Origin of the sequence: Phragmitibacter flavus (assembly GCF_005780165.1) — a bacterium.
In the GTDB taxonomy this organism is placed as follows: domain Bacteria; phylum Verrucomicrobiota; class Verrucomicrobiia; order Verrucomicrobiales; family Verrucomicrobiaceae; genus Phragmitibacter; species Phragmitibacter flavus.
On sequence record NZ_VAUV01000003.1, the window covers coordinates 1 to 115,343 of the forward strand.

Annotated in this window: 66 protein-coding genes and 1 tRNA gene (1 of these 67 running past the window's edge); 29 read left to right on the forward strand and 38 right to left on the reverse strand. The window is 57.1% G+C overall.

Going from position 1 to position 115,343, the window contains the following annotated elements:
- Window positions 1–517: 517 nt before the first annotated feature.
- A complete protein-coding gene (locus FEM03_RS03760) occupies window positions 518–2,287 on the forward strand; it encodes a protein-disulfide reductase DsbD family protein (RefSeq protein WP_138084856.1) in 1,770 nt (589 codons plus the stop codon).
- A gap of 393 nt (window positions 2,288–2,680) precedes the next feature.
- On the opposite strand, the gene rnr is transcribed toward FEM03_RS03760, so the two are convergent.
- The 7 genes from rnr to FEM03_RS03795 all read right to left on the reverse strand — a co-directional run bounded on the left by rnr (window position 2,681) and on the right by FEM03_RS03795 (window position 9,682).
- Window positions 2,681–5,161: a ribonuclease R gene (gene rnr / locus FEM03_RS03765; protein ID WP_138084857.1), complete on the reverse strand. Its 2,481-nt coding sequence runs from the start codon at window positions 5,159–5,161 to the stop codon at window positions 2,681–2,683.
- A 249-nt stretch (window positions 5,162–5,410) separates the two neighbouring features.
- Window positions 5,411–6,187 carry a ferritin-like domain-containing protein gene (locus FEM03_RS03770; protein WP_206170856.1) on the reverse strand — a complete coding sequence of 259 codons (777 nt, stop codon included), beginning with the start codon at window positions 6,185–6,187 and terminating at the stop codon, window positions 5,411–5,413.
- Between the two features lie 25 nt (window positions 6,188–6,212).
- Complete coding sequence (ispH, locus tag FEM03_RS03775) at window positions 6,213–7,073, reverse strand: 4-hydroxy-3-methylbut-2-enyl diphosphate reductase (protein ID WP_138084859.1); 861 nt, start codon at window positions 7,071–7,073, stop codon at window positions 6,213–6,215.
- Between the two features lie 65 nt (window positions 7,074–7,138).
- Window positions 7,139–7,447 (reverse strand): transcriptional regulator, encoded by a 309-nt coding sequence (locus FEM03_RS03780; protein ID WP_138084860.1) that lies wholly within the window; start codon window positions 7,445–7,447, stop codon window positions 7,139–7,141.
- A gap of 4 nt (window positions 7,448–7,451) precedes the next feature.
- Window positions 7,452–8,090 (reverse strand): hypothetical protein, encoded by a 639-nt coding sequence (locus tag FEM03_RS03785; protein ID WP_138084861.1) that lies wholly within the window; start codon window positions 8,088–8,090, stop codon window positions 7,452–7,454.
- 133 nt (window positions 8,091–8,223) lie between these two features.
- Window positions 8,224–8,604 carry a DoxX family protein gene (locus FEM03_RS03790; RefSeq protein ID WP_138084862.1) on the reverse strand — a complete coding sequence of 127 codons (381 nt, stop codon included), beginning with the start codon at window positions 8,602–8,604 and terminating at the stop codon, window positions 8,224–8,226.
- 40 nt (window positions 8,605–8,644) lie between these two features.
- Window positions 8,645–9,682 (reverse strand): Lnb N-terminal periplasmic domain-containing protein, encoded by a 1,038-nt coding sequence (locus tag FEM03_RS03795; RefSeq protein ID WP_166442606.1) that lies wholly within the window; start codon window positions 9,680–9,682, stop codon window positions 8,645–8,647.
- A 135-nt stretch (window positions 9,683–9,817) separates the two neighbouring features.
- On the opposite strand from FEM03_RS03795, the gene FEM03_RS03800 reads away from it, so the two are divergent.
- The 4 genes from FEM03_RS03800 (at window position 9,818) to FEM03_RS03815 (ending at window position 12,503) form a co-directional block, all read left to right on the forward strand.
- Window positions 9,818–10,360, forward strand: coding sequence for a hypothetical protein (locus FEM03_RS03800; protein WP_138084864.1), 543 nt, complete (start codon window positions 9,818–9,820; stop codon window positions 10,358–10,360).
- Between the two features lie 131 nt (window positions 10,361–10,491).
- Window positions 10,492–10,896 (forward strand): DUF2721 domain-containing protein, encoded by a 405-nt coding sequence (locus FEM03_RS03805; protein WP_138084865.1) that lies wholly within the window; start codon window positions 10,492–10,494, stop codon window positions 10,894–10,896.
- A gap of 80 nt (window positions 10,897–10,976) precedes the next feature.
- A complete protein-coding gene (locus FEM03_RS03810; RefSeq protein ID WP_138084866.1) occupies window positions 10,977–11,711 on the forward strand; it encodes a VC0807 family protein in 735 nt (244 codons plus the stop codon).
- Window positions 11,712–11,798: 87 nt separating this feature from the next.
- Complete coding sequence (locus FEM03_RS03815; protein ID WP_206170858.1) at window positions 11,799–12,503, forward strand: 3-keto-disaccharide hydrolase; 705 nt, start codon at window positions 11,799–11,801, stop codon at window positions 12,501–12,503.
- A 247-nt stretch (window positions 12,504–12,750) separates the two neighbouring features.
- On the opposite strand, the gene FEM03_RS03820 is transcribed toward FEM03_RS03815, so the two are convergent.
- Window positions 12,751–13,653 carry a helix-turn-helix domain-containing protein gene (locus tag FEM03_RS03820; RefSeq protein ID WP_138084868.1) on the reverse strand — a complete coding sequence of 301 codons (903 nt, stop codon included), beginning with the start codon at window positions 13,651–13,653 and terminating at the stop codon, window positions 12,751–12,753.
- Between the two features lie 119 nt (window positions 13,654–13,772).
- Between FEM03_RS03820 and FEM03_RS03825 the strand changes: the two genes are divergently transcribed.
- From FEM03_RS03825 to FEM03_RS03835, 3 genes are read left to right on the forward strand one after another with little or no spacing between them, the layout of a single operon-like run.
- Window positions 13,773–15,218, forward strand: a complete 1,446-nt coding sequence (locus FEM03_RS03825; protein WP_138084869.1) for an arylsulfatase B — start codon at window positions 13,773–13,775, stop codon at window positions 15,216–15,218.
- Window positions 15,219–15,277: 59 nt separating this feature from the next.
- Window positions 15,278–15,499, forward strand: coding sequence for a hypothetical protein (locus FEM03_RS03830; protein ID WP_138084870.1), 222 nt, complete (start codon window positions 15,278–15,280; stop codon window positions 15,497–15,499).
- Between the two features lie 51 nt (window positions 15,500–15,550).
- Window positions 15,551–16,321 (forward strand): hypothetical protein, encoded by a 771-nt coding sequence (locus tag FEM03_RS03835; RefSeq protein WP_138084871.1) that lies wholly within the window; start codon window positions 15,551–15,553, stop codon window positions 16,319–16,321.
- Between the two features lie 91 nt (window positions 16,322–16,412).
- Here the strand turns inward: FEM03_RS03835 and FEM03_RS25505 are convergent, their stop codons facing one another.
- The 3 genes from FEM03_RS25505 to FEM03_RS03850 form a co-directional block, all read right to left on the reverse strand.
- Entirely contained in the window at window positions 16,413–19,439 is a 3,027-nt protein-coding gene (locus FEM03_RS25505) for a PVC-type heme-binding CxxCH protein (protein ID WP_138084872.1), read from the reverse strand.
- Window positions 19,440–19,446: 7 nt separating this feature from the next.
- Window positions 19,447–20,805 (reverse strand): hypothetical protein, encoded by a 1,359-nt coding sequence (locus FEM03_RS03845; protein ID WP_240772664.1) that lies wholly within the window; start codon window positions 20,803–20,805, stop codon window positions 19,447–19,449.
- A 117-nt stretch (window positions 20,806–20,922) separates the two neighbouring features.
- A complete protein-coding gene (locus FEM03_RS03850; RefSeq protein WP_138084873.1) occupies window positions 20,923–23,541 on the reverse strand; it encodes a zinc-dependent metalloprotease in 2,619 nt (872 codons plus the stop codon).
- A gap of 150 nt (window positions 23,542–23,691) precedes the next feature.
- Between FEM03_RS03850 and FEM03_RS03855 the strand changes: the two genes are divergently transcribed.
- A complete protein-coding gene (locus FEM03_RS03855; RefSeq protein WP_138084874.1) occupies window positions 23,692–24,357 on the forward strand; it encodes a DUF4190 domain-containing protein in 666 nt (221 codons plus the stop codon).
- A gap of 14 nt (window positions 24,358–24,371) precedes the next feature.
- Here the strand turns inward: FEM03_RS03855 and FEM03_RS03860 are convergent, their stop codons facing one another.
- Window positions 24,372–24,773: a HesB/IscA family protein gene (locus FEM03_RS03860; protein WP_138084875.1), complete on the reverse strand. Its 402-nt coding sequence runs from the start codon at window positions 24,771–24,773 to the stop codon at window positions 24,372–24,374.
- A 112-nt stretch (window positions 24,774–24,885) separates the two neighbouring features.
- Window positions 24,886–26,895: an ATP-dependent helicase gene (locus FEM03_RS03870; RefSeq protein ID WP_138084876.1), complete on the reverse strand. Its 2,010-nt coding sequence runs from the start codon at window positions 26,893–26,895 to the stop codon at window positions 24,886–24,888.
- Between the two features lie 898 nt (window positions 26,896–27,793).
- On the opposite strand from FEM03_RS03870, the gene FEM03_RS03875 reads away from it, so the two are divergent.
- From FEM03_RS03875 to FEM03_RS03910, 8 genes are all read left to right on the forward strand, one after another.
- Complete coding sequence (locus tag FEM03_RS03875; RefSeq protein WP_138084877.1) at window positions 27,794–28,273, forward strand: hypothetical protein; 480 nt, start codon at window positions 27,794–27,796, stop codon at window positions 28,271–28,273.
- A gap of 48 nt (window positions 28,274–28,321) precedes the next feature.
- Window positions 28,322–28,870 (forward strand): GNAT family N-acetyltransferase, encoded by a 549-nt coding sequence (locus tag FEM03_RS03880; RefSeq protein ID WP_138084878.1) that lies wholly within the window; start codon window positions 28,322–28,324, stop codon window positions 28,868–28,870.
- A 64-nt stretch (window positions 28,871–28,934) separates the two neighbouring features.
- Window positions 28,935–29,618, forward strand: a complete 684-nt coding sequence (locus FEM03_RS03885) for an SMI1/KNR4 family protein (protein WP_138084879.1) — start codon at window positions 28,935–28,937, stop codon at window positions 29,616–29,618.
- 544 nt (window positions 29,619–30,162) lie between these two features.
- Window positions 30,163–30,405 carry a hypothetical protein gene (locus tag FEM03_RS03890; protein ID WP_138084880.1) on the forward strand — a complete coding sequence of 81 codons (243 nt, stop codon included), beginning with the start codon at window positions 30,163–30,165 and terminating at the stop codon, window positions 30,403–30,405.
- 116 nt (window positions 30,406–30,521) lie between these two features.
- Complete coding sequence (locus tag FEM03_RS03895; protein ID WP_138084881.1) at window positions 30,522–31,100, forward strand: transglutaminase-like domain-containing protein; 579 nt, start codon at window positions 30,522–30,524, stop codon at window positions 31,098–31,100.
- Window positions 31,101–31,672: 572 nt separating this feature from the next.
- Window positions 31,673–34,231, forward strand: coding sequence for an ice-binding family protein (locus tag FEM03_RS03900; RefSeq protein ID WP_206170860.1), 2,559 nt, complete (start codon window positions 31,673–31,675; stop codon window positions 34,229–34,231).
- Window positions 34,232–34,409: 178 nt separating this feature from the next.
- Complete coding sequence (locus tag FEM03_RS03905; protein ID WP_138084883.1) at window positions 34,410–35,855, forward strand: aminotransferase-like domain-containing protein; 1,446 nt, start codon at window positions 34,410–34,412, stop codon at window positions 35,853–35,855.
- Window positions 35,856–35,912: 57 nt separating this feature from the next.
- Window positions 35,913–36,710 (forward strand): NIPSNAP family protein, encoded by a 798-nt coding sequence (locus FEM03_RS03910; RefSeq protein ID WP_138084884.1) that lies wholly within the window; start codon window positions 35,913–35,915, stop codon window positions 36,708–36,710.
- Between the two features lie 91 nt (window positions 36,711–36,801).
- Here the strand turns inward: FEM03_RS03910 and FEM03_RS03915 are convergent, their stop codons facing one another.
- From FEM03_RS03915 to FEM03_RS03975, 13 genes are all read right to left on the reverse strand, one after another.
- On the reverse strand, window positions 36,802–38,217 hold the full coding sequence (locus FEM03_RS03915; protein WP_138084885.1) for a DUF1501 domain-containing protein: 1,416 nt from the start codon (window positions 38,215–38,217) through the stop codon (window positions 36,802–36,804).
- 252 nt (window positions 38,218–38,469) lie between these two features.
- Window positions 38,470–40,599: a DUF1549 and DUF1553 domain-containing protein gene (locus FEM03_RS03920; protein ID WP_138084886.1), complete on the reverse strand. Its 2,130-nt coding sequence runs from the start codon at window positions 40,597–40,599 to the stop codon at window positions 38,470–38,472.
- Complete coding sequence (locus tag FEM03_RS03925; RefSeq protein WP_138084887.1) at window positions 40,596–42,086, reverse strand: hypothetical protein; 1,491 nt, start codon at window positions 42,084–42,086, stop codon at window positions 40,596–40,598. Before FEM03_RS03925 ends, FEM03_RS03920 begins: the two co-directional genes overlap by 4 nt.
- Window positions 42,083–42,586, reverse strand: a complete 504-nt coding sequence (locus FEM03_RS03930; protein WP_138084888.1) for a hypothetical protein — start codon at window positions 42,584–42,586, stop codon at window positions 42,083–42,085. The genes FEM03_RS03925 and FEM03_RS03930 overlap by 4 nt, the downstream gene beginning before the upstream one ends.
- 26 nt (window positions 42,587–42,612) lie before the next feature.
- Window positions 42,613–43,134 (reverse strand): RNA polymerase sigma factor, encoded by a 522-nt coding sequence (locus FEM03_RS03935; RefSeq protein WP_166442608.1) that lies wholly within the window; start codon window positions 43,132–43,134, stop codon window positions 42,613–42,615.
- A 566-nt stretch (window positions 43,135–43,700) separates the two neighbouring features.
- Window positions 43,701–44,339 (reverse strand): hypothetical protein, encoded by a 639-nt coding sequence (locus tag FEM03_RS03940; RefSeq protein WP_138084890.1) that lies wholly within the window; start codon window positions 44,337–44,339, stop codon window positions 43,701–43,703.
- Between the two features lie 92 nt (window positions 44,340–44,431).
- Window positions 44,432–44,866 (reverse strand): hypothetical protein, encoded by a 435-nt coding sequence (locus FEM03_RS03945; RefSeq protein WP_138084891.1) that lies wholly within the window; start codon window positions 44,864–44,866, stop codon window positions 44,432–44,434.
- Between the two features lie 20 nt (window positions 44,867–44,886).
- Complete coding sequence (locus FEM03_RS03950; protein WP_138084892.1) at window positions 44,887–45,903, reverse strand: transposase; 1,017 nt, start codon at window positions 45,901–45,903, stop codon at window positions 44,887–44,889.
- 437 nt (window positions 45,904–46,340) lie between these two features.
- Window positions 46,341–47,282, reverse strand: a complete 942-nt coding sequence (locus FEM03_RS03955; protein WP_138084893.1) for a hypothetical protein — start codon at window positions 47,280–47,282, stop codon at window positions 46,341–46,343.
- 8 nt (window positions 47,283–47,290) lie between these two features.
- Window positions 47,291–49,012: a hypothetical protein gene (locus FEM03_RS03960; RefSeq protein ID WP_138084894.1), complete on the reverse strand. Its 1,722-nt coding sequence runs from the start codon at window positions 49,010–49,012 to the stop codon at window positions 47,291–47,293.
- Window positions 48,916–50,937, reverse strand: coding sequence for a hypothetical protein (locus tag FEM03_RS03965; protein ID WP_138084895.1), 2,022 nt, complete (start codon window positions 50,935–50,937; stop codon window positions 48,916–48,918). The genes FEM03_RS03960 and FEM03_RS03965 overlap by 97 nt, the downstream gene beginning before the upstream one ends.
- A 57-nt stretch (window positions 50,938–50,994) precedes the next feature.
- Complete coding sequence (locus FEM03_RS03970; protein WP_138084896.1) at window positions 50,995–51,870, reverse strand: hypothetical protein; 876 nt, start codon at window positions 51,868–51,870, stop codon at window positions 50,995–50,997.
- 318 nt (window positions 51,871–52,188) lie between these two features.
- Window positions 52,189–52,848 (reverse strand): MBL fold metallo-hydrolase, encoded by a 660-nt coding sequence (locus tag FEM03_RS03975; RefSeq protein WP_206170862.1) that lies wholly within the window; start codon window positions 52,846–52,848, stop codon window positions 52,189–52,191.
- 78 nt (window positions 52,849–52,926) lie between these two features.
- Here FEM03_RS03975 and FEM03_RS03980 point away from each other — a divergent pair, with 78 nt between their 5' ends.
- The 3 genes from FEM03_RS03980 (at window position 52,927) to FEM03_RS03990 (ending at window position 82,049) form a co-directional block, all read left to right on the forward strand.
- Window positions 52,927–55,284, forward strand: coding sequence for a carboxy terminal-processing peptidase (locus FEM03_RS03980; RefSeq protein ID WP_206170863.1), 2,358 nt, complete (start codon window positions 52,927–52,929; stop codon window positions 55,282–55,284).
- A 313-nt stretch (window positions 55,285–55,597) separates the two neighbouring features.
- Window positions 55,598–65,779 (forward strand): beta strand repeat-containing protein, encoded by a 10,182-nt coding sequence (locus tag FEM03_RS25510; protein ID WP_166442611.1) that lies wholly within the window; start codon window positions 55,598–55,600, stop codon window positions 65,777–65,779.
- A 352-nt stretch (window positions 65,780–66,131) separates the two neighbouring features.
- Window positions 66,132–82,049 carry an autotransporter-associated beta strand repeat-containing protein gene (locus FEM03_RS03990; protein WP_166442612.1) on the forward strand — a complete coding sequence of 5,306 codons (15,918 nt, stop codon included), beginning with the start codon at window positions 66,132–66,134 and terminating at the stop codon, window positions 82,047–82,049.
- Between the two features lie 23 nt (window positions 82,050–82,072).
- On the opposite strand, the gene hisS is transcribed toward FEM03_RS03990, so the two are convergent.
- Together hisS and FEM03_RS24670 are read right to left on the reverse strand one after the other, a co-directional pair.
- Window positions 82,073–83,383, reverse strand: a complete 1,311-nt coding sequence (gene hisS / locus FEM03_RS03995; RefSeq protein ID WP_138084901.1) for a histidine--tRNA ligase — start codon at window positions 83,381–83,383, stop codon at window positions 82,073–82,075.
- Window positions 83,384–83,454: 71 nt separating this feature from the next.
- Window positions 83,455–83,748 (reverse strand): hypothetical protein, encoded by a 294-nt coding sequence (locus tag FEM03_RS24670; RefSeq protein ID WP_206170864.1) that lies wholly within the window; start codon window positions 83,746–83,748, stop codon window positions 83,455–83,457.
- 183 nt (window positions 83,749–83,931) lie between these two features.
- Here FEM03_RS24670 and recF point away from each other — a divergent pair, with 183 nt between their 5' ends.
- The 7 genes from recF (at window position 83,932) to FEM03_RS04035 (ending at window position 92,583) form a co-directional block, all read left to right on the forward strand.
- A complete protein-coding gene (gene recF / locus FEM03_RS04005) occupies window positions 83,932–85,017 on the forward strand; it encodes a DNA replication/repair protein RecF (protein WP_138084902.1) in 1,086 nt (361 codons plus the stop codon).
- Window positions 85,018–85,310: 293 nt separating this feature from the next.
- Window positions 85,311–86,345, forward strand: a complete 1,035-nt coding sequence (locus FEM03_RS04010) for a rod shape-determining protein (protein WP_138084903.1) — start codon at window positions 85,311–85,313, stop codon at window positions 86,343–86,345.
- 135 nt (window positions 86,346–86,480) lie between these two features.
- Window positions 86,481–87,323, forward strand: coding sequence for a rod shape-determining protein MreC (gene mreC / locus FEM03_RS04015; protein ID WP_138084904.1), 843 nt, complete (start codon window positions 86,481–86,483; stop codon window positions 87,321–87,323).
- 27 nt (window positions 87,324–87,350) lie between these two features.
- On the forward strand, window positions 87,351–87,980 hold the full coding sequence (locus tag FEM03_RS04020; RefSeq protein ID WP_138084905.1) for a hypothetical protein: 630 nt from the start codon (window positions 87,351–87,353) through the stop codon (window positions 87,978–87,980).
- The gene (gene mrdA / locus FEM03_RS04025; RefSeq protein ID WP_138084906.1) at window positions 87,970–90,195 is read left to right on the forward strand and encodes a penicillin-binding protein 2; all 2,226 of its coding nucleotides are present in this window, start codon (window positions 87,970–87,972) and stop codon (window positions 90,193–90,195) included. The genes FEM03_RS04020 and mrdA overlap by 11 nt, the downstream gene beginning before the upstream one ends.
- A 100-nt stretch (window positions 90,196–90,295) precedes the next feature.
- Window positions 90,296–91,894 carry an Rne/Rng family ribonuclease gene (locus FEM03_RS04030; RefSeq protein WP_138084907.1) on the forward strand — a complete coding sequence of 533 codons (1,599 nt, stop codon included), beginning with the start codon at window positions 90,296–90,298 and terminating at the stop codon, window positions 91,892–91,894.
- Between the two features lie 29 nt (window positions 91,895–91,923).
- A complete protein-coding gene (locus tag FEM03_RS04035) occupies window positions 91,924–92,583 on the forward strand; it encodes a metallophosphoesterase family protein (RefSeq protein ID WP_138084908.1) in 660 nt (219 codons plus the stop codon).
- A gap of 5 nt (window positions 92,584–92,588) precedes the next feature.
- Here FEM03_RS04035 and FEM03_RS04040 read toward each other — a convergent pair whose 3' ends face one another.
- The 9 genes from FEM03_RS04040 to vccA form a co-directional block, all read right to left on the reverse strand.
- Window positions 92,589–93,011 (reverse strand): YidB family protein, encoded by a 423-nt coding sequence (locus tag FEM03_RS04040; RefSeq protein ID WP_138084909.1) that lies wholly within the window; start codon window positions 93,009–93,011, stop codon window positions 92,589–92,591.
- A gap of 93 nt (window positions 93,012–93,104) precedes the next feature.
- Window positions 93,105–93,311 carry a sulfur carrier protein ThiS gene (gene thiS / locus FEM03_RS04045; protein WP_206170865.1) on the reverse strand — a complete coding sequence of 69 codons (207 nt, stop codon included), beginning with the start codon at window positions 93,309–93,311 and terminating at the stop codon, window positions 93,105–93,107.
- Complete coding sequence (gene thiH, locus FEM03_RS04050) at window positions 93,308–94,399, reverse strand: 2-iminoacetate synthase ThiH (protein ID WP_240772665.1); 1,092 nt, start codon at window positions 94,397–94,399, stop codon at window positions 93,308–93,310. The genes thiS and thiH overlap by 4 nt, the downstream gene beginning before the upstream one ends.
- Before the next feature lie 106 nt (window positions 94,400–94,505).
- A tRNA-Asn gene (locus FEM03_RS04055) sits at window positions 94,506–94,580 on the reverse strand.
- Between the two features lie 131 nt (window positions 94,581–94,711).
- Entirely contained in the window at window positions 94,712–104,011 is a 9,300-nt protein-coding gene (locus FEM03_RS04060) for a beta strand repeat-containing protein (RefSeq protein WP_138084911.1), read from the reverse strand.
- 109 nt (window positions 104,012–104,120) lie between these two features.
- Entirely contained in the window at window positions 104,121–104,990 is an 870-nt protein-coding gene (gene vccD / locus FEM03_RS04065) for a Verru_Chthon cassette protein D (protein WP_425501938.1), read from the reverse strand.
- Window positions 104,899–105,945: a Verru_Chthon cassette protein C gene (gene vccC, locus FEM03_RS04070; protein WP_138084913.1), complete on the reverse strand. Its 1,047-nt coding sequence runs from the start codon at window positions 105,943–105,945 to the stop codon at window positions 104,899–104,901. The genes vccD and vccC overlap by 92 nt, the downstream gene beginning before the upstream one ends.
- 10 nt (window positions 105,946–105,955) lie before the next feature.
- Window positions 105,956–106,513, reverse strand: a complete 558-nt coding sequence (gene vccB / locus FEM03_RS04075) for a Verru_Chthon cassette protein B (RefSeq protein ID WP_138084914.1) — start codon at window positions 106,511–106,513, stop codon at window positions 105,956–105,958.
- 16 nt (window positions 106,514–106,529) lie between these two features.
- Window positions 106,530–111,626 (reverse strand): Verru_Chthon cassette protein A, encoded by a 5,097-nt coding sequence (gene vccA, locus FEM03_RS04080; RefSeq protein WP_138084915.1) that lies wholly within the window; start codon window positions 111,624–111,626, stop codon window positions 106,530–106,532.
- A 575-nt stretch (window positions 111,627–112,201) separates the two neighbouring features.
- Here vccA and proS point away from each other — a divergent pair.
- Window positions 112,202–113,737: a proline--tRNA ligase gene (proS, locus tag FEM03_RS04085; RefSeq protein ID WP_138084916.1), complete on the forward strand. Its 1,536-nt coding sequence runs from the start codon at window positions 112,202–112,204 to the stop codon at window positions 113,735–113,737.
- A 174-nt stretch (window positions 113,738–113,911) separates the two neighbouring features.
- Here the strand turns inward: proS and thiE are convergent, their stop codons facing one another.
- Window positions 113,912–114,541: a thiamine phosphate synthase gene (thiE, locus tag FEM03_RS04090; protein WP_138084917.1), complete on the reverse strand. Its 630-nt coding sequence runs from the start codon at window positions 114,539–114,541 to the stop codon at window positions 113,912–113,914.
- Window positions 114,542–114,693: 152 nt separating this feature from the next.
- Here thiE and FEM03_RS04095 point away from each other — a divergent pair, with 152 nt between their 5' ends.
- Window positions 114,694–115,343, forward strand: partial view of a nucleotidyltransferase family protein gene (locus FEM03_RS04095; protein WP_138084918.1) — the 5' portion only. The gene runs 262 nt beyond the window's last position; only the first 650 of its 912 coding nucleotides appear in the window; the start codon lies at window positions 114,694–114,696; its stop codon lies beyond the right edge, outside the window.

The window sequence follows — 115,343 nt, forward strand, 5'->3', positions numbered from 1 at the left end:
AGCCTCCAGCCGAGCGTGGATGCAGGGCAAAATCTTGGTGGCATTACTCATTGAGCGAATGATGTGCGAAGCACGATATTTTTCCCCTTGGGGCTACCCCTTGCGAAGAACTCCGGCAGTGGAATCTCTTCAAGGAGATGCGTGACTCGGTGCTGGTGCAATTGGCTCAACCGATGGGGTTGGTTCATATGATGAACGCCCCACACCTGTGGTTGGAAGAACTAAGCGAGCGCAGACCCCGCCGACCGCGCCAGTTGGCAAGAGTCAAGCGATGCATGGCGCGTTAGGTATATGCTTATGGGCTTGCAGCCTGTGGGTGGGACAGGCATTTTGCCTGTCTTTAACGTCTCCGCGCCCAAATCCCGTCAATCAAAAAGCAGAATCCATCATTCCAAAAACGTATTTGGGAATAAGCCCAACATCAAACCCTCTCATTTCACAAAGGTTGTCCCATTTCCCCTAACCCGACGGTTTGTCTACCCAAGCCCACGCTCACGCCAAACTCCTTCTCCATCCCATGCCCCTTCCCCGCCTGTCCCTGACTCTCCTCCTCGCCCTGCTGCCGCTGACGACGCCCGTTTTCGCCCAGCCCGCCAAACCCGTCACCGGCACCCTCATCTCCGAAAAAAGCACCATCGCCCCCGGTGAACCCTTCCGCGTCGCTGTCCGACTCGATCACCAACCCGGCTGGCACGTCTACGGCAAAACCATCGAACCCGGTGCCGCCGCCAAACCCACCCGCCTCCTCTGGAAACTCCCCGAAGGCTGGACCACCGAAGACCTCCCCTGGCCCGCCACCCATGAATTGATCACCACCGGCGGCGGCAAATCCGCCGGTTATGAAGGCGTCGTCCATCTTCCCACCAAAATCATCCCCCCCGCCAGCCTCAACCCTGGCGAAAAAGTTACCCTTGAAATGACCGTCGACGCCCTTGTCTGCGACCCCAAAAGTTGCATGCCGGTGAAAATCCCCCTCACCCTCGAACTCTCCGTCGACACCACATCCCTCCTCAACGCTGACGCCAGCCAGGCTTTTGCCGACCTGCCTTCTGCAGAATACCCTCCACCTTCAGCCGCCGACGCAAACGCCGCCACACCACAAAAAAGCCTCGGCGTGATGCTTCTCTTCGGCTTCCTCGGCGGACTCATCCTCAACATCATGCCCTGCGTTTTCCCCGTGCTCGGCATCAAAATCACCAGCATCGTCAACCAGTCCGGCGACGACAAACGCCGCGTTCTTCTGCACGGCCTCACCTATACCTTCGGCGTGCTGTTTTCTTTCTGGGTGCTCGTCGCCCTCCTGCAAACGTTCGAGGTCTCCTGGGGCGGCCAGTTCCAGTCGCCGATGTTCACCTTCGCCATCGTCCTGCTCTTTACCGTTTTCGGACTCAACATGGCCGGACTGTTTGAAGTCGGCTCCTCCGCTGTCGGTGTAGGCAGCGACCTCACCCGCCAGTCTGGACTGCGCGGCTCCTTCTTTTCCGGTCTGCTCGCCACCCTCGTCTCCACCCCGTGCTCCGCCCCCTTCCTCGCCCCTGCCCTCGTCTACGGCCTCGCCCTCGACGTGTTGCCTTCGATGCTCTTCTTCACCGTCATCGGACTCGGCCTCGCCGCCCCTTTCCTGATCCTCTCCATGTCCCCTGGTCTCATGAAACTCCTCCCTCGCCCTGGTGCATGGATGGAAAGCTTCAAACAAGCCATGGCCTTCCTCATGCTCGGAGCCGCCGCCTACTTCGCCTGGAGCTTGCAAGGTCTCATCAGCGACACGGCCCAGCGCGACCTGCTCATCGGCCTCGTCGTGATCGCCTTCGCCCTGTGGATCTACGGGCGCTGGTGCGTCATCTCCAAGCCCACCAAAACCCGCCTAAGAGGGGCCTTCGCCGCCGTTTTTTTCCTCGCCCTCGGACTCTGGTGGGGCTGGCCGCATCCCAAAGACACTTTCTGGAAAGAATGGAGCCCTGAAATCGCCCAATCCTATCTCGATGAAGGCAAAACCGTCTACATCGACTACACCGCCCGCTGGTGCACCACCTGCCAGTTCAACAAACGTGTCTACAACGACGACATCAAAAAACAATTCGAAGCCCAGGGCATCGTCGCCCTCAAGGCCGACTGGACCGACTACGACGAGCGCATCACCGCCGCCCTTGCCAAGCTCGATCGCGCCGCCGTCCCGGTCAATGTGCTGGTCATCCCCGGCAAAGACGATCCCATCATTCTCCCCGAAATCCTCACCGAGGACATCGTTAAAAACGCCATCCAGCAAGTCCCGTCGCCCGCGTCATAACCGATTTCTTTTTCAACGCCCCCCTCCAGGGGTTGTCTAAACCTTCGAATACCAACCGTTTTCGAAAGGAGACCTATTATGCCAAATCCAAGTTTAGAACAAATGGAACGCGAAGTCGCCAAACGTCCGCCAACCGACCAACTGCATCAGCCCGACCAAAGTCTGCACCAGTTGGAAATTGAGCGCCTTCGCCATCAACAAGATCAATCCCAAGACAATGACCGGGACGAGAATTCCCAATCGCAATCTCAGTCATAGTCCTAACACCGATTTCGACAAATTCGCTTGAGCCCAACTCAGGCACACAACACGAAACTAACCTAACCAAAAAAAACGGCAGCCTCCATCGGAGTTTGCCGTTTTTTGCGCCTTGTGGCGGTTAAGTCATGAAAATCAATCCCGACGCTCTCGCTGCGCTCCGCCAGTCGTCGGCCCTTTCGGACCCGACCCACGCTTGCGACTAAATCCCGGCTTTTTATCTCCCGATTTGCCCTCCGCCGGCTTCCCTCCAGAACCACCCCCCGACTTCGTCGTGGCCGATGCACCACCTCCTGACGAAGATGACGACGACTTCCCGCGGCCACGCCCTTTGAGCTTCTCAAATTTTTTCTCGCCGCCGCCACCACCCCGGGCTTCCGGCTTCCTGCCGTTGCGCCCGCCTTGCGACTCCCGGCCGCGCCCGCCGCCACCACCCGGTTCATCGCGATCCCGATCCCGATCATCGCCGCGTCGACCCCGCTTCTTCGCTGGGCCGCTTCCACCATCAGTTCCTGCCAGTTGGAAATCGACCATCTTCTTGAAATCATCCACCCGGCAAACCTGCACCTTGATGTCATCTCCGAGCTTGATCACCTTCCGTGTATGCCTGCCGGTCAAGTTCCCGCGCGTCGGATCAAACTCATAAAAATCATCCTGGATCGATGACAAATGCACCAATCCGCTCATTCCGAGCGCGGGCACATCCACAAAAAATCCAAAGTTCCGCACATCCGTCACCAACGCCTCATACACGTCGCGTTTCTCCGCTTTGATTTGCGCCTTCAAATACGCATACATCTTCACGTCCTTGCTGTCGCGCTCCGCATCCGCCGAGTTCCGCTCCGTCGCACTGATGTGATCCGAAATCTTCTTCAACGACGCCACCGTGCCCGGCTCCTTGTCAAACAACGCCCGGTGCACCACCAAGTCCGCGTAACGGCGGATCGGTGAAGTGAAATGCGCATACTTCGCCTTGTTCAATCCATAATGCCCCAACGGCTCCACCGCATAACGCGCCCGCATCAGCGACTTCAAAAATCCGATCTTCAGCGCCTGCCCGATGGCAAGCCCCTGCAAACGTTCAAACAACTTCTGGATCTCCGGCCGCAACGAAAGATCGCCACACGCCACCTTGTGACCCAGCACATCATCCCGGTAAGCCTGCAAGCGTTGGGGTTTCGGCGACTCATGCACCCGATACACCGCCGGCAGCCTCAGCTTCATCAAACGACCCGCCACCTCCTCATTCGCCAGCAGCATGAATTCCTCAATCAACTGGTGCGACACATCATTTTCCATCCGCTCAATGCGCAGCACCTTGCCCTGCTCATCCAGACGGATCTTGTTCTCCGGAAAATCCAGATCCAGTGATCCCGCCTTGAACCGCGCCTTGCGGATCATCTGCGCCAGATGGTTGGCATCATGCACCATCCTTTCCAAATCGTCCGTCGCCGGTTTCTCAATGATCGCCAGCGCCTCCTTGTATGTGTAACGACGCTTCGAATGAATCACCGCCGGATAAAAGCGCGTCTTCAGCACCTCCCCCTTGTTCGACAAATCAAACTCCACACACTTCGTCAAACGATCCAACCCCGGCTTCAACGAACACAACTCATTGCTCAACGCCTCCGGCAGCATCGGTATCACCCGGTCCACCAAATACGTCGAATTGCCGCGCTTGCTCGCCTCCACATCCAGCGCACTCCCCGGTTTCACATAATGCGAAACATCGGCGATGTGCACCCATAACTTCCACATGTCCCGCGACACCCGACGCACACAAATCGCATCATCAAAATCCTTCGCATCATCCGGATCGATCGTGATCACCTGATGCTTGCGGCAATCCACACGCCCATCGCGCTCATCTTCTGCTGGCTGATTGTCCGCGCGGCTCTTCGCAATCGTGTTTGCCTCATCCAACACCGGCTTCGGAAAATGCAGCGGCAGATTGTAATTGCGGATCACCCCCAGCATGTCGACCCCCTCCTCATCCGGAGCCCCCAACACCTCAATGATCTCCCCTTCAGGATTGGTATTGCGCGACTCCCAGGCCAGCAACTCCACCACCACCTTGTCGCCAATGTTCGCAGGTCGACCCACATCCTTCGGCGGCGGCACCATAATATTCTGCTGAATGCGCGGATCATCCGGAATCACAAAAAGGAACTGTTTGCTCTTCTGCAAGGTTCCCACCAATTGCGACCGGTTGCGCTCCAAAATTCGCACCACCGTGCCGCGCTCATCCTCCTCCGTCGTCTGCCGCAACCCCTTCAGCCGCACCTCTTTGCGCACCAGCACACGATCCCCATGCAACGCTGTTCCCGTCGCATTCTCCGGCACCACGATCTCCTTCATCCCCGCCTCATCCGGCTGGAGAAATCCCTTGCCTGCACGATTGATCTGCAGCACGCCGGAAATCAAATCCGCAGCGTCCGCCATGATATACCGATTCCCTTTGGTGCGGATGATCTTCCCCTCTCTCTCCATCTCCTTCAGCACTTCTTGTAAAGCCTGTTGCTGACCCGGCTTCAAGCCCACTTGGGCGAGTATTTCTGGCACATTCGACGGCGTATAATCCTTCCGTCCGAGTAAATTAATGATTTGTTTATGCATAACACCTTGGCAGGAAAATCCCGCAATGGCCTTGACCGTAACAGGTTCTGCGCACTGAGCACAGCCATTTCCGTTCCAGTCAGCAGCCCACCTCCAATAGATTGATTGATTGAATCATCGATCCTTTGATCCGGCAGCGCCGCCCAAGCCTCTTATTCTTGGTCTTGTCCTATTTAATTTGATTGATTTAGCTCAACATACGTCGCCGTTTTCTCTTTCGGCTGCAAATGATTTTTTCCAACGCTCCTTTCACGAGGCCACCATCGTCGATCCCTCCGCACGTGCCTGCATCCGCGCCCGCCACAGTTTTTGACCCCCATCAATCCTGCGCATAAACCTTTCCCCCGACTTCACCGCCATTCGAAAAACCTCTCCTTTCCCCACTCCCAACGCCTTGAAACAATCTCGATGCTCCCAAGCCAAAACCATCGCAATCGCCCTCAAACAAACTCCGAACTGCCATCCCCACCACGTCTTCTTTTCCTCCGACCAGTCCTCCGCCCTGCTGCGGAAAAACTCCGCATGGAACGCCAGATGCCGCATCTCGTCTGACAATATCTTGTGGCAATAAACCCTCACCACCTCGTCCCCCGACCTCCGATACAACAGCCCATAATAAACCTCCGCCATCAGCTCTGCCGTCAGCAGAATCTGCAGATTGAACTCCAGCCCCAGCCCATGGCGTATTTTCCGAAACACCGAATTGCTCCACTGTTTCTCGATTAAATCCCCTCCCAGATACTTCACCAAATTCACCAGCAATCGCGCGTGGTTCTGCTCTTCGGCGACAAAATACTGCACCGCCCTTTCATACCCTGTAAAGCCATCTTCCTCCGCCACCGTCTGCCGCACATACCGCATCAACCTCGTTCCGCCACCCGACTCCCCCAACTGAAAAACCGCCAGCGAACGCGCCAATGGCTTGCGCACCAACTCCGGCAATCTCGATCCCCCAGGCACCGTCACCGGCTCCACAAACCCAAACTGATTCCTCTCAAAATGTTCGATCCAGGACTTCGTGTTCATCATTCAAAAAGTAGAAGTTCCAAACTCAGTTAGCCGCTCCCGCCTCCGCCGCAAAGCGCTGCAACCGATCCATCACCGCCCGCACCGTCTCATCCAGCGTCGACGTCCCCGCCGTCACCCCCACCTCTCGCGATCGCACAAACCATTCCCCCTCCAGCTCCTCCGCCCTTTCCACCTGCCATACCTTCAACCCCCGCTCCCGCGCCGTCTCCGCCAATTGCTTCGTGTTGTTGCTGTTCCTCCCGCCGATCACCACCATCGTATCACACCGGCCACAGAGCTCCTCAAGAGCCGACTGCCGCTGCTTCGTCGGACGGCAAACCGTGTCCACGAACCTCACCTCCGACTCTGGATGCCTGCACTTCAGCACCTCCACCAACCTCAACACCTTCATCAAAGGCTGCGTCGTCTGCGCCACCACCCCGAAATGTTTCTGAAACGGCAACCCCTCCACATCCATCTCGTCCAACACCACCATCGCTCCCGGAAAATCACCGCGCAATCCTCTCACCTCCACATGCCCCGCCTGACCCACAATCACCGGAAAATACCCCTCCCGCACCAACCCCTCCAATGCCTGATGCGCCTTCCTCACCAATGGACACGTCGTATCCGTCACTTCAAAACCCGCCACCTTCCAAGCCTCACGCTGACGATCCGCCGCCCCATGCGCACTGATCACCACCCGCCTGCTCTCCGACTGACCTACCCGATCCAACTCACCCTGCCTCACGCCCAGTGATCGCATGTGTTCCTCCACCAGGGGATTATGCACCAGCTGCCCCAGCAAAGTCACCGGACCGGACTTCGCCACCTCATGAGTGCTGCGCAACGCCGCGCGAACGCCAAAACACATGCCGAAATGAGTCGCTAAATGGATTTTCATATTTGGTTCATTTTATTGTTTATCTTGATTTCACTTTGCATCACAAAGTTAAAGGTTAAAAAAACTCATCCCGGCTTCGACGCCTTAACGATTGCTTCAAGCACATTCAGATAAGCTTTGAACGCCCCCTTGCCCGCCCCCGTTACCTCATAAGTCGTCAACGATCTCCCGCTATCCACCGCCGTCGACTTCAACTCCCGAACATAACCTTCCTTGCTCAGCGTTCGTAAATGCGTCACCAAATTTCCGTCACTCATCCCCAGCTCCGCCTTCAAATCCTGGAACGCCCGCGGACTGCGCGCCGTCAAAAGCGTCATGATCGAAAGCCTTCCTTTCTCATGAATCACCTTATCAAGCTGGGAGAAATCAATCATCGCTTCAGACCTCTTTCACCTCACGATTCATGAACACCGCCACCGCATAAATCAGGTGAAACAACCCAAACGTCATCGCCATGAAAATCGACGCCGTCGCCACCGGTAGAAGCGGAAGCATTTCCCCCGTCGGAGAAAAACAAAGCACCGTCAGTCCAAGGCCGCTCCATAGGAAAAGATGTCCCAATCGCACAATGGACCTCGGCGCAAATCCTCCCGTTGCCAGCAAGGCAAGTCCATAACACAAGATCCACATCAACGCTGCCAGCAGCACACTCTGACGGAACACCAACAAACAACCTCCCATCACCCCTCCCACCAGCAACGGCGGCAACACCGCTCTTAATGCCGTCCTCAATTCATCCGTCACAAACGCCCTGCCGTGCATCCGCGCCTCCCGCATCAGCAACCACAAATTAAGGACCGTGCAAATTATTAAAAGCCCCAACCACATCACCAAAAAAACTCCCGTCGTAACCCCAGATCCAAGCACACCATAGATCCCCAAACCTACTGCCATCACCCCCCCAAACAACGCCGCTGGAGCCGACACTGCCCGATATACATGCGCTCGTTCCATCAAAGTGCGGATCACCCGCAAGTGCTCCAAAGCCACAGCCGGAGAAGCAGAAGACTCATTCATAAATTCACTTTTTATCACAAAGTTTAAATCGATCAACCATTTATTTCAAATGGGAGCACACGCGTCTCGCGTGTCGTTTTTGGCGTCCCGCCGAAAACACGAACGACTCCACGTTCTCCAACCTCACCTCACCTCACCTTCGACCATTCGCTCCACGAGCCAGACACGTCCACCACACCCAAACCATAAACACCAACTGAAACGGCAGCCTCGCCCACAATACCCAGTTCGGAATGTCATAACCCGGCCACCCAAACATCGCGATCTGCACATTTGCCGGAAACACTGCCACTAATATCGCCATCATTCCCCATCCCGCCAATCTTCTCAATCTTGGAATCAACACCGCGACCCCAGCCACCACTTCCACCACCCCGGCCATTAAATGCAAAAATTCCGGCCACGGCAAATATTTCGGCATCATCGCCAAATACGGTGCCGGATTGAGAAAATGATTCACCCCCGCCACCACGAAAAACACCGCCAGCAACCATCTGAAAATCCTGCGCCACATGCCCGCTATCTTGCCCGGAAGCCCGACCTCCTGCAAGCCCTCACTCTCCCTGCCCTTCCAACTCTCGCCGAATCCTCTCCGAAAAATCCGCCGGGGTTTCTTGCGAAATTACCTTGTCATCAATCAACGCCCTTCTCCTAAGTTCCTCAAACGGCACCGAGGTATCCAGAACACCTTTCTCATACATGAACTGATCCACATAGCCGTTCAGCAAAAGCCGTAAATCAAATGGACTGCCTTTCCCATCCCGACTCGCATGCCGGTCAATGTTCACCGTGCAGTTGTTGCGCAGCAAATGATAGAACTCCGGCTGATCTGCCAGCTCATTGATGCTCTCAAGATAAGTCACGAACAACCGTCGCGCCTGCTCAGGCGTTGCCCGGGTGCGATACCGATACACCTGCTCCCCGCGCACCCCCATGCGCGAGCCAACAATGTCCCGCTCCTCCCCCACCACATAAATCAACTCCGCCTGTTTGAAACAAGACGCCAGTGCCGAATAAACCTCTCCATTCTCCAGCCGTGCCTCAATCGACACACAAACCGGCGGCGTGTCCTCATCCTCAAAAACAAAACTCACAAAAGTGTGCGCCACCGGCCCCGGTTTCCAATAGGAGATAAAAAAATCCACCGCCTTGATCTTCGCCAAATCCACCACCCTCTCCTCATAGCGCACCTCAAAATCCGACTTGGTCCGATAATCAAAATTCCGCATCCCGTTCAACATCACCATATCTCCCTCCACCACCGCTCTTGGCAAAACCCCTTGCTCAATTTTCCACACCCGATCATGCGTCGGTCGAATGGAAGCCCACCAGATCAGCAATCCCACAAACACCCCTGCAAAAATCCGCCAGCCTTTCACCGACCTCACCCGCCACAACAAAACGAAACCCAGCACGACAAATCCCACTGCCGTCAAAACCCTCATCCATCCCCAAGGCAAATTGGACCAGTATATCGCCAGTGCGCCCCATAAGACCAAGATCACCCGGCACATCAAACTCCCCGCCTCCAGCACCCTGCGTCTGCCGTTTGCCCAAACTCTTCCCGCCCCAGCAATGGAAAAAAACCGCATGCAGACAACAAAGATCATCTCGCACAAAGCGCAACCCGCCGGCTCTTTTCGCACCACATAAACCGCCTGCCCTAAGCTTTTTGATTGTCCTCCAACGGCGATTCATCTATTCCTAAGCCACCAAAATCTTACCCTATGAAACTTACCTGTTCAATCCTGCTATTATGCCACCTTTCCGTTGCTTTCGCCTTCGCGGAACTGGAGAACGGAGATTTCTCGGAAGGCAAAGCCAAGTGGCGCGGAGATGGCAAAGTGGAAAAGATCGGTGACGACACCGTTCTTGCCGTTACTCTCTCCAAAAACAATTTCTCCGAAACCACCCAGGACCTCAAGATGCCCGCCACCGTCAAGCGCATCAAAGTCACCGTGCAAGTTCAGCCCGGCAAAGACTACGTCTTCAATGAAAAATCCCGCAACATTTCCGACGTCGACTGGACCCCGGGCGGCAATTACAGTTGGTCAGCCCTGGTCCATCCCAAGTCCGACTTCCACATCCGCGTCAAAGACGACTCTTTTCGATACAAACTCGCCAAAGCTGAATATGGCGTGTGGACCACGGTAGAGGCCGAAATTCGCGGCATCAAAAATCCCAAAGACCTCGAGCTTGCCCTCGTGTTCCCTCCAGGTGACGGCGTCATGATGGTCAAAAGCGTCAAAGTCGAAGAGTTGAAGGAATAACCCAGCTGAGTCGCTCACGACCTCAGCGCCTTTGCGATCACCGTGGTGTCAGGGGATCAGCCCTCTAGCCACCGCTTCCGACCGTATTTCCCAGTCTTCCATCCATTGAACTGGTGCTATAAGTTCCCGTCATGGAGATCGACCTCACCACGCCATCCCTCTTGTTTCCGGCCATCTCGTTGCTCCTGCTTGCCTACACCAATCGATTCCTCGGCCTAGCCACCGTCGTCCGCAGCCTCCACAGCAGCTTCAAAACCTCCGCCGACCCCGTCTACATCGGCCAGATCCACAACCTCCGCAAACGCATCAAGCTCATCCGCAACATGCAAATCCTCGGCGTGCTCAGCATCTTCTTCTGCACCGGATCCATGTTCTGCCTATTCATGGGTTGGTTGATCGCCGGCCAGCTCATCTTCGCCGGAAGCCTCGTTCTCATGCTTCTCTCCCTCGCCGTCTCCCTCTGGGAAATCGCCATCTCTGTCGGTGCCCTCAACCTCCAACTCCAGGACATCGAAGCCCATCAGAAGCAATCTTGAACGCCTCATGCGGTTTTCACCTGCAATCTCGCGCAGGAATGATTCAATTGGCCCCCTTTCTCATTTCCAATTTCTTTTCCATGTCTGAAACCGCCACCAAATCCCCTCCCAACCCCCTTCTCGAAATCCTTCTTACCATCGCGCTGCCCTCCGTGGCGCTCGATCAACTGAGCAAACCCTCCAGCGTCGGACCGTTCTGGGCGCTGGTCATCTCCCTGCTCTTTCCCATCGGCTTCGGCCTTTGGTGCTTCTACAAAAAAATGGGCTGGAACCTTTTTTCCATTCTCGGCTTCCTCACCATTTTGCTCAGCGGTGGACTCGGACTCTTCAAACTCGACGCCTTCTGGTTCGCCATCAAGGAAAGCGCCATCCCCATCATGATCGCCATCGCCTTCCCCCTCAGCCACCGCTGGAAAAAGCCGATGATCAACGCCCTGCTGATGCAACCCCAGTTGATCAACCTCCGCGCCTTGAACGAATCCCTCGCCATCGGCACCCGCAAGGCCCAGTTCGACCATGCCCTGTTCCGCGCCTCCTGCGGCATGGGACTCGGCCTCATCGGCTCCTCCGTCGCCAACTTTTTCCTTGCCATGCATCTGCTCGGCGGCAAAGAACCCGGCAGCGAAGCATTTGTCCGCAGCATCGGCACGCTCACTTGGATGGGTTTTATTGTCATCGGCGTCCCCCTCCTCGCCGTCATGATGATCGTTTTTTTCATCCTCCTCCGATCCGTCGAAAAAATCACCGGCCTGGAACGCAACGACCTCCTCAACCCCGGCCAGACCGTGCGCCGTCAGGTCGTCAAACGCCCCTGACAAAATAGATGGCGTGTCCCGTTTCAACACGCTTTAATGTCCTCCACAAATAGCACCCCCATTCATTCAACTTCCTCAATTCAAACCATGATCATCCGCCGCGCCTTTCTCGCCACCCTCCTGCTTTCCTCCCTGTCACTCAACCTCGTCCAGGCCGAGACTGACAAAGACGGCTTCACCCCCCTCTTCGACGGCAAAACTCTCAACGGCTGGAAAAATCCCTACGAATGGGGCAAATCCGAAGTCGTGGACGGCGAAATTCATCTCACCGCCGATAAAAAATTCTTCCTCATCACGGAAAAAGCCTATGGCGACTTCGTCTTTGAAGGCGACGTGCATCTTCCCGAAGGCAAGGCCAACAGCGGCTTTATCTTCCGCGGCCTCGTCGAACCCAACAAAGTTTATGGCTACCAGGCCGAAGTCGACGGCGACGACAACCGCAAATGGTCCGGTGGACTTTATGACGAAGGTCGTCGCATGTGGTTCATCAGCCCCATCAACCTCAAGCTGAAGAAAGACGCCACCCCAGAAGAACTCGCCAAACAGGAAGCCATCAACAAAGAAAGCATCGCCGCCTTCCGCGCCCGTGCCGGTGACGCCTTCAAGCGCAACGACTGGAACACCTACCGCATCACCTGCAAGGGCAACAAGATCACCATCGAAGTTAACGGGGTCGTCACCACCGACATTGAGGACAGCCTGGACGCCAGCGGCCCTATCGGCATCCAGCATCACGGCGAAAAAGGTGCCACCTACCGCTTCCGCAACCTCCGCATCAAAGAGCTGAAGTAAATCTTCTCCTCACTCACCCGTTCCTTTTCATGAGGCGCACGCGACCCGGGTCGCTGCGCCTCATTTTTTATTCTCTATCTGAGCCAATCTGAGGACATCTGCACCCGTCTGAGTTTTTCATTTTTTTCACAGATGAACTCAGATGTCCGCAGATGAGCACAGATAATCGTCAGCAATCACCACTCCACCACTCCGTCACTCCGTCACTCCGTCACTTCACCTACAGCCTGTTACCAGTAAATTTAACTCAGGTCTCGGACGGATTCTCGCCAAAAAGCGCCCGGTATTGCGCTGCAAAGCGCCCCAAATGAGTGATGCCATGGTCGAGAACCACATGTGACACGTTGCCGGTTGGCCCATCCGAACGACGCAGCGCACGTCGGATGGCGTTGAGGCGCAGTGCCTGGAGAAAGCTTCGGGGACTTTGATCGAAGGTGTGGCAGAAGGCATATTCCAACTCACGTCGGCTCACGCGCAGGGCAAGGCAGATGTCGGGCACACCTATGGGTTCGCTCAAATGATCTCGCATCCAAGCCTCCGCACGACGGGCGAGGCGGACGCGGTTGCGCAACGATTCACGGGGAACCCTTACGGAAGAATGAAGTTCCCAAGTCATCGTCATGACCTGAGTGATGAACGCCACCGCCTCCTCCACTGCATGCACCGCACTGGCATCTTGCCGCAGAAGTCCGCGCAACCGGCAAAGCTGTCGCTCAATTTTTTCAAAAATTGGCGGCGGAATTCTCGTCGCAGTGCCAGCGCCAAAATGCTCACGCTCCACCCCTGCTAGCAATCGACAGCGATCCCACAACACTGGCGAAACACTGACGGCGAGACACTGAAAACCGGGAGTAATTCTCCCATCAATGACCTCTCCGGGCGGAGTGCAGGCCAGCATGCCTTCCCCGCCCTCCATCCCATACCACGAAGAACTGGCCGGGCTGCGCATCAGCCCAATCGCTGCCCAACCTGGAGGCAGCGAGGCACTGATACGAGCCCTGACGTGAGCTTCTTGAAAGTCCAGCGCACAACCAAGCCCTTGAAACTGCTCAACATAAGTCGGCTCGGCCTGACGACTAAAAAAATCCGCCACCAAACTGGCACCGGAGACCGCAATGCCGAATTCATCGGGATCGCGAAGGCGATGCACAAAATGCCGGAAACCTGGAGCGCTGTCAGCAACACGAAGCACACCGACATTGTGCGCAAAATGGATAGCAACGAAAGCGGTTTTTTCGCTATTGCTCACCCTTACTCAAAATCCACACCATGAATTCACGGCCCAGTCTTCACCTCACCGTCTTGCTCCTATTTTGCTCACTGGCAAACGCCATTGCAGGAGGCGAACCACCATCCAGCAAGCCCCACATCATCCACATCGTCGCGGATGATTTGGGCTGGAAGGATGTCGGATTCAACGGCTGTGCTGACATCAAAACTCCTCACTTGGACAAGCTTGCCGCCGAAGGCGCGAAGCTCACCCAGTTCTACGTGCAGCCCATGTGCACCCCAACCCGCGCGGCCTTGATGACCGGTCGCTACCCGTTCCGCTACGGCTTGCAAACGTCCGTCATCCCCTCCGTCTCCGCCTACGGCCTGGACACCGCAGAATGGCTCATGCCCCAGTGCCTCAAGGAAGTCGGTTACAAAACCGCGATCATCGGCAAATGGCACCTCGGCCATGCCGACAAAAAGTGGTGGCCGAAACAACGCGGCTTTGACTACCAATACGGAGCCATGATCGGCGAACTGGATTACTTCACCCATGAAGAGCATGGCGTTCTCGACTGGTTCCGCAACAACGAACCCGTCAAAGAACAAGGCTACACCACCCAGCTCATCGGCAAAGATGCCGCCAAACTCATCGAAACCCACGACACCTCCACCCCGCTCTATCTTTACCTCGCCTTCAACGCACCTCACACCCCTTACCAGGCACCTCAGGAATACGTTGACCGCTACGCTCATATCGAAGACCCCACGCGCCGCACCTATGCCGGCATGATCACCTGCCTTGATGACGAGATCGGACGTGTCGTGGCCGCACTCGAAAAGGCCAAGATGCGCGAGAACACCATCATTCTTTTTCACAGCGACAACGGTGGCACCCACAACCCCCTGTTCGCCGGCGTCATGGCCGACGTGTCAAAAATCAAAATCCCCTGCGACAACAGCTCCTACCGCGATGGCAAAGGTTCCCTTTATGAAGGCGGAACTCGCGTTTGCGCCTTCGTCAACTGGCCCGGTAAAATCAAAGCCCAGCCGGTAAACGGCCTCATTCATGCCGTGGACATCTATCCGACCCTTGCCGGACTTGCCGGTGCCTCCACCGCCAAATGCAAACCGCTCGACGGCCTAAACGTCTGGAACACCCTCGCAGAAAACCAACCCTCACCGCGGTCCGAGATCATCTATAACATCGAACCCTTCCGCGGTGCTTTGCGACAGGGGGACTGGAAACTCATCTGGCGCACCATGCTGCCTTCAAGCGTGGACTTGTATAACCTCGCCCAAGACCCGTCCGAGCAAACCAACCTCGCCGCCCAACACCCTGACAAAGTCATCGCCTTGCAACAGCGACTGGACACCCTCGCGAAGGAATCTGCCAAGCCCCTGTTCCTCGCCGACCAGTTTAAAGTCATCATGAAGAACATGGCTGGCGAGCCAGTCTTGCCCATTGATGAAGGCTTCGGCGAAGCCGACCACGCCCCCTGATGTCCGCCCAATCCACCCACGCACCGAACCCATTGGAGCCAAGAAAATCATCCATCTTTATGCGCCCCCACTCCACCATCCTTCTCACCTGCATCGCCATCACGATCTTATCCTCCTGCGTCGCGGGCCGGATCGATCGCACCGAAGACCGGTATGACCGCCGTGAAGATCGCGTCGACCGCCGACATTACGATGGCCCGGGTGACCACCTCGAAGACCGCATCGATCGCCGCGAAAACGTCAATGACAAGGCTCGCGGACGTCGTCACCTGCTCCACTAACCAATCATTATCAACATCAACAACACCAAGAACAACACACACACACCACCCATGAAACTACCGCATCTCATTGCCCTCCTCACCCTGACCAGCGCCGCTTATGCAGGCCCCGACACCTCCAAAAATCCCATGACCACCGCTCCGGAAGAAAGCCCCTGGCACTTCCGCTCCGTCGTCTATGGCTGGGTCACCGCCATTGAAGGCGATGTCGGCATCGGCCCGCTTTCCGCACCCGTGGACATCAGCATGTCGGACACGCTCGACACCCTGGACATGGGTTATATGGGTGCCCTGGAACTGGGCTACAACAAGTGGGCTTTTGGCGTGGACATCGTCTACGGAAAAACCTCCCAGGATATTGATGGCGGTGGTATCTTGTTCGACAGCTTCCGCTACGAACAGAAACAATGGATCATCACTCCTGCAATTTCCTATCGCGTTGTTGAAACCAACGACTACCACATGGACATCTTTGCCGGAGCACGCTTCACCGTCCTCGACGCTGACCTAACCGGTCGCCTGGCTCGCGGCGGCGAGATCGCTCTCGGCAGCGACAAAGATTGGGTGGATCCTATCATCGGCATTCGCGGCCAAGCCGCCTTGACCGAAAAACTCTTTGTCCGTTACAACGCCGACATCGGCGGCTTTGGAGTCAATTCCGATCTCGTCTGGCAAGCCTTCCTCGGCCTCGGCATTCAATGCACTGACAACGTCAGTGTCGCCATCGGCTATCGCGGCCTCGGCATCGATTACAGCGAAGACAACCTGACCCTCGACACCGTCACCCACGGCCCCGTCGTCGGTTTCGAATTGCGCTTCTAATTTTTGTCCAGCTGCTCAGAAACTTCCCCATCAACCTCAACCAGGCGCACTCTCACCAGGTGCGCCTTCTTTTCGTGCCCCATCCCCCCCCTCAACGCAAGCCTTCGATAAACGTCAGCAAATCCGCCATCTCCTGTTCACTCATCCCCGCCTCCAAACCCTCCGGCATAAAGCTCGATCCCGCCGCACTCACCCGCCTCACCTCGCTACGCGGAATCACCACCTCCGCCCCACCCATCAGCAACAACGTCATCCCGCTCGCCCCATCTTCCTTGATCACGCCCGTCAACGTCTGCCCCTCCTTCGTCTCCACCACATAACCCACATACTGCGGTGCAACCTCACGCGCCGGATCCAAAATTGCCTCCATCAATCCCGCCCGACCGCGACCCTTTACCGTCACCAAATCCGGTCCCACCAACACGCCCAGTCCATCCGCCCGGTGACACGCAAAACACCGCTGCACAAACACCTCGCGCCCTTTCACTCCATCGCCCTTCAAATCCAGCGCCCCCTGAAATTTCGCCAACACACTCACCCGCGACGGTGGGATCACCTCCGCCAACACCTCCCGCGCCAAAGCCGCCAGAGTCTCATCCCGCTGCCCGATCAAACCCTGCACCTGCGAAGCCGACAACATCCCCGCCTTCAACCCCGATTCTCCATCCTTCATCGTTTCCAACAACACCCGCACCCACTCCGGCCTCTCCAGCAACACTCCCACCGCCGCCGCACGCCCCACGACATCATACCCCTGCCACTCCCTCAAAATCATCTCCGCCACTTCTGCATCCACATACCTTCCCAAAGCCCTCATCGCCGCCACCTGCAATGCCACTGGCCGCCCCTTCGTCAAACACCGTCCCAACACTTCCCCACTACGCTCAAACCCATCCGCTCCCAATAACCCTACCGCTCCCACTCGTTCCTTCTCTCCGACCGACTCATCCATCACCACTTCCGCAGCCCGCCCAAAAACACCCGCCAAACTCCCGCCTTGATCACGCTCAAAAAGACTCGTCCCCGCGTGCTTCAATCCTTCCGACAACGCCCCAATCACCTCCGCATCCGCCCAACGCGACGCCACCAATTCCACCAGTTCCACCTGCCTCGCTTCATCCGCCCACGCAGCCACAATCCTTATCAAATCCGCCATCACCAACGCACCCCCGTCAACTTCCCCATCCTCGAACTCCACCAAAATTTTCGCCACCTGAGCAGGCCGTGCCGACAACACTGCCGAACGCACCCAATCATCCTCAAAATCTGCCACCAGCAGCTTCGCCATCTCCCGCGCATGCACCATCTCCCCACCCACCTCCGCCAAAGTAAACGCCGCCTGCATCCGCACCCGAGGTTTCTCATCCCGCAACGCCACCACCACCCGTTCCACCACTCCAATCAAATCCTCACCCTCCGATTCCTCCGCCAATCGCAACGCCCTCTCCCGCACATGCTCACTCCCATCCTTCATCGCTTTCAACAACACCTCTGCCGACAACGCCCTCAAACCATCAAGAGCCGACAACGCGTGCAACCTCGCCACCTCACTTTGCGACACCCGCACCATCCGCTCCAGCAGCGGCACCGCCGTCCGATCCTGACGCTCATAAATCAACCTCGACGCCGTGTCCCGATGCCACCCATTCTCGTGCTCCAGCATCTCCACCAGTTCACTCATCCCCAATCTCCCAACATCCACATTCGCACGCCTCGTCCATTCTCCACGCACCGGTGCCACCCTCCATAAACGCCCCCGATCCCGACCACTCGTCAAATCCAGGTGCTTCTTGATCTCGTCCGGGATGCTCCACGGATGCTCAATCACCTCCCGATACATGTCACACGCATACAAACACCCATCCGGAGCATTCGCAAAATTCACCATCCTCACCCACGTGTCCGTGCTTGCCGCAAACTCAACCCCCGTCTCATCCACCGGTCGACGCCCCACCAAACTCACCCCGTCCTCAGTGATCACCTTGCGATGAATCAACGCACCTCCCGCATCTCCGGTAAAAGTATTGTTCACAAACTCCGACCCATAAGCATCCCCACGATAAACCGTCGTCCCCGTCGCCCCGGTAAAATAACCACTTACCCTTCCCCCGCCCTCCATCGCTCCCGGCACCACCCCGCTCACCCGCCAGCGGGTCCGCAAAATCCGCCACGGCTCATCCGGACTGATCCGAAACACCTCCGCCGCTCCACCATCCGCCGCGATGCTCGCCAAACTCCCGGGCATTTTGTAAAACGGATTCCGCGCCGCATACCGACCGTCATAAACATAAAACCGTAAGTGATCCGAGTTATTGCACACAAACCGCCGACCAAAATCATCATAACTCATCCCATACTGACCACCCCCGGGCTCCAACCCAAATTCATAAGTCAGTGGATCAAACCAGAAATCATGACCCGCTATTTCCAATTCCGGCAGATCCGGACGCTTCAAACATTTTAATTTACCCCGATTGCCGTTGCCCGACTGCACATGAATCCGGTTATCCGGCCCCCATTGCGGACAATTCGCCAACGCCTGCACATTCAGAATTTTTAACCCCACCCCAATCCCGGCAAACACCTTCTCCCGCACATCCGCACGCCCATCCCCATCCGTGTCCTTCAAAAACCAAATGTTCGGCGTCGCCACCACATAGATACCCCCCATCGCCGCAATCACCCCCGTCGGCCATGGCAAATCATCTGCAAACACGCGGCTCGATTCATAAAATCCATCCCCATCCCGATCCTCCAACATCGACACCCGGCCCAGATGCGGCTTCTCATCCCGCTGCTCCGAATAATCAATCATCTCACAAACAAACATCCGCCCACGCTCGTCAAAACTCATCGCAATCGGCGACCTCACGCCTGGTTCATGCGCCACCAACTCCATCCGAAACCCGTCCTTCACCTTAAAAGTCCCCACCGCCTCTTTTGGCTCCACCGCAGGATATCGCCCCAGCTCTTTTCCCGGATCCACCTTTAACTCCCCCTTGGTCGCCCCATAAGCCTCCCGATAAGTCCTCACACTCCTGATCTCATCTGCAACCCCCAAATCGACACCTCCAAACATCCAACCCATAAGGCATAACATCAATGTTCTCATCAGCATCCCTCCGCTAAGGTTTACCCAACAGTTTTTTCATGACTCCCATCACCTTCTCCTCCGCCTCAGGCCCCACATTGCTGACATCATCCCGCGTCTCATAACCTCCCTCCGCATAAGATCGGGCCAATCCAATATAAGTCGGACCATAGTCCCCGTAAGCCGCCATCGCCACCTTTAGATCCGGCCGCATCGCCTTCGCCGCCAGCTGATACTCCACAAACAACTCACCCGGCATGTGCAACACCCGCGCTGAACCCACCCTCAAACAAGGCACCGAAATGCCCTCTCCTTTCTGACACCGCCTCAACCAGGCCAGTCGCGATGCCCCATGCAACAAAGCCAGTCCCTTCTCGGTCATCATATCGGCCTTCAACGCCTCCTCCCGAATGTGCTCCGCTGCATCCAACTTCAGCGACTCATTCTCCCAGCCGACATCCTCCACACCAATCGCCGTCTTTTCCGTCGCCTCCCACGCCCGCTTCATCCCGTCCGCCAGCCGCTGCGCCAGAATCACCCGGTTCTCAAAATTCCCATCGTTGTATTTGCCCGCTCCGACATTGCCACCCGCACCGTTGAAATGCACCTGCAACGCCGCCGGCACTGACTGACCACGCATGAATCGCGCAATCCCCGGAAAGTCCGGACTCGCCATTCCTGTCCGATAATAACTCTGCGGATGACACGCATAATAACTCAACACCGCCAGCGGCTTCTCCCCATTCCAAAAACTCAGCACACTCACCACCGGATCAATCACTCCCTCCGGCTCCGCCCGCAGCGCCACATCCTTCGTCGTCGTCAAACGAATCGCCCGAATCCTACCCCCGGGCCCCATCAAGCGCCGACTTGATGCAACCTCCCTCACTTCCGCCTCCCCCCAGCCCATGTGCGACACCAACACCGCCTTTCCCACCGCTACCTCAACCGCCACCGCCGCACGCGTGATCACCTCCCTCGCAAAGGCCCCATCCCAAGCCCCCGTCGGCTGCTCCGCTTCTTTCAATATCTGTTCCGCACTGAAATCACAACGCGGCGCATCATGCTGATGCAACGCATGCAACGCCACCCGATCTGCATCTGTCCCCGCCGCCTTTGCCAAAGCCTCCCGAAAAACCCGATGCCCATCGTTGCCTATCCCAATCCAATCCACCGCACACAACACAATCGGCCGCTCCATCCCCATCAACACCACTCCCCGACAACTCAGCTCCAACTCACCCACCGCCTTCACCGGATCATAGGCCATCTGCTCCCCCACCCCCGGTGTCGCATCCACCTGAAAAGTCGCCAGTCGCAACCCCTCCGCATTCGCCATCGACCCGCCGCCGCAAACAACGAAACACAGCACCAATCGGATCAGGAATCTCATGCGCAAAAGAACCAGGAGTGAAATCATTCACCCACCAATACACCCGCCCATTCCCGAAACTTCAGCGGAATCCGTCCAAAAAAATACCAATTTTTATCCACCCACCGATCATCACCTTCATCTCTTCACTTCCAGCGCCTGATCAATCTTGAACAACACATGCGCAAAATGCGCCTCATTCGGCCCCGCAACTTTTCCCGCCTGCTCGCGAATCCCCCGCAACTGCGCCAACGCCACTGACCGCACCGCCTGCATGTGTTTTGTCCCTTTCAAAATCCCAATCAACCGGTCCACATAATCCAATTGCAAATTCTGCCGGATCGTGCTGATCGCCGCCCCTTCGGCCTCGCCACTCATCACCGCCTTGGTCAAGTCCGCCATCATCAACTCCACCGGATATTCATTCCCCAACAGCCCACTTTCCACCATCCGGTTCTGCGTGTTCGAATGCATCAAATGCTCCAGCAAACGCTGCTGAATTTTCAACACCCGCTCATGCGGTTTCGGATTTTCGCTCTCCTTAAAAAATTCAAACCCGCGACGCTGCTGCTGGAGATGACTCAACAATTCCCCCGACATCGGCCACGCATCCGGCGCAAACGCAAACTTCGCCAACGCCTGCATCGCCGCCACCTGAGTTTTCCCCTCCACCGGTCGCAATGGCAAAGAACCCTTCTCCTTCACCTGACCGGGAATCGCCCGCTCCACATACATGCCGCCGACATAACGTGAGATCGTCGTCAACGCATACCCCTGATCCGTCGTCAGCGACAGATACGCATTGGTCAACTCCTGCCAGCTTGGCTCATCACTCGAAAAACGTTCCATCAATTTCCCATTCGCCTCCCTCACCAATCCAATGCGCTGCACCGCATAACCAATCGGATCACTGCTCATGTCTCCAATCATCGCCCGAGGATCAATCGCCTTGCCCGGATCACGCATGTCATCCGCATCATTGCCAAACATCAATTGCGGCTCATGACTCCGACCCGCCAACGCCGCCAGTCGCTTCACTTCGTCCTCCCGATTCGGCAATGCCTGACTGTAACCAAAATCAATCGCCCAGTCATCATAGGGACCCGGATTGGTAATGTAATACTGCCCCTGCCGCTCCTTGTCCGGCCCCAGGTTCATTGGCATGTAATCCATTACCGATCCCGTCAATCCCGTGCGCTCCGTTAAGGCCCGGTCATTCACCTCCTTCAATCCATGCAAATGGCTCGCTTTAAAATTGTGATTCAACCCCAGCGTATGCCCGATCTCATGGAGCACCAGCATCGTCAAAGCCTCCTTCATCATCTTGTCCATCTCCACCTCATCCGCTGCACGCAGGCGAAGCATTTGCTGACCAAACATCACCCCCTGATGCACATGCAAACCCGCCTCACAACACACGCCCGATGCATCATGTCCATGGTCCCCCGATGACTTAGGCAGCCCCGCCTCGCTCCATAACTTCCTCGCAAACAAACGATTCTTCACAAACACAAACTCCAGCATGATGTCCGCCCCAAGAATCTGCCCGGTGCGCGGATTCACAAAGCTCGGACCATATCCCCCAAACGGCGGATTCGGCGACGAGGTCCAGCGCAGCACATTGTAGCGAATGTCCCCCGCATCCCAATCCGCATCATCCGGCTGTTGTTTGATCACAATCACGTCCTTCAATCCAATCTTCTCGAACGACTTGTTCCACTGCAAAGCCGCCGAGCGAATGGTATCTCGAAACTCCATTGGCGTGGTGTTCTCCATCCACCACACAATCGGTTCACGAGGTTCGCTCAATGCCGCCGCCGGATCTTTTTTTCGCAAATCCCAACGATGAATCACATCCCTCCACGGTGTCGCTTCGGTCGAAGTCTGATCGGTGATCTTGGTCGCGAAATAGCCAATTCGCGCATCATCAAAACGCGGTTCATAATCATTCTTCGGCATCTCAATCAATGAATGCTGCACCGTCACACTGATTGCCCGCCGGTCGGCAAACTCCCCATCGACCCGCTCATCATCACCATCCTTCGAAGCGGGTGGCAACGGGGTATCATAAACATACTCGACCTTGATCGCCGTGTTCTGCGGGTAGTTCTTGATCGACGTGATCTTCGTCTTCGAATCGGATAACTTGCCCAACAACGAATCCTTCCCCTCCTTCACCGACGGCTTCACCTGAAGCAGCGTTTCCTTGAGAAACAGATTGCCTCCTTCAATCAACACCCCCTTGTCATCTTCCGCCACAATCGGCTCGACCGCCAGCAGTGCATGACTGGTGTTTGCCTCCGCCGCGCGCGCCAGCGGATGCGACGGATCAAAGTAAAACGCCGTGTTCTGTCGGGTGAACTCCACCTTCCCGAAATGACGCGAAATCTTGATGATACTCTGATCCCCAAACCGCCCGCGAAAACTTCCGGCAGCCACCACGCCATCTTCTTCGTGACTGAAATAAATGAACTCCCTGCCCAATTGTTCCTTCGTCACATAAAGATAAACCGTTCCTTTTTCCCGGTCACGCCACACCCTCATCAACCCAGGAAACTCCTCACAATCCTTGATCACCTCAGCGACCGTCTTTTTCTTTTTTTTGTCGTCTTTTTCCTCATCCTCAACTTTCTTCTCCTCCACCTTCTTCTGACCAGCGGACTCATCAGCCACGGGCGCTTTGTCATCCTCGCCCAAAACAAGACCTGACACCGACATTAACACAAATACCGGCAGGAAGAGGGCGGCGCGAATCATAGGGATCGAAAAATACCCGAACGGACAAAAAGACGCGAATCAATTCCGTGAAATTGTGGAAAAAATCACAGGCTATGGGTCGCCCCGTGGGGCTCTGCCCACCAATATCGCTTGTCCCTTTGCGAAATCTGCCGATAGGAAGATCCTGATATGGAATACCACGTCGGACGCAACAACCAGCAACTTGGCCAATTCACCGAAGAAGCCATTCGCGAAGGACTCTTCAACGGCCAATTCCTCAAGACCGACCTCGTTTGGACCGAAGGAATGGAGGGCTGGAAACCCGTCGCTGAAGTGCTGGCCATCGAGAGCGAAAGTCCCGCATCCGCCCTTCCTCCTCCTCCGCCGCCGTTGGAAACGTTCTCCGAATCCCCTTCCTCCTCCACCGCTCTTCCGCCTGCGGTTCCGCCATCCTACTCCTCCGGTGCCGCACCCACCTCCAACTTCCCTACCCTCGCAGTCGGCAAACCTACTTCCGGACTGGCCATCGCCAGCCTCATCCTCGGCATCACCAGCCTGCCCACCACCTTCTGCTATCTCGGACTCTTCATTGGCATCGCCGGCATCATCTGCGGCCACATCGCCTCCGGTGCCATCAAACGCTCCAATGGCACCATCGACGGAAAAGGCATCGCCCTCGCAGGACTGATCCTCAGCTACATCGGCACTCTTATCAGTCTGCTGTTCATCGCCATCGTCGCTTTCGCCATCATCGTGGCAGACTCCGACAATTCCTCCACCAAAGTGGCCATCCCCGAAGGCTGGCCAACTCACGCCGACACCACCCCTTCCGAAGGCACGGACGTCAATCCCTAGCTTAGGCCTTGGTCCTAAGCCGCAAAACTTTCCCCACAGGAGCAGGTCACCACTGCATTCGGATTCTTCACTTTGAATCCGCCGCTCTGCAAATCGTCGCTGTAATCCAGCTCACTGCCGGAAACAAACAACGCACTTTTCGGATCAATCACCACCCGCACCTCGGCGGAAACCACCATGATGTCGCGGTTCGCCGGGCCATCCACCAGGTCCATCTTGTATTGCAATCCCGAGCATCCACCACCGATCACCTTGATGCGCAATGCCCCATGCTCCGCACGCCCCTGCTTTTTCAAAAGCCCAAGCAGCCGGTTCGAGGCATTCGGCAACACCTTGATCAGCTTCTCATTGCCAAGCTTGTAGGTCGGTGCGGGGGCCGTGGGTGCAGATTCAGTCACCCCCCAACGTTCGGTCATTTCGCCGCGATGCAAGGAGGAATTGCCCCGAAGAACCAAGAACCAAGAACCAAGAACCAAGAACCAAGAACCAAGAACCAAGAACCAAGAACCAAGAACCAAGAACAAGACCTTACCCCCCCTCCAGCATCTCCTTCCGCAATTTCGCAAAATAATCCAGCGCATCGTCTGGCTCGATCTCCTCCTTCATGAACGCCGCATGGTCAAACTCCTCCAAATAAGTCCGGTCCAGCTCCTTCAAAAAGCTGCTCGGCATGCACGTCTGCTTTTGACCCCACTTCATCCGATACCGCACGTAACTCAGCGTCAGTCGGCGCTTCGCCCGCGTGATCCCCACATAAAAAAGCCGCCGCTCCTCGTCCTTGCGATTCTCATCAATCGAACGCTTGTGCGGCAAAATCCCCTCCTCCAGCCCTGGAAGATACACCACCGGAAACTCCAGCCCCTTCGCCGCATGCATGGTGATCAAACACACCCCCGTCTTCTTCTCGATGTCATCCTTGTCCTCCCGATCATCATTCAAACTGATCTCATCCAAAAACGCCTGCATGCCATCACCCCTCCGACGCGCGTCAAACCCATGCAATGCATCAATCGTCATTTTCATCCCGTTCTCCGCCACCGCCGAATCATCCGGCTCCTTCGCCCCCTTGCGCAAATGATCCACATAAGCAATCTCATGCAAAAACCGCTCCGCCATCACCCCATACGCCGTTGAATTCGTCCGCGCCATGTCGCCATACCTATCCATCATCTCAATGAACTCCAGCAACGGCGTCTTCGTTCTTTCCGACAACAGCGCCTGAAACTCCGGATCCTTCATCGCCACAAAAACGCTGCACCCATTGTCAATCGAATGCTGCCGCGCCAGCTGCGCCGTGCTGTTGCCAATTCCCCGCGTCGGCGTGTTCAGAATCCGCAGCAGACTCGTGTCCTCATCCGGGTTCACCATCACCGTCAAATACGCGATGATGTCCTTCACCTCGCGACGATCAAAAAAGCTGCGCGCGCCAATGATCCGATACGGAATCTTCCTCTTGCGAAACTCCCCCTCCAGCACCCGGCTTTGTTCATTGGTCCGAAACAGCACCGCCATGTCATCCCATGTATCCCCCTTCTTCGTCTGCAGCTCAATCATCTCATCCGCAATGATGCGCGCCTCCTCCTTCTCATCCTCCACGATCACCATCCGCACCGGTTCATGCCCCGGATTTTTGCTCCACAAATTCTTCCCACGCCGACCCAGGTTGTGTTTGATCAGACTGTTCGCCGTATGCAGAATCGCCGTCGTGCTCCGGTAATTTTCCTCCAGCTTGATCACCGTCGCCCCCGGGAAAAACGACTCATAATCATTGATGTTCGTGATGTCCGCCCCGCGCCAGCCATAAATGCTCTGGTCATCATCCCCCACCACGCAAATGTTGTGTGGCGGCCCCACCAGCGCCCGCAACAACCTCATTTGCAGCGTGTTCGTGTCCTGGAACTCATCCACCATCACGAATTTGTATTTTTGCCGCACCTCCTCGCGCACCTCATCATGCTGCTCCAGCAACTCCACCGCATAAAGCAGCAAATCATCAAAATCCATCGCGTTCAACGACCTCAAATCATCCCCATACTGCTGCATCACCGCCGCATCCAGATCCCGCTCCGGATTCCCCAAGGTCGACCCATCATTCTTCGCCTTGCTGATCCGCATCAACGCCATCGACGGATCCAACGTCTCCTCCTTCGTCAACAACCTCCCTAAAATCTTCTTCACCAGCCCCTGCTGCTCTCCCTGACTGTAGATCACGAAATTCTTTTTATACCCGATCTTCTCCGCATAAACCCGCAGCAACCGCATACAAAACGCATGGAAAGTCCCCAGCGTGATGTGTTTGCTCTTCGCCGCCCCCAGCATCTCCCCCACCCGCTCGCGCATCTCATTCGCCGCCTTGTTGGTGAACGTCACCGCCAGAATATTCGCAGGAGAAATCCCCTCCTCCACCATGTAGCGAATCCGCATCGTGATCACCCGCGTCTTCCCCGTCCCCGCCCCCGCCAGGATCAACACCGGACCATGAATCGTCTTCACCGCCTCACGCTGCTGCACATTCAGAAGAGAATAATCAAACGCCATAATAGATCAGAACAATCAGGCCGCCCACAATGTCCCGACTCCGTCCCGACTCAAGCAGCAATTCATCCCTCATTCCCGCCAGCCCCCATCTGGAACAAGACAGTCGGCACCCGGGATCGCGCAAGCTGCATTCGAAAGACAACGTGCACCACCCGGACCGCCACGTGCAGCGTCCCGAAAGCCCCATTCGCCAACCGGGAAGCTTTTGCAGACGAACCATCGGCCCCCCATGGAGTTCCGACGTGTTGTCGGACAGCACCCAACCCATCAACAAATACAATCCACCACCCGCTTGCAACAAACTTGCCCTTCATTTAGCCACTCGCCAGCATCGCCCGCCTCATCCAACGTTCCGGGCGCACCCCTGCAGGCCCCGCCATGATCTCCGCCTATCAAACCTCGCGCATCATCCGCAACATCAGACATCAGACATCAGACATCAGACATCAGACATCAGACATCAGACATCAGACATCAGACATCAGACATCAGACATCAGACATCGGGCATCGAACATCGTTTCGAAGACACCACCGTCACTCCCCCTTCCGCGTAGCAGACGCCTCGGTGGAACACGAGTAATGGGTGTTTTTGTGCGGGTGGTATTCCTCTCACACAAAAGCACTAGGCCACGAACGACCAAGAGCGATGAAGCGGGGGGCATCCCTGATTACCGGAAGACAAACAGCACCGACAATCCCCGAAAACCACCTCTCGATTCTCGCGCAAATCTCCATTTTTGAAGAATAACACCCGAAAATCCGTGTTATTTGTATGCCAAATCGGATCTACTCTCGAAAAATCTTCAAATTTGAAGGATATAGTGTGCTATTAATCTTCAAAACGACGTATTAACCGACTTTTATTTCGCAGGCCATTAATTACTTAGACGATTTTCATGGACGACGCAAAACTCATTGCCGCATGGATCGCAGCTGCCGTTGCGATTGCCGGAACATGCTTGACCGTAATCTCGCAATTCGTATTTCGCTTTATGGACAATCGCGCTAAGCGACGTCACGAATTTATGTCCGCCCGAAGGGACGCTCTGCTGAAAGCGCTCGAGGTGTTGGATCACTGCTATTCCAACATGAGCTTCGATAAAAAACCGCCGACCAATCCTCACACCTGGGATCTTTCTGAATCACATGCGGCAATGAACGGCATGATCGTCTTCTGTGCGAATCCACAGAAAGCCGTCGACACCTTCACGGATGCGCTCGGGCTCAGAGATGGCGATACATTCAATCCGATGGAGAGACTTCACGCATTTCGATGCGTTGTGTGCGATGAACTCGGACTACCACGGACGAATTACGATGATCCGAACATCACATGGATTGGCCAACTTGCGGGCACATCCAAAGAGGCGAAATAACCAGTCGTTGAACGCGAGCAGGCGTTGACGTCGGTCCTGAAAGCAAAGTTGAATGCGCCCGCCGCGTTTACTTTGTCGTTAGACAAAATCCCGATGATCTCCACGCGAGTTGCCGTTCTGACCGATATTCCCGCGCTTGTGGCGATGATGCGTGAGTTTTATGCGGAGTCTAATTATGCGCTCGATGCCCGCTGGGCCGCGGAAGCGTTTTCGGTGGTGTTGCGAGATAGCTCCCGTGGGATTGCGTGGATCGTGTCCGAGGGTGAGGAGCCGATGGGTTATGTGGTGGTCACGTTTCGGCTGAGCATGGAATTTGGTGGTTCAGATGCGTTCATCGACGACCTCTTCGTGAGCGCGAGGCATCGACGGCGCGGGATAGCCAGGACTGCATTGGAAACGGCGTTCGCTGATTGCCGTCGCCGTGGGGTGCTGGCGATACATGTGGAGACCGGAGCAGACAGTGTTGCCGCCAAATCGCTCTACCGCAGCTTCGGTCTCGAAGATCGCAAGCGTCTACTTCTGACGACGCGACTGACTACGAGGTGCGAATCCTTGCTCAATGAAAAACACCAACAGATAGACAGAGAAAGCAAATAGACAGGCTATTGAACCATACAGAAAAACACGCAATGGATCGGTCAAATCACCCGTCAGTTCACAGATGAACCTACAAGCCATGCAAGAATGCGATTTTTACCCACCTCCCTACTATGAACGCATTAGAGAGATGGGTATGCTCGCCCATCGCCTGCGTCTCTGGGATTTCGACTGGATGGCTGATGAGGACCGTTCGAATTGGCAGTTCCCCGATTTCAGCCGACCTACGTTGCCTGGTCTGTTTCCATTTGCCCAGGACTACTCGGGCGATCCTTATTGCTGGTTACAAGGCCGTTTAAGCCGATTCGGTGAGCCAGACATCCTTTTGTGCGACCATGAGGACGGATTTGCTTGGCTTTATGCGCCATCCTTGGCTGGTGCCATTTTTCGCACCGCAACAACTTTTGCCGCAGCAGCGCGAGAGGATTCAGTTGCGCCCATGGTGGAGATGATTGAGCAGGTGATCGAAGTTTATGGTGAGTTGCTACCTGATGATTGGGTGCAGAGGCTATCTCACTTAACCAAGCGAGAGCCTAGAATTTTTCGAGGAGCCACAGTCACGAAGGTTGCGCTTCACGCCCCTTGGGATTCTGACGAGGTTATTAAGCAGCTATTCGGGAGTCCATATGCCGAGAAGAACACACAGTGGGCAAACATTGGTGCCGAACAGGGGGTGGTGGGCAGCGGGCTGGCAGCCGCGCGTGAGACCAAGGACCAACACAGACAGGCTGATCCACCGCAACCATGACTCGCGTCTTTGCCATTCTCTCCGCCATTTTGGGTCTCGTCTATCTGAGCAGCTCGTCCGACTTCTGGCGGCAGCTTCGAACGTTTGGTTGGTCGGCGGTTTCGGTGACAGTTATATCGCACACCCTTGAGCCAAGGAGAATGGGATTCTGGGACGCCGGAACTTTCGGTGAAATTCGCTTTAAAAACTCAGGAGATTCAGAGCGGGTTGATCGCATTTTTCAACGTTTTTCCTTTGATCGATCGACATCCAAGACCGCATCCTACATTGCGAGTCTTGCCCCAGGAACGACGCACACCGCATTCATTTCTCCCGACGTGTCAGAAGTATCGTTCGGTCGATTCCCATGTTCTTATGGCCCTCGATTTGCACTCGGAGGGTTGGGATATCTTCTTTTGGCATACTTCGTCTTTCAGCCATGCCCTAGGAGAAGATGTGGCAATCCCAACGAGTCTGAGACCAACGGGCGAACCAATTGAACAACCTTTTCGAAGTGACAGACAAGGACACGCCTTGAACATCAATCGCCGCTCACAGGATTTCAATGAATCAGATTGGACTGCACCCTGGCAGCGATTGTCCTGCCTACCTCTGCTGCGTCAACCACTACGCCGAGATTACGTCCACGGTGGTCCCGAGCAGGCACACCGTTGTTTTTCTCGCGGAAGACGCATCTGGCCGTTCGACTGCCAGTGCCTTCAAGGATTTGTCATATCTCGCCATTCTGATCGGTGACGTCCAGCGTGAAGCGGGCGAAATCGCCGCCATCATCAGTGATGCCCATTAAGTAAAGCGCAATCAGATAAGTCACGGCAAGAAAGTCTCCGGGCTTTCATGTCGAATCTTTCTTTCAAATGCCTTGTCTTTCATCCAAGTTTGAAACTCCTCCGACCCTGACATCTCATGAATGAGTTCCTCCAACCCACAGACATCATCGACAGCACCCATCCGACCATTGTCGCTGCCGCTGTGGAGATCGCTGGCGACGCCATCGACGATGAGGATGTCGCCAGCCGCTGTTTCATGTGGGTTCGTGATGCCGTGCGCCACAGTTCGGACCATCCAATCGAAATCGTTACCTACACGGCGTCCGACGTTCTGAAACATCGCGTTGGATTCTGCTATGCGAAGAGCCATCTGCTCGCCGCATTGCTGCGGGCTCGTAGCATTCCGACCGCTCTTTGTTATCAGCGGTTGGCCTTTGATGACACCGCCTCCAGCTTCTTTCTGCACGGACTGGTTGCTGTTCATCTCAAGCGTCATGGATGGTATCGGGTTGACCCACGTGGCAACAAGCCCGGCATCTTTTCCGACTTCACCCCGCCCGTCGAAAGTTTGCCATACTCTCCGACTTTGAAAGGTGAAATGAACGTCCCGGGGATATTCCCAGATGCGATGACTTGTGTGGTGTCAACCCTTCGACAATGGACAACCGCCGCCGACGTTCGTGCGAACCTGCCGGATTTCGCACCAGAGGTTTGACCATCAAAATTGGCTTCGATTGTTGAAAGATTCGCGTCTCGCTGACGGTCAACCTTACCGCCCCAGTCAAGGCACCCTCAAACAAGCCCATCCAATCCTGCTTATCTAACATACGTTGAACCCGTTGAGTTCCGAGTCATTGAAGTTCCGTTAGATTCAATCACCTCACCCCAAACCTTCGCAATCAACCGAGCCGACTGCGCCAACGACGATGGTGACCGAAATAAGTTGGCGGCTCAAGTTAACTCGATGTTCAAGCGAGTTATCTTTTGTCGAGCTATTAACCTTATTCCAAATTTAGCTAAACACTCTATTTTGGCGGCATCGTTGGAGATATCAACCACTCCTTCCACTAACTCCGCAATTCTTGTCATGAAACCGCAAACATAGGTAGTCGCCTTATTTTTTCTAAGATGGAATAATGATCCTATCTATTATCCGCTTCGTGAGCATACTTCGATTTAATTGGCGGCTTATTAACCATTAAATTCGATAATATGATAACTACACGCTCGGTTAGGCTTGCAGGGTTGCTTCGAGGAATCTTCGGAGCATTGATGACGGGAAGTTTGATGATTGAAGGGGATAATCTTTGCGCGGCGCCCATCGAGCTGGGATCGGCAACGGACTTTGCGGTGCTTGCCGGTTCAGGCATCACCATATCGGGGGCGATCAACTCGACTGTCATTAATGGGGACATTGGCTCGGCGCCCACGTTCTCCATCACTGGCTTGGAAAACGCGGTTTTCGTCACCGGCGTAAATCACGGCGGCAATGCGGTTACCGTATCTGCCAAGGCCTCCTTGCTTACCGCCTACAACAATGCAGCCGGCCAGACCGCCACCGTTACCTACACGCCGATCACCGACTTGGGAGGGCAGACCTTGTTTGCGGGCGTGCACTTTAACTCCAGTTCGTTTGACATCACCGGCATGTTAACGCTCGATGCCCTTGGGGACCCGAACGCGGTATGGATTTTCCAGATGGGATCCACACTCACCACCGCTAGCAACAGCCTGGTCAATCTGATCAACGGTGCACTGGCCAGCAATGTCTTCTGGCAGGTGGGCAGCTCGGCCACGCTTGGCTCGGACTCCGATTTTGCAGGCAGCATTCTGGCTTTCACCTCCATCACCGTCAACGATGGGGCCTCCGTTCAAGGCAGGTTGCTGGCGCTGAATGGAGCCGTCACTTTGCTGAACAATACCATCGTGGTTGTGCGGGCTCCCGCCGTTGTCGACTCCGTCGAATTTGACGGCGGCGGCACGGTCGTGGTCACCGACACTTTGGTGGTGGCGAGCGGTATCTTTGATGTGGCCAGCGGCACAGGCAACGTCAGTGGCGGCACGGTCATCACACCCGGAGATTTGCATAAGGTGGGTGCAGGGGAACTGGTGACTGACAGCTTCATTGATGTGGGAGGCACGGCCTATGTTGACGAAGGGGCGCTCTATGTGAATGGAACTCTGAAAGCTTCCGCCGTGAATGTTCTGCCCAACGCCCTGCTTGGCGGCACCGGTCTAATCATTGGCGATGTGCACAATGCAGGCACCGTGGCCCCTGGTGATCACGGCGTGGGCACCTTCACCATCGATGGCGACTACACTCAAACCCCGCAGGGAACCCTGCAGATTGAGATCTCCGGTGATTCCAGTTTCGACCAGCTGATCGTCACGGGAACCGCCTCACTAAGCGGCACACTGGATGTGCTCAGCCTCGGAAACTATTCGTTTGAATATGGCCAGCAGTATCCCTTTTTGGTGGCAGGTAATATCATTGGCAGTTTTGATGAGATACTGATGCCCAATAGCGATCTGTATCGTGGAAGATTTATCATCGAAGATAACGTCGGTATCTTGTTGGTCGCACCCGCCAGTTACACGCTGGTGGCTGAAACTCCGAATCAGACTCGCGTAGCCATCGCGCTGGATGAATGGATCGGAGTCGAAGACGGAGACATTGGCGAGGTCACGCTCGCTCTGGATGTGCTGACGACGGACCAATATGAAGCCGCCTTCGAAGCCATCATGCCAAGTTATTATGCCTCCGCGATTTCGACTGGCATTGAACTTAGTCAGACCCAGGGTCAGCTCCTCAGCCAACAATTGGGATCAAGACGCCTGGGCAATCGTCGCCGCAATCAGGCGCAAAACGAAGCGCCAGCAGAACAGGGCGAGATCGAGCAGGCAGGCGGCAAAGGCGCCAGATCGGTGCAGCCCTCCGGCGGCAAAAACGCGAGGCGGGTGCAGTATGCGGAACAACCCATCCTTCTAGCACCAGGGCCGCTGGAAGATGAGACCCGTTGGAACGTCTGGATGCAGGGCACCGGCATGTTCTCCGAAGGGGGCATGAGTCTCACTCCCGGCGAATCGTTTGAGAGTGGCGAATTCATGATTGGTGCCGACTACGCCCTCTCTCAACATCTTTCCATCGGCCTGTTCACCAGCTATCAGGAAGGTTGGGGCGATTATGACAATGGCGGCAGCATCGATCTGGAAACCGTTCGCCTGGGGGCCTATGCCACCGTGGATTTCGAAGGCTTCTACGCCCATGGCGCCGCCGGGTATGGTCAGACCGACTACTCAATCCATCGCCCCATCCAATGGGCCACGCTGGATCGCACCGCTACCAGCAACCCTGACGGCTCAGAAGTCTTCTTCATGCTTGGCACCGGCTACGACTTCCACGCAGGAAACTTCACCTTTGGTCCAGCCGCGAGCATCCAGTATACCCGGCTGAAGCTCAATGGATTCACCGAACGCGGTGCGGACAGCCTCAATCTTCAAGTCGATGACACGACCGCAGAAAGTCTGCGCACCTACATCGGCGGAAGAGTCGCCTACGCTTGTGTGATCAATGAGGGGCTCACTCTCGTGCCCGAACTGCGGATGTTCTGGCAACATGAATTCATGCAGGGTGGAGACACCATCCACAGCACCTTGGACAGCGGCAACGGACCTGGCTTTGACTATCTCACCGAGGAACAGGGAAGCGATTCCCTGTATGCCGGAGCCGGCGTCTCCATGCTGCTGGGAAGCAACGTTACCATCAGCCTCTACTACCACGCGAACATCGGCCGCAACGACGATACCCAGCACCTCGTGACCGCTGGCCTGAACTGGAAGTTCTGACATTCCTTACGCGTGTCGCCCCTGCTCACAATGGGTGGAGGCGACTGGCCGCATCCAAGAGACCGTGTGCGGCTTCCTCATCAGGGAGTTGGGTGAAAGCATTTAAGCAATGAGAAACCTGAGCAGCTTTCTTCTATAGCCCATCGACAACCCAACCTCCTCCCCCTAATCTGTGCACATGCACAGCAGCAAAAGCCATAGCGCCGACGCACCGCTTTACCTCCAGCTTGCCGACCGTCTCCAGAATCTCATCAAAGCAGGCACCTTCAAACCCGGCGACCGCATCCCCTCGGTTCGTCACCTCAGCGCCCAACATCACGTCAGCATCCCCACCGTGCTGCAGGCTTATGTCACCCTGGAAGATCGCCGCCTCATCGAAGCGCGACCCAAGTCCGGCTATTTCGTGCGGGCCGATCTCGATGCCCCACTGCGCCCTTCCGCCCGCTCGCGCCGCCAGCTTCAGCCCAAAAGCCTTGCGCAATTCCCGCCCTTGATGTCGCTGGTTCACGACGTCGCCAATCCAAACCTCGTCCCCATGGGCGGAGCGAATCCCAGTGCCGATCTGCTGCCCGGCACCAAACTCGCCCGCATCACCGCTGCCATTGCCCGCAGTCACACCAAACAATCCATCAGTTACGATCCCGTTCCCGGCTGTCCCGCCTTGCGCGAGCAACTCAGCCGCCGCTCCCTCGACTGGGGTTGCGCGCTTTCTCCCGACGACTTCATCATCACCAACGGCGCCACCGAAGCCCTGCACCTCGCCCTTTCCGTCACCACCCAACCTGGCGATACGGTGCTCATCGAATCGCCGACTTACTACGGCGTCCTCACCATCCTCAGCCATCTCAAACTCCGCGCCATTGGAGTGCCCACCTGCCCACAACGTGGACTCGACCTCAACGCAGCCAAAAAAATCCTCAGCCGTGACCGCGTCGCTGCCATCGTCGTGATGCCCAATTTCAACAACCCCCTCGGCAGCCTCATGCCGGACTCCAACCGCAGCGATCTCCTCGCCCTCGCCGCCCAGCATCAAATCCCCATCATCGAAGACGACATCTACGGCGACCTCCAACATCACGGCGAACGCCCCGCCACGCTCAAGTCCCTCGACAAAAACCACCAAGTTCTGCTCTGCGGTTCCTTCTCCAAAACCCTCGCCCCCGGCTATCGTGTCGGCTATCTGAGCGCCTCCCGTTATCAAGACAAAATCATCCAGCTCAAAACCGCGCAGAACTTCTGCAGCGCTCCACTCCCCGCCCTCACCATCGCCGAGTTCCTCAAAAACGGCGGTTACGATCACCACTTGCGCACTCTCCGCAATGCCTTCCACCATCAAGTCACCCAAATGCGCGAAACCCTTCTCGCGCAACTTCCCTCCGACACCCACATCAGCGAACCCACCGGCGGTTTTGTCCTGTGGGTCGAACTCCCTAAAAAAGTCGACACTCTCGCCCTCTTCCATCAAGCTCGTGAAGCCGGCATCAGCATCGCCCCCGGCCATCTCTTTTCACCCGCTGCCGAGTTCAAACATCACCTGCGCATCAGCTGCGGCCATCCATGGAATCCCGCCATGGAAAAAGCCGTCGCGCAACTCACCCGCATGATCCATCATCAACTTCGCTGACATCTTTTCACCTCGCCATTCGTTAATCATTTCCATTCAGCATCCAACCACGCCTCCATGAACTTCCTCTCCCGCCTTCTTCTTCTCGCCACCGCCATGCCCCTGTTCACTGCTTCAGCCCTTCAAGCCTCCGAAACTTCTGCCAGTGCCACTCCCGTCTACGAACTGCGCATCTACACCACCAACGAAGGCAAGCTTCCCAATCTCCTCGCCCGCTTCCGCGATCACACCTTTGGCCTGTTTGAAAAACACGGCATCACCAACATCGGCTACTGGACCCCGATCGAAAAAGAAGACGGCGCCGACACCACACTCATCTACCTCCTCTCCCACAAGTCACGCGAAGCCGCCAAAGCTTCCTACGCCGCTTTCGGTCAGGACCCCGCCTGGAAATCCGCCCTCGCGGCCAGCGAAGTCAACGGCAAAATCCTCGCCAAACCACCCGAGTCCATCTTCCTCGACATCACCGCCTACTCCCCAAAAATCGAGATCACCAAAAGCGCCACTCCCCGCGTTTTCGAACTCCGCACCTACACCACCACACCTGGCAATCTCGACAACCTTCATGCCCGTTTCACCAACCACACGATGAAGCTGTTTAGCAAATACGGCATGTCCCACCTTGGTTACTGGACCCCGTCTGATGCCGACAAAGGCAAAGACAACACCCTCATCTACCTTCTTTTCCACAACAGCAAGGAAGCCGGACTTGAATCCTTCACCAACTTCCGCAAGGACCCCGACTGGATCGCCGCCAAAGGTCTCAGCGAAAAAGACGGCTCCCTCACCATCCCCCAACCCGACGGCGTCAAATCCGTCTATCTCAAAGCCGTCGATTTTTCGCCGATTGAGTAGCGACCTACGGAGCAAACGGCATTGAGTTTTTGCCGACGACACGTCGGCACTCCATGGAGGTCCGACGTGTCGTCGGACTAAGGTAACCTCCTCACCCCAAAATCCCCGTAGCCACCTCACCCCCCACATTCGTCAGCCGGAAGTTTCTTCCCCCATAATCAAACGTCAGCCGTTTGTGATCCAGCCCCAGCAAATGCAGCATCGTCGCATGCCAGTCATGGATGTGCATCGGATTCACCACCGCCCGATGCCCAAACTCATCCGTCGCCCCATAAGTTAATCCGCCCTTCACGCCGCCGCCCGCCATCCAGATCGAATAGCCTTTGTGGTTGTGATCGCGCCCATCCAGATTCTGCGCATACGGCGTTCTCCCAAACTCACCCGCCCACACCACCAGCGTGTCATTGAGCATCCCTCGCGCCTTCAAATCCGTCAGCAACGCTGCCACCGGTTGATCCGTCGCCGCACAATTTTTCGCCAACCCATCCTTTAACAAATTGTGGTGATCCCACTGCACCGTTGAAGTCACCTCAATGAACCGAACCCCCGCCTCCGCCATGCGCCGCGCAAGCAAACACTGCCGCGCAAACTGGTCATTACCCTTCCCTGCGCCGATCCCATAAAGCTTCAACATCGACTCCGGCTCATCGCGCATATCCAAAACCTCCGGCACCTCCGCCTGCATTCGAAACGCCAGTTCGAACGCCCCAATCGCTCCCTCCACCTCGCGATTCACCCCATCGCGCCGAAGCTTCTCCTCATTCAATCCCCGCACGAGGTCCAACTGCGCGCGCTGCGCTCGTTCTGAAACTCCCGCCCTTCGCTCAATGTTCTTCATCGGCGGACCCGGCAACGCCTCGCGCTTCATCAACGCCGCATACAAATCCGGCAACTGACCGCTGCCGATCCTCGTCCCCTGATGTTTCGCCGGCAAAAAACCGCTGCCATAATTCTGCGCGCCACCGTTGTCCGCCGGTGGATTCAATGTCACAAACCCCGGCAGATTCTCGTTCTCGGATCCCAATCCATACAGCGTCCATGCCCCGATCGATGGCCGCACAAACTGGAAACTCCCCGTATGCATTTGCACAAACGCCTGTGCATGATTTGGCAAATCGGTATGCATCGAGTTAATGATGCATAAATCGTCCGCATGCTCCGACAGCTTTGGATACAAAGTCGTCATCCACTGACCCGACTTCCCAAACTGCGCAAACGGAAACGCCGGTCCCAGCAACCTTCCCCCTTCCAATCCGCGACCTAACTTCGCCTGCTTCATCAACTCCGGCTTGTAATCAAACAAATCCACATGCGACGGGCCACCGCGCATCGTCAAAAAAATCACCCGTTTCGCCCGCGCCGGAAAATGCGGCAGCCCAACGCCGCCCTCCACACCATTCCCATTCCCATTCGCCTTCCCAGCAGCCAAAGCCGAAAACGCCAGCCATCCAATGCCCGAAGACATCGTCTGCAAAACCTCCCGACGTGAAATCAATAGCTTGTTCATAAAATAAATCCCCTCTTAGGTTATTTCTACGGAGTTACACCTTCAGTCTCTGTTGAGTTAGGCACACCATCCCAAAGCCTCGAAGCCCCCGCGAAGTTAAAGATGCTTCCCATGAGCGCCGAAGGTGCGGCGTCATGACAGCCTTGGGCAACGCCCAAGGTTTGCCAGATAACATCGGATAGGGCTGAAGGCCCGCTCCAACAACGGTGCGCCCCGGCTTTGGTGCTCTAAAGATTCGCAACATAACCATCATCAATCCGCATTTCTAAATTCCCCGCTCGCCAGCAACGCCTGACAAAAAAGCTTCATCGCATCTGCCTCCGACACCGCCATCTCGCTTCGCGTTCTCGCAAAAAACTCTCGCGCCATCTCCAACTCCTCCGACGTGGCATCCCGATTGTAACAAATCTCAAACGGCTTGTTCACCCGCGCATCATCCCCCTCCACACCCGCCTCCATCACCCGCTGCGCCAAACCCTCCGCCTGCTCCTGCACAAACGTTCCGTTCATCAAATACAACGCCTGCAATGGACCATTCGTCACCGATCGATCCCCCGTTACCAAGCTCGGATTCGCCACATCAAAATGCTCCATCGCCTCCGGCAGCAAATCCCTCAACACCGGCAGATACACTGACCTGCGCCGCGACCCATCCAGGTCCTTCGGAATCTTCTCATTGAACCCAATCAACGAAGCCGCCTGCCCCGGAATTTCCGCCACCAACGATCCCGGACGACGCGAAAAATCCATCAACCCCGACACCACCAGCATCGAATCACGGATCACCTCCGCATCCAATCGACGCTTGCTCATCCTCCACAAAAACCGGTTGTCCGGGTCCTTCTCAAATCCCTCCTCCCGATAGTCCGAAGCCTGCCGGTAAGTCCGCGACAACACCATCTCCCGCACCATCGCCTTCACCGACCACCCGCGCTCCATGAACTTCACCGCCAGATGATCCAGCAACTCCGGGTGACTCGGCAACTCCCCATCAAATCCAAAACTGTCCACCGTCCGCACCAGTCCCGCTCCGAACAAATGCCGCCAAACCCGGTTCACCATCACCCGCGCCGTCAACGGATGCTCCCTGCTCGTCAACCACCGCGCCAGTTCCAATCGACCGCTCGATCCCGACCCCGGAGCCTCCACCCCATCCACCTCAAACACTTTTGGAAACCGCCGCTTCACCACCGACCCCGGTTGCCCGATCTCCCCGCGCTCATACATCGGCGAATCGATCACCTCCCCATCCATCACCCCCATCGCCAAAGGCAACGCACGACCCTTCTCATCCACGGTCCGCAGCTCCCCACCAATCTGCCCCCGCTGCCAGTAACGACCAATCCCGCGCTGCAACAAGCGCGTGTAATCCGCACTCAGATCACGCCCCTCCGCTTTTGCTTTTGCCATGAACTCATTGTCCTCCTTCTCCCCCAAATCCAGCGCCACCAGACTCGCCTCCAGCTCCGCCTTGCGCTTCAACGTCATCGACCGGTTCGGAATCAACTGACCCTTCACCTCCGGCAGCCTCAACACGTCCCCGTCATTGTTATTCTCCGAATCCACCCAGTTCCCAAAATACGTCTTCGTGCTCTTAAAAATCCCCGCCAGCGCATAATAATCCTCCATGCTGAACGGCTCCGTGAAGTGATCATGACAACGCGCACAAGCCACCGAACTCGCCATCACCGACCGCGACACCGCATCCAGTTGTTCATCCGCCAAATCCGCCGCAAACAGCTTCTTGTCAAACTCGCCAAGCCCCTTCGCCCCCATCGCCAAAAACCCCGTCGCCACCAGCAATCGCGCCCGCTCCTGCGCATCCTTCGCCGGCAACAAATCGCCCGCCACCTGCTCCGTGATGAAACGATCAAAGGGCACATCTGCATTGACCGCATCGATCACATAATCCCGATACCTCCACGCATGCGGAAACGTCAAATTCGCCTCCCGCCCGTTCGACTCCGCGAACCTCGCCACATCCAGCCAGTGCCTCCCCCAGCGTTCCCCAAACCTCGGACTCGCCAGCAATCCATTCACCGTCTTCGCCAGCGCCAGGTCAACATCAACGCTCGCAAGCTTCACAAACACTTCCACTTCATTCGGTGAAGGCAGAAACCCCACCAGATCAAAATACACCCGTCGCAACAACGTCACCAACTCCGCATCTGCCGACGGCTCCAGGCCCTCCGCCTCCAGCTTTGACAGCACAAAAAAATCCAATTCCCGCCGCGCCCAACCCTCGCGCACCGTCACCGGCAATTCCCCTTCCACCGGCTTCCGATAACTCCAAAACTCCCGCGCCGACTCCACATCGCGCTCATTCGCCAGCACCGCCGTCAGCGAGCAAAGCCCCAAGAAAAGTAGCCGACACGCACTCATCGTTTCAAAACCTCCTCACCCTTCGCTGGCACCGCAGCCTCTTCAAACTTCAACCAATCCGCCGTCGCCGCATCCAACCAACCTTCATTGATGCACCGCACCCCATGCCCTTCCGTCCACAACCACCACTTTGGTTTCCCCTTTCCGTCCACCGCCGCGAACGTCAACTCGTCCGCCGTCCGCCACGCTGGCAAAGTCCGGCAGCTCCAGCCCGAGTGTGGGGGTGAAACCAGTTCCACCTTGCCCGTCGCGATCTCCACCACGGCCACCACGTCCGTCTCACTCTCCACCACCGCCACCCATTGCCCATCCGGCGAAGCCACCACATAACCAAGATCGGTTGGCAACCCACCCGGCACCGTCTCCACTTTCTGCACCGATTTCCCATCCTCCGAAATCAAAAAAAGCCGTGGATCCAGCTCGAGTTCCCCGCCTGCCGCAGGCAAGACCGCTGGCTGACTGGCAAACAACACCCGCCCATCGGGCAACACCTGCAACACCGGACGATGCAACAAAATTGCCGTTGCCACGACCCGCGCTTCCACCAGTCGGTCCGCCCCTTTCACCGCCACCATCACCCCTTCCGGATTACGCTCATGGGCGGCCTTCATCAACTCCCCGTTGCCCTGCACCACCGCCACCTGCTGAATCGTCTGCAACGGCCCCTCATCTCCCCCCAATGTCGCGGTAAACACCAACTGCTCCCCATCCGGCATCCAGTCAAACGCCCCCGATGCCTTCTCCACCACCGTCAACGCCTCTCGTCCTTTTAACGAAACCACCTCCAACGAAGCCCGTTCCTCATCCTCATGAATCCGCAAAAAGGCCACCGCCTGATGCTTCGGCGACACCTTTGGCAACACCGGCAATTGCAGCAACCCGCTCGCCAACACCTCCCCTTCCGACACTTTCCACCCGTCCAGTCTGAACGTGCAAATTTCCGTCACCAAATACCCTGCGTCCTTCCCTTCCAACCCCGTCAAGATTTCGCGTCCCTTTGTCGAACCCGACAGCAATCCTCTCACCTCATCTGGCTTCTCCTCGAACGACCGCATCAACGCTGCCATCAAACGCCGATGCCCCACCCCCTTGACCAGCCCACTTAAAAAATCCTCAGAGCCCGCCTCTGTTCCCTCCATTGCCACCTCCATCAACGGCAACACCGAAGGCAGCAACTCATCCACCGCCGCCAATTCTTCCTGAGAAATCATCGGCTTCACCTCCGCCCACGATTTCTTCAACCGTTCCCTCTGACACACAAACCCCGTCCCGTCCCTCAGCCACGCCACCGACCTCACCACACCGCCGTCACCACCCAATTCCAGCGGCTCCCCCAGCTCCCCGTCCATCTCCACCAAGTGAAGTCGATCCTCCACCAGCACCAACGCGCGATCCCCCTGCGGCGACCACCAGAAGCGCTGCTCGGGGAAACATCCACACAACCCCATCACCCCCACGCATAAAGCCATTCGAAGCAAAAAACTCATCTCACCACCTCCTCAAACTTCGGCTTCGATCCCACCCTCACCACTTGCATGCCGCCATCACGCGCATTCACCTCCAACCGATACCTCGCCCATGGCCCCGTCCCCGGGTTCGCTTCCTTCACCTCAGTCGCCTCCGCCACCATCATTTCTGGCGGTGCACTTGACGCCACCTCCGGCATCGAACGTCCCGCCAGAAATCCACCCGCGCCCGCCAGCAACATCAACCCCGCCGCCCTCGCCAGCCAACCCGTTGCCCAACCTTTCCTCGCCGGATTGGCCTTCAAATCGATCACCTTCATCTCCTCCGACGGCAGCACCGGCATCACCGCCTGCCCCATCACCCCGAGCGAACTCAACACCCGCTCCGTCTCCTTCATCGCCTCCGGATTGTGCGTCAGATAAATCTCCAGCAACTCGGCCGCCTCCGCCGAAATCTCGCCGAAATGCCGGTCGATCACCAAAGCCTGCAGTGTTTTCGAATCAATCGTGTTCGTCTTCATCTTGATAGTCGTCCCTTCCAATTCAATTACAAAACATCATCGTCCTCCATTCGACGCCGCACTTCCGCCACCGCATGGTGCAAGCGTGACCGCACCGTCCCCACCGGAATGCCCAACGCCGCCGCCGTCTCCGCATAAGACAGCCCGTAAGAAAATCGCATCTCCAGCACCTCCCGCTGCAACGGCTCCATCGCCGCCATCGTCTCCCGCGCCGCCACCACCCGATCATCCTCCACCGGCGCCGCCATCTCCTTCACTTCACTTATCACCCGCAGCCCCCTGTCCTTCCCTCCCTGCCGCCACGCCGCCACACTCATGCGCCTCGCAATTCCAAACAAATACCCCCGCGGACACTCCACCTTCCTCTCCGACCCCGATCCCGACCCTGCTTCCATGCCCTTCGCCATCTGCAAAAACGTCTCCTGCACCAAATCCTCCACCGCCTCCCGCCCCTCATGCCGGTGCGCAAAATAACGCTTCAGATCCTCAGCACTGTCTCTGAAGAGCTGCTCCAACGTCGGCAATGATCCAGTCGTAGTCGTTTCCACCTCCACGTTATCGTTTTTGAATCGAATGGTCGCACAGCTGCGCACCCACTCCCATCCTTAACGTGGTGATTCCCCGCCAAAAGGTTCACAAAATAAAAAAATAACAAAAGCAATCAGAGATCGTTCAGCATGACAGCAGCGCGTTGCCCTTGAGGATTGGGCCGCTGGCGTGGCCCATGCATCGGGGCCTGAGGCGCGTAGAGGCCATGCGGCCCGAGCCTGTATGCGACGAACGAGCCTGCGAGTGAAGGAGCCTGCGAGTGAAGGAGCCTATCTCTGTGGAGGGAGGTAAGTTGATACAACGTCAAGTAGAGTAACACGGCTGGTGGCCAGCGAGCGGGTCAGCGGCGGGGGCAACCGAGACGACTGGCAGGAGCCGAGATAGACAGCCAAAGGCTGCCCGTAGGGCGAGACGAGCGTGAGGCGCGAGCGAGTCAACCGCTTTGCTCTACACAGCGTTGCATCCATCTTACCGAGCGGAGGGCGCGGAGCCGTGAGGCGCGCCGAACGCTATGGTCTTGGCCGATTGCGTCTGTGAGTGCGAACCTTGTGCAAAGCGAAAGCATTCACGAACGGCGTTTGAGCGTAAACCCTGCGGCTAACAGCAGCAATATTCCGCCAGCAATCCAAGGCCATATGCTGTCTGCTTTTTCCTCCACCGCTTGCTTTGTAACTGCGGGGACAACCAATGTTGGCTTTGCCGATGATTGCGGAGGACTGATTGTATTATTCTTGTGTGACGGAGCTTCGGGTTGTGGATTTTCCTTGGAAGCAGGTGCATCTCGTAGTGCGCTTTCACGCAGATCGATCAAGTCAGGTTGTTTCCAAATGCCCGCGTTGGGTAATTCCATGTTGTTCTGAACGAACAACGTCCTAATGTCCTCTTCGTTTTCCCATGTCAACGTGATTTTGCCGCTCGCATCCCACACCACGTATCGACCGCTTTCAGTCCTGCGATCTTCGGTGATCTGGTTCTTGGTGATCATCAGCACTTGTTCTGTTCCACGCTTCGGCCCCCTGTTTCCAAACAACTCAATGCGCGCGGCTGGATCAGATCTAGCTTCGCTCTTCATCATCTCAAGATTCAAATGCTTGCCTAAGTCGTGGATACTGACTGATTTAAGATTGCCTCCATCTTTCCGAATTCGCATTAAGGCCCATTGCACGTCTGCGCTGATACGAAATGCTGGGGTGGACTCTGTCACCTCAATAGCGACAACATTACACGACCCGCAAAAGAAGTATGCGAGGAGCAAGAACAAGCTTGGCAGGCACGGTGTATGTAATGTAGACATAATTAAGGCCATCGTGGTTGCTTTCTGAAACGGAGTATTGTCTCTGATGAAAAATCGTGGTCGTTGTCCGGTTTCTCTTTCATTAAGCCTGTGGATTCAGGATGGCCCGGCACCCTTCCAAGACCATGCCCCAACTCATGGGCGGCTATAGCATCCAATCGCTCCTGATAGGCTTCTGGACTGTTTTCAATTCGCAGTTTGACGAATTCACGAATCGATTCCAGGAAGACAATTGACCAACCTGAAGGCGCTGTTGCACCTTCTCGAAGCCCAGCCCCATTTGGATCATCTGATTTGCTTGGCGTAGGCTGATAAGCATGTATCAAATAAACGCACCAAAACGCATCGGAGTCAAACCCTGTCGAATCCCAGGAGGCAAGCAAATCCCAAGACCTGAAGATCGGCGGCAACTCTGTGAAAGGGGTCAGTCCGCGCATTGAAAGGGGTCTGAAAGGGGTCAGTCCGCGCATTGCAACATTTGGTTGAGCTTTTCATATTTTTTGCGACCTGATTTCGAGTCTAGCACACGCCTCACCATCCGCGCCAGCCCTCTCTCATTCCCCATAACAAGCTGGTTGCTAATCCAACCATTCCCAACTGTCGTGTTCTGCTTCAACCAACTCGCCAGCAACACCTTGTCTTCTTGCCCGCATCCAAGCGCCTTCAGCGCCTCCCTCTCCTTTGGGAGTTCCAAAAACCCCATGCCGCGCATCAACTTGACCTCTGCTTCCTTCCTTTCATGCAATCGAACCGCCTCGCCAGTTACACTTCCTTTCGCAACGCGCCCCACCAATGCCTTAGCCTTGTCCACTAACTGATCGCGAAACGCCTCGTTGCCCATATACCAACCCCGATACAGCATCAACTCACTCGACTCCGTCTTCAAAGCCTCACGATTCTTCGCCCTCTCCTCTAGCGACTTCACATACGCCAGCCTGCCACGTCGACTGCCAGACAACGCAAAAGCATCCAGCACCCGCTGCCGTTCCAGCCATTCTGGACATTGGTTGCGGCGATAGTGAGGCAAACTGCTCCATTCATAACTCAACAACTCCTTCTTTGAGGTTCCTCCCACCAATCCCGCTCTCACCGGATTGAGATGAATGTAATCCGCCACCACCTGGAAAAACTCTCCATCACCTTCGTCCCCATTGACCACCACTGCCTTGTAGCGCCCCTGAAACACATGCCCTCGCCTGCGCCTTCGCCGATTCCAGCTCTGGCTGAACTCACCCAACAACCCCTTCATCCCGATCACCAAATTGGGTTCAGGCGTTTCAAGCAGCACATGAAAATGGTTCGACAAAAGCACCCACGCATGCACCCGCCAGCCGCAACGCGCACAAGACTTGGAGAGTAATTTGAGGAAACTCAAAGCATCGTCCCTTTCCTCAAACACCGCTTTGCCTCCATCTCCCCTCGCCATCACATGATAGAGCGCCCCAGCAAATTCAATTCGCAACGGTCTGGACATTCCTCAGGATGCCTGATGTTCTGAAACAAGCAACAACCAATGTTGCAATGCGCGGACTGACCCCTTCCCGAGACCCCGACCCCTTCCCGAGACCCCGACCCCTTCCCGAGACCCCGACCCCTTCCCGAGACCCCGACCCCTTCCCGAGACCCCTTCCCGACGGACTGACCCCTTCCCGAGTCTGCGAGTGAAGGAGCCACCCCATGTGGAGGGAGCTAAGTTGATGCAACGTCAAGTAGAGTAACACGGCTGGCGGGCCGGGAGCGGGTCAGCGGCGGGGGCAACCGAGGCGACTGGCAGGAGCCGAGATAGACAGCCAAAGGCTGCCCGTAGGGCGAGACGAGCGTGAGGCGCGAGTGAGTCAACCGCTTTGCTCTACACAGCATTGTATCCATCTTACCGATAGGAGGGCGCGGAGCCGTGAGGCTCGCCGAACGCTATGGTCTTGGGGGTGGTCGACGTCGGGCGCGGAGCTTGAGTGCGAACCATGCAGCGAGCATCAGCGCAATGATTCCAGCCACAACCATCAACTCAACGGGAATGCCTCTATCTCTACTTTGAGGGTAACTAGATAACGTTGGTCGTAACAAGGAAGTTGATTGAGAGTCATGAACGACGGGTTGGTCAGTTTGACTTTCATGATCGGATGATGGCAGGCCAGCCGAAGAGGGTTGTTTTGGCTGCATAATACGTCGAACAAAGGGCAGAGGATCCCGTTTGAGAACACCTTTTAACCATTCAATGTTTCCTTCGACATTTTGAAGCGCGGCAATTCTTTCCGTTGCTTGAGGTAAAGGCGATTCGTCATATCTTTGTCTCAACTTTTCGATAAGACGCTTGTCACTGGCGGTTCCGTGAATCAGCAAATATTCTGCTGAAGCTCCGATTTCTAAGGTATCTAAAGGAGCAGGTGGCTTGTCGTTTGGCACATTGTCAATCAGCCAGTTCACGCGTTTTCGAACCAAAGGCAGCAGTTCCTCTGTTCGACGAGGATCACGAATGAGGAGCATAAGCATTTCCCCTTTTTCTTTGCTGTCCTCGGTGACGGCAAAATGTCGAAAGTCAGGGTCAGTTTTAGGAATCGATTTCATACGGAGTGAAAAGCGTTCTACACCGGCCATCTGTTGGTAGAATATCAAAAGCGCTCGACTCATGGTGTCTTCACCAATTTCGTCGATACGGCTCCATTCATCGAGTGCCTCACGCATTTCTCGCTCACTGCCATCAGTGCCGTCACGCAATGGACTTGCCCGTTGCCAGAGCTTCGCAGCTTCCACCAAAATCTGAGGGGGTATATCTTGCTCTGCCAAAACGGAAGCCGGATGTAGCAACACCACGCAAGCGTATAAAATAGATATGTTTGTTCGAAAAGCATTCATGGCCGCATTTAATTGGAGGGCTGCTGCTGGGTGTAAGACGAGACATCCAGGACCGAGCTAATCTGCTCTCGAAGCAATCTCCTTCCAGATTTTCCTGCGTTTTGGGGTTCAAGTCCCCATCTGGTAAACCCATCCCTCATCAAATTATTCTGCGGAGGATCGATGATTGCACCATCCGAAGAAAGATATTTGTGCTCCAGTCCATGAACGTGTCCGCATTCATGAGCAGCAGTGTAAAGCTTGAGATTGGGTGTGTTGGTTAACCTCATCAATGTGTAGAGGGACATCAATACATAGCCTTCATGGGTTCCAGACTGCTTTTGTCCAACGGCGTCGCCGTCCGCGCCAGAAAGAGATGCATTCACATACACAAGCACTATATTTGCATCTGTTTTCTTCGAGACAACATTTTGATCAGACAAAATGGTGTTGCGATCCGTGCCTGGACCCGTGCCAGCAATATTGACAACATAGTCACTTAGAATGGCATGGATGTCCGCTTTATTGGCTGCATCTATGGTAATCACGCCGCCGTCCGTGTGACGCACTTCCACACCATACGGCCTGTAAGCTTGTTTCATCCAGTTGGCCTGACTGTTCATTTTGGTCTGTGCTGGGCCAATTTCAAGATCGTCTCCCGGCACATCAAGAATGACAGATGTAACTTCAAAAAAGTGAGTTTGTTTCTTGATAGGAACCTTGATCTTGCTTGTGCCCAATGCATCAGACTCGATCACCAGGGTTCCTCCTGCCTGCCCTTTGTGAGTGCGGTCATTTTTATGATTATCTGCACCGCCCGGTGTTCCGGCAATGGCATCGTCATCTTGGGTATCGCTGACCACAACAAACGGTAAAGATTCAAAGACGCCGGATTGAGGGGTTGTTTCCTGCATTTCCACTTCAGTTGGATCATCGTTGAAATCAGCATCCCCTCCTTCAGTGGACACCTTAATGGTCAAACCAGATTCCCCTTTTTTATGGGGTAAGGGAATGCGCACCACAATACGATCGGCATCTTTGTCAGGGAAGTTGGTGAGTTTGATGGAGCCGTCACCTGTTTGATCATTATCCAACCAGCGGCAGGGGCGGATTTGACTTGTTTGTTCCAAATTTCCCTGTGCCTCACCATCCTTCGGCTGCATTACCTCCACCGGGAGGAGGACCAAGGCCTGGGATTTGAGCATGCCTGCAAACGGGGCGGGGGCTTTGATTTCGGTGGGCTGGCTCTGGGCCATAAATTCCTTCAAGGGCTTCACCCATTTATACTCAATGGTCTGCGGGCCGCTTTGATCATGGGGTTCGGTCACGTCAACTAATGCCACCAAATATCGTGACTGCCAGGCGTCCTTCGCGGTTTCATCCAGCATGCCGCCCCATTCGCTGGTCCAGATCACCCTGACCTTGCCATGCTGCGCGGTGCCAAAGTAGCCTGTCATGGTTTGTTCGCCTCCAGGTCCTGTATATTGGATTTCACGCTCTTCCAAATGGTTTTTTGCCACGGCTACAGGTCCTCCGTTCCATTTGATGGGAACGCTTTTGATGAAAAAGTCTCCGTTCGTCAGGGTTTCGAGCTTGGGACTGAGGTTGACGCTTTCACCTTGATGCTGTTCGCTTTGGGACTGGACGGGATAGCTCAACAGATTGCCATACCATCCCGGGGTCGGAGAAGTGTAGGTGTGCGTGGGCGGATTATTTTGTTCGGGAACGGCCTCAATGATGTATTCCTCCATCGCTGGTTCGCCGGGTTCTGGGTTTTCGACCGGGCCGCCTCCCGTGTAGGCGCTTTGCCAGGTGGTGACGGGGCCCAACGCATACTTCGTGGGCTCCGGGTTGCGATTGAGATTTTGATAGGTGGCTTCGTCGATGGCTTCCTGTTGGGTGTTGACCGGGGCGTTGAACGAATCGGTGGTGATGAGGATTTTGTGGGTTTGAATGAACCTACCGTCGAGTTCGCGCTGGGCTTCCACGCTGGTTTTGATGATGTGATAGGCTGGTTGCGGGGTGCTGTTGGCTGTGACCCACGCAGCGGAATCGCCTGTGAGACCGGGGTGCTCGATGACGTCCCCCACAGGTTCCGGGAAGGGTGCGTCATTCGCTCCCTGTTGTTTGTATTGATATTTTTGAATGTAGCCGGTGAAGGTGCTTGGGGTTGATGGCGCAGGTGACGCAACGGGACGCCGACGCTTTCGGGAGTTCCTGGAGAGTAACTGCCTCCTGCGGAACTGATGGAGTCGCCTTTCCATCCGCTATACTGAACGATAAAGGGAGTGAGGCGTGTGGCGTTGTCGAGATCTTCCTCGGTGGGTTGAGGACCATTGTTATTGCCGTTTCCACTGCCACCTCCTGAGTTCCCGCCGCCTGTCCCGGAGTTACCGCTGCCGGTGCCGCCTCGGAGATGGATGCCGCTAAGTTCGAGGTTGATTCTCGGCGGGGTGATCGGGGTGACGGTAGTTGGCTTGGAGTTGATGTCGGTGGGGTTGCTTCCAGCCTGCACTTCGGTGCCATCATTGATGCCGTCACCATCGGTATCGGCAATCTTCGGATGGGTGCCAAGCAGGTATTCGCGCAGGTTGCTCAACCCATCCCGGTCAAAATCTCCCAAGACGGCAAGTTCATAAGCCTGCCATTCGGATTCGGTGCTTTCGTTTCTTCCTTCGGTGGGTTCGGTGGCGACCACGAAGCCCGTCGCCGGCCCGGCATCGCGAGAATCACGCGGATCGAATTGGTGCCGGTGCTCCCATTCATTGCTCATGCCATCGTTGTCTTGATCCACCGGATGGGTGGGACCGTTGGGAACAGTATGACCATCGTTGACAAAGGCGGCGTAGCCCTCGGGAATACCGTCGCCGTCCCAATCGGCTTGCTCGCCATGAGAGGGCGGTGTTGAGATGGGTTGGCCGTCAAGGTAGCCATAGTAGCCAGAGGTGCCGATGGCACGTTGCCATGCCGCATACTGGCCGTCGGTGATGCCTGTGAACCGGCTGTAAGGATTGCCGGGATCCAGATTCTGTTCGATTTCTTCGTAATTGAAGAGGCCGTCCTGATCGTAGTCTTCGACCGCGTCGGCAAATCGATTTTTGTTGAAGCTGCCGGGGTAGATGGAGCTCCAGTAGTCTTCCTGAGCATCTGTCATGCGGTCGAGGTCGGTATCATATTGGCCACGGTAGGCAATGAGGCTCCAGCCTTGCTCGTAAGCGGTGCGATTGTTGATGCGATCACCGTCGAGGTCGCCGCCGCCATCGGCGGGGTTGGTGTAGTCCATAGGTTCTCCATTGGCAGCATACCATTGTTCAATGCGGTCGGGGATGCCGTCGAGGTCGGTGTCGGTGGCGTCAACCATTTGGTAGTCGAGGTAGACGCCGCTAAGGCTTTTGGGATTGGTGGGACTTATGGTAGGGTGGGTAAGTTTGTAGATCATGACTTCCTCGTAGTCAGTGAGGTCGTCGTTGTCGGTGTCGATGGCGTAGGGATCGGTGCCAAGTCCTTGGACGGAGCCGAAGCCGATTTCCTGGAGGTCGGTAAGGCCGTCGCTGTCGCTGTCGGCGTTGTTCCAGGGGTCGGTTGGATAGGCGTCGTTGGAATCGATGATGCCGTCGCCATCGGTGTCAGGTTCAGTGCTGTCGTTGATGCCATTGTAGTTCCAGTCGTCCCACAACGATGAGTCATACGGGTGGGAGTCGGCGATATCTTCGTAGGCATCGCCATCGGAATTTTAAGTATTGGTTTCTTGATCATCATTGACCCCGTTGTAGTTCCAGTCGTTCCACAAAAGATTGTCACCAACATGACTGTCGAATGAGTCGGGGACACCATCGCCATCAAGGTCCCATTGATCCCACAGCGATGAGTCCCAAGGGTGCGAGTCGTAAGAGTCGTCGTAACCATCGCCATCGGAATCGTAAGTGTAGTTTTCTTGATCGTCGTTGACGCCGTTGTTGTTCCAGTCATTCCAAAGGGAACTGTCATCGGGATGACTGTCCGAGCCATTTTGATAGCCGTCGAGATCATTGTCGTGCATCGAGTATTCGTTTGACGCATCCGTGGCATCACTCACTCCATTGCGATTCCAGTCATCCCAAAGACTCGCATTGATTGGGTCGCTGTCGTCCTGATTGTGCGCCCCATCGTTGTCGGCATCGTAGTAGCTCGAAAACCAAAACATCTGAGCGATGAGGTCGATGTAGTTGACCGTATAACATTGATAAAATTCGTCGTGATCCGAAAATCCATTGTTATTGCTGTCCCATTGCCAGGGGTTGGTCTGGGAAAGGTCGCGTTCGTCGCGGTCGGTCAATCCATCGCCATCTGAGTCGATGGAGTAGGGGTCGGAACCGAAGGTTACTTCTTCGGCGTTGGTGAGTTGGTCGCCGTCGCTGTCGATTGCCCACCAGTTGTCATTGGGGTCAGTGGGGTTGTCGTGTTCTTCCGGATCCCCATCCCCGTTAGAGTCGTGTTGGTAGGAATTGACGACGGGGAGGGGCTGCAAGGTCCAGAAGAAAGTGCAAAGGAGTTGCAGGGCAGCGACCCAGCGGGAGCGGAAGTGAATCAGGAATTGGTTATCTTTTTGAGGGAGTGATACCTGATTCATGAAGAAAAAAAGGTTAATCCATATCGGGGATTTCCGCGATGAAATCAGATTTGGATTGGAGTGTCGAGAATATTTGCTAGCGAGAGAAAGTTTTCTAAGGAACGTAAAGATCATTCGAATTAAACCATCGTGTTTCATTTTCGCCCGTGCAATATGCCTCGGGGACCCCCGCTAAATTATTTACCGGAGGAAAAAGTTACCGCGCGCGATGCCGGATGCTTTAGCAATGTCTGCCCGCCGCTTTAAAATGAACGGAAATTCCTTTGGGGGACCGCTTCCAAGGGACGACCATCTGTCATTCACGACAATGCTGTAAAATCACAACCCCGTCAAAAACGGATTTCCCACCCGCTCATCCCCCACCGTCGTTTCCCCACCATGCCCCGGCAACACCCGCGTCTCATCCGGTAGCGTCAGCACCTTGGTTTTTATCCCCTCCATCAACAGCGCGGAACTTCCGTTCGGAAAATCTGTCCGCCCGACCCCGCCCTCAAACAGCACATCGCCCCCAAACCAAAGCCCCAGCTCCCCCTGGTAAAACGTCACGCTGTCCAGCGAATGCCCAGGCACATGCGCCAGCTTCCACTTCAATCCCGCCACCTCGATCTCATCACGTCCCTCCAAAATCTCGTCCACTTCAAAGGCCGCCACCTCAAACCGCGTCCCGCTCACAAACCCCATCAAGAACTCCAGCGTCAGTTCCCGCGAGAACTCCGCAAACGAATACACTTTGGCCCCAAACTCTTTCTGCACCGCCGCCGCATCCTGGCAATGATCAAAATGCTGATGCGTCAGCAGCAACGCCTCCACCGACATCACCCCGCTTTTCTTCACCCACGCCGCAAATCCTTCCGGTGCATCCACCACAAAGTTCCCCTGCGATGACTCTACCAGATAACCATTTGTCTGCGCAATCCCACCCGTAAAACACGAAATATGAACCATATAGCTCGCATAGAGTCGGAAAGCGTTGGACAATTCAATACGAAAAAGCGACAATTCCGTCGTTTTTCTCACTCGTTGCAACGTATCTTCACTATCAAACCTGCCGAGCATATGCGCAAAGCCCCATCGCTTCTTCCCGTGGCGGCCATTCTGGCCCTTTTAAGCGCAACCCCTTCTCCCGCTCCTGCCGAGACCAATTATGGCTCCATCGCCATGAACGTGGCCCGCATGTTGGAAGGTCACCACTACTCGCAGCAGTCCTTTGACTCCAGCATGTCCCAGCGGGTCCTTGATGGCTACCTCAACCTGCTCGATTTCAATCGCATCTACTTCACCCAGGAAGACGTCGACAAGTTCAAGGCCAACTACGCCGAGACCCTCCACAACTACATCGTCACCAGCAACAGCATCGATCCCGCGTTCGAGATCTACGACATCTACCGCGAGCGCGTTCAGGAACGCATCGACTTCGTCGCCAAAACGCTGAAGGAAACCAAGTTCGACTACGCCAGCACCGATGTCGTCACCATCAAACGTGACAAACTTCCCTGGCCTGCCAACAAAGCCGAAGCCGACAAACTCTGGCTGAACCTCATCGAGGCGGACCTCCTTTCCGAGCGCCTTTCCGACATCACCAAGGAAGAAGCCCGCGTCAAAAAAGCCGAGGAGAAAAAAGCCAAAGCTGAAAAAGACCTCGCCGAAGGCAAAAAAGCCGACGAAAAACCCGCCAAGGAAGCCAAAGAGGCCACTCCCGAAAAAGAGGAAACTCCTGCAGAACGCGTCGCCAAACGCTACGAGCGTCTCATTGAGCAAATCGACGAGAACGAAAAAGAGGACATCGCCAACTTCTTCCTCTCCTGCATCGCCAACGCCTACGATCCTCACACCGAATACATGAGCCCTCAGGAAACGGACAACTTCCGGATCCAGATGAACCATTCCCTCGTCGGCATCGGTGCCCTCCTCCAGTCCAGCGAAGACAACCTCGCCGAAATCCACGGCATCGTCGTCGGTGGCCCTGCTGACAAACAAGGCGAGCTCAAACTGAAAGACAAAATCCTTGCCGTCGCCCAGGGCGAAAAAGGCGAATACGTCGACATCAAATACATGAAGCTCAACAAAATCGTTGAGATGATCCGCGGCAAAGACGGCACCGTCGTCCGCCTCAAGGTCATCTCCGCCGATGAGCCCGACATCAACAAGGAAATCGCCATCATCCGTGGCGAAGTCGAACTCAAAGAAAAACTCGCCAACGCCGAACTCATCGTCACCCCTCCCCTCAACGGTCGCACCAAAAAACTCGGCTGGATCCACCTGTCCTCCTTCTACGCCGACATGGAAGGCGGCACCGTCAGCTGCTCCGCCGACGTCGAACGTCTCCTGCGCCGTCTGATGGCCGAAAAAATTGAAGGCCTCATCATCGACCTTCGTGGCGATGGCGGTGGTTCCCTTGAAGAAGCCATCAAACTCACCGGCCTCTTCATTCCCAAAGGTCCCGTCGTCCAGTCCAAAGACTACCGCGGCAACATCCAGTGGCGCGACAGCGAAAACGATCGCCCCGTCTATGAAGGTCCCCTCCTCGTCCTTACCGACAAAGCCAGCGCCTCCGCCAGTGAAATTTTCGCCGCCGCCCTCCAGGACTACCGCCGCGCCGTCATCGTCGGTGAAAAATCCTCCTTCGGCAAAGGCACCGTGCAGACCATCATCCCCGTCGATCGTTTCATGAACAGTGGCCTCGGCATGTTCAGCCTCAACAAACCCCGCGCCGGACACCTCAAGGTCACCATTCAAAAATTCTACCGCATCGCCGGTGGTTCCACCCAGCTTCGCGGTGTCGTTCCCGACATCATCATCCCCAGCCTTCGCGACGTCATGGAAATCGGTGAAGACGCCCTCCCCCACGCCCTTCCTTACGACACCATCCCACCCCGCACCTTCACCTACGCCACCAAAGTTCCCCTTCCCTTCAAGGAACTGGAAACACGGGTGAAATCGCGCCTCACCGTCAATCCTGAGTTCCAATACATCACCGAAGACACCCTTCGCCTGAAGGAACGCATCGACAAAAACAGTGTCAGCCTCAACGAAAAAGAGCGCCTTAGCGAAATCCGCGAAAACAAAGCGCGCATCGAGACTCGCAAAGAGGCCCGCAAAGAACGCGTGCAGAAACTCGCCGATGCCAAAACCGAGCCCTTCACCAACTTCCGCTTGAACCTCGACAACGTCGACGCCCCCGGCCTTACCGAAGAATCCAAATTCTCCGAGGAGGACACCACCGGCATGCGTCTCGCCGCCAAAGAGGATGAGGAGGACGAAGACATCGCCGCCGATGACAAAAAGCTCCTTCCCTTCGGCATTGAACCTTTCAAACTTGAATCCCTCTACATCCTTTCCGACCTCATCGACCTCGACGGCAACAGCCCCAAAACCGCCAATACCAGCGAAATCAAAAAGCCCGCAGGTTCTTGAATTCTTGAGCAATTACTGCGACCCACTTGCAAAACAGGCCACCCAAAAGGTGGCCTGTTTTTTTTATCGTTGCCGCGGCCATTGACTGAACACGAGAAAAATCTCGCCTTCTATTTAAAAACTTGTGGATAAAAATTAACGAAATTGGTATTTTTGCGGTTGCGTCATTTTTAGAAGAACCTTTGGGCACCTGAAGGTCAATCTCTCAATCGTCGCAAAAAGTCGTCCTCGCTGTCACCCCAAGTGACACGGGGATTTTCTTTCGAAAACCCACCTTCCGCACCCTGCGACCACTCTTCCCTAATTCATGATCATGCTCTCACTTCCCCCCCTGGCGCCAAAATCCGAGATTGATCTTCCACTGAAGCATTCGCGCAACATAGCCACCAAAACACTGCTCGCCTGGATGGCCCGCATTTCGGTCATGGGTGCCGTTCTTGGAGTAGTGAGCAATTCCCGGGCTGCCGACATTGACTGGGACGGCGGAGCAGGGGATTTTCTCTGGTCCTCATCTGCCAACTGGCTTCCCGACGGTCTCCCCGCCACCGGTGACGCCCTTCAATTCACCACTCCTTCCGCCGCGTTCATTCATCTGGATGGCAATCGCCTTGGGGCTTATTCCGGTCTCGAATTCAGTGGTGGCGGCACCATCAATTTCGGTGTTGCAGGTGCTCCCAATCTTCTGAGCCTCAACCCAGTAACCGCTCCCAACATCACCATCGCCAGCGGCACCACAGTCAATCTCAATGCCTTTGTCACCGGACCGCTCAGCTTCAGTGGCGGTGGAACCGTCGTTCTCGACAACTACTTTGCTCCCAACGGCAACATCACCGCAGACGGCGCGGGGACCACAATTAAAGTTTTTTCCCACTCCGTTCTTGCCCATAGCTCAGGCGGTCTCGCCGGCACCCGCGGTGATATCCCCACTCTCGGACCCATCGCCGGTGCGACGGAAACCCTCACCCTCACCAACGGAGCCAGGCTCCAGTTTGTTGGCTACGGCATGAATCCTGACGCCAACAGCAAAAATATCATCATCGGCGAAGGCGGCGGCATTCTTGATGTGCGCAACGGTTCCATCCAGTTTGACGACGCCAACCAGGTCAGCGGTGCTGGCCTCGTAACCAAAGCAGGGATTGGCCGCCTCCTCATGTTTGGAAATGCCACCACCAACTTCAACCTTTCTGGCGGCTCTTTGGTGCAGGAGGGTTTTCTGGAACTGAATTCCGCCTCCAATGCCTTCCCGGCCACCGCTTCCCACACCGTGAGCGGCGGCGTCCTCGGTCTCGCCCACACCACCACGGTGTTCAGCATGTCGTTCAATACCATCACCCTGAACAGCGGCGGCAGCCTTGGCGTCGGCAGCGCCAGCCACCGCTTTGGCTCCACCACCGCAGCCTCCACCATGATCCTCAACGGCGGCAACTTGCTTGGAGCCGACTACATCGACGGTCGCACCAGCCGCAACGTCATCATCAACAGCCATCTGCAGGGCTCCGGCACCATCCAGGTGATGGGCGGACTCGGCAGTGGCAGCGGCAATCCCAACCTCGGCAATCATCGCATCATCTTTCAGCGCGCCGACAGCACCAACACCACATTCAACGGTCGATTTGTGCTCAACAACTCCGCCGGCATTGAAAACAACACCTCCAATGACTCCGGACCCGGCACCGGCAACGCCCTCGGCAATGCCACCATCGAATTTAAAGGCACCAATACTGCCCTCGACCTCCGCGACAACGGCACTGGCAACAATCAAACCATCGGAGGCTACACCGGCGTCAACCTCGAACTCACCTCCACCCAAAAAGGCGGCACCGCCAGCCTTGCTGTCACCCGCGGATCCGGCAGCAACGCCGGCAACACCATCGAGCTCGGCGACCTCACCATCGGCAGCCAATACTTCGACATCAACGCCCAGAACAGCTACCGCGCCGCCTTCACCGGAGACGTTCTCATCACTGGCAACGCCACCATTGCCACGCGCTACAACGGCAGCCTCACCAACAACGGTTCCATCCAGTTCAACAGCGCCATCAACGAAGACATCGCCGACCGTTCCCTCTCCAAAGTTGGCCCCGTCAACAGCCAGATGAACGCCCTCAACAGCATCAATGTCACCAACCTCAACCTCGTCCAGGGCATCCTCAGCCTGCGCGGCCCCTCCGGAGCCATCGGCCTCGGCCTGGGCGGCACCGGCACCGTCAATACTTCCATCAACGGCAGTCTTGTTCTCGACGACAACGCTGAGGGCACCGCCACCGGCAATCGCCTCAACGCCGACCTCGACGTCAACATGCGCGGCGGCACCCTCTCACTCCTCTCCGGCGCAGGCGGAAGCAACCAGTCCGTCGAAAATCTCAACCTCGCCGCCGGTTACAACACCTTCAACGCCACCGCCAACAGCAGTGCCGCTGTCCTCCAGCTCGGCAACGCCACCACCTGGACCCGTGCCACCAACGCGGTCGTCAACTTCACCGGCACCAACCTCGGCACCGCCGGCAACAACGGTCGCATCCTCATCGGTGGACAGGCCGACTCCGCCTTCCTCGGCGGCTGGGCCGTGGTCAGCCCCACCGCCACCACCCTCGAGTTCGCCAAATACGACGCCACCGGCGGCCTCGGCGTCAGCGCCTTCACCGCCTACACTTCAGGAGTGGCAGCCATCGATTACGTTTCCGGCAACCACATCAAAAAAACCGACAACGTCACCACCACCCTCGGTGCCACCTCCGTCAATTCCCTCAATCTCCAGCTGACCACCGCCATGGCTGCCACCACCGACACCATCAAGCTCGGAGGAGCCGCCAATCTTCTGCGAATCGAAAGCGGCGGACTCATCTCCAGCACCCAACCCGCCTTCATCGACCATTTCACCCCCGGCGTCGATAAGGGCCAAATCACCGCAGGGGCTGCTAACGACGACGCTGCCAGCCTCTACATCACCAACACCGCCAACCTCAGCATCGGCGCACGCCTCGTCAACAACGGCACCGGCGCACTCACCGTCGTGAAATCCGGCAGCGGCACCCTTTTCCTCACCAACACCAACGCCCTCGCCACCAACAACAACTTCACCGGCGGCCTCATCATCAACGCGGGACTTGTTCACGTCTACGCCAACTCCACCACCGCCATCGACGCTCTCTCCAGCAACATCACCCTGGCTGGCGGCGCTCTTGGGGTAAACACGAACAACCAGAACGGCAACATGACCAGCGCTCGCACCATCACGGTTGCTGCCAGTGGAAGCTCCCTGCTGCTTGACAACAACACCTCCGCCGCCCACGCCGACCCAGGTGCCAACACCGATAAAAACGTCACTTTTGCCGCCCTTAACTTCACCGCCCCAGCCTCCGGCGAAGGTGCCCCCACCCTCAACTTCGGCGGGTTCAGCAGTAACGACGCCATTTTCCAAACCGTCGACATCAGCAACGCCCCCACCATCAACATGGTCACCACCGACAGCAACTCGTGGATGCGCTTCAACAACCTGACTGGCAGTGGCGGCTTCACCCTCACCCAAACCGGCACCACCTATAACACCAGCACTGCCGAACACATCATCCTCGGAACCGGTGCCGCCGACACCACCGCCAACACCTACACCGGCGACATTGTCCTTCGCGGTGGCCGACTCCTCCTCAACAAAGGTCTTAACACCACCGCCATCACCGGCGATGTGATCATCAACGGCGGCACCCTCTCCTGGGCAGGCACCAATCGTGGCAACCAGTTCGCCGCCGGCAGCAAAGTCTACCTCATCGCAGGCAACCTCGGTCAGGCCGATGAAGGCACCACCAACGGCTTCACCAACGACTACGACGGCTACGTCTCTGAACTGATCATGACCGGCGGCCAGCTCAACAGCGGTCGCGTCAGCATGACCATCGACAAGGCCACCATCTCCGGCGGACTCATCGACGTCCAGGGCATCTCCAACCTTGGTGCCATCCTCACTCTCAACAACACCGAACTCCTCCAGGGTGCCCCCGCCATCAGCGTCAAAGGCGACGCCCTCACCGACCTCACCACCCTTGTTCTTGGCGGCGACTACTTCAAAACCACCGGCCAAAACATCAACCTCCTTTCCGCTCCTGCCACCTTCTCCGCCGGGGCCGAAGTTAGGCTCCTTACCGACATCACCGTCGCCACCTCCCCCTTCATGGCCAACAGTTACAGCTCCGGCATCAACGTCGCCGCCGGTCGCGAACTCGCCGCCATCGCCCGCGTCGACCTCGACGGTGCCACCCGCGATTTCAATATCGCCGACGCCGCCTACTACACCATCCAGCCCAACATCATCAATGGCGGCATCTCCAAGTCGGGTCTTGGCACCATGGTGCTCAGCTCCTTCCTCAACCAAAACACGTTTGACGGAGCTGTGGCTGTCAATGCCGGTGTCCTGGTGATCCGCAACAACAGCAGCCTCGGCAGCACCGTCGGAGCCACCACCATTGCCGCCGGAGCCACCCTCGAAGCCGAATCCGGCCTCGTCAGCGCTGAAAACATCACCCTCTCCGGCTTCGGAGCCGCCGACAAAAATGCCGCACTCCTCTCTTACCGCAGCGCCAACATTTTTACCGGTAACGTCGCCATCAGTGGTGACACCGCCCTCTCTACCTACGCCAGCAGCATTGCCTTCGACAGCAGCGCCCGCCCAGGCACCCTGGTCCCCATCTTCTCCCGCTCCGAACTGCGCTTCACCCAGGCTCTCACCGGCACCGGCAACCTCCTCGTTCGCGGTGACGGCCACCTTTACCTCGACGGCGGCCTCGGCAACACCGGCAGCCTCCTTAAAGATGGCGGTGGCTACGTTTACCTCAGCGGCCCCAGCACCTACACCGGCATCACCGACATCGGCGCTGGCGTCCTGCGCACCTCCACCACCCTCGGCACCACGGCCCAGGGCACCCGCGTCCTCGGGGGAGCTTCCCTCCAGCTCACCGGCAACACCAATCTCGGCAACGAATCCCTCGAACTGCACGGCATTGGCCACACCAGCCAGCGCGGATCTCTCGTCAACCTCTCCGGAAACAACACCGCCAGTGGCGTCATCAACCTCGTCACCGACACCCAAAATCCCCTCGCCGCCATCCACTCCATCGACGGACTCATGACCCTCACCGGCGGCGTCATCAGCGCCACCAATGCCAACCTCGCCGTGTCCGGACCCGGCAACGGCAGCATCGCTGGCGGCATTGCCACCGGCACCGGCACCCTTACCAAACGCGGCTCCGGCAAATGGACCCTCTCCGGCCCCACCGCCAGCACCTTCACCGGAGCCACCACCATCGAAGGCGGCACCCTCGAAGTCGACACCGCCTCCAGTCAGCTCTCCGACACCGCCGCCCTCAACCTCAACGGCGGCAATCTCGCCCTCACCGGCAGCGGCACCGAAACCGTCAACGGCCTCAACCTCAACGCCGGTGGAGCCGAAATCGCCCTCGGCAGCGCCACCCTCAACATCGGCACCCTCTCCCGCAGCGCCGGAGCCACCGTCAACTTCACCACCGCGGGCAACCTCCCCACCACCGCCACCAACACCAACGGCATCCTCGGAGCCTACGCCACGGTTGGCGGACGGGACTGGGCCAGCGTCAATGGCACCACCGTCACCGCCCTCGCCACTTACACCACCCTTTACGAAGACACCAACCTCGCCAACGGCACCCTCGCTCCCACCCCCACCCTCACCACCGCCGACAATCTCCTTGTCGACCGCACCCAGCAAAACGTCACCACCACCGCCGTCAATGCCAACAGCCTAAAAATCACCACCGGTCTCGGCCTCGCCCAAAAAGCCCTCGGCATCACCCTCGGCAGCGGCGGCGTCCTCTACGATGGCACCCCCGGCTCCACCTTCGGCATCGCCGGAGCCACTGCCAGCCTCAACGCCGGCAGCAACGAACTCGTCTTCCAAATCCACGAAGGCACCCTTGATGCCAACATCATCCTTGCAGGCACCGGCGGCCTTACCAAAAACGGCACCGGCACCCTCATCCTCAACGCCGGCAACACCTTTACCGGCGACATCAACATCAACAACGGCACCCTCGCCATCCAGGGCGCTACCGGAGATCCCACCGCGCTCGGTGCCATTGGGGCACGCACCGTCAACATCAACGGAGGAACCTTCTCCGTTGCCACCGGACTCTACGACCCCGCCGTCACCACCAAATCCTTCGTCATCGGCACCGACGGCGGCACCATCCACGTTGGAGGCGGCGACCAAATTCATACCTCCACCACCATCATCAGCCAGATGATCCTCAACGACCCCGGCCAGTTCTCCGGCACCGGCACCCTCACCAAAACCGGCGACGGACGCCTCAACCTCAACAACACCTACGACTTCACCGGCGACATCAACGTCCAGGACGGTATTCTTATCGCCGGTGCCACCGCCATCGGCGGACGCCAGCCCGGCCAGACCATCACCGTCGGTAAAGGAGCCACCCTCGCCCTCGCCGCCACCGAATTCGACGGCACGCTCAACTTCAACGACGGTTCCACCTACATCGCCAATGGCAACGGCATCACCACCGCCTTCAACGGCCTCGTCAACCTCAACGGCACCGTCCACACCTACCTCCAAAACATCGGCAGCTTTGTAAACGGAGCCAACCTCGCCTTCAACAACCGTGTCACCCTCGGCTCAGCCTCCACCTGGAACATCTACGGTCGCGACGGCGGCACCGTTGGAGCCTCCGGCAACGCCCTCTACCTCAACAGCCCCAACGACATCTCCGGCACCATCCGCATCAACGCCAATGCTCTTGTGGTCGCCTCCAACGCCGGCTCTCTCGGCAACGCCACCAATCGTGCCACCGTCGAACTCGCCGGTCCGAATGCCCGACTCATGCTGCGCGAAAACAGCACTGCCGACTTCAATTTCAACCTCAATGTCAATGCCAACTCCGTCTTGGAATTGCGCAACGCCGGAGCCAACGCCGGCCACTATTTCAGCATCAACAACCTCAATGTTGCCGACAAGGCCATCTTTACCCTCAACGGAGGCAACAACGAACAGCTCCAAGTCGCAGGCACCGCCAACTTCGCCGGCAGCGCCATCTTGAACCTCAGCACTGCCAGCATCAACGCGGTCTTCCGTGAAGTGACGGGCGGCAGCAACATCAGCAAACTGGGCGCCGGCAGCCTCTTTCTCACCGGCGCCACCGGCTGGAGCAACACCTATACCCAATACTTCGGCAACACCCAGCTCTTGCAAGCTGGCACCCTGAACGGCATCGACTCCCTCGTCATCAAAGGCGGCCGCTTCTCCATCGACAATTCACAAGGCAGCTTCAACATCAACCGCCTCTCCGACACCCTCGCCGTCACCATGTGGGGCGGCGATTTGATCAGCAGCGGCACTGAAGCCGTCGGAACCCTCACCGCCCGTGGCAGCCTCGACATCCGCCAGCTCTACGCCAGCGCCACCCTCGGCTCCAATGGCCCCACCGCCAGTGTCCTCAGCTTCTCCAACTCCATCACCGCCGCCCGTCAACTGGGTGCCACCATCGACTTCCGCGCTGAAAGCGGCGGCACCCTCGGTGGCACTGGCGTGAGCCCTCGCATTGTCTTCAACGGTCAGGCCACCACCACCTTCCTAGGCGGCGGCATCGTCAACGGCAACGACTGGGCCCAATACAACGCCGCTGTCGATGGCGGTTTCCAACGCGGTGTATTGTCCCAAGGCACCTATGCCAGCAATGGCGCTGAAACCGGCTGGCTATCCACCCAAAACATCAACCTCACCACCATCAGCCCCACCCTCACCGGCTCCCGCACCATTCAAAGCCTCCGCTTCGACACCGGCACCGCCCGCACCCTCACCCTCGGCTCCAACAACCTCACGATCACCAGCGGCGGCATCATGGTTACCACCGCAAACGGCACCCACACCATCGGAGCCAACATCACCGACACCGGCGTCCTCACCGCAGGCATCGCCAGCGACGGCATTGCTGATGAACTCTTCGTCCATCTGGTCAACGGCGGCGGTGCCCTCGTCATCAATGCCCTCATCGCCGACAACGGCACCGATCCGCTCAGCTTCGTCAAGGCCAGTGGCGGCAACGTGACCCTCAACAACCCCAACAACAGCTTCAGCGGTGGACTCTACCTCAACGAAGGTGGCATCACCCACACCAACCTCACCACCGGCCTCGGCGCAGCCAACAGCACCATCTTCCTCCAGGGTGGCACCCTTGCCCTTCGCCACGACAACGGCGGCACCAGCACCGGCACCCTCAGCTACAACCACAACATCAACACCCGCGCCAACAGCACCCTCAGCCTCGACCGCGCCACCGGCACCAGCAGCATCACCGCCAACACCATGGTGTTCCAAAAACTCACCATCGACGACGCCACCCTCACGGTCCGCAACAACATCAACACTGGCACCGCTGCCTCCAACTACAACGCCCGCTTCACCCAGGGTGCCACCTTCAGCGGCCTCGCCATCCTCGACATCGCCCGCAACGGCACTGCTGGCAACCAGGCCGCCGCCACCATCGTCGGCGAAACCAGCGGCACCGGCACCCTCATCAAAAACAACGCCGGAGCACTCGAATTCGGCACCGCCGACCTCCTCGACAGCATCGCCAACACCTGGAACGGCGACCTCATCGTCAACGCCGGCGACATCCGTCTGCAAAAAACCGCCGGCACCCAGGCCATCGGTGGAAACATCATCATGAACGGCGGCATTCTCACCTCCTTCGCCTCTAATCAGATTGCCGATACCGCCAGCATCACCATGAACAACGGCACCTTCAATCTTCGCGGCAACGCCGAGACCTTCGCCTCCCTCACCGTCAATGGTGGCCTTTTCCGCACCAACACCGGCGGCACGGCGGTGGCAACCACCAGCATCACCACCATCACCGGCGACGTCAACGTCAACAACGTCACCCAAAACGACAGCCTGCTCATCGACAACCTCACCGTCCTCGACATTCTCGGCACCCTCTATCTCAACACCACCTTCAGCCGCGTCGAAACCGCAGCCACCGGCCATCTCATCGTCGGCGGACTCGACATGACCGGCAGTGGAGTCCGTGTCGCCAACGGCTCCGGTGTCTCCAACTTCACCCTCAACGGCAACATTACCACCCGTGCCAGCGAACAGTCCGCCATCATCAACGGCGACAACGATTCCGACTCCTTCTTCAACCTCAGCCCCGGAACCACCAACATCAACCGCACCTTCGACGTCGCAGACGGTGGTGCCGAAGATGACTTCATCATCAACGTCACCATGCGCAACGCCATCAGCGGCGGCACCGGCAGCGGATTCACCAAAACAGGCGCAGGCTCCATGGTTTTTGTCGGCACCCGTGCCAACCTCTTCACCGGAGTCGTCAACGTCAACGAAGGACGCCTCGACCTCCGTAAAGACGCCAGTCTCAACACCATCAGCGGCTCCGCCCTCAACATCGCCAGCGGTGCCACCGTCCGCCAGCTGAACAACCAGCAAATTCTCGACGCCGCCACCCTCACCGTCAACGGCACCTACGACCTCGATTACGGCAATGCCAGCGAAACCGTCGGCGCCATCAGCGGCACGAATTCCAGCGCCAGAATCCTCCTCGGTCCTGGCAGCGCCCTCACGACCAACTTTGACTCCACCGCAGGCGTCGTCACCTACGCCGGTCAAATTCTCGGCACCGGTGCCAGCAACGCCACCACCACCACCGGCGGCATCATCAAGGGCGGTGTCGGCTCCTGGAACCTTACCGGCAACAGCGAATTCGCCGGCAACGCCATCGTCAACGCGGGCGAACTCTCCATGATGGGCGTCATGAAAGGCAATACCACCTACGTCAAAACCAGCGCCACCCTTTCCGGTGCCGGAACGCTTGCCAACGTCATCCTGGAAGCGGGCTCCACCCTCAAACCCGGTGCCATTGCCGACACCGCAGATACCAGCATCGCCACCCTCACCATCGCCGGTGACTTCTCTGCTGCCGCCAGCTCCATCACCCGCATGCAGCTCCAAAGCGCCACCACCAACAGCGACTTCGGCGGATTCACCTTCGACACCCCCGACTACATCAACTTCATCACCACCGCCGCCAACACCAACCTTGCCTGGCAGGACATCACCACCGGCAGCATGGACCACCTCAACATCACCGGCACCCTTGGCGACAACGGCGACATCACCCTCGCCAGCGGAGCCCAGTTCACCTTCAACGCCATCGGCTACACCGGAATCTCCGGCGATGTCTTCAAACTCATCGACTGGACCGGCTCGGCTGACAATGCCGCCTGGCTGGCCAACAACGGAACCTTCATCCGCGGAGGCGGCGACATCGGCGATCTCGATCTCCCCACCCTCACCGAAGGCCTCATGTGGGACACCCGACTATTCTCCAGCCATGGCACCCTCATCGTCGTCGGCGAGGCCGTCCCGGAACCTGGCCGCGCTGCTCTCATTCTCCTCGCCTGTGCCACCCTCCTGTTCCGCCGCCGACGGTAATCGATAGCTATGCGGTAACTGTTGGCTTGGCTGCACCTTCACGTCAGCCCTGACTGGCTGCATCCCACCTGTAGATTTCCTGAGCGATCTCTCCTCCTCGCAAGATTGAGATCGATGGGGATGTTCAGCGCATGCTTAGCGCGTCCAGATTAATCCTTAATCAAAGTTAATGGTATAATTACCAAAGGCATCTTTTCACAGAAATAAAAACTTTGCCTTGAAAAAAACCTTCTGGTTCGCTTGTATGGCCCTCTCTCCAAGGTTCATTCTTTCTCTCCGGTCTATCTGCCCACCCCCAACAATTCACCCGCCATTCAATCAATGTGCGGAACCTCCTGCCCCTTCCTCATCCATGAAAACATCATTCCATCGCCGCCGCTCCATCACCGTGGTTATGAGTTTAATGGCTCTGCTGCGACCTGTGGATGCTCAAACGTTTACCTGGGATGGCGGCGGAGACGGAAATTGGAGTGATACGACCAAATGGTCATCCGATCCCTTCTTTCCCAATTCTCCTGAGGCTATCGTCAACTTCAGCAGCATTATTAATCCCATCGCGGCCCCTACCATCATCACCCTGGATGTTCCAGCAGTGATCGGTCAGTTAAACATGGGCGTCAGTGGCAACATTGCCTTAACCATCGCCGGAGCGAATGCCCTCACCTTCAACAATGGCGTGGCCAACGCGGTGATCAACAAAGCTTCGGGATTCAACGGGGTGGATCTCATTTCGACCGCCATTGTTCTCAACAACAACCTCACCCTCAACAATGCCTCCACCGGCACCCTTACCCTCGCGGGACCAATCACCGAATCCGGTGGCAGCCGGTCAATTTCAAAAACCGGTTCAGGAACCGGCGCGGTCGTTTTGTCTGGAGACAACAGTTTCACCGGAGGTGTGAGCGTTTCAGCTGGCGTCCTCCGGGTTAACGGTCCCGCTGCCTTGAACTCGAGCGCTGTCAACGACATCACTCTATCGGGAGGCACCCTGGAACTGAGATCCAATGGCGACAGCACCCAGGCTCTGGAAAACATTATTTTTGGAGACAACGTGGCCGTCACCGGCAACACCACCATCCTTGTCGACCGCCTCACGGGCCTGCCAGGCCCGACATTCATCACTCCACTCAACAAAAACCTTCAATTCGGCAATTTCACCATTGGAGCCCAGACTCTGACGGTCACCGCCTCCAACGGCTACGGCCTCGAATTCACCGGCGACACCATCCTCACAGGTGCCGCCACCTTCGCCGTCGGCGGCGGTGGTCGAGGCTCCAACGTTGTCGCATCCACCACTCTCGCCGGAGTTGTCGATGACGATGCCGGCAATTTTGGTCTCACCAAGTCCGGCAACGGCACGCTGGTATTGGCCAACACCGCCAACACTTTTGGCGACAACAACATCATCACGGTGAGCGGTGGCATCCTCCAGGCCAATGGCGAAGGCAGCCTTGGACACCTCGGCAACTCGATCAACCTCACCGCGAACAGCCTCACCCAAGGGCTTCGCTTCAACTACTCCGGCACCACCAACCGCACCATTCGTAGCAACGCCGCCAGTGTCGGCCTCGACGTTACTGACGGAAACACCATCACCCTGGCCAACGCGCTGGACTTCAGCGCCGCCGGTAACAATCTCGGGAAAAATGACGCGGGGCGCCTCATTCTAGCCGATGCCGCTCCCACCATAGCAGGTGCCGCAGGCATCTGGAATGGCAACCTCACCATCAGTCAGGGAGCCGTGCAAGTTTCCGGCCAGGCCGCACTCGGCAGCACCACTGGCGTCACCACAGCCAGTGGAACCGCCGCCTCATTGGAATTCAACAACGCGGGAGTTATCACGGAAAACATCAACATCACCAATGGCAACCAGACCAACCGCGGCCTCAACGGCTTGGGCGTCGTCCGGGCAACGGCTGGAACCACCACCCTCAACGGCACCGTGGCTCTTGCCGCCACCTTGGGCAACAACCAGGTTTCCACCGTGCTGGTGGCGGGCGTCGCCAACGGTGCCACCCTCAACCTCTCCGGCACCAACGCGGTCACCTTCAACAACAACTCCGCAGCCGATGGCGACAATCGCAACTTCAACCTCCACTTCCTTGCCGAAGGCACTGGCGTCGGCAACATCACCTCCGCCATCACCAATGTGGGCACCTACAACCGCAGACACAGCATCCGCTTTGCTGGTGACGGCACCTGGAACGTCACCGCCGCCAATTTTTTTGGTGGCACTGCCGGTGCGACCACCGCTGCCACCACCAACGTGTTTGTCACTTCGGGCACACTGAGATTGAGCGGCCTTGGCACCTTCGCCGCACCTGCCGCCGCCGACGTTCTCGCTGGCCGTATTGATGTCAGTGCCAATGCCCGTCTGGTGCTCGACGACAGCGATAGCGATCAAAACCGCCTCAACACCCGCACCCTTCGCCTCCTCGGCGGCGGCGACCTCTACTACGTCGGCGGCAACAGCGCCAACACCTCCGAAAACCTCGGCCAAAGCGCCGCATTCAACCTCGATCGCGGCGCGAGCATCATCAACATCGACGCGTCTGACACCCACTCCGCCACTCTGAATACCGGAACCGTGGGAGCCGTCTCGCGTTCCAACCTCGCCACCCTCACCATCACCGGCGACAACATCGGCAGCGCCGCGGCCGCAGGCGTCGGCGTCATCGTCGGCGGCAACGCCGCTGGCGGTTTCAGCTACTCCGGCCAAACCGGTGCCACCGGCACCACCAACAAATCCATCATGCCCTGGATTCTCGTCCAAAACTCCAGCCTCCCGGGTGGCGTCGCCTTCGGCACCTCCAACTCCGCCGCTGCAGCCACCACCACCGGAACCAACGTCGTGCGCGGCCTCGCTGCCAACGAATCCGCCACCACCCTCGTCTCCATCGGCAGCGTCGGCCACGTCGCCAACGTCAATCCCAATGTCACCCTCGCCACCGACGCCACCGCCACCGGCCAGTTCCTCATCAACTCCCTCCGATTGGATGCCGGGGCCGACGTCACCCTCGGCGGTCAAGGCAGCACCCTCACCCTCGAAAGCGGCGGCCTCCTCATCACCGGCGCAGGCACCGAAATCAGCAACGGCTTCCTTTCCACTTCCTCCAACCGCGATCTCATCGTCCACGCCCTCGGAGACACCACCATCAGCGCCAACATCGTAGGCACCAGCGGAGGACTGACCAAAACCGGAACCGGGACCCTCACCCTCAGCGGTCAAAACAGCTACACCGGAGAAACCAGCATCCAGGCCGGCACCCTCATTCTTGACGGGGGCAAAGACACCCTCTATTTCGGCCAAAATCTTTTCATCGGACCAGCCGCCACCGTCGATCTCAACGGCAACAACCAATACGTCGCCTTATTGCTCACCCAAGGCTCCGAATTCTTCGGCTACAGCGGTGAATACGCCACCGTCACCAACACCAGTGCCACCGCCGCCACCCTCACCATGGGCACCGCAGCCGTCAATTACGACGGCGTCATCACCGGCAATATCACGGTCGCACGCGGCCAAAACAATGCCTCCTACTCCGACTGGAACCTCTATCGCGATAACACCCACACCGGCCCCACCATCCTCACGGGTGGCCGCACCCAGTTGATCGATGACGCCAAGTTCTCCGCCACCTCCCGAATCGACATCCAAAACGCCACCCTCCTCATCCAAAACGGCGGAACCTACGGTCGGCCCGACACCGACAAAATCAACGACACCGCCGACATCAACCTCACCGCGGGCATGTTTCAATACCGCAACACCCAGGGCTCCAGCACCACTGAAGTCGTCGGCAATCTCACCATCGGTGCCGGCATGTCGGTCATCGACGCCGGCGAAACCGGAGGTGGCATCAACACCGCTCACATTCAATTCGCCAGCCTCACCCAGGCAGCTGGTCAACACGGCACCGTGCGTTTTGACGGCGGCCAAATCAATGGAACCATCGGCAACGCGTCCAACGTTTATTTCGCCACTGCCCCCACACTTTCCAACAATCTCATCGGTGGTTGGGCCATGTTTGACCGTGACTTCGCCAGCTACACCGGCACCGGTGGCGTGGGCCGCTTGAGCAGCGCCGGTTACGCCGGTTATCATCGCACCAACTACAGCAACGCCACCATCAACGGAATTAATTCCGCCCAGGCTGGTGAAAATATTCAGATGCTCGGAACCGGTGCCACCGCCGCCGGTCACAGCGTCACCCTGGCCGCCGACACCACCCTGAATGCCCTCTCGTATCAAGCCGCCAACACCGCAGGAACCGCCGTTTTCGATCTCGGTGGCAACACCCTCACCGTTCAAAGTGGCGGACTCTCCCTTAGCCCGTCCGCGTCGAGCGACACTCCTGTCAGCCTCAACGTCACCAACGGACTCCTGACCGCCGGGGCCGCAGGCGTCGGTGGCGATCTTTACATTCATCACCTTCCGTTCCAAGGCACCGACAACACCGAGCGCCGCAGCATCAACCTCGGAGCCACCATCACCGACAACGCTGGGGGAGCCGTCGCCCTGGTCCTCAACTCTCAAAACCATAATGGCGGCGCCGCTCGCCGGTCCACGCTCTACATCACTGGAGACAACGAACACACCGGCGGCACCTGGGTCAACAGCGGTCGCATTGTCCTCAACACTGCCGGAGCCAACGGCACCACCATCACCGCCCTTCCCGGAGACCTCACCATTACCGGCGGCATCCAGCAAAACACCAGCTCTTTCGATGGCACCAACATGTCACAATTGGGAGAAGTCTTCTCCTACAGCTCCGGTCAAATTGCCAACACTTCCAACGTCACCCTCAACGGCACCGCCCGCCTCGACTTCACCGGCACCCCCGCCGGCATCGCCGCCTCCCCCAATACCGTCATCGCCCAAACCGTCGCCAGCCTCAATTTCAACAACACCGGCGGGCAGTCCCCCACCGTCATGCTCGGCAACGGCGACCTCACCATCAACGGCAACATCAACGCCGCCAGCACCAGCGTTGGCACCAACACCATCTCCAACATCAGCCGCACCGGCACCGGCAGAATCGACTTCGCCGGAGCCACCCGCGACATCAACGTCTCGGCCGTCACCGTCAACGGCATCGCCGTCCAGGAATTGCTCTCCTCCCTCAACATCAATGCCCCCATCACCAACGCCGCTGGCATCAACAAAACCGGCAACGGATTGCTCATGCTTTCCGCCCAAAGCGATTTCACGGGTGACTTCAACCTTCAGCAGGGCGGGATTCTGCTGAACGCCAGCAGCACCCCCAGCACGTTCCTCAGCCAGGTCATCACCGGTCCCCTTGGCGCAGGGAACCTCAACGTTTCCAGCGGCACCTACATCGCTGCCAACACCGCCTCCACCATCGCCAACAACCTCAACGTCCTCGGCGGTGACCTCAACTTCAAAGGCATCCAAAACATCACCTTCAACAACGGCACCACCTTCAACAACGCCACCACCACCGTCACTGTTGAAGAATTCAACATGACCGCCACCCTCAACGGCCCCCTCACCACCCCCGCCGCCATGGCCCTGGTCAAAAATGGCAACGGCACCCTTGTCCTCTCCACCATCAACACCTTCACCGGAGGCATCACCCTTAACAGCGGCACCCTCATCGGCCAGACCCCCACCAGCGCCGCCTCATCAGGCTCTCCCTTCGGATCCGGCGACATCACCTACAACGGTGGCGTCCTCTCCCTTCGCAGCGCCAGCAGTGACGCCGTCTTCGGCAACGACATCATCGTCAACCCTTCCCTCGGCTTCGTGAATCTCGATGTCCAGGGCGGCAACATGATCACCATGGGCACTCTGAATATCGCCATGGCCCCCAATCCCCAGGTGACCCAAATCAACGTTAGCGGAACCATTAACTCCATCCTCAAATTCCAGGACGAAACGCTCGGCTCGAACAGCCTCCCCGCCTCCACCGCCCGCACCGCAGGCCAGTTCCAGACCTTCAACATCGCCACCGGAGTCACCACCATCCTGATGGACTCCTACGCCCGCAACAACGAGCCCCTCAACATTGGCCAAGGCAGCCTTTTCCTCGGCGGTGCCAACACCTTCGCCAACGGAACCACCATCAGCACCAGCGGCCAGGGCGCGGCCCCGACCGCCAACGCCGCCACCGCCATCTACGGCGCCGGTCAAACCGTCACCCTAAGCGGCGGCACCACCGGCACCCCCATCACTTACAGCATCATGCCGCAAACGAATAACGTCGCTGGCGTCATCCCCGGCAACGTCACCGGCGGATTGCAGCAAAGCGCGACCAATGTCGCCTCCGGAAGCCTCAACATTGCCTCCGTTTGGGGCCTCGGTGCCACCAGCATCTACAACGGCGTCAACCCCAACGACGCCTCGTTTGATCGGGTTCCGCATACCAATGCCAGCATCTCCACCCTCGGCGTCTACAACGGTTACCTCGACATCACCACCGCCGGCATCTACGAGTTCCTTCTGGGGTCCGACGACTTCAGTTCCCTGGTCATCGACGGCGTCGAAGTCGGACGCGACATCTTCTCCGGTCACGGTGTGCAGGACACCGCCCGCGGCAGCATTTTCCTGTCCGCAGGCCAGCATGCCATCACCTTCAAGTTCAACACCGGCACCGGCACTCCGGGCGGTGGTGGACGCCTGCTTTACTCCGGAGCCGATACCGCAGGCAACGGCACCTTCAACAACTGGCAGGCCATCGACCCTTCCAGACTCAGCTACTTCACCGGACCGGCCAGCGTCGCCAACAACTACTACAACGCCGCGCAAATCGACAACGATTACGTGCTCAACCCCTCCTCGGTTTTCACGCTTCAGGGACTCGGCAGCGACTACAATTCCACCGTCAAAACCCTGTCCATGGGTGCCGGATCACAGCTTAACATCACCAACGATCTCGGCACCGCCGGTGTCGGAGGCACCGGGTTCCTCGGCGTTCTCGGCGTCACCACCATCAATGGTGCCAACGCCATCATCAACCCCTCCTCCGGCCACTTCAACCTCATCGGAGGCATCAACGACAACAATTTCGGTCTCACCAAAACCGGGATCGGCGCTCTCTCCCTCAACAACAGCAGCGCTTTCACCGGCACCTTCAACATCAACGCGGGCACCGTCGTCCTGCGTGAAACCAACGCCCTCTCGACCGGCTCCAACATCGTCGCTTCGGGAGCTTCCGTTGATCTCTATGGCGTCGGCTCCAGCATTGGACGCAACCTCACCATCAACGGCATCGGGACCGCCTCCCAAATCGGTGCCATCTACAACAGCCAGGCCACCACCGCCACTTTCGCCGGCAACGTCAGCCTCGCCTCCAGCAGTCAGGTCGCTGGTTATGGTGACATCATTCTCTCGGGCACCGTCAACGCGGCAGCTGGCAGCACTTTCACCAAAGCCGGGGCCAACACCCTCACGCTCACCGGCAACAATACCGCCACCATGCTCGGCCCCGTTGCCGTCACGCGCGGCATCCTCAACAACGGACTGCTCAACAGCGGCACCACCGGCGCGCTCGGCTCCGGTTCGATCACCATCAGCGCCAACGCCGCCCTCAACCTCAGCGGTAACAACCTCGCTCAAAACCTCACCCTCAACGGCACCTCGATCAGCAACACCGGCCCCAACGCGAACACCCTCGGCAACCTCATCAACAGTTCCATTTCCAACTCCGTGGCGTTCCGCAATCTCGTCACCCCCGGCAGCAACATGCTGCAGCTCGCCAATACCGCCAACACCGCCACCGTCAGCGGCAACATCACCCTCAGCACCGCCACGTCCGGCATCGGCTCCAACACCTTCTCCTCCGGCGGTGACATCATCATCACCGGCAATGTCGGCGGCAACCAGGCCCTCACCAAAGTCGGCGGCAACACCGTCTACCTCCGTGGCACCAATAACTACACCGGCGGAACCAACGTCAACTGGGGCTCCCTGGTGCTTGATGGCGCAGGCGTTCTCAGCGGCGCAGGCGGTCGCGTTCAAGTCGATGAAGGTGCCACCTTCACCATCGACAACAGCACCACCTTCACCAACAACCGCATCAACAACGGGGTCACCGGCAACAACAAAAATCTTATCCTGCGCGGTGGCACCGTCAACATCATCGGCAATGCCACCAACACCAACGACGTCACCGAAACTTTCAGCGCCAGCGTCACGGGTGGAACGACTGCGGGGATCAACGTCGAACAGGGGCACAGCAACCTCAACCTCAACGTCACCGGACTCACCGGCGGCTCCGTCACCCTCACCGCTACTCGCGGCTCTGGTGGCTCCGACCTCTCCAATGCCAACGCCGGCACGATCCTCATCAAAGGCGCAAACCTCGGCCTGAATGCCGTCGGCACCGATGGATCCACCAACCTCCTCCTCTCCAATGCTGGCTCCGCTGGCGCTGCACTTGCCATGTTTGGTCAAAACACCAACGTTGTCGCAGGCGGAGCCAATGGCATCAAAAACAAGGGTCTTGCCGCTTATGCCCTGGTTGACAACGGCGCCAATGTCGATTTCGCCACCCTCGACAGCACCGGGCTGGGTGTCCGCGCCATCGCCGCCAACGAACGCGAAACCGCCAACACCTGGGTCAACAATTCCAATGTTCTCTTCACCTCCGCCGCCAACGCCACCGTCAACACCGTCCACAGCGTCAATTCCATCAAACTCACTGGCGGATCCATCAACCTCCTCCAGGGCAGCAACCTCAACGTCCAAAGCGGCGGTATCCTTGCCACCGCCAGTTCCAGCATCAATGGACCCGGCATCATCGGCGCAGAAGGAGCAGGCAACAACTCCACCACCGGTGCCGCCCAGAACCTTTACTTTTGGACCCATGGTGCCAGCACCACCCTCACCATCAACGCCAGCATCGGCTCCATGCAGAGCAACACCGGTCGGGTTAATGAAATGATCAAAGCGGGCGAAGGCACCCTCGTCCTCGGCGGCTCCAACTTTACCCTCACCAACACCCGCATTCAGGAAGGCACCCTCCAGATCAACAACGCCAGTGCCATTTACTATCGCATGACCAACCCGGCAGGTGCCTCTTTATTCAATGGCAGCAACACCGGCCCCACCCTCCAGGTCAACGGCACCGGCATCCTCGACCTGAACGGCCACGCCCTCACCGTCAACAACTTCAGCAGCATCGCCCCCGCAGGCAACCAGGGCTCGCTGGCCGGCGGCACCGTCATCAACAGCGTCGCGGGCACCCAAACCCTCAGCATCAACGCCACCACCAGCAATACCTGGTATGGCAACATCAGCAGCGGCACCGGCACCATCAACTTCAACCGATTCGGTCGCGACACCTTCACCATCGGCAACTCCAACACCTACACGGGCACCACCACCATCGGCGGCGGTGCCACCACCATGGTGGACCTTGGTGCCCTACGAGGCACCAGCAGCGTTTCCATCAATCAAGCGGCTCTCATCTGGAATGACAACGGCAGCCAGTCCGACTCCTTCCGACTCGGAGTCACCCCTGCCAACATCATCATGAACGGCGGCGGCTTCCAATACAACGGCCGTCTCGGTGAATCCTCTGTCGCCAACCTCGGCAACGTCACCCTCAACAGCGGCGCCAGCCAGTTCACCACCAACGCCGCCACCCTCGGTTCGGCCACCACTCAAATCACCAGCCTCACCCGCAACGTCGGTGCCACGGTCAATTTTGCCGGCAGTGTGCTCGGCGACGACGGCAACGTGAAAGTCACCGGCACCGCCCCCACCAATTACAATGGCATCGTCGGCGGCTGGGCCGTCACCAACACCGGCAACCCCTACAACGGCCGCAGCAGCACCATCCAGGGCGGCGACTTCGTCATGTATGACCCCGTGTCCGGCTTCCGCGCCATCGTCGACTACCAAACCACCGGCGGCATCACCTTCGCCAACGCCGCCAACTCCGGCAACCGGCCCGCCTTCGGCAACGCCGCCTTTGCCGCCAACAACAACGTCCGCGTCAACAACAACACCACCCTCGCCGCAGGCAACAACATCGCCAACTCCTTCAGCATCGGCATCGACAACGCCGCCCTCACCCTTTCGTTCGCCAACCCCGCCGACACCCTCTACGTCCAATCCGGCGGCATCCTCGGCAGCACCGCCAACCAGGCCAAAACCATCGGAGCCAGCGTCGCGGCAGGCGGCAAAATCACCGCTGGCAATCTCGATGGCAGTTCCGGGCTTGGCAATGCCGCCAACGAGCTTTTCATCCACAACCTCAGCAATGTCATCACCATTAACGCGCAAATCGTCGACAACGCTGCGTCCGCCGTCAACCTCGTCACCAGCACCGGCTCTCAAAATGGTCCCGTCATCCGCCTGAACAACACCAACACCTACACCGGCACCACCACCATCAACTCCACCGATCTGCGCCTGAACTCCGCCGTCGGACCCGCCATTGCCAACAGCCTCAACATCACCGTGAACGGCGGCACCGAAAACGCGGGCGACTCCGGCAGGCAGGCCAATGGTCGCATCTTCTTCGAACAAAACGACCAGCTTAACAACGCCGCCACCCTCAACCTTCACAGCGGCATCGCAGGTCTCGACCTCAACAACTTCAGCCAAACCCTCGCCAACCTCAACTTCCAGAACATCGGCGGTCACACGGGCAACTCCAACGGCGTCGGCCCCACCGTGCGCACCGGCACCGGCATCCTCACCCTCGCCGGAAACATCAGCGCGACCAACATCAGCAACACCAGCACCATCGCCAACATCTCGGGCAACCTTGCACTCACTGCCGGCCAGCATACGGTTAACGTGACCGCTAACACCAACGCCGCCGCCCAGATCGGCCTCGCCGTGAATGGCGAGATCAGCGGCCCTGGCGGCATCGACAAAACCGGCGACGGCGTCTTCGCCCTCACCGGCATCAGCACCTACACCGGAGCCACCAACATCACTGAGGGCACCCTCGTTCTCGGCGGCCTGCGCGAAGACGCTTCGGACAACAACGCTGTCATCGCGTCCTCGCGCTTCAACATCAGTTCTGCTGCCACCGTCGACATGCGCGGTGGCAACGCCATCATCGGCTCCCTTGCCGGAGCGGGCACCGTCACCAATTCCGTCTACGCCATCAACAGCAACGGCAACAACGGCAACCCCGCCGTTCTCACCCTCGGTGCCGACAACAGCAGCACAGCCAACTTCTCGGGACGTTTCACCAACTTCATCAACGGCGTCAACGAACTCTCGGGCTTCAACCTCAACGTCACCAAAATCGGCAGCGGCACCCAGACCATCTCCGGCGACAACGCCGCCGCCATCGCCTCCCTCACCAGTGCGGGAGACATCAACAACGTCGGCACCCTCGACATCCAGGAAGGCACTATCAAAGTTGACGGAGCCAACGGCAGCCTCGGCTTTGCCACCATCAACATCAAACAAGGTGCCGCCCTCACCCTCGACAACAGCACCGACAACAAAACCAACCGCCTGGGTGGATACCGCCTCACCGACTCCGCCAACGGCCCCGGCGACATCGCCAACGACGTCGCCACCTTGCGCGTCATCAACATGCAGGGCGGGACCATCAACTTCATCGAAGGTGACACCCTCATCAACGAAGGCATTGGCTCCGCCGCCCTCAGCCTTGCCACCAACCCCGGCGTCGGCACCGTCAACCTCAACTCGGGTGCCTCCACCTGGAACTTCGACGACACCCTCGGCAACGGTGGTGCCACCATCACCCTCAATTCGCTCGGTGCAGGTGGCGGCTCACTTTACGTCAATGTCGGCAGCAACCAAACCCTTGGCCGCACACTCGCCGGCACCGACAGCATCAACATTTACATCAACAACGGCATGACGTCGCAGGGCACCGGCACCCTTCAGGCCACCGGCACTGCGGTCGCTTCGGCTGCAGGAGTCTCGGGCAATATCGTCGGCGGCATCCGTGCCGACTTCACCGCCACCGACTCCACCGGCACCGGTTTTGTCACCTACGATCGATACGGTTACCGCCTCCTTGCCGCCACCGAATACTCCGCCTTCCCCGTCCAGCCCAACAGCCCGCTCACCACAGGAGCTGCCGCCACTCCCACCAATCCCCCCGCCAGCTGGGCCGCCGTCAGCCCCACGCTTTCCGCCACCTATACTGGCAACGCCCTCGTCACCGAGGCCCAGACCTTCACCACCACCACCACCATCAACAGCCTTCGCCTCGATGACGGCGGTGGCATCACCTCCGCTGGCGGTTCAGCCATCCCCGGCAACAACCCGGCGGTCCAAAGCTACAACGCCCTGGGCAATTTCAACATCCTCACCATCAGCAGCGGAGCCATTGTCGCCAATGCTGGAAACACCGGACTCAACGGTGGAGCCATCAGTGCAGCAGGAGCCACCCTGCGTTTCACCACTCCGGATGCTGCCACCCTTATCTCCAACAGTCATCTCATCAGCACCAACGTAAGCGCCGCCCTCGTCAAAGAAGGTCCTGGCACCCTCGTCCTCAACAAAAATGTGTTCATGGGCAGCAACACCGATTCTGGACAAGCCATCATCAATGGCGGCACCCTCAGCCTCAACGCGGGCCACAACACCCTCACTGCGGTCAGTTCCGCCAGCGCTGCCATCGTCGACTTCTTTACCGTCAACCAGGGCGGCACCGTCCAGCTCAACGGATTTGATCAAGCCATCGGCGGACTCGTCAGTTCCGATCCGACCCCCGGCAGTGGCGGCATCATCAACAGCGGCACCTCCGCCAACCTCTTCGTCACCAATTCCGACAATGCCACCTCCACCTTCGGCGGCTCCATCACCGGTGCCATCAACCTCTACGTGTCCAAACTCACCGGAGGAAACGCTGCCAACCAGATTCTCACCAGCACCAACTCCTACACCGGCACCACCAACCTCAACGGCAGCAATTTGACGCTACGTGACGACGGTGCCCTCACCGGCACCTCGGCCATTTTTATCAACCTCGCCCAGCTCACCCTCGAAAACACCAACTTCTCCGCGAGCCAGGATCGACTCAACAACAGCGCCAGCGTCAACTTCCGCGGCGGCATCCTCTCCGTTGTCGGAAGACCCGGCGAAGCTGTCACCGAAGACATCGGCGCCGTCAATCTCCTCGTGGGCAACAACACCATCGCGGTCGGCTCCGGTGGCACCTCCGCACCCACCACCCTCAACACCGGCGCCTTCACCCGTTCCGCTGGCGCCGTGGTCAACTTTTCCAGCAACAGCTCCGGCACCCTCGGCGGCGTCAACGCGGCCAACCAAGGCGCCAATCCCCGCATCTTCATCGCCGGACAATCCACCGGCGTCATGGGCAGCTGGGCCATTGCCAACGGCAGCAACTTTGCCTATTACGATCCGATCCTTGGCGTCGGCGAACTCAGCAACACCGGCGCTGGCTTCCCCAATTACGAAAGCACCAACTACGCCACCGCCACCGCGCTCCAGACCGTCAACGATGGCACCACGCGCACCATCAGCACCGCCACCCATGCAGTCGGACTCTGGCGTATCGCCCCGAACGCCGCCAACACGGCCACCTTCGGCACCGCCAGTGGCGCCGGCACCGCCCTCACCATCACCAACGGCGGCGTCATCACCAACAACAACAACTCCTTCATCTTCACCGAAGCCGCGACCCAAACTTCGCGATCCACCATCACCTCCGGCAGCAGCGACCTGAACTTCTTCATCAACCAGAACACCACCACCCTGGGCCTCCAGGTCGTCGGCAACATCGACCTCATCAAAAGTGGTGGCGGCACTCTTACCCTCAACCAACGGGCCAGCAATACCTTCACCGGCACGACCTACGTCACGGCAGGTGTGCTCAACCTCAGCGCCGGTGCCGGCATCGTCACCATTCCCGGACCGCTGGTCATCAACAACGCCACGGTCACCATGAACACCAATGCCGGTCAAATTGCCGCCACCAGCGATGTCTCCCTGATCGGATCCAGCACCCTCACTTTCGTCGGAGCCGCCAACACCATCAACCGCCTCAACTTTAACAACGTCGGTGGCCGCACCAACCCAGTCGTCAACTCCGCCGCCAACGCCAGTTCCATCCTCAACATCGGCAGCGGACTCATCACCGCCATTGGCGACAGTCCGACCACCGTCTCCACCATCGCCTCCCCCAGCGGCGGCACCCTCACGCTGAACTTCGGCACCACCGCCCCCGAGCTCAACATCACCACCAACCTCCCCAACAAGGTCACCACCGACCTTCTCATCAGCGCCGTCATCGCCAACAGCGCCAGCGGATGGGTCAACCTGGCCGGAGGCGGAGCCGCCTTGAGAAAAACCGGCAACGGCAATCTCGCCCTCAGCGCCGCCAACACCTTTGACACCGGCGTCAGCCTCGAAGAAGGCACCATCACCGTCGGCAACAATGCCGCCCTCGGCACCGGCACCCTCACCGTTGGCAACGGCACCACCATCCTGGCCGACTCCACCGCCCGCACCATTACCAACAACGTGGTGGTCAATGGCGACTTCACCTTCGGCGGTCAACAGGCCGGCAACAACCTCACCATCAACGGGGCCGTCAACCTCGGGGCCATCGACCGCATCATCTCGGTCAGCAGCCCCAACGTCACCGCGACCCTCGCCGGCATCGTCTCCGGTGGCGGCGGCCTGGCCAAATCCGGCAACGGCGTCCTCGTCCTCAGCAACGCCAACACCTATTCCGGCGGCACCATCATCAACGCTGGATTGGTAAGAGCCGGCAACGGCTCCGCCCTCGGTGCCAACACCAACGACCTCACCGTCAAGGCCAATGCCGCCCTCAACCTCAACGGCAACAGCCTCACCGTTGACGGGTTGAATGGCGACGACGCCACCAACGGCGGACTCATCACCAACAGCGGAGCCGCCGCCACCCTCACCGTCGGCAACAACAGCGAAACCTCCGCCACCTTCGCCGGCACCATCACCAATGCCGCCAACGCGCTCAACCTCGTTAAAACCGGATCCGGCACCCAAATCCTCACCGGCACCAACACCTACACCGGCACCACCATCATCAATGGCGGCGTGCTGCAAGTCGGCACTGATGCGACGGGCAACCGATCCACGCTCGGTAGCGGTGCCGTGACGGTCAACAATGGCGGCACTCTCGCGGGCACCGGCCACGTGCTCGCTCCTTTGGCAGGCAACACCATGACCATCGCCACCGGCGGCATCATCGCCCCTGGCGACACCGCAGGCGCTGGCAACGGCAACCTCACCCTCGGCACCATCGCCGGCAGCGGACTCGATCCACTCGCCGTCACCACCGGTGCCGTTTCCCCGTCCTCCACTGCGGGTGTCGTCAATCTCACCGTTGCAAGCGGCGGGCAGATCTCCCTGGGTGTCACCTCTGCCACCCACAAATCCGGTGGTTTTGTTGATGCCTACAACCTTGGCACCACCCCCGATGCCCTCAGCTACTTCAACACCCTTTCCGTCACCGAACAGCAGCGCTGGAACGGTCAGGCCTGGACCCAAACCGGAACTGGTCTCGTCGGTTCCAACAGCGTGACCCTGGCCAACTTGGGACTAGGCATCACCGGCAGCGGAACGGGCAATGGCGGACTGTTCGTCGGTCAATCCGTTTCCGGCGAAGGCATCGGCGGAGGCACCACCATCACCGGCATCGACACCACGACCAACACCATCACGCTCTCCAACAGCCTGCAAGCCAGCACCACGGCACTCAACATTGGTTCCACCACCCAGAACGTCACCCTCGTCGAAGGTTTCAACTCCATCACCCTGGCCGATGTCACCGGACTCAATGTCGGTGACACCGTCTCCGGCTACGGCATCGTCAGCGGCTCCGTCATCGCCTCCATCAACCCAATGACAAGAGCCATCACCCTCAAGGATGCCACCTCTGGTTCCGCGACCACTCCGTTCGCCTCCACCTACGCCCCCACGCTCAGCTTCAACGCCCCGGGCAACCATGACCACATCACCATCACCGGCACCCTCAGCCTTGGCTCAGGCACCGCCGGGGGCGTGGTCACGATCATCGACAATGGCTATCTCGCCAATGCAGGAGGAGGTGACATCTTCAACCTGCTCGATTGGGCAACCCTCATCACCAGCGGCACCTTCAATCCCGGCACCAACTTCCGCAATGGCGGCCTCGGCGATGGCGACCTCATGCTGCCAACCCTCTCCAATATCGACTGGGTGTGGGACGTGAGCGCCTTCACCACCCACGGCATTTTGGTGGTCATCCCCGAGCCAGGACGCATGATGCTGCTGCTGATCGGACTTGGTGCTGTTGTCCTGCGCCGCCGCAGGTAGGCAGTCAACCAAATGCTGAAGCTCTACGCGATCAACGGGCCGGACTCAGGCATGGAAAGCAACCCTGCAAGCTTGTCCGGCAACTGCTCAGCGCTGACTTCCATTTGATCACGAGTGCGCAGCGTTTTCACGGTCAACAACGGATACTCCGAGCCAACCACCACCGCGAAACGGGCATTCAAACTCTCCGCTGTTTGAAACTGCTTGCCGATCTTGGCGGGATTCAAGGCGTAATCGACCCGGATCCCCATGCGGCGCAGCTGCTGCAAAATTCCCAATGCCTCCGCGCGGCGGCTGTCATCCGCAATCACCAGATAAACCTCGGGCGCTTGGTGACGGCGCTTCCATTGCTCCGCCGCTCCTTTGGCGATCTCGTGCCGATTGATCAACTCGGTCAACACCACATCGCCCATGGCAAATCCACAAGAACTCATCTGCACCGCTCCATCACTGAGATGGCCGACGAGATTGTCATAGCGACCACCACCCGCAATGGCGCGGAGATTGTGTTTGAGGTCAAACACCTCAAACACCGTGCCCGTGTAATAGGCCAACCCGCGCACGATGCCCGGATCGATCTTCACAAACTTCCACAAACCACGCGCCGTCAGGTCCGCCTTCAGTTCCGCGAAGATGGAATCGGGAGCTTCGACCGCCTCACCATCCAGGTAACGTTTGATGTGCGCCTCCACCTGCTCAACGCTCAATCCAATGACCTCCAGCTGCTTCGCCGTCACGTCCTTGGGAGCACGCTCCATTTTGTCGATGATCTGCAAAAACGTCGCGCTGTGTTCGTCCGCAATCTGATTCTCCAAAAGAAAATCCAACCACAAACGGCGGTTGCTCAGGCGCACCACAAAATCGCCTTCTTCAAATCCAAAGGCCAGCATCGTATCAATCGAAAACGCCACCAACTCCGCATCCGCATTGGCGGGGTTGGTGTCGCCCACGATGTCGACGTTGAATTGAATGAACTCCCGCGTGCGGCCCCGTTGCGGTTTCTCATAGCGGAAGCAAGATCCGATCTGATACCACTTCAGCGGCTTCGAAAAATTGCGCTGGTTCGCCGCCACCAACCGGGCCAGTGTCGGCGTCACTTCTGGACGCAATGAAACGTCCTCTTCGCCCTTCGTGATGAAATTGAAAAGCTGGCCGGTGATCTCGTCGCCACTCTTCTTTTTGTAGAGATCGGTCGGCTCCACCAGCGGCCCTTCATATTCCACAAATCCATAACCCCGCGCCACGGCACGCCAGCGGTCGAAGATGTAATTACGAAGCGCACAATCCTCAGGAAGGAAGTCGCGGAAGCCTTTGACGGTTTGAAATGCAGCCATGATCGGGCCTGCAGTCATGCCTCACGTCACGACGAAAAGCAACCGGCTAATGCACTCAGCTGGCGGGGCTGTTACTCTGCCTTGGTCGCTTTTTTCGCCGCCTTCTTGGCTGCCTTCTTCACGGCCTTTTTCGCTGCGGTCGGCGTCTTTTTCTCAACCACCGGCTTCGGCTTGGCTTCTGCCTTCGCCGTCATGATCTCCGATTTCGCCATCCACTCCTCCACCGATGCCCAGATGTCCCCACCGTGGGGCCTTAAATGATCACTGCCCACCAAAATACCGCGCTTGTTGAAATCCAGGATCTCGGCGGGAGTAAAGGGTCCAAATTCGGTGTAGTTGCGGCTGATGTAGATGAGAGTGCTCATAAGCTAAGGGTATTGTTTTGGGAAACTTAATTAAGGAGTCGAAATTCCAACTACCATAATTTTCATATCAGAACAAGTAATGCGGCAAAAAAGCATGTTCCGTGCCTGTTTTCTTTCGCCCATTGCGCGGCCACCCACGATTGCCTGCTGGACAAGCGGCCATCACGTTTCATCATCGCTGCCATGTTGAGCCAATTGCTGGTCAGGGATTTCCGCTGTTTCGCCGAGGCGAAGCTGGCCTTGCACCCGGCCACGACCCTGCTCGTCGGCAACAACGCCCAGGGCAAAACCTCCCTCCTTGAGGCCCTTTGCGTCGTGCTGCGCCTGCAATCCCCCCGCACCTCGACACGCACCGACCTGATCCGATTTGGCACCCGCAGTTGCCTGGTGGAAGCCAGTCTCGGCGACCATCAACTGCGTTTTGCCCAAAGCGCCACCACCCGTCGGCTCGCGGTCGACAACGTCGTTTGCACCCGCAGTCCCGACTACCTCCAAAGCAGCGCCCGCGTGGTGTGGATGGACCACTCCGACATGCTCCTCGTCCGTGGCGGCGCTGAACATCGCCGACGTTACCTCGACTTCGCCGCCGCCCAGCTAAATCCAGGCTACCTACACGCCCTGCGTCACTACGAAAGACTCCTGCGCAGCCGCAATCACCTGCTCAAACGCGACGCCGTCATCAACTGGCGTCAAGCCGATGCCTACGCCGTGGCTCTCGAGGAACATGGACACTTCATCTCCCAATGCCGCGCCCAGCTCGCTGAGTCCCTGACTCCCCACGTCAACACTGCCCACGCTGCCCTCAGTGGCGGACACGAAATCGCTCAAATCCAATACCAGCCCGGATTCGATCCCAACGGCCTCGCCCAGCAGCTCCGCGACGCCCGCGCCGATGAAGAACGCACCCGCACCACCGCCGCCGGCATCCATCGCGACGACCTCCAGCTGCTCGTCAACGACCGTCCCGCCAGCGCCTTCGCCTCTGAAGGCCAGCAACGCAGCCTCAGCCTCGCCCTCAAACTCGCCCAGGTTACCACCCTTACACAGGCCACCGGCTCACCTCCCCTTCTCCTGATCGACGACGTCTTTGGCGAACTCGACCACACACGCCGTCGCGCCCTACTCAACGCCCTTCCTCAAGACACCCAGAAAGTCATCACCACCACTTCCGTTGACTGGATCACCGGCGATTTCTCGCCCGACGGCTGGCAATATCATGTTGATAAGGCCGCGCTCGGTCCCCTCGTTCCCGTTGGCTCAAGACTCTGAGCCTTCCTCCAGCCTCCCAAACCAAAGTTCGGCACAAAATGTGCTTGCAAGTTGGCCTTCTGCCGTCTAGCGACAACAAACCGCACCACGGTTTCATCCGACGATAAGATGGCTCTCATGCCGAAGTTTCTCTTGACGGGAAATTGCCACGGTTTTTAGCTGGCTGCGCAGTCGTTTGCAGCCTTGTGGCGGCATCCGGCACCCTGTGATTTTAGGGGTTGTTCCGTTGAGTCCCTTTTCATCATTGTTTCACCACCCCTTTCAACTTTCATTTTTTCACCCCTTTCTCCTACATGTCATTCTTTGGTCGTTTTTTTGGTTTCGCATCCAGTGATATTGGAATTGATCTCGGCACCGCCAACACCCTCGTCTACGTAAAAGACCATGGCATTGTCCTGCGTGAACCGTCCGTCGTGGCGGTCAAGGCAGGCACCAATGAAGTGGTCGCCGTCGGCGATGATGCCAAGCGGATGCTCGGCAGAACCCCCGGCAACATCATTGCCATCCGCCCGCTTAAGGACGGTGTCATCGCCGACTTTAAAGTGACCGAGGCCATGCTTCGCCACTTCATCCAGAAGGTCCACAACCGCCGTGGTTTTGTTCGTCCCCGCGTCGTCATCGCCGTTCCCTCCGGCATTACCGAAGTCGAAAAACGCGCCGTCAAGGAAAGCGCCGAACAGGCCGGTGCCCGCGAAGTTTATCTCATCGAAGAACCCATGGCAGCCGCCATCGGCGTCGGCCTCCCCGTTCAGGAAGCCGCTGGCAACATGATTGTCGACATCGGCGGTGGCACCACCGAGGTCGCCATCATTTCCCTCAGCGGCATCGTCTACAGCCGCAGCGTTCGCGTTGCCGGTGATGAGCTCGACGAAGCCATCACCAACTACATGAAACGCGCCTACAATTTGATGATCGGCGAACGCACCGCTGAAGACATCAAACTGCGCATCGGTTCCGCCTATCCCCTCGGTAAAGAGACCACCATGGACGTCAAAGGTCGCGACATGGTCGCCGGCCTCCCCAAAACCATCACCATCACCAGCCAGGAAGTCCGCGAAGCCATGCTGGAGCCGCTCAACACCATCATCGACGCCGTTCGCACCACCCTGGAGCGCTGCCCGCCCGAGCTCTCTGCTGACCTGGTCGACCGCGGCATCATGCTCGCCGGTGGTGGCGCCCTCCTGCGCGGCCTCGACAAGCTGTTGCAGGAAGAAACCGCCCTCCCCGTCCACGTGGCTGACGATCCACTCAGCGCCGTCGGCGAAGGTTGCGGTCGCGTGCTCAGCGAGATCGAGTTCCTGCGCAAGGTCAGCACCATGGACAACTGAGCCAGTTGGTTCAGTGACCTTTTCCGGTTCATCTCCTCCAGGCAGACATTGATTGGTCCTAACTTCATGCCCCATGTTCATGAACATCCGCCCGCCCGCCTCGTGCCAACCATGTGCTGATCGCCATCGCATTCCATGAAAAAAGGCAACATCATCGCCCTGCTGTTATTCCTGGCTGCGGTTGCAGCCGTCTTCACCCTCAAGACCCCGCAGACCCGCGCCATTCAAACCAGCGTCATGAACTTCCTCTCGCCGTTCATCCGCGGCAGCGCCCTTGCTGAGGAACAGTTCAAAAGCGCCACCAACACCCCTTCAGACCCCGCGCAACTCCAGCGCGAATACAACAACCTCCGCCAGGAAGCGGAAGGGCTGCGCATCATCGCCCAAAAATACAACCAGGTGCTGCAGGAGAACAACAAGTTCCGCGCCATGCTGAACTACCGCCAGCAAAGCGAATACAAACTCACCGCCGCCCGCGTCCTGCGCCGCTCCGCCTCCAACTGGTGGAGCACCCTCGTCATCGACAAAGGTGCCCTCGACGGACTGGTCACCGACAGCCCCGTCATCACCGACATCGGCCTCGTCGGCAAAACCGGCAAAATCGCCGCCCACACGGCCGAAGTCATCCTCCTCACCGACGAAGAATGCCGCGTCGCCGCGCGCATCGAAGGCACCCAGTTCAAGGGCATCCTCAGCGGCGAACGGGGAGACTTCGAATCCCGCCCCAACCTCTACCTGCGTTTTCTTGACCCCACCCTCACCGTCACCCCAGGCACCAACGTCTACTCCACCGGCGACGGCGGCGTTTTTCCTCCCCAACTCCTTCTCGGCAAGGTGAAAAGCTTCCAGGCCAAAGACGTGTCGGGTGAAGCGATCGTCGACTCCGCCGTCAATTTCAACCTTCTCGAGGACGTCTTCGTCGTGCACGTTGACAGCATGCCCTCCAGCGTGCCGTCGGCCATTCCCGTCGCCGAATAAATCCGCAAGCCAGCCAGCAGCCGTCTCATGAACCTGTTCTTCAACTTCAGCGTCCTGGTATTGCTGACCATCTCCTTCGGCATTCAGGAGTTCATGCCCGTCATCGACTTTGCCAATCAGGCGCGCCTGCTGCTTCCCGCCGTGTTTTTCTTCTGCGCCTCCCTCAGCGTCTCCTTTCCCATGATGCTCATCCTCGCCCTGGCCACCGGCCTCGTGTGGGATGCCCGCAATCTCCCCCATCCTCCCGAAAAAATCACCGTCCAGATGAGCCAGATGGACGAACTCGGCAACTCCGACATCGACGAAGCCCGCTCCGGCATGGGCAACCTTCGCGTCGGCTACTCCATCGTCCTCTTCGCCATCGCCGGAGCCCTCATGCAAGGCATCCGCCCCCTCTTCAAACGCGGACGCTGGGAGTTCCCGGTATTCATGGTCGGCATTGCCACCTTCACCTGGCTTCTGGTAGAATTCTTATTTATGTCATTTTTAAGGGGAAGTTTCGAATTCCATCCCGGCTTGTGGACCAAGCTGATCACCTGCTCGCTGCTCGCCATGCTGGTTTCCCCCATCATCCTTTTTGTCCTGCACATCCTGGCCAACCTGTTTAACTACGAAGTGAAGCACGAAGGCCTCGTCTATCGCTACCATGGTAGTTAAATATCGATTCCGTCTCTATCTCTTCACGCTGGTCCTCCTCATGGGCTTCGGCGCGGTCTCCCAACGCCTGTGGAACCTCAGTGTGGAACGACACGAAGAGTTCAAACACAAGGTTCCCGGCACCAAAACCCTGCGCGCCCGCGTTCCCGGTTTCCGCGGCGAGATCAAAGATCGCAACGGCATTCCCCTGGTCCGCAACAAATCCTCCTTCGAGGTCCAGATCAACCTCTACGCCCTCGTCGCCGCTTACAAGGAAATGCTCGCCGAGCAGAACAAGTTGCTGCCCAAAGATCAGCGCCGTTCCCTTCCCCTCTACAAATATCGCTACCCCGAGCGCGGCATCATCCGCGAAAAAGACGAACTCGACATCAAGGCCGTCGTTGACGAAGTCGTCATCGCCAGCCTGAACAACCTCGGCATCGCCCGCGAATACAACGCCAATAGCCTGCGCGTCCACTACCGCACCAACCGTGGCGTCGTCCCATGGGTCTACTGCAGCGACCTCTCCTTCGAAGAATTCAGCCAGTTTGCCGAACACCGTCTCGGCCTCCCCGGCGTTAGCGTCACCGAACGCGCCGTCCGACAATACATCTACGACTCCCTCGCCTGCCACGTCCTCGGCTATGTCAGCCAGCCCGACGAACAAAAAGTCCCCGATGAAGAACGCAGCGAATGGGATTTCTACGTTCCCGATGACTTCGGCGTCGCAGGCATTGAAAAAACCTTCGACACCGAACTGCGCGGTCGACCCGGCGTGCGCACCATGCTGCAAAACGAAAAAGGCCGTATCGTCAAAGCCCTCGAATACACCGAACCCCGCAAAGGCAGCGATCTCTACCTGGCCATCGACGCCCGCATCCAGTATATCGCCGAACGCGCCCTTCGCGAGAGCACCCCCGCCATCGGCCGCGGCTCCATCGTCGTGCTCGACCCCAACAATGGCGACGTGATCGCCATGGCCTCGGTGCCGTCCTACAACCCCAACAAGTTCATCCCCTCCATTTCCCGCGAAGATTTTCGCGACTACACCAGCAACACCGCCAACCCCCTCTTCAACCGCGCCGTCAACACCTACGCCCCCGGCTCGACCTACAAGGTCATGATTGCCTTCGCAGGCATTCTTGCGGGCAACCAGAACGACCGCCTCAACTGCGGCGGCAGCGTCACCTATGGCAGCAAGGCCATGAAATGCTGGATCGCCTCCAAAGGCGGTGCCCATGGCACGCTCGGCCTCACCGACGCCATCATGCGTTCCTGCAACTGCTACTTCTACCTCTACGGCAACAACGCCGGCATCGAAAACATCGAAAAAGCCGGTAAAATGTTCGGCCTCGGTGAACGAACCGGCATCGAGCTTCTCGAAGAAGACCCTGGCATCCTTCCCAGCCCCGGCTGGCTGCGCGCCAACCGACCCAGGGAACGCTGGAGCAACGGCTACACCGCCAACACCTCCATCGGCCAGGGTCAAGTCCTCGCCAGCCCCCTGCAGATGGCCGGCGTCTCCGCTGCCACTGCCAACGGCGGCATCGCCTACCGACCCCACCTTCTTCGCAAAATCATGGACGGCACCGAACTCGTCCGCGAACAAAAACCTGAAATCCGCGGCAACTTCATCGATCACGGCATGACCCCCGCGAAAATCGAGCTCATCCGCAAAGGCATGTGGAAGGTCGTCAATGAAACCGGTGGCACCGCCCGCTCCGCGCGCATTGAAAATGTCGAAGTCGCTGGCAAAACCGGAACCGCCCAGAACTGGGCCCCCAACGGCAAAAAAGACAACCACACTCTCTTCATCACCTTCGCCCCCTACAACAACCCCAAATACGCCGCCTGCATTTTCGTTCAGGGCGGACATTCGGGAGGCGGAACCGCCGCGCCCATCGCCAAGCGCGTGCTCGAACAAGCCCTCGCCCTCGACACCGGCTACACCATCCAACTCGCCGCCGTTCCTGAAGTCGTCGGCAGCTTCGATCAGATCATGGCCGTTTCCTACGACGGTCTCCCCGCCATCACCCTTCCCGGCACCGAAGACGAAGACACCGGCACCATCAACGAAGACGAGCCCCCCCGCCCCACCCGCGCCCGGGATACGCAAGTTTCCAAACCCAAAGTCAAAATCCGCGAAGAAGCCGATGCTGAAGGCTCCGCCGCTGTCAAAAACCGCCAACCACCACCACGCCGCGCCAACTTCTTCAAGCGCATGCTGGGCAGGTGATGGTTGCTCTATCCTTCTCAAAAATACCCATCCCCAGTCAGTATCTCGATGATGCCGGCTTCCCACGAATCTCAACTAACTCAAGTGACCCTTTTCAACCATGGCTCTCGCAATTGTGAAAAAAATTAAGGAATTCTTCACCGGACAAAAAGACATCACCAGCGGCACCCGCATTGTCATCAACTGTGAAAGACTCGAAAACCGCGTCGCCCTCCTCGAGAACGGTGCCCTCGAAGAATACTCGATCGAACGCGTGGGCACCACCCACCTCGTCGGCAGCGTTTACAAAGGCCGCATCAAAAACATCGAGCAGGGCCTCAAGGCCATGTTCGTCGACATCGGCCTTGAGAAAAACGCCTTCCTCCACTTCTGGGATGCCATCCCCGAAGCCTTGAACGCCCAGGCCATGGAGGAGATTGATCGCGGCGGCTCCAACCGAAAAAAATCCAAAACCATCACCGCCAAGGACATCCCGAGCCTCTACCCGATCGGCGCTGAAATCCTCGTCCAGATCACCAAAGGTCCCGTCGGCAACAAAGGCCCGCGTGTCACCACCAACATCTCCCTCGCCGGACGTCTCCTGGTGCTGATGCCCCAAAACGATTCCTGCGGCATCTCCCGCAAGATCGACGATCCCAAAGAGCGCGCCCGCCTGCGCAAAATCGTCGAAAAATTGCACCTGCCCGAAGGCATGGGCATCATCATGCGCACCGAAGCCGCCGGCAAACGCGCCCGTCACATCATTCGCGACCTTTCCATCCTCGTTGAACAGTGGAACGAAATCGTCGAACGCCGCGACAGCAAACAAGTCCCCATCTGCTGCTTTGAAGAACCCGATGTCTTCGAACGCACCGTCCGCGACTTCCTCACCGATGAAATCGACGAAATTGCCTGCGATGACATCGCCGTCGTGCAACGCATGAAGGAAATCGTCGCCCCCATCTCCCGGCGCGCTCTTCGTCGCATCACCCACTTCACCGGCCCCGGTTCCATCTTCGACCGCTACAACGTTCAGCGCCAGATCGACTCCGCGTTCTATCGCGAAGTCTGGCTCAAATGCGGCGGCTACATCGTCATCGACCAAACCGAAGCCCTCATCTCCATCGACGTCAACACCGGACGCAACAAAGGCAAGTCCGCCAACGACGACAAGGTCATCCTCGAAACCAACCTCGAAGCCGCCGCCGAAGTCGCCCGTCAGCTCCGCCTCCGCAACATGGGCGGACTCGTGGTCGTCGACTTCATCGACATGAAACAGCGCCGCGACCAGCAGGCCGTCTACAAAACCATGGTCGACCACACCCGGCGCGACAAGGCCAAGACCCAGGTCCTGCCGCTCTCCCAGTTCGGCCTCATGGAGATGACCCGTCAGCGCCTGCACGAAAGCCTTTCCGACGCCCTTTACGAACCCTGCCCGCATTGCGCTGGACACGGACAGATCAAAACCCCGCTCACCATGAGTGTGGAAATCCAGCGTCGCCTCAGCTCCGTGCTTCAACGCATTGGCGAGACCGACCGCGACCTCGTCGTCACCATCCATCCCGATGTCATGCAGCGTCTGCGCACCAGCGACGACCAGATCCTCGTCGACCTCGAACGCAAATACCAGGCCCGCATGACGTTCCGCACCGATGCCAGCTTCAACCGCGAGCACTACATCATCACCAACGCTCGCACCGGCGATGAAATCAAAAACTGAGTCCGCTTGCACCCCACCGACCCGACGGCATGAATCGCACCTTCGCCATCGGTGACATCCACGGTTGTCTCACCGCTCTTCAGATCCTGGACGAACACCTGCAGTTTGGTCCAGGAGATCTCGTCATCACCCTCGGCGACTACGTCGATCGTGGTGCCGACTCCGCAGGCGTCGTCGACTACCTGCTCGCCCTCGCCACCCGCACCCAGCTCATCCCCCTTCGCGGCAACCACGAGGTCATGATGCTCGACAGCCGCCACGATCCTCACACCCTACAGCTGTGGATCGCCAACGGCGGCGACGCCACCCTCGCCTCCTACACTGCTCCTCCACTTTCCTGCATTTCCGAATCCCACTGGAGTTTTTTGAATGCCACCCTGCCCTACCACGAGCTTCAATCCGATTTCTTTGTTCATGCCAACGTGAACCCCGAGCTTCCTCTCGACCAACAAACCGAGGAATCCCTCTACTGGCAGCACCTCGGCAAGCAACTCCCCCATGTTTCTGGTCGCCGTATGATCTGCGGCCACACCTCACAAAAATCCGGTGAGGTCCTCAACCTTGGTCACACCGTGTGCATCGACACCTGGGCCTGCGGCAACGGCTGGCTGACCGCCCTGGAAGTCAGTTCCAACGACTACTGGCAGGCCAATCAAAAAGGCCAGCTGCGGCAAAGCCGCCTATCCTAAGCACCTCAACTAAACAATCGCCCGAGGCCCCCACCGAGGATCTTTTGCAGATGACCGGTCAGATCGCCCTCTTCCACATGTTCGCCATCTGGTGATAGGTCGTTCACCAAACCCGGCAGCAACTTCGCCACCCCCTTGGCCAGCAAGTCTTCATTAAAGCCCGTCTGTTGCGCGAGTTGGGGAAGAATCGCCCCCAAAGCCTTTTGCACCTGTTCGCCATTCAACGGCAGATTGGAGCCGTTGCCGATCCATGATTGAACCTCCGCCCCAAAACCCGCTTGCTGAAACCTCAGCAAAAGTCCCTGCATACGCCCCGAGTCCTGCAACAACTGCATCACCACCGAGATCAGATCCCCACCACCACCGCCTTCCTTACCAGAAAGCATTCCACCCAGCAGTTTTTTCCCAAGATCTTCAAACAAGCTCATGAAAAAACTCTAGCTCCTCCCTATCGAGAAAGCCACCAAAACCCTTTCCGCCGAATTCTTTATCCTTTATCCCTTATCCTTTATCCTTTCCCCCTATCCCCCCGCCGTGATTTGAACAATCTCCACCCGATCACCCTCGGCCAAAATCGTCGCCCCATACTCCCTAGGCAATAGCGCCACCTCGTTCAATTCCACCACCACCGGCTTGCCCGACAAATCAAGCTCATCAAGCAGACCAGGTAGGCTGAGCGCCTCCGCCACCTCGCGCTTCGAACCATTGACGAACACCAGCATCATCATCCCACTTCCACCAAAGATTCTTCCTGCAAGATCGACGCATCCCAATCTTTCCAGACCGGATCCAACCCCTGAGCCATCAACGCTTTGGAGACTTCGTCAGGGCTGCGCAAATCAGCAATGCCGAATTGTCCCTCCGCCTGATCACAGGAAGAACGTCGCTCAAGCTCCACCCGCCGCCCTTTCACCGTCAAATGGAGATCATCCTTCCCCTGCCCCGTATATCCTCCCGGCTCGGTGTGACTTCCCGCACTCATCACCGTCACGCCTAACGGTGCCAGAGCATCCCTCAGCTTCGCTGACTCCCTCGTGCTCATCACCATTCCCACTTCTGGAAAAGCGATCCTGAAAGCGCACATGGTCTGCAACAACTGTGCATCCGTAAAACCCGTCATTGGCTGAAAGCCACCAGCAGCAGGTCGCAGCCGCGGAAACGCCACCGTAAACGAAGCCTTCCAGCAGTGTTTATACAAATGCTCAAGATGACCGGCCAACGCCAGCGCCTCCTCCCGCCAATCGGCCAGACCAAACAACGCCCCCAGCCCAATGCGCCTGAAACCCGCCGCATATCCCCGTTCCGGACAATCCAGGCGCCAGTCAAAATCCTTCTTCGGCCCAGCCGTATGCATCTTCGCATACACATCACGCACATAGGTCTCCTGATACACCACCAATCCTTCACACCCCGCCCGCACCATCAACTCATACTCGGGCGTTTCCATCGGCCCCACCTCGATTCCGATCGTCGGAACAAATTCTCGAATCGCCTCCAAGCACTCTTCCAAATACCCCTCCGAGACAAACCTCGGATGCTCACCCGCCACCAACAGGATGTTGCGGAATCCCTGATCCGCCAGATGCCGCGCCTCCCTCACCACCTGATCCACCGTCAACGTCACCCGAAAGATCGGATTGTCCCGGGAAAACCCGCAATACTGACAGTTGTTCACGCATTCGTTGGACACATAAAGCGGCGCAAACATCCGCATCGTCCGACCAAAATTGCGTCGCGTTAGTGCCTGCGACTCCTGCGCCATCCTCTGGAGTTCAGCACCCGTCTTGGGCTCAAGAAGCGATGCCACACGTTGCATCAGAGGGCTTTGCTTCCAGGCTGAATCCTTGTAAACCTGGGAAAATGTCATATCACAATCGCAGTGTCGGGGTAAAACCCGCATGCCTTTCAATCAATAGAAAAATTGGCTCCCGAGGTAGGGTTCGAACCTACGACCTAGTGGTTAACAGCCACCCGCTCTACCGCTGAGCTACTCGGGAATCTGAAATCAAATCGTTCAGGGCCTGTTAGTATATTCACCCAGCCCCATTGGCAAGCGATTCTTTGAAAAATGCACCGAAAAATTGGTCCTCCGCTTTCGATTCGGAGAACCACCCTCGTCATCATCAAATCAAACGCCAGCAGCAACTTTCCGACGGCGGCGACGCATCAGCAATCCAGCCAATCCTGCACAAAGCAGCAATGCGCGACTTGGTTCAGGAATGACGGCATATCCACTGGTAATCAGAAGAATACCGTTGCTTTCCAATTTCTGGAGATCCCAAAGCAATCCTTCCGAGAGCTGCGGAAGATCGAAGCTGCCCGTCATTCCACCTGAGTAGAGACGTGCCGATCCAAATTCCAAAATCCCGGAGTAATTCAAATCGCCGATCGATGCCATGGTCCAGTCAACCAAGTCAAATACCTGACCCGCAACAAAGGTCCCAGCATTTCCATTCAGCCTGAAGACCGTGCTGCTGTCGACCTCAAACGAGCCAGAAATGGCCAACAGATCGTGATCTCTCCGACTGGTGCTGGTCGCCAGGCCTTCCCATGTCGCGGTCGTCGTATTCACATAATTGTTGTAATCTTGAATGGCTGAAGGGGCCAGTATGGTGAAGTCGCGGTAGATCGACAAAGTAGCGTCAGGCGCAGCATTGGAAGCTTGGTTGGCCTGCATGCTGAAGGTCCCGCCCTTGGCATCCAGATTCCCCACCACTGCCAGCGTTCCGATGCCACTCGTGGTGCCATCCGTGTAATCACCGGGTTCAATCACCCCACGAACCACGTGTGTGGTGACATTTGCCACCCCCTGGATCGTTCCCGTTCCACCGATGCGACCGCCAGAGTTCACCGTAGTGCCCCTCTGCCCAACACCGCCCATTCCCGTATCACCCACCGCACGCGTCGACGCCGAACCACCCCGACCCACTTGAAGACGTCCATTGTCGACCACTGTTGAACCGGTGTATTCATTGTCCTGGGTCAGCACCGCCGTGGCCGCACCATCCTTGATCAAGTTGAGCCTTCTATCCCGGAAGCCCGTTCCATCTCCACTGCCGCCGTCCCCAGCTTGGGTGTTGTTCACGTTGGTAATGTAATGAGCATCAGTGGTGCCATTGCGGAACTGGACATCCCAATCTTCGTTGTCTCTCTGGGTAACACGGAGAGTGCCCTCGCCTTTGTCTGACGAATTCTCAACGATAATCTGCTGCCTCCCTGTGTTGGCTCCGGTGCCTGCGGCAACGCCAGCGACGTCAACCATCAAGTTTCCGATGGTAACATTCATGCCGCCAATCTGGAAGATGCTGTTGCTGGTCATGATCACATCCGTCGCTGCTGTGATCGGAGTGCCGGTCCCACCCAATCTAACATGATGGGTCTTGTCGAGGTCTGCATTTGCTGCAGCACCATTGCCGATGATCAGATCACTGTTCCACTGGGAATTGTTCGCGCCGTTGATCTCGAAATACACCCTCAAACGCTTGTTCAATGCCTGCTCAACAACGTCACCGTTGTAAAGAATCTCCGTGATAAGGTCATTCCCGTTTGTGGCAATGATGTTTCCGTTCAGAGCAATCACTTGATCCCGACCAATTAGTGGAACCGTGGTTCCAACTGCGTTATGACCAATCCCCAAGTTCGCCACATCATCATAATAGCTCACAATCAAGTCATCATTCAATGTGATGGAACCGTCATAATTGTATTGATCCCAGTTCATCCCTGAGTTGGCCAACACTTCGTGATTCCGGGCTCCAATCTTTTTCGTTTGCTGGCCGGCTGCTCCTACCGCCTCCTGGTTGATCACCAAATTTTGAACCACATTGTAATGGAGTGGCAGCTCAGCCGTATGGACCACGGTGACCGGCCCACTGATCACCGTGTTCGCTGGAAAGTTCCCCGTCACGTTGAAGGTGGTGGCATTTGGCACCTGAGCAATGCGGTAGTTGGTTCCATTGATGCTGATCAACATGCCTGGATAGAGCCCGGTGGTATCGCCCTTCAAAACATTGATCTGATTTCCTGATGCGGTGCTGGAAGCTGCCACTTCTTCAATCATCACCGTGCGAGCCTGACGACTGCTGAGGAACGCCTCGGCAGTTGCTGAAGGTGCCGTGCCGACCGCATCACCCAAGGTCATCGTCGTTCCGGTGCCGAACGGATTGCCTTGCGAAATACCCACGATGCGACCCGCATTGACGTTCCAGTTGCCTTTGAACTCGGTGTTGTTTTCCCACAGTTCGAGAGTCCCCGTGCCCACTTTGGTGAGTGCGCCCTGTCCTGCAGTGGCCCCTTCACTGGTCATCATGCCCGCCTCGCTGTTGAAGCGAAGAACCCCCGTGCCAACCACGTCAACAAAACTGTCCTTACGAACTCGAATCATCCCTTGCAACGAACCACCAGTATGCGCAGCCGTGGTGCCGAGTGTGCCCCCATCCAAGGTTATCCACTCGCCAGTGCCGTTCTGGAATTTCTTCCCAACAATGTCAGCTGTGGTGTTCCCCGTGATCTGGAATCGCAGTTGAGCGCCCGCATCGACAAAGGTGCCGTCAATGTAGGAAAAGCTCGATCCCAGCGTTCCCGCCAAATTGGCTTCCTCATTGTCGGCAGCACGCTTGGCAACAGGATTGCTGTTGGCCTGGTTGGCAATCGGATCTCCGATGTTCACCTGCAGAGTTCCAGCGGTCACTTCGGTCCGTCCACTGTAAGTGTTCAGCTTGTTGGTGATCACCAACGTGCCAAGACCTTCCTTGGTCAGGTCACCCACACCAAGGTTGCTTTTCCGCACAATACCACCAGCGAAAGTAGGCGCATGCACCTCGGCAGCAATCAGGTTGTTGATGGTGAAAGTGGTCGACGCTTTCACAATATCGATGAAAGCACCATCACCACCGATGGTAATCCCACGGAACGCATTCAACGTGATGTTGTTGGCAGCAGCCTCAATGAGCGTCGTTCCGTCCAGTTGCGTCATGTCACCAATGCGCAAGCGACCACCAGTGAAGTAGAAGTTGTCTGAATCAAATGAACCAGGATTGGCCCCAAGTTTGTTGGGATCACTTACCCAAAGAGTGCCGCCATTGAAGAAGGTGCTGCCCGTGTAGCCATAGCCTGGGCCACTGGCAGTAGCGCGAACCATCCGCGTCCATCCGGTTCCGCTGTGCACCAGGTTCAATCTCACGCCAGGAGCGTAGGGATTGTCCACAATATTGGTATCAAGAGTGAAGATGCCGCCACCAGCACTTTGATCGACGAAGTTTGGAGCATCGGCGTAGTTGTGGATGATCAAATCATTGGTCCGCACCAGAGCCTTGGTGATGTCAGGATCGAAGTAAAACGTCTCGAGTGCCGAACTGATCGCGCCCCCTTGGATGGTCTTGTGGGTGTTTCCCACCGTGGCCGAGATCAAGATGGCCCCACCAAGTGCTCCTGCAGAGCCCCTGGCTTCAAAACCTTCGGTGCGCAGCGTCATGATGCTGCCGTCCGCAATTTTCATCACGTTATTCGGATCCACCCTGGTTCCGCCGTTGCCGATGAAATCATCACCGTTTTGGTTGTCATTGTCCTGATTGAACAGAATCGCGCGAAGGTCAATGACCGTAGCCCCCGGCTCAGGGGCGATAGTTCCGTAAAAACCCGACCCAGGACTGCCAAAGAAATCCTCTTCAGGCCCCTCCGCCAGATAACCTAGCTTCCAAGGATAGAGAAGCTCGGGATCTGCAATCGAATCATTCACAAAATCCAGGTTGTTTCCAATCGTGAACAACCCTTCCTCCGCTGCCGCAGAAATGCCCAATGCATCGCTGGGCGAATTGGCTCTTGTCACATAGGCGAAATCGACCACCTTCCCGTAAAACGCGGAACTCGGGTCTCCGTCCACATAGGTGGCCCAAGGAAGGATCACCGAGCCCGTATAGATGTCCGGGACCTCCAAAGTGATGACCGCTGAGCCCCCAGCCGCAAGGTCACGCCAGAACGACATCGTCGACCCCGCATAGCGAACTGGCAACATCGTGATATTGTTGATCAGGTTGGAGGGAGGTCCAAGGCTCAACGTCGTCGTCGATACTCCTGCGCTTGAGACCCGCACCTGCGAATCACCCGCACGCATGATCATCAGCCCTCGCAGCTGTTCCACTGCGTTCACGGTAGCGTTGCCAACCAAATGGATATCACCACCCGCCAGCGTCAGCGGTGCCTCATGGTTGTCACCGCTGGTAATCTTGCGACCCGAATTGACCGAGTAATCAAGAATCAGTGTGCCACCATGAAGGTTTACGCCCCCATCCAGCTCTCCACTCAACCCGACGGCCCCAGTAAGACGCACATCGCCACGACCGACTTTGGTAACCGCACCCACTTCGTTTTCCAATCCAAATCCACCATCGTCCAGGAGGCGAAGGCGCAATTCAAGTTCCCCGCCCTCAACAGAATACAGCCTTGCATCAGCATACCGCTGGGTTGTCGTGCTATTGGGGATCGAATCATTAAAAATGATGTTGGTAGGGTTGCCGGTGACTGCCTTGTTCAGAACGATCTGATTGTTCTCCGCATCAATGCGCAGAATGTAAGTGCTGTTGGCAACGCCGGTTCCAGTCAAGACCATTCCAGGCCGGAGATTGTCGATATCAAAACCCGGTGAGAACGCACCATCCAGGGTAATAACATTCGTCTGAGTGCCGCCCAAAGATGTAGCACTCGCAAGGTTGAAGGACTGAAGCGAGCTAAAGCTCAGGTTGGTGTTCTGGGTGACGCTCACCGCCTGGCTAACGGTGATCGAATTCGCACCAATGGCGGTGATGAACGTCCCGGCAGGCACCCCTGCCCCCTCAACCAGCATGCCGATTGCGAGGTTGGAGAACGCGGAGCCTTCGTCAAAGCCGCCACCTTGACCAAATGAGATCACTGTTCCGTTTTGGGGAGGAAGTGGGGGGGGGGCTGGAGGATCAGGCTCGCCAGGATCACCGGGCAACACAGGCGGATTCGCATAGTTGAAGCTAAAGCTTCCACCGTAAGCGATGTCAGCGGTAGGGTTCATATCCAACGAGCCATAACCATTACCGATGACCACTTTGCCAACACCCTCGTTGGCCAGAATTCCGTAAGAGGTGGCCGAATAACCGTTGTTTCCGTCCGCCCAGGAAATGTTGTTGACATTGTAAACCGTCGGTGTCGCGAAAGGATCCGCATTGTTGTTGGTCATCGAAAACACGGCCACCTGATTGACAAAGTCATTGTCGTTGTCACGCAGCCTCATCGTCATGTTGATCACGCCTCCCTGTGCCGTAGGATTGCTGAGGATTCCGGTGCCGTAGTCACCTTGCAGGCGGAAGAACCCGCTGCGGAGGTCAAGACTGCCCGTCAAATTGGTCGCGTCCTGAACATTCACGTGGAAATCCATGATGGGCGAGGAACGCCCGGCATCACCACTGCTGCCTCTCACCATGATGTTGAGTTTCTCATACTCATAGGTTGCCGCAGCTGTATCATTGCCGACTTTCTTGTCGGCAAGAGATCCACTGATGGTGACAATGCCATCGTTCATCTGGTCGCCAATGAGCGCCAGCACCCGTCCGGAGCCACCGTTGAACGTCGCTGTAATGGGGGTTTCGCTTTGATCGTTGACGATGTCTCCATTGATTGTCAGCATTGCAGAATTGCGTCTGGTGCGCAGATAACTGGTAATGTTCTGACCTCCTTGAGTTCCGCTTCCGACGAAAACGTCGCCATTGAGCACGTTGTTCTGATCAAATGCACTGAGGCGTGCGTCGAACTCCAGAATCACGTCTTTCCGTTGGGTTGAATCGCTCTGGCTGCCGACAATGACGCCGTTACCAAGCACCAGGGTATCTCCGTCATAGCCACTGGTCACAAGGCGAATCTCATTACCCACACCATTGAGGCCCAATGCATTGCTGTTGAATGCCCGGATGCCACCCTGTGTGACGTAAGTCTCTCCTGAATAAGTATTGTTTCCCCACAAATCCAGGTGGCCGCCTCCAGACTTGGTCAGGCCATGAGTGGCATGGTTGCCAACAATGCTGGATTGAATGATGGTGGCACCCTGCCCACGAATAACGGCCTCGCGATTGCCAAAATCCAGATAACCACCATACATCGATGTGCCCCAATCAATAAGGTTCAACATCCCTGCGCCAACATGTCCTTCCGGATTGTAGCCGATGGCACTCGCCCCGTCGCCGATCTTCAAAACCTTATCGTCCCGAATCACCGTTCTTGTGGCACCATGCATGCGCAAGCTGTTGTAGGCAAGATTCGCATTGATCCGTGCATTATTGAAGTCATGGCGCGCCACATCATTCATGGAAGTCATGACATTGGAGGTGTTGACATCCTGAACACTCGTCAAACGGGTATACTCAGAAAGTTGCAGTGGTCTGATGTAATGCACTCCTGCCACCGTCTGCACCGTCATAAACTCACGGGTCTGGTTGGCATAGTGACCACCAAACGCGCCCATTAGAATGTTAATGTCCGCTGAACCTGTCGCGCCCGCACCTCCGATTAGAAACGATGTAGGCACATTGGTAACCGTTACCTGGGAAAGGGCCTGGTCAGGAGAAAGGTAATTCACAAATCCATTGGAATTGTAACCTCCGGAAAATCCCCGGTTATTCGTCGAGTCGCCATTGTTTTCGACAATGGAAACCATGCCTCCATTTTGCCAAGTATAACTATCGAAATTGATTCTTACCCGGTTGTTAACACCCTGATCATGCTGGATACGAATAATGTTGTGGCCTCCTTCAGAAACGAATGCTCCGACATTTTCGAGAATATTGGTCCCCAAATCATTGTTGTTGGTCACCGTAAACGTGCCGTTTCGCAGGATCATTTGAGCACTGTCGTTGACTCTGTTGCTATTAGCCCCTCCGCCGGCCACGCTGTTGTTGAGAAACAAGGTCGAGTTGGTGACACGAACTGCTGAAGTGCCGGACAATGCACCATTGGCACCACTCAGCGTCACCGTTCCCCGTGTTACCGCCGTCGTCCCGGTGAAGGTGTTGTTCCCTTGGAGAGTTTGGGTGCCTCCGCCTGATTTCACAAAACTCACCATGCCGCCACCTGCGCTGGTGGGTGAACCATCGCGAATCACCCCCCGAAAGGTGCCCGAGGTATCGCTACCTTCACCGACGATGACCGTGGCGGCTTGCGCATTGCTGTTGCCGACGAAGCCCCCGATGGAATCAGTGTCTTGGAGAACACCAAACCCTTCTGTGAATCCATTCAAGTCCAAGAACCCCGTAGAATTGACCGTGACGGCGGCGCTTCTGAAAATTTGGTCATTGTAATTCGACCACTTCACGGATGGCAGCGCAAAGCTTCCCCCGAGTTTCACGGTTTCGATGGCTGCGTCTGAATCTCCAATGATCAACACCGATCCAATGGCATGGACGTAGGCATTGCTCACCTTGGCCAGTTCAAGCGTGCCTTCCTGCACCTCTACACGAGATCCGCCATTATCCTGAATTCCCGACAGGGTCAAAGTATTTGACCCCACCTTGATGACCCGAGAATTGCCACCGGAGCCGCCAAAATCAAGTCGCCCATCAAACACATCATTGACGGCGCCGTAGTTACCAACCGTCAATGTCGCGTTTCCAGATTCAGACCTGATGGTTCCATACTGGGTCACCTGCATGGCCACGCCCGGAGACGTGACTGATGCCGTGGCGGCAACATCCAACAAGGCAGTATTCCCGTTCACGCTGATGATGCGGGCACCTGGGGGAATCCCAGGTCCGGTCACATAGGAGCCAGTCGCAAGTCCCGTCTGGCCCGCGCTGAACCAGATGAAGGGACTACCCTCCGTGGTTATGACCGATCCAATGGTGTTTTGCGTGGTGTTCGAGCTGCTGTTGAGGGAATTGAAAGTAAAGTCCTGAATGGTGCCGGCATTGTCCGTGATGTTGACAAACGCCCGCTCTTCCAACACCAGGTTCAACGAAGGATCAAACAACACCTGACCGCCTGCGGTGCCCTGTGACGAGGCTCCGCGAAGGAATTCGACGGTTGAACCTGCGGTTCCCAAACTGCTTGAACCAAAGGTCAGAGTGCCTGGTCGGTAGGTTTGCAGCTGTGCACCGCTGGCGACGGTGACATTGGTTTCCAGCCGAACAGAGGTTCCGTTGATGATCTCAGCGATTCGCACCCCTTTGGGGATTCCAACGCCTGTGATCGTATCGCCCACGTTAAAATTTGCTGAACTGCTAACGGAAATGATGTTGGAATTGTTAGCAGGAGCAGAAGCGGTCAACCCCGAGTTCACGCCTTCGGCAAACATCAGAGGAACGCCTGATTGGGTGAAGCCAGCTGCAACAGGGTTGCTTAGAGTGACTTGCCCGGTCCCGCTGTTATAAGCCGTGATCACAGTATTGTCTGCGATTCCCGGGCCATAAACCCGCATGCCTGCGTAGAGAGAACCGCCAGCAATCCCGCTGGCAGTGAAGGTATTTCCGCCCGCTGTAAGCGTTCCTGCATTGGCCGTGACAGCTGCACCTCCCAAGACCGTCGTGGTCCCGGCTGCGTTGCCAAACTGGAGTCTCAGAGTGCCATTGCCCTTGTTCAGCAAATTTCCGTAAAGCGTTGTATTCGATATTCCACCGTCACGGCCAATGTTGACCGTTCCTCCTGTTTGCAGTATTGATCCTGCAATAGCTGTCCGAGTGGTTCCTGTCGTGCCACCAATGTTGGTAGTCGCTCCACGAAATTCGAGCGAATTAGACCCGATCCCACTGCCATGAGCGAAGTAATTGTAGCCGCCAGCAAAATTCAATGTAGAGCCTCCTTGAGTCGTCGCCGTTCCAAGGTATCGATTGTAGGCGCCATCAAAGTTGGTAGTGCCGTTCGCATGAAGATAGTTCGCCCCTGCGTTAAGAAGAGTGTTTCCCGATACAGTCAAAGTGCCGCCACCGTTCTTGGTGACCGTTTCTGCATCCGGTTGAACTCCATTTCCATTCATCGTGAGTCCACCAGAAAGAATCAGTGTTCCTCCGGCAACATCGAGAATCAAACCATCATTGATGATCACCTGAGTGCCTACAGTGTCGGTGCCACTGCCGTTCTTGCGCAACAGCGCTTCCGATGCACTCGTATTATTGAAGGTGATGGCGAAAGTGCCCCCGCTGGATTGAATCAAGTAACTTGAGGTTCCACTCGAATCTCCGAGCGTCCATTGATCAAGGTTAATGTTACCGGTCAGGTTGACCGTAATGTTGTTCTGGATATCAACGTTCATGTTGGCAATCGACGTGATTCCGTTCGGAACTGATCCATTCCAGTTGCCTGCCGCCAACCAATCGTATGGGTCGGTTCCGGTCGTTTTGTTCCAGGTTCCATTTTGTCCAAAAGCTTGCGCAGCCAAAAGAAGACTGATGAACGAGAAGAGAAAGCGGAGCGTTTTCATTATATTAAAAGAGATTATCCCCAATCCTGATCAGACAATCAAGATTCCGTTGTGCCCGGACAAAATTACAAGGGGTGTATTGATAAAATACAAAAGTAAAAAAAGAAGATTACGGACGGTAACTGGTGATCCGGCCGGTGGAGGGGTCAACCTGGACACAATAGAAGTTTTTCACTTCGTCTGGAGTCAGCCCTTCCTCTTCGTCGGAAGCAACCACCAAGGTGACAAACCATTTGTTCGGAGGGGCTGGATTCAAGTTGGTGCCCTCGGGTCGGAAGATAAAGGATTTGAACGAACTGCCGGGCCGGAAAGTGTAGTCTGACAAGCCCGATGCATTGGACACTTTGGTGCCGACTGTAGAATTGCCATCTGCAAGATTGGCCAGAAAAGTCGACATTTCGTTGTTCTCGCTCAGGACCAAGTCTTGTGACAAGTTCAAAACCTCGCCTAATACCAATGCCATCGGAGCGGTCAAAGGTTTGCCTTGATTGGCTGGATTTGGATCAGGGTTCGGAGCACCCTGTTCGAAATGCCGTAGAAGCAAGACAGATCGAAACCGCGGATCTGCGCCGGGATCGAATTCATCATTGTTGTATTTGTAAAAGCGCACCTCCACGGTGCAACCTTCTGAAGTTGCAATTTGTTGTGCATTCGACAGCATGCCCACCAACTGGCCACCAGACGATGTCAATCTTGTTGCCATGATCGCCGAATAAAAGGACGGGGTCACAATGGCCATCAACAAGGCGATGATCACAATGACCACCAACATTTCCACGAGAGTGAAGCCACGTCGGAATCTCGCCACAAACGAAGAAGCGGGAATGCCACCGAGAATGGCTTGCTGGCAATGTAGGATTGGGGAATGAAGTGGGGTATCGTTCACGTTAGCTGCTCCATTTAGAATTGCGCATCGACACGGTGGCCGAAAAAATGCGAAAGTTGACTTTGGCGTCCACAAGAGCCTGCTCGAGAGCATCAAGATCGGCACGGAATTCGGTGTCGGATGCAGCGTTGAAGCCGGTGTAAGTGAATGGTTTGGCCGAACCAAACTTGTCGGCCAGACGTTGGGCCGACCCCTCATCAATGACAACCATCACAATCTCAATCTCGGGCGGCAGTTCATGAGACTGTGCATCCTGTTCCTCACCCGGTCCCCCCAACTCGGCGGCGCTGTCATAGAAATAGTTGGGAGCGATGTCCCGCGAATCTTCGGTGCTTCCCACGATGACCGGGCGCTTCGGGGACAACACCAACATCATGACGTTGTCGGCCACCGGCTTGCTCCATTCGGTATAGTTGGCATACCAGTCAGCGATTTCTGCTCCGGCCGCTTTGTCATAAATCGTATTCACCTCAGTGGGAGGGGCATACTCCATCAGCCTGAACCGATGCTTGGGCGGTATTCTTCCAGCAATGAAAGGTGGCCTGAATGCGATATCGTCGCCGAATTGCACAAAATAGCCACGCCCGTTTAACGCCGTAGGCAGATTGACATATTCCCCTGAATAGCCCAGAGGGGCTTGAAAAAACACTGCATGCCCAGCAATATCAGGCACTGCTCCCGAAAACACCTGACCCGCCGGACCGGAAATGAATTGCAGTTCCGAGTAGCGAATGTATTTGAGCGGATTCCGGTTTGCCCCTTCCAGCTCTTCTCCAGCGGCATCGAATGGAGAAAAAGGATTGGAGGGGTTGTTGAATCGATATCGAAGATAGGGATTTAACGTCGCCTGACCAAGATTGTTTTTGAGCACATCAAATGCGCGCCGAGCTTCGCGGAATTGCGACACCTTGGCAGAAGTCTGTGACCATGCACGCTGCACCTCCGAAACAATCGACGCAACCAGTAGCATAAGGATGCTTAGGATTGTCATCGAAACAAGTAACTCAACCAAGGTAAATCCCCTGGACGTATGATGGTGTTTGGTCATGGCAGGTGAATTAGCCTTTCGAGAATTGCCGGGTCAAAACAGCGGGGTAGGTCCGGTAAGACTGTGGATTGGCGAAGTCAAATGTTGCTTTCGGAGAGATGGCGACATCGACCAATACGGCCTTCATGTTCTCGTTCGCAGAAGCGGCACCCGGCAAATAGACCTGCGGTGAAACGGCGGGTCGCACTCTTACAACGTAAGCCAATCGATATTGCATGGCTGAAGAACTGCCTCCCACTGAACTGATCGGATTGGCCTGGTCGTCATAAAACCATCTTTTGTCGATCATTGTTTCCAGATTGCTCCACCGGGCGGACGCCCCCTCCCCGGACTTCGATCCCCAGTCCGACAGCTGAATCTCCCCAATCACCTGGCTGGCGATTCGGGCAGACGAAGTGGTTTCTCCTGCGCCGCGAACGGAGTCCAACCCTGCCGGGATAATGCCCAGCAAGGTAACCAATCCGGTAGCCGCAATCGCAACTGCGATGGCAACCTCCGCGAGGCTAAATCCCTTCGAGCTAAGGCGAAAGGCACTTGTGGCCATCGTTGATAGAGTCTTCAATTTCATGTTCAAATATTAGGGGTTAAGGAGCGAAACGCTTGTTCTCAAGAACGCGGAAGTTGTAGAAATCATCCAGAGGAGGAGGGTTTCCGGCAGTCGCATAGTCCGGCAGCCGCGGATCTTCTGGATCAATTCGACGCTCAATCAAGGCGGACCCGCGATACTCACTGTTTACGAGGTCGACGTTCGGATTGAATTCATTGGCTTCACCCGATCGCGCTTTTCGAATGGATTGCGCCCGGTAATGCACTCTGAAAGTATTGCTCTTCGTGGTGATTTTGGCGTAGATATTGGCGTAGGGTCTTTCTCGGACGTTGTCGCCCGTGAGGGAGCGGGCCTCCCAAAAGAGCCCCATGGACCGGTAGCTGTAGTTGCCTCCAACCATGTTGTCGCTTCCATCGCTAGCTGGCGGCGTAGCGGCAGCGTTCACCGAAGAAGCGGGGTGTGTTCCCTCAACCTTTTTCGGGACCAAGTGCAACTCTGCGACCTGACTTGCCGAGCGCAGAAGACCTCTTGCGCCAGCTGGCAATGCCGTAGAGAAGTTAAACCGGTCGTCCAACTGTCCAAGCGTCGATGTGTTTGCAGAAAACGCTCCGGCCGCCTTCGAATCGATGTCGATATTCCGGTGCCAGAAGCGTTTTTTGGGTGCCGCATGCGTGTAGTAGGCGGTAGTGCTTCGGGCATCCAAATCGCTCCACTTTGCCTGCTGGTAATACTGGCCATAGCCATTTCCAAAAGCCACATACTGGTTGCCATCCGGCTTGACCTGAATGTTGGTCGCGTTGGCCGTTGGAAATGCCTGAAGCTCCTCCCCTTTCAGCACCGCATGCATACCAGTCGCCCGTCGGATGTAGGAATTGAAGGGAACCATCTGGTAGTTGATGTTCACCTTTCCTGCAGTCGAGAACGGTTCGCTGATGGCATAGGGTTCCACCACTGGCATCCAGAACAAATCCATGATGTAATGATCTGCCGGGTTAATTCCTTTGAAAGGAGTGTGAGCCGTGTTGGTATTGGCCCCACTGCCTCCGTAGTTGGGAGACCCAGGATGACTGGCCGCCGCACCACCACCAGACAGAACAGGTGGAACGTAAGGTCTAAACAACAGGGTTCTCCACGGATCGCCCGCTTTGACGCCAGTTGAGAGCGAGCCGAACATACCGGGTGAAGACACCATCCGATTTGGAGACATGAAGGATTCCCCAGACTCTTGACCACGCCACATTTCATCATAGTAGGCAGTCGGTGCACGAACCAGTCCGCCCGCACCGGTGGTGGAAGCCTTGGTGTCCATGCCCGTGTTGCCTTCATCAGGCTTGTTGATCCACGCGCCATCACGCAGACTGGGGACGCCATTGTCAAAATCGCCGTAACGTCTCGCAAGGTCCACCAACGAAGTCGCTGGCAGGTCCGGTCTTGCTGAACTGCGATAGCGGGCACCATAAACCAATTGGCGGTTGTAATTGATGGTAGAAGGCGCAAGTCCAAAATCATTCAGGTCAATCCCAGTTTCATAGTCGGAGACATATCTCATGAAACTGTGAGCATTGTAGACGGGCAAGGTTTCATTGGTTCCATTGATCGAATAACTCTTCTGCTTGCCGACACCGGGATGAAGTTCCCAATCATCCGCAGGAACGAACTTCTTGGCTGCAATCAGGCGGATATCCCCATGCTTTGGAACCATGCTCATGACAACGTCCTGACCAAACGGGCCTTGCACGTTAGGATTAAGGTAGCCACTGCCGCCAGCCCCCCCCGTCCTCGCTGCCGGGCTCCTAAGTGGAGCGCAAAATTGGCCATACTGGATGGATGAATCGGTAGGGTAGACCGTGCCATTGGCCGTGTGCGCCCAGGTGATGGTGTCAAATCTCGGAATCCCCCGGCGTGCACCGTGGCCGCTTCCCTTGGTAAAGAATCGCCCAAGTGTTCTCCCAAGTTCCACCCCGGCCTGCGTGTAGAGGTCGGCTGAGGAGTTGGCTGCTGGTATAACCAGGGGCTCTCCGGGATTGGGCAATTGTCCGGTCCAAGGGCTGGCCGGATTGTGCGCCATGCGACCGATCGCTCCACCATAGTGAAATGACCACCAACGTGGTGCCTCAATGCGCTCTTGAATATTGAGCTGACTGCCAGTGGTCCACTCCTCCCGGGGAGACGAAAGAACGACAAGCTCTGGGGTGGGCAATTGGGCGTTGGGGAATCGGATCTCGAAAGTTTGCACAATGTTTTCGTCACTCAAGTCGCGCCCTGCATAGACGTTGACCGTTATTGGTCCACCAGTGAACTGCATGGTATCCCCGACGATGGTAAAATAGTTGCTGACCAGGTCATAGTTGGAGGCACCATCATAAGTTTTGCCCGAGGATGACACCGATGCGTCATAGCTTGGATCATCCGGCATATCTCCCGAACGGATCACATGCCTGTTTTGAGTCAGGGCGGCCGGACCTACGCTGCCGCCAGCCTCACGATTGTGAGTGGTTCCCTGAAACAGCGATGCAGGTGCCCGCCATGTTCTTTTGGTGGTGAGGCCGGGTGTGTTGAACAACTGCACCGGGAATCCTGCAGTTCCACGGATCTGGAAGCTGGTCATGCCAGTAATGGAAATGCTCATGTCTGGAAAAATCCCAGGATAGCCGCTAGCTGGAACAGTCAGCTCAAAACTCAGCATGGCCTGCACCCGCTTGCGACCAGGCGACAGCGGCAGGTTTCGGGTTAACGTCATGTTCCAGTTCTGGGGTTTGTATCCAGGATGTTTGCTGTAGTGGCGCGGATCATTAACCGGAACGCCGGCCTGAGTTCCATATTGACTTGGAGCAGGATAAGGAGGGAAATTCGAATACCAACGGTCAATCATGGTGGCATTTGGATTCGCGGCTGGTGGAACTGGTTCAGGCACCATTTCCGGCTCGGCATGGGCTCCATTTGTAGGCAATCCCCGGTTGGTGATTTTAGTTGCCGTGCGACCTCCGCTGATATCCGCATCTTGCGTGCTTTTGGAGCCATCAGCGTTTCGTATGCGCCAACTCCCCTCATCTATGGATCCGTCAGCAGTGCAGATAAAGTGCAGGCCTACTTCGGATATGGTCGGAAAGCGACCGAACCCTCTGCTGGAGTGTCCTCCAATCGTTGTTTCAATTGGAACCACCTGACCGTGACCCGGCAATGCAGTATAACTGACCTGTTCTCTAAGGGTTGGCTGCGTAACACCGCCATCAGAGTAGTTCAGGTCGAGATTGTTGCTGGCTCGCGTAGAGGTGTAGGTTTTGGTTTGCGGTAGCAACTGGTCGCGCCGATCAAGAATCTGCCTCGCTGACAGTCCATTCATCCGATAAGGTGAACCCGGTTCGATCAGCTCATCCTTGCTCGGCGCAAGCGCTCCATCATACAAATTGGTGCATCTGATGTAGTCAAAGATTTGGGTGAGGATTTGCGCCGCATCACCATTTCTATATTTATCCGTGAAACTCGCCGCTGCCTGGCCCCCACTCGGAAAATCCCGGTCCATCAGTCCGTATAGGTAATTCAGCAGTCTTTGGTTGCGAGGTATATCCCTGACATCATTGACGGCGCTTGTTGCGTCGCCTCGACGGAAGAAATAGCTGTTTTCAGTGCCTCTGGATGACTGGAGAGTCCCACAGAAAGCCACCAGGTTGTCAAATACGGTCCGATATTCGGCGGCATTGCCACGCATGGGTCCAATGGTGCGTTCATTCGCCACAGGCCACATGGCTACTCGCGGGGTGCCGAAGATGGTTGTCTCAGGTGCCCGACTGTGCGCCGTCAAGAAGAAGCGCATACGCTCAAGTGACCTCGCCTCAATGGTATGATCACCAAAAAGCCTGACAGGAGCTCCGGGCGTGGAGTCCTGCGTAAGCCTCTCGGCCCCGGCCACCTGCTCAGAGAAAAGCAATTCATCAACAGACGCATACAGGCGCTCGTTGAGGGATTGCGAAACGTCCACCCGATACATTCTAGTCCCATCATATTTGGGATCACTTAGCGCCCAAAATGGAACGGTGGCACCTTTAGAGCCGCCGCTGTTGATTTTTGGCATGATGTCATAAATCCGCTCCTTGCGATCAAGAATATCGCTGAGCGCCGTTCCAGTTTTCCCGTATGAATTCATGTCCTTATTCGGAAACAGCACCGTGCTCAGAGCCACCGTGGCCGGATGTCCGGGATAACGTTGATACTCGAACCGGGTAGGCTGGTAGACCGCCCACTGATAATCCCTGTCATGATAAGAAATTGGCGGGGCCCAGAAAGTTGGCTCACCAGCCGTGTTGATGTTAAGTTTGGACGTTTCGTCATCTGTCCAAAATGCGATTCGACCGACGATGGGATTTGTCGCTGTAGCCGTCACTCCACCCGCGCCAACAAATGTGTAGGCACCGGTTCCAGTTGCTTCGGTCACATGCCCCAGGGTGCCATCCTTAAGCATGTAAAGCCATTGGACAGGCATTGGCAGTCGGGCATTTACATCCGTCACACTGGTCGCATCCACCACCCAATCGACAGTCGTTGTGTTGACTCTGGTTTCGTAGCTGAAGCCTTCAATATTAGAGCTGTCTGGAATACTGGTGCCGGTCGTCGTTCGCTCACTGCGCACGAATGCCCTCGGGTCAATAATCGGAAACACCACTTCCGCCTCTCCATCAGCATTTCTATCTGGCCGAATGACCGGTTCATTCAAATCCACCCACTTACCCGGTTTTTGCATCCATGCAGTATCCGGATGATCGGTTGTCATGTTTTGCTCGGAAGCGACCTCCACCATCATGTCGTCGCTGTATAGCTTGAATCCTTTCAAGAAAGCACCGTTGTTGCTGTATTTCCTAATCGCACCCGGTTGGGATGCCCAAATAGTCGCATCCCCGGCTCCAACCTCTTGCCGCGAACCCTCCCAAATCTGACCCATTGCAACGTTGATGGCGGTGTCGGACAAGTTTTTGGCAAACTCACCATCCGCATACTTTACTGAAGATCGCCGCTCCGTGTCCGAGATTGAGAGGATGGCCACTGCTAGCACCGTCAGGATGACCAACATGGAAATCACAGTCACTAGCGCAATACCACGCCGCCGACGTTTTGGCTTTCCGATTTCAGGTGTGTTCATAGAGATGTGGAAGCTGGGTGGACTGGTTTCTGAGTATTTAAGTTTCGAAATTGATATAAAATCCTTATTTTCTGATTACAATGTATTTTCACCTACTTGGTCAATACAATTATTCTTCATCGGCTTTTTTGGTGCCGTAAAGTTGATGCTCAACAGACTGTAGAGTTTTGCGGAGCTGATACTGCAGACGAAGGAAATCGTTGCGCCGCTTCAACCGTGTTACACATCTTCATCAATAAAACCTCCTAGGGAAGCGCCGCTGTATGGGCATTCTCTATTGCGTTTCGACACCGGTGTCCAAACCTGACCGACAACCTTGCGTGCAAAAAACGAGGGCTCCTCGGACTCGACATCGTAAATACCGATCTGCGTTCTGTCACAGTTGAGCGCACGATCAGCCACCAAATCACAATCGGGTCGATAGTGTTTACATTGTAAACACTAGCAACATCTCTTTGCTCTTACGACGTCGTGGTGTAAGCCATCTGTTGTTTGAGTGAAAAAGCACTGACGCTATCTGATCAATTGCAGTTGTCCGATGAACTGCGATACTAGCAGGCCAATTCTTTCCTCCCATGAGCACTGCTGCCATCTCCCCTACTCGCGCTGAAGACTTCCCTGAATGGTATCAACAAGTGGTCCGGGCGGCCGATTTGGCGGAGAACTCCGAAGTTCGCGGGTGCATGGTCATCAAACCCTGGGGCTACGGGCTCTGGGAGAACATGCAGAAGCAGCTCGACATCAAATTTAAGGCCACCGGGCATCAAAATGCCTATTTTCCCCTGCTGATTCCGCTCAGCTACCTCGAAAAAGAAGCCCAGCATGCGGAAGGATTTGCTACGGAATGCGCAGTGGTCACCCATCACCGGCTTGAAGCGGTGAAACAGGCGGATGGCACGGTCAAAATGATCCCCACAGGCGAATTGGCGGAACCTTTTGTCATCCGGCCCACCTCCGAGACCATCATCGGCGCGGCGTTTGCCCGCTGGGTGGAGAGCTATCGTGATCTCCCCCTGCTCATCAATCAATGGGCGAATGTGATGCGCTGGGAGATGCGTCCCCGTCTGTTTCTGCGGACCGCCGAGTTTCTCTGGCAGGAAGGGCATACCGCTCACGAAACAGCGGAAGAGGCAATCGCTGAAGCGGCTCTGATGCACGACGTCTACGAAGATTTCATGCGCAATCACCTCGCCATCCCGGTCATTCCTGGCGAAAAAAGCGAGCGCGAACGCTTTCCAGGCGCCTTGAACACGCTGACCGTCGAAGCCATGGTCCAGGACCGGAAGGCGATCCAAGCGGGGACTTCGCATTTTCTGGGGCAAAACTTCTCAAAAGCCGCCAACATTGAGTTCCTCGGACGCGACAACCAACGCCATTTTGCCTGGACCACCAGCTGGGGAGTCAGCACGCGCATGATCGGCACGTTGATCATGACCCACGGCGATGACGACGGTGTTATTTTGCCCCCACGTATCTCTCCTACGCAAATCGTGATCCTTCCGGTGACGCCAAAGCCTGACAGCCGCGAAGCCGTCATCGACGCCTGCGACGCGCTCGCCAAGACCTTGCGCACCATTCAATACATGGGCGAGCCCCTTCGGGTCCACGTTGACAAGCGCGACATGGCTGGCGGTGCCAAAAATTGGGATTGGATCAAAAAAGGCGTGCCTCTTCGCGTCGAGATTGGTCCACGCGACATCACCAACCGCAGCGTTGCCGTGGCACGTCGCGACAAAGGACCCAAGGAAAAAGAATTCATCGGCAAGGAAGAATTCATTCGCCGCGCCGACGACATTTTGGATGAAATCCAGAGCGTCCTCCTGCAACGCGCGACCGCGCTTCGCGACTCCAACACCAAAAAGATCGACAACGAAGCCGATTTTCGCGCGTTTTTCGGCACCTCAGGGGACAACGAAAGCAAAGGAGAGATCAGCGGCGGATTTGCCCTGGTCAACTGGGCCGGAACCAGCGAGGACGAGGAGCGCCTTCAAAAAGAGCTCAAAGTCACCATCCGATGCATTCCGAAAGGGGATCAATACGCCGAAGAAGGTGCCTGCTTTCTCACGGGAAAACCCAGCCATCGCCGCGTCATCTTCGCGAAAAGTTACTGACCAGTTGTGGCCCAGATGGATTTCCGTGGAACCCTCCACGGCGGATTCTCACGGCCTTGCAACCAACGGTGACTCCCTGACCAGGCAGCCATCTTTGTTCATCGGTGTCCATCTGTGGTTTATGAGTTCCCCTGCAAACGCGGGCCGCTCTCGTGCAGCCTTGCCAATCAAAGCTCAAGACTGACGCAACGCTTCGTTCACCTGCTTCACCGCCCGACCCACATCTTCCGCCTGTAACAACGCGGACACAATCACCACCCGCCTGGCCCCCGCTGCCAGCACCTCGGGCAGCGTCTGCAAATTCACCCCACCAATACAAAACACCGGCACCTCGGCAAAACCCTCCACTTCGGCGATGTCGCCAAGGCCAATCGGCACATAATCAGGTTTGGTTCCCGTGGCATACAGGGGTCCAAAGCCAATGTAGTCCGCTTTTTCCTCCATCGCCGCCCTTGCCTGAGCCACGCTGTGCGTCGACCTTCCCACAAAACAATTCCCCCCCACCACGCGGCGCACCTCGGCCAGATCCCCATCCTCCTGACCCACATGAACCCCGTCACTGCCTACCGAGGCTGCCACGGAAGGATGATCGTTGATCACCAAAGGCACCCCACCATCGCGCGTCACCTTCAGCAACTCCCCCCCAATCCGTTCTACGTCAGCGAGTTCAACCCCCTTGGCACGAAGCTGTAAAACATCCACCCCGCCTTCGACCAACTTCCGCCCCATCATCACCATGTCCTCCAAGCGCACATAACCTGCGTCCACAATCCCATAAAGCCGACATTCCGAAATGGATTTCATCCCTCTGACCAAAAGCACAAAGCCCATTCACACAAGGCCTGAATTCACTTCCCATCCGAAATCAATCTGTCGGCAAAGCCATTTGCCCCTTGCAACAGGCCGTCTACCGTCCACCATCCCGAATCAGTAAAAGTAACGAAAAGCATCTCTTCATGAGCGAACCAACCCTACTCATCCTCGCAGCCGGAATGGGCAGCCGATACGGCGGCCTCAAACAACTTGATCCCATGGGACCCCACGGCGAAACCGTGCTGGACTATTCTGTGTTCGACGCCCTGCGCGGTGGTTTCAAAAAAGTCGTGTTTGTGATCCGGCGTGACTTCGAAGAAGAATTCAAGAGCAAAGTCGGCAGCAAATTCGACCAAAAAGTCACGGTCGAATACGCCTTCCAAAGCCTCGACGACCTTCCTGCTGGCTTCACCGTCCCCGAAGGCCGCGTCAAACCTTGGGGAACCACCCAGGCCGTGCTCGCCGCCGAATCAAAAATCGACGGCCCTTTTGCCATGATCAACGCCGACGATTTTTACGGTCGCGACGCCTTTGCGAAACTCGCCGCCAATCTCGGCACGCTCCATCCCAAGGACGGCAAGACGCAATACTCCATGGTTGGCTTTCAGCTGAGAAAAACCCTTTCCGAACACGGCAGCGTGTCCCGTGGCGTCTGCACCAGCAAAGACGGCAAACTCACCACGGTCACTGAAATGACCAAAATCTTCAAAACCCCCACCGGTGCGAGCAACCAGGAAGATCCGCAAAATCCGGTCGAACTTTCCGGCGACGAACTCGTCAGCATGAACTTCTG

What these genes read in the sequence shown, in the direction of transcription:
- FEM03_RS03770 (WP_206170856.1), bottom strand. Translation starts at nt 6,187, where the DNA reads ATGAACACGAAGTCCTGGATCGAACATTTTGAGAGGAATCAGTTTGGG.
- FEM03_RS03870 (WP_138084876.1), bottom strand. Translation starts at nt 26,895, where the DNA reads ATGGCGTTTGATTATTCTCTTCTGAATGTGCAGCAGCGTGAGGCGGTG.
- rnr (WP_138084857.1), bottom strand. Translation starts at nt 5,161, where the DNA reads ATGCATAAACAAATCATTAATTTACTCGGACGGAAGGATTATACGCCG.
- FEM03_RS03810 (WP_138084866.1), top strand. Translation starts at nt 10,977, where the DNA reads ATGTCTGAAACCGCCACCAAATCCCCTCCCAACCCCCTTCTCGAAATC.
- FEM03_RS03760 (WP_138084856.1), top strand. Translation starts at nt 518, where the DNA reads ATGCCCCTTCCCCGCCTGTCCCTGACTCTCCTCCTCGCCCTGCTGCCG.
- FEM03_RS03910 (WP_138084884.1), top strand. Translation starts at nt 35,913, where the DNA reads ATGAACTTCCTCTCCCGCCTTCTTCTTCTCGCCACCGCCATGCCCCTG.
- FEM03_RS03890 (WP_138084880.1), top strand. Translation starts at nt 30,163, where the DNA reads ATGAATCAGATTGGACTGCACCCTGGCAGCGATTGTCCTGCCTACCTC.
- FEM03_RS03885 (WP_138084879.1), top strand. Translation starts at nt 28,935, where the DNA reads ATGAACCTACAAGCCATGCAAGAATGCGATTTTTACCCACCTCCCTAC.
- FEM03_RS04010 (WP_138084903.1), top strand. Translation starts at nt 85,311, where the DNA reads ATGTCATTCTTTGGTCGTTTTTTTGGTTTCGCATCCAGTGATATTGGA.
- ispH (WP_138084859.1), bottom strand. Translation starts at nt 7,073, where the DNA reads ATGAAAATCCATTTAGCGACTCATTTCGGCATGTGTTTTGGCGTTCGC.
- FEM03_RS03900 (WP_206170860.1), top strand. Translation starts at nt 31,673, where the DNA reads ATGATTGAAGGGGATAATCTTTGCGCGGCGCCCATCGAGCTGGGATCG.
- FEM03_RS03835 (WP_138084871.1), top strand. Translation starts at nt 15,551, where the DNA reads ATGAAACTACCGCATCTCATTGCCCTCCTCACCCTGACCAGCGCCGCT.
- FEM03_RS03830 (WP_138084870.1), top strand. Translation starts at nt 15,278, where the DNA reads ATGCGCCCCCACTCCACCATCCTTCTCACCTGCATCGCCATCACGATC.
- FEM03_RS04030 (WP_138084907.1), top strand. Translation starts at nt 90,296, where the DNA reads ATGGCTCTCGCAATTGTGAAAAAAATTAAGGAATTCTTCACCGGACAA.
- FEM03_RS03815 (WP_206170858.1), top strand. Translation starts at nt 11,799, where the DNA reads ATGATCATCCGCCGCGCCTTTCTCGCCACCCTCCTGCTTTCCTCCCTG.
- thiE (WP_138084917.1), bottom strand. Translation starts at nt 114,541, where the DNA reads ATGAAATCCATTTCGGAATGTCGGCTTTATGGGATTGTGGACGCAGGT.
- vccD (WP_425501938.1), bottom strand. Translation starts at nt 104,990, where the DNA reads ATGCTCTCGAGCAGGCTCTTGTGGACGCCAAAGTCAACTTTCGCATTT.
- FEM03_RS03850 (WP_138084873.1), bottom strand. Translation starts at nt 23,541, where the DNA reads ATGATTCGCGCCGCCCTCTTCCTGCCGGTATTTGTGTTAATGTCGGTG.
- FEM03_RS25505 (WP_138084872.1), bottom strand. Translation starts at nt 19,439, where the DNA reads ATGCTGATGAGAACATTGATGTTATGCCTTATGGGTTGGATGTTTGGA.
- FEM03_RS04060 (WP_138084911.1), bottom strand. Translation starts at nt 104,011, where the DNA reads ATGAAAACGCTCCGCTTTCTCTTCTCGTTCATCAGTCTTCTTTTGGCT.
- vccA (WP_138084915.1), bottom strand. Translation starts at nt 111,626, where the DNA reads ATGAACACACCTGAAATCGGAAAGCCAAAACGTCGGCGGCGTGGTATT.
- thiH (WP_240772665.1), bottom strand. Translation starts at nt 94,399, where the DNA reads ATGCAACGTGTGGCATCGCTTCTTGAGCCCAAGACGGGTGCTGAACTC.
- FEM03_RS03855 (WP_138084874.1), top strand. Translation starts at nt 23,692, where the DNA reads ATGGAATACCACGTCGGACGCAACAACCAGCAACTTGGCCAATTCACC.
- FEM03_RS03970 (WP_138084896.1), bottom strand. Translation starts at nt 51,870, where the DNA reads ATGAATCAGGTATCACTCCCTCAAAAAGATAACCAATTCCTGATTCAC.
- FEM03_RS03800 (WP_138084864.1), top strand. Translation starts at nt 9,818, where the DNA reads ATGAAACTTACCTGTTCAATCCTGCTATTATGCCACCTTTCCGTTGCT.
- vccC (WP_138084913.1), bottom strand. Translation starts at nt 105,945, where the DNA reads ATGACCAAACACCATCATACGTCCAGGGGATTTACCTTGGTTGAGTTA.
- thiS (WP_206170865.1), bottom strand. Translation starts at nt 93,311, where the DNA reads ATGATGATGCTGGTGTTCGTCAATGGTTCGAAGCGCGAGGTGGCGGAG.
- FEM03_RS03780 (WP_138084860.1), bottom strand. Translation starts at nt 7,447, where the DNA reads ATGATTGATTTCTCCCAGCTTGATAAGGTGATTCATGAGAAAGGAAGG.
- FEM03_RS04035 (WP_138084908.1), top strand. Translation starts at nt 91,924, where the DNA reads ATGAATCGCACCTTCGCCATCGGTGACATCCACGGTTGTCTCACCGCT.
- FEM03_RS03845 (WP_240772664.1), bottom strand. Translation starts at nt 20,805, where the DNA reads ATGAGATTCCTGATCCGATTGGTGCTGTGTTTCGTTGTTTGCGGCGGC.
- proS (WP_138084916.1), top strand. Translation starts at nt 112,202, where the DNA reads ATGAGCACTGCTGCCATCTCCCCTACTCGCGCTGAAGACTTCCCTGAA.
- FEM03_RS03955 (WP_138084893.1), bottom strand. Translation starts at nt 47,282, where the DNA reads ATGAATGCTTTTCGAACAAACATATCTATTTTATACGCTTGCGTGGTG.
- hisS (WP_138084901.1), bottom strand. Translation starts at nt 83,383, where the DNA reads ATGGCTGCATTTCAAACCGTCAAAGGCTTCCGCGACTTCCTTCCTGAG.
- FEM03_RS03875 (WP_138084877.1), top strand. Translation starts at nt 27,794, where the DNA reads ATGGACGACGCAAAACTCATTGCCGCATGGATCGCAGCTGCCGTTGCG.
- mreC (WP_138084904.1), top strand. Translation starts at nt 86,481, where the DNA reads ATGAAAAAAGGCAACATCATCGCCCTGCTGTTATTCCTGGCTGCGGTT.
- FEM03_RS03825 (WP_138084869.1), top strand. Translation starts at nt 13,773, where the DNA reads ATGAATTCACGGCCCAGTCTTCACCTCACCGTCTTGCTCCTATTTTGC.
- mrdA (WP_138084906.1), top strand. Translation starts at nt 87,970, where the DNA reads ATGGTAGTTAAATATCGATTCCGTCTCTATCTCTTCACGCTGGTCCTC.
- FEM03_RS03860 (WP_138084875.1), bottom strand. Translation starts at nt 24,773, where the DNA reads ATGACCGAACGTTGGGGGGTGACTGAATCTGCACCCACGGCCCCCGCA.
- FEM03_RS03905 (WP_138084883.1), top strand. Translation starts at nt 34,410, where the DNA reads ATGCACAGCAGCAAAAGCCATAGCGCCGACGCACCGCTTTACCTCCAG.
- FEM03_RS03930 (WP_138084888.1), bottom strand. Translation starts at nt 42,586, where the DNA reads ATGAAGACGAACACGATTGATTCGAAAACACTGCAGGCTTTGGTGATC.
- recF (WP_138084902.1), top strand. Translation starts at nt 83,932, where the DNA reads ATGTTGAGCCAATTGCTGGTCAGGGATTTCCGCTGTTTCGCCGAGGCG.
- FEM03_RS03945 (WP_138084891.1), bottom strand. Translation starts at nt 44,866, where the DNA reads ATGCGCGGACTGACCCCTTTCACAGAGTTGCCGCCGATCTTCAGGTCT.
- FEM03_RS03790 (WP_138084862.1), bottom strand. Translation starts at nt 8,604, where the DNA reads ATGTGGCGCAGGATTTTCAGATGGTTGCTGGCGGTGTTTTTCGTGGTG.
- FEM03_RS03990 (WP_166442612.1), top strand. Translation starts at nt 66,132, where the DNA reads ATGAAAACATCATTCCATCGCCGCCGCTCCATCACCGTGGTTATGAGT.
- FEM03_RS04020 (WP_138084905.1), top strand. Translation starts at nt 87,351, where the DNA reads ATGAACCTGTTCTTCAACTTCAGCGTCCTGGTATTGCTGACCATCTCC.
- FEM03_RS03920 (WP_138084886.1), bottom strand. Translation starts at nt 40,599, where the DNA reads ATGAGTGCGTGTCGGCTACTTTTCTTGGGGCTTTGCTCGCTGACGGCG.
- FEM03_RS03795 (WP_166442606.1), bottom strand. Translation starts at nt 9,682, where the DNA reads ATGCGGTTTTTTTCCATTGCTGGGGCGGGAAGAGTTTGGGCAAACGGC.
- FEM03_RS03785 (WP_138084861.1), bottom strand. Translation starts at nt 8,090, where the DNA reads ATGAATGAGTCTTCTGCTTCTCCGGCTGTGGCTTTGGAGCACTTGCGG.
- FEM03_RS25510 (WP_166442611.1), top strand. Translation starts at nt 55,598, where the DNA reads ATGCTCTCACTTCCCCCCCTGGCGCCAAAATCCGAGATTGATCTTCCA.
- FEM03_RS03915 (WP_138084885.1), bottom strand. Translation starts at nt 38,217, where the DNA reads ATGAACAAGCTATTGATTTCACGTCGGGAGGTTTTGCAGACGATGTCT.
- FEM03_RS24670 (WP_206170864.1), bottom strand. Translation starts at nt 83,748, where the DNA reads ATGAGCACTCTCATCTACATCAGCCGCAACTACACCGAATTTGGACCC.
- vccB (WP_138084914.1), bottom strand. Translation starts at nt 106,513, where the DNA reads ATGAAATTGAAGACTCTATCAACGATGGCCACAAGTGCCTTTCGCCTT.
- FEM03_RS03925 (WP_138084887.1), bottom strand. Translation starts at nt 42,086, where the DNA reads ATGAGTTTTTTGCTTCGAATGGCTTTATGCGTGGGGGTGATGGGGTTG.
- FEM03_RS04040 (WP_138084909.1), bottom strand. Translation starts at nt 93,011, where the DNA reads ATGAGCTTGTTTGAAGATCTTGGGAAAAAACTGCTGGGTGGAATGCTT.
- FEM03_RS03960 (WP_138084894.1), bottom strand. Translation starts at nt 49,012, where the DNA reads ATGGAGGAATACATCATTGAGGCCGTTCCCGAACAAAATAATCCGCCC.
- FEM03_RS03950 (WP_138084892.1), bottom strand. Translation starts at nt 45,903, where the DNA reads ATGTCCAGACCGTTGCGAATTGAATTTGCTGGGGCGCTCTATCATGTG.
- FEM03_RS03895 (WP_138084881.1), top strand. Translation starts at nt 30,522, where the DNA reads ATGAATGAGTTCCTCCAACCCACAGACATCATCGACAGCACCCATCCG.
- FEM03_RS03805 (WP_138084865.1), top strand. Translation starts at nt 10,492, where the DNA reads ATGGAGATCGACCTCACCACGCCATCCCTCTTGTTTCCGGCCATCTCG.
- FEM03_RS03980 (WP_206170863.1), top strand. Translation starts at nt 52,927, where the DNA reads ATGCGCAAAGCCCCATCGCTTCTTCCCGTGGCGGCCATTCTGGCCCTT.